The sequence below is a fragment of the Jhaorihella thermophila genome (genome assembly GCF_900108275.1).
Taxonomy (GTDB): Bacteria; Pseudomonadota; Alphaproteobacteria; order Rhodobacterales; family Rhodobacteraceae; genus Jhaorihella; species Jhaorihella thermophila.
Window position 1 is genome coordinate 56384 of sequence record NZ_FNVD01000009.1, and the last position, 110079, is coordinate 166462.

The 110079-nt window shown below is 66.7% G+C and carries 110 protein-coding genes, 1 tRNA gene, 4 pseudogenes and 1 CRISPR repeat array (1 of these 116 running past the window's edge); of the genes and pseudogenes, 40 read left to right on the forward strand and 75 right to left on the reverse strand.

Annotation, left to right across the window (positions count from 1 at the left end; translation table 11 throughout):
- The 3 genes in view from C4S70_RS11780 to C4S70_RS11790 are tightly spaced (at most 39 nt apart) and all read left to right on the forward strand, a layout consistent with a single transcriptional unit that may run on beyond the window.
- Positions 1–43 carry the end of a DUF6778 family protein gene (locus tag C4S70_RS11780; RefSeq protein ID WP_104008306.1) on the forward strand. 743 nt of this gene lie to the left of the window's left edge, so the window shows 43 of its 786 coding nt (coding positions 744–786); its start codon lies beyond the left edge, outside the window; it ends in the stop codon at positions 41–43.
- A gap of 39 nt (positions 44–82) precedes the next feature.
- On the forward strand, positions 83–1297 hold the full coding sequence (locus tag C4S70_RS11785; protein WP_104008307.1) for an RSP_2647 family RNA methyltransferase: 1215 nt from the start codon (positions 83–85) through the stop codon (positions 1295–1297).
- On the forward strand, positions 1294–1836 hold the full coding sequence (locus C4S70_RS11790) for an RSP_2648 family PIN domain-containing protein (RefSeq protein ID WP_104008308.1): 543 nt from the start codon (positions 1294–1296) through the stop codon (positions 1834–1836). Before C4S70_RS11785 ends, C4S70_RS11790 begins: the two co-directional genes overlap by 4 nt.
- A gap of 79 nt (positions 1837–1915) precedes the next feature.
- On the opposite strand, the gene C4S70_RS11795 is transcribed toward C4S70_RS11790, so the two are convergent.
- Positions 1916–2812 carry a substrate-binding periplasmic protein gene (locus tag C4S70_RS11795; RefSeq protein WP_104008309.1) on the reverse strand — a complete coding sequence of 299 codons (897 nt, stop codon included), beginning with the start codon at positions 2810–2812 and terminating at the stop codon, positions 1916–1918.
- 17 nt (positions 2813–2829) lie between these two features.
- Positions 2830–3522, reverse strand: coding sequence for a cytochrome c-550 PedF (gene pedF, locus C4S70_RS11800; RefSeq protein WP_104008310.1), 693 nt, complete (start codon positions 3520–3522; stop codon positions 2830–2832).
- Positions 3523–3707: 185 nt separating this feature from the next.
- Between pedF and C4S70_RS11805 the strand changes: the two genes are divergently transcribed.
- From C4S70_RS11805 to C4S70_RS11835, 7 genes and pseudogenes are all read left to right on the forward strand, one after another.
- A complete protein-coding gene (locus C4S70_RS11805) occupies positions 3708–4880 on the forward strand; it encodes an ABC transporter substrate-binding protein (protein ID WP_104008311.1) in 1173 nt (390 codons plus the stop codon).
- 54 nt (positions 4881–4934) lie between these two features.
- A pseudogene (locus C4S70_RS11810) lies at positions 4935–5864 on the forward strand (YVTN family beta-propeller repeat protein).
- 52 nt (positions 5865–5916) lie between these two features.
- Entirely contained in the window at positions 5917–6378 is a 462-nt protein-coding gene (locus C4S70_RS11815) for a cupredoxin domain-containing protein (protein WP_104008312.1), read from the forward strand.
- A complete protein-coding gene (locus C4S70_RS11820; RefSeq protein WP_104008313.1) occupies positions 6375–7094 on the forward strand; it encodes an ABC transporter ATP-binding protein in 720 nt (239 codons plus the stop codon). The genes C4S70_RS11815 and C4S70_RS11820 overlap by 4 nt, the downstream gene beginning before the upstream one ends.
- Before the next feature lie 85 nt (positions 7095–7179).
- Positions 7180–7961: pseudogene (locus C4S70_RS11825) on the forward strand (ABC transporter permease).
- A gap of 75 nt (positions 7962–8036) precedes the next feature.
- Positions 8037–8570 (forward strand): SEL1-like repeat protein, encoded by a 534-nt coding sequence (locus C4S70_RS11830; RefSeq protein ID WP_104008314.1) that lies wholly within the window; start codon positions 8037–8039, stop codon positions 8568–8570.
- 117 nt (positions 8571–8687) lie between these two features.
- Entirely contained in the window at positions 8688–9089 is a 402-nt protein-coding gene (locus C4S70_RS11835; RefSeq protein ID WP_104008315.1) for a c-type cytochrome, read from the forward strand.
- Between the two features lie 241 nt (positions 9090–9330).
- Here C4S70_RS11835 and C4S70_RS11840 read toward each other — a convergent pair whose 3' ends face one another.
- The 3 genes from C4S70_RS11840 to C4S70_RS11850 all read right to left on the reverse strand — a co-directional run bounded on the left by C4S70_RS11840 (position 9331) and on the right by C4S70_RS11850 (position 11486).
- Positions 9331–10311, reverse strand: a complete 981-nt coding sequence (locus C4S70_RS11840) for a DUF3179 domain-containing protein (protein ID WP_235003816.1) — start codon at positions 10309–10311, stop codon at positions 9331–9333.
- Between the two features lie 124 nt (positions 10312–10435).
- On the reverse strand, positions 10436–10987 hold the full coding sequence (locus C4S70_RS11845) for a peptidylprolyl isomerase (protein WP_104008317.1): 552 nt from the start codon (positions 10985–10987) through the stop codon (positions 10436–10438).
- The gene (locus tag C4S70_RS11850; protein WP_104008318.1) at positions 10980–11486 is read right to left on the reverse strand and encodes a peptidylprolyl isomerase; all 507 of its coding nucleotides are present in this window, start codon (positions 11484–11486) and stop codon (positions 10980–10982) included. Before C4S70_RS11850 ends, C4S70_RS11845 begins: the two co-directional genes overlap by 8 nt.
- A 346-nt stretch (positions 11487–11832) precedes the next feature.
- Between C4S70_RS11850 and C4S70_RS11855 the strand changes: the two genes are divergently transcribed.
- The 4 genes from C4S70_RS11855 to C4S70_RS18645 all read left to right on the forward strand — a co-directional run bounded on the left by C4S70_RS11855 (position 11833) and on the right by C4S70_RS18645 (position 15498).
- On the forward strand, positions 11833–12975 hold the full coding sequence (locus C4S70_RS11855; protein WP_104008319.1) for an acyl-CoA dehydrogenase family protein: 1143 nt from the start codon (positions 11833–11835) through the stop codon (positions 12973–12975).
- Positions 12976–12985: 10 nt separating this feature from the next.
- Positions 12986–14032 carry an enoyl-CoA hydratase/isomerase family protein gene (locus tag C4S70_RS11860; protein ID WP_104008410.1) on the forward strand — a complete coding sequence of 349 codons (1047 nt, stop codon included), beginning with the start codon at positions 12986–12988 and terminating at the stop codon, positions 14030–14032.
- Positions 14032–14904, forward strand: a complete 873-nt coding sequence (gene mmsB / locus C4S70_RS11865; protein ID WP_104008320.1) for a 3-hydroxyisobutyrate dehydrogenase — start codon at positions 14032–14034, stop codon at positions 14902–14904. The genes C4S70_RS11860 and mmsB overlap by 1 nt, the downstream gene beginning before the upstream one ends.
- 366 nt (positions 14905–15270) lie before the next feature.
- Positions 15271–15498: a YgaP family membrane protein gene (locus tag C4S70_RS18645; protein WP_160114872.1), complete on the forward strand. Its 228-nt coding sequence runs from the start codon at positions 15271–15273 to the stop codon at positions 15496–15498.
- 42 nt (positions 15499–15540) lie between these two features.
- On the opposite strand, the gene uvrA is transcribed toward C4S70_RS18645, so the two are convergent.
- On the reverse strand, positions 15541–18399 hold the full coding sequence (gene uvrA, locus C4S70_RS11875) for an excinuclease ABC subunit UvrA (RefSeq protein WP_104008322.1): 2859 nt from the start codon (positions 18397–18399) through the stop codon (positions 15541–15543).
- Between the two features lie 153 nt (positions 18400–18552).
- Here uvrA and C4S70_RS11880 point away from each other — a divergent pair, with 153 nt between their 5' ends.
- Positions 18553–18921 carry a rhodanese-like domain-containing protein gene (locus C4S70_RS11880; protein ID WP_235003817.1) on the forward strand — a complete coding sequence of 123 codons (369 nt, stop codon included), beginning with the start codon at positions 18553–18555 and terminating at the stop codon, positions 18919–18921.
- A gap of 152 nt (positions 18922–19073) precedes the next feature.
- On the opposite strand, the gene C4S70_RS11885 is transcribed toward C4S70_RS11880, so the two are convergent.
- The 3 genes from C4S70_RS11885 to C4S70_RS11895 form a co-directional block, all read right to left on the reverse strand.
- The gene (locus C4S70_RS11885; protein ID WP_104008324.1) at positions 19074–20201 is read right to left on the reverse strand and encodes an aminotransferase class V-fold PLP-dependent enzyme; all 1128 of its coding nucleotides are present in this window, start codon (positions 20199–20201) and stop codon (positions 19074–19076) included.
- Between the two features lie 83 nt (positions 20202–20284).
- The gene (locus tag C4S70_RS11890; protein ID WP_104008325.1) at positions 20285–20767 is read right to left on the reverse strand and encodes an Lrp/AsnC family transcriptional regulator; all 483 of its coding nucleotides are present in this window, start codon (positions 20765–20767) and stop codon (positions 20285–20287) included.
- On the reverse strand, positions 20764–21219 hold the full coding sequence (locus C4S70_RS11895) for an Lrp/AsnC family transcriptional regulator (RefSeq protein WP_104008411.1): 456 nt from the start codon (positions 21217–21219) through the stop codon (positions 20764–20766). Before C4S70_RS11895 ends, C4S70_RS11890 begins: the two co-directional genes overlap by 4 nt.
- Before the next feature lie 139 nt (positions 21220–21358).
- On the opposite strand from C4S70_RS11895, the gene ilvC reads away from it, so the two are divergent.
- A complete protein-coding gene (gene ilvC, locus C4S70_RS11900) occupies positions 21359–22381 on the forward strand; it encodes a ketol-acid reductoisomerase (protein ID WP_104008326.1) in 1023 nt (340 codons plus the stop codon).
- A 212-nt stretch (positions 22382–22593) separates the two neighbouring features.
- On the opposite strand, the gene glmM is transcribed toward ilvC, so the two are convergent.
- From glmM to C4S70_RS11930, 6 genes are all read right to left on the reverse strand, one after another.
- Complete coding sequence (glmM, locus tag C4S70_RS11905; RefSeq protein WP_104008327.1) at positions 22594–23940, reverse strand: phosphoglucosamine mutase; 1347 nt, start codon at positions 23938–23940, stop codon at positions 22594–22596.
- 9 nt (positions 23941–23949) lie between these two features.
- Complete coding sequence (gene folP, locus C4S70_RS11910; RefSeq protein ID WP_104008328.1) at positions 23950–24948, reverse strand: dihydropteroate synthase; 999 nt, start codon at positions 24946–24948, stop codon at positions 23950–23952.
- Positions 24945–25865 (reverse strand): dihydroneopterin aldolase, encoded by a 921-nt coding sequence (locus C4S70_RS11915; protein WP_104008329.1) that lies wholly within the window; start codon positions 25863–25865, stop codon positions 24945–24947. Before C4S70_RS11915 ends, folP begins: the two co-directional genes overlap by 4 nt.
- Positions 25866–25968: 103 nt before the next feature.
- Positions 25969–27354, reverse strand: a complete 1386-nt coding sequence (locus tag C4S70_RS11920) for a multicopper oxidase family protein (RefSeq protein WP_104008330.1) — start codon at positions 27352–27354, stop codon at positions 25969–25971.
- Positions 27355–27419: 65 nt separating this feature from the next.
- Entirely contained in the window at positions 27420–28067 is a 648-nt protein-coding gene (locus C4S70_RS11925; RefSeq protein WP_104008412.1) for a cell wall hydrolase, read from the reverse strand.
- Positions 28068–28240: 173 nt separating this feature from the next.
- Positions 28241–30823, reverse strand: coding sequence for a putative PEP-binding protein (locus tag C4S70_RS11930; protein WP_104008331.1), 2583 nt, complete (start codon positions 30821–30823; stop codon positions 28241–28243).
- 231 nt (positions 30824–31054) lie between these two features.
- On the opposite strand from C4S70_RS11930, the gene C4S70_RS11935 reads away from it, so the two are divergent.
- Both C4S70_RS11935 and C4S70_RS11940 read left to right on the forward strand, forming a co-directional pair.
- Positions 31055–32158 carry a tyrosine-type recombinase/integrase gene (locus tag C4S70_RS11935; protein ID WP_235003818.1) on the forward strand — a complete coding sequence of 368 codons (1104 nt, stop codon included), beginning with the start codon at positions 31055–31057 and terminating at the stop codon, positions 32156–32158.
- A gap of 397 nt (positions 32159–32555) precedes the next feature.
- Positions 32556–33637 (forward strand): annotated as a pseudogene (locus C4S70_RS11940) (IS481 family transposase).
- Between the two features lie 151 nt (positions 33638–33788).
- Here the strand turns inward: C4S70_RS11940 and C4S70_RS18650 are convergent.
- The 13 genes and pseudogenes from C4S70_RS18650 to C4S70_RS19535 form a co-directional block, all read right to left on the reverse strand.
- Entirely contained in the window at positions 33789–33938 is a 150-nt protein-coding gene (locus C4S70_RS18650) for a hypothetical protein (RefSeq protein WP_160114873.1), read from the reverse strand.
- Between the two features lie 29 nt (positions 33939–33967).
- Positions 33968–35899, reverse strand: a complete 1932-nt coding sequence (locus C4S70_RS11945) for an LPD3 domain-containing protein (protein WP_407656732.1) — start codon at positions 35897–35899, stop codon at positions 33968–33970.
- A complete protein-coding gene (locus C4S70_RS19150; RefSeq protein ID WP_104008333.1) occupies positions 35809–36462 on the reverse strand; it encodes a hypothetical protein in 654 nt (217 codons plus the stop codon). The genes C4S70_RS11945 and C4S70_RS19150 overlap by 91 nt, the downstream gene beginning before the upstream one ends.
- Positions 36463–36525: 63 nt before the next feature.
- Complete coding sequence (gene csx16, locus C4S70_RS18660) at positions 36526–38043, reverse strand: CRISPR-associated protein Csx16 (protein ID WP_160114874.1); 1518 nt, start codon at positions 38041–38043, stop codon at positions 36526–36528.
- The gene (locus C4S70_RS11960) at positions 38040–39344 is read right to left on the reverse strand and encodes a TIGR02710 family CRISPR-associated CARF protein (RefSeq protein ID WP_104008334.1); all 1305 of its coding nucleotides are present in this window, start codon (positions 39342–39344) and stop codon (positions 38040–38042) included. The genes csx16 and C4S70_RS11960 overlap by 4 nt, the downstream gene beginning before the upstream one ends.
- Before the next feature lies 1 nt (position 39345).
- Entirely contained in the window at positions 39346–40842 is a 1497-nt protein-coding gene (gene csm5, locus C4S70_RS11965; protein WP_160114875.1) for a type III-A CRISPR-associated RAMP protein Csm5, read from the reverse strand.
- Positions 40839–41771, reverse strand: a complete 933-nt coding sequence (gene csm4 / locus C4S70_RS11970; RefSeq protein WP_146064213.1) for a type III-A CRISPR-associated RAMP protein Csm4 — start codon at positions 41769–41771, stop codon at positions 40839–40841. The genes csm5 and csm4 overlap by 4 nt, the downstream gene beginning before the upstream one ends.
- Positions 41772–42003: 232 nt before the next feature.
- Positions 42004–42582, reverse strand: coding sequence for a type III-A CRISPR-associated RAMP protein Csm3 (gene csm3, locus C4S70_RS11975; RefSeq protein WP_104008337.1), 579 nt, complete (start codon positions 42580–42582; stop codon positions 42004–42006).
- Positions 42582–43040: a type III-A CRISPR-associated protein Csm2 gene (gene csm2 / locus C4S70_RS11980; protein WP_104008338.1), complete on the reverse strand. Its 459-nt coding sequence runs from the start codon at positions 43038–43040 to the stop codon at positions 42582–42584. The genes csm3 and csm2 overlap by 1 nt, the downstream gene beginning before the upstream one ends.
- A gap of 12 nt (positions 43041–43052) precedes the next feature.
- Positions 43053–45548 (reverse strand): type III-A CRISPR-associated protein Cas10/Csm1, encoded by a 2496-nt coding sequence (gene cas10 / locus C4S70_RS11985; protein WP_104008339.1) that lies wholly within the window; start codon positions 45546–45548, stop codon positions 43053–43055.
- 10 nt (positions 45549–45558) lie between these two features.
- Complete coding sequence (csm6, locus tag C4S70_RS11990) at positions 45559–46608, reverse strand: CRISPR-associated ring nuclease Csm6 (protein ID WP_160114876.1); 1050 nt, start codon at positions 46606–46608, stop codon at positions 45559–45561.
- Complete coding sequence (gene cas6 / locus C4S70_RS11995; protein WP_160114877.1) at positions 46601–47512, reverse strand: CRISPR system precrRNA processing endoribonuclease RAMP protein Cas6; 912 nt, start codon at positions 47510–47512, stop codon at positions 46601–46603. Before cas6 ends, csm6 begins: the two co-directional genes overlap by 8 nt.
- Before the next feature lie 344 nt (positions 47513–47856).
- Positions 47857–48534: a CRISPR direct-repeat array (repeat unit 37 nt; unit sequence GTCGAAAGACATGCCCCGCTTCCAAGGGGATTGAGAC).
- Positions 48535–48563: 29 nt separating this feature from the next.
- Positions 48564–48719, reverse strand: a pseudogene (locus tag C4S70_RS19535) (DUF7146 domain-containing protein); the annotation flags it as partial.
- Between the two features lie 137 nt (positions 48720–48856).
- On the opposite strand from C4S70_RS19535, the gene C4S70_RS12000 reads away from it, so the two are divergent.
- Positions 48857–49033 carry a helix-turn-helix domain-containing protein gene (locus C4S70_RS12000; RefSeq protein ID WP_104008342.1) on the forward strand — a complete coding sequence of 59 codons (177 nt, stop codon included), beginning with the start codon at positions 48857–48859 and terminating at the stop codon, positions 49031–49033.
- Between the two features lie 475 nt (positions 49034–49508).
- Here C4S70_RS12000 and C4S70_RS12005 read toward each other — a convergent pair.
- From C4S70_RS12005 to C4S70_RS12020, 4 genes are all read right to left on the reverse strand, one after another.
- Positions 49509–49593, reverse strand: a tRNA-Leu gene (locus C4S70_RS12005).
- 55 nt (positions 49594–49648) lie between these two features.
- The gene (locus C4S70_RS12010) at positions 49649–50677 is read right to left on the reverse strand and encodes a 2-dehydropantoate 2-reductase (protein WP_104008343.1); all 1029 of its coding nucleotides are present in this window, start codon (positions 50675–50677) and stop codon (positions 49649–49651) included.
- Between the two features lie 7 nt (positions 50678–50684).
- Positions 50685–51611: an ornithine carbamoyltransferase gene (gene argF, locus C4S70_RS12015; protein WP_104008344.1), complete on the reverse strand. Its 927-nt coding sequence runs from the start codon at positions 51609–51611 to the stop codon at positions 50685–50687.
- Positions 51612–51687: 76 nt separating this feature from the next.
- Entirely contained in the window at positions 51688–52863 is a 1176-nt protein-coding gene (locus C4S70_RS12020; RefSeq protein ID WP_104008345.1) for an aspartate aminotransferase family protein, read from the reverse strand.
- A 383-nt stretch (positions 52864–53246) separates the two neighbouring features.
- Here C4S70_RS12020 and C4S70_RS12025 point away from each other — a divergent pair, with 383 nt between their 5' ends.
- Complete coding sequence (locus C4S70_RS12025; protein ID WP_104008346.1) at positions 53247–53834, forward strand: GcrA family cell cycle regulator; 588 nt, start codon at positions 53247–53249, stop codon at positions 53832–53834.
- Here C4S70_RS12025 and C4S70_RS12030 read toward each other — a convergent pair.
- On the reverse strand, positions 53798–54568 hold the full coding sequence (locus C4S70_RS12030; protein WP_104008347.1) for a prephenate dehydrogenase/arogenate dehydrogenase family protein: 771 nt from the start codon (positions 54566–54568) through the stop codon (positions 53798–53800). The two genes, C4S70_RS12025 and C4S70_RS12030, sit on opposite strands and share 37 nt — an antisense overlap.
- A 303-nt stretch (positions 54569–54871) precedes the next feature.
- Between C4S70_RS12030 and yghU the strand changes: the two genes are divergently transcribed.
- Complete coding sequence (gene yghU / locus C4S70_RS12035; protein WP_104008348.1) at positions 54872–55759, forward strand: glutathione-dependent disulfide-bond oxidoreductase; 888 nt, start codon at positions 54872–54874, stop codon at positions 55757–55759.
- A gap of 178 nt (positions 55760–55937) precedes the next feature.
- On the opposite strand, the gene C4S70_RS12040 is transcribed toward yghU, so the two are convergent.
- Positions 55938–56729, reverse strand: a complete 792-nt coding sequence (locus tag C4S70_RS12040) for an SseB family protein (protein WP_104008349.1) — start codon at positions 56727–56729, stop codon at positions 55938–55940.
- Positions 56704–57333, reverse strand: coding sequence for a uracil-DNA glycosylase family protein (locus C4S70_RS12045; RefSeq protein WP_104008350.1), 630 nt, complete (start codon positions 57331–57333; stop codon positions 56704–56706). Before C4S70_RS12045 ends, C4S70_RS12040 begins: the two co-directional genes overlap by 26 nt.
- A gap of 317 nt (positions 57334–57650) precedes the next feature.
- On the opposite strand from C4S70_RS12045, the gene C4S70_RS12050 reads away from it, so the two are divergent.
- Genes C4S70_RS12050 through C4S70_RS12065 form a run of 4 tightly spaced genes read left to right on the forward strand, consistent with a single transcriptional unit; the run spans position 57651 to position 62238 of the window.
- Positions 57651–58310, forward strand: a complete 660-nt coding sequence (locus tag C4S70_RS12050; protein ID WP_104008414.1) for an ABC transporter ATP-binding protein — start codon at positions 57651–57653, stop codon at positions 58308–58310.
- Entirely contained in the window at positions 58288–59877 is a 1590-nt protein-coding gene (locus C4S70_RS12055) for a capsule biosynthesis protein (protein ID WP_104008351.1), read from the forward strand. Before C4S70_RS12050 ends, C4S70_RS12055 begins: the two co-directional genes overlap by 23 nt.
- A gap of 8 nt (positions 59878–59885) precedes the next feature.
- Entirely contained in the window at positions 59886–60719 is an 834-nt protein-coding gene (kdsA, locus tag C4S70_RS12060; RefSeq protein WP_104008352.1) for a 3-deoxy-8-phosphooctulonate synthase, read from the forward strand.
- A 22-nt stretch (positions 60720–60741) separates the two neighbouring features.
- On the forward strand, positions 60742–62238 hold the full coding sequence (locus tag C4S70_RS12065) for a phosphomannomutase/phosphoglucomutase (protein ID WP_104008415.1): 1497 nt from the start codon (positions 60742–60744) through the stop codon (positions 62236–62238).
- Between the two features lie 112 nt (positions 62239–62350).
- Here the strand turns inward: C4S70_RS12065 and C4S70_RS12070 are convergent, their stop codons facing one another.
- Positions 62351–64312 carry an AsmA family protein gene (locus tag C4S70_RS12070; protein ID WP_104008353.1) on the reverse strand — a complete coding sequence of 654 codons (1962 nt, stop codon included), beginning with the start codon at positions 64310–64312 and terminating at the stop codon, positions 62351–62353.
- Between the two features lie 117 nt (positions 64313–64429).
- Here C4S70_RS12070 and rimO point away from each other — a divergent pair, with 117 nt between their 5' ends.
- Together rimO and C4S70_RS12080 are read left to right on the forward strand one after the other, a co-directional pair.
- Positions 64430–65818, forward strand: coding sequence for a 30S ribosomal protein S12 methylthiotransferase RimO (gene rimO, locus C4S70_RS12075; RefSeq protein ID WP_104008354.1), 1389 nt, complete (start codon positions 64430–64432; stop codon positions 65816–65818).
- Positions 65819–65913: 95 nt separating this feature from the next.
- Entirely contained in the window at positions 65914–66156 is a 243-nt protein-coding gene (locus tag C4S70_RS12080; protein ID WP_104008355.1) for a CDGSH iron-sulfur domain-containing protein, read from the forward strand.
- Positions 66157–66171: 15 nt separating this feature from the next.
- Here the strand turns inward: C4S70_RS12080 and C4S70_RS12085 are convergent, their stop codons facing one another.
- On the reverse strand, positions 66172–66417 hold the full coding sequence (locus tag C4S70_RS12085; RefSeq protein ID WP_104008356.1) for a hypothetical protein: 246 nt from the start codon (positions 66415–66417) through the stop codon (positions 66172–66174).
- A gap of 116 nt (positions 66418–66533) precedes the next feature.
- Here C4S70_RS12085 and C4S70_RS12090 point away from each other — a divergent pair, with 116 nt between their 5' ends.
- From C4S70_RS12090 to C4S70_RS12105, 4 genes are all read left to right on the forward strand, one after another.
- Entirely contained in the window at positions 66534–67214 is a 681-nt protein-coding gene (locus C4S70_RS12090) for a M48 family metallopeptidase (RefSeq protein ID WP_104008357.1), read from the forward strand.
- The gene (locus C4S70_RS12095) at positions 67211–67579 is read left to right on the forward strand and encodes a YigZ family protein (protein ID WP_200822760.1); all 369 of its coding nucleotides are present in this window, start codon (positions 67211–67213) and stop codon (positions 67577–67579) included. Before C4S70_RS12090 ends, C4S70_RS12095 begins: the two co-directional genes overlap by 4 nt.
- Positions 67580–67708: 129 nt before the next feature.
- On the forward strand, positions 67709–67981 hold the full coding sequence (locus tag C4S70_RS12100) for a DUF6455 family protein (protein WP_268807787.1): 273 nt from the start codon (positions 67709–67711) through the stop codon (positions 67979–67981).
- A gap of 1 nt (position 67982) precedes the next feature.
- Positions 67983–68249, forward strand: coding sequence for a DUF6455 family protein (locus C4S70_RS12105; RefSeq protein ID WP_104008359.1), 267 nt, complete (start codon positions 67983–67985; stop codon positions 68247–68249).
- 232 nt (positions 68250–68481) lie between these two features.
- On the opposite strand, the gene ubiV is transcribed toward C4S70_RS12105, so the two are convergent.
- The 4 genes from ubiV to C4S70_RS12125 all read right to left on the reverse strand — a co-directional run bounded on the left by ubiV (position 68482) and on the right by C4S70_RS12125 (position 71603).
- A complete protein-coding gene (ubiV, locus tag C4S70_RS12110; RefSeq protein WP_104008360.1) occupies positions 68482–69393 on the reverse strand; it encodes a ubiquinone anaerobic biosynthesis protein UbiV in 912 nt (303 codons plus the stop codon).
- Between the two features lie 201 nt (positions 69394–69594).
- Positions 69595–70593 carry a ubiquinone anaerobic biosynthesis protein UbiU gene (gene ubiU / locus C4S70_RS12115; RefSeq protein ID WP_104008361.1) on the reverse strand — a complete coding sequence of 333 codons (999 nt, stop codon included), beginning with the start codon at positions 70591–70593 and terminating at the stop codon, positions 69595–69597.
- On the reverse strand, positions 70593–71114 hold the full coding sequence (gene ubiT, locus C4S70_RS12120; RefSeq protein ID WP_104008362.1) for a ubiquinone anaerobic biosynthesis accessory factor UbiT: 522 nt from the start codon (positions 71112–71114) through the stop codon (positions 70593–70595). Before ubiT ends, ubiU begins: the two co-directional genes overlap by 1 nt.
- 72 nt (positions 71115–71186) lie before the next feature.
- Positions 71187–71603, reverse strand: a complete 417-nt coding sequence (locus C4S70_RS12125; protein WP_104008363.1) for a secondary thiamine-phosphate synthase enzyme YjbQ — start codon at positions 71601–71603, stop codon at positions 71187–71189.
- An 89-nt stretch (positions 71604–71692) separates the two neighbouring features.
- Here C4S70_RS12125 and dnaG point away from each other — a divergent pair, with 89 nt between their 5' ends.
- Both dnaG and rpoD read left to right on the forward strand, forming a co-directional pair.
- Positions 71693–73648, forward strand: coding sequence for a DNA primase (dnaG, locus tag C4S70_RS12130; RefSeq protein WP_104008364.1), 1956 nt, complete (start codon positions 71693–71695; stop codon positions 73646–73648).
- Between the two features lie 112 nt (positions 73649–73760).
- Positions 73761–75749 carry an RNA polymerase sigma factor RpoD gene (gene rpoD, locus C4S70_RS12135; protein ID WP_104008417.1) on the forward strand — a complete coding sequence of 663 codons (1989 nt, stop codon included), beginning with the start codon at positions 73761–73763 and terminating at the stop codon, positions 75747–75749.
- A 253-nt stretch (positions 75750–76002) separates the two neighbouring features.
- On the opposite strand, the gene coaD is transcribed toward rpoD, so the two are convergent.
- From coaD to C4S70_RS12150, 3 genes are all read right to left on the reverse strand, one after another.
- On the reverse strand, positions 76003–76497 hold the full coding sequence (coaD, locus tag C4S70_RS12140; RefSeq protein ID WP_104008365.1) for a pantetheine-phosphate adenylyltransferase: 495 nt from the start codon (positions 76495–76497) through the stop codon (positions 76003–76005).
- A gap of 98 nt (positions 76498–76595) precedes the next feature.
- Entirely contained in the window at positions 76596–77030 is a 435-nt protein-coding gene (locus tag C4S70_RS12145; protein WP_104008366.1) for a CBS domain-containing protein, read from the reverse strand.
- Positions 77031–77092: 62 nt separating this feature from the next.
- Positions 77093–77989 carry a LysR family transcriptional regulator gene (locus C4S70_RS12150; protein ID WP_104008367.1) on the reverse strand — a complete coding sequence of 299 codons (897 nt, stop codon included), beginning with the start codon at positions 77987–77989 and terminating at the stop codon, positions 77093–77095.
- Between the two features lie 108 nt (positions 77990–78097).
- Between C4S70_RS12150 and C4S70_RS12155 the strand changes: the two genes are divergently transcribed.
- Together C4S70_RS12155 and C4S70_RS12160 are read left to right on the forward strand one after the other, a co-directional pair.
- Entirely contained in the window at positions 78098–79597 is a 1500-nt protein-coding gene (locus tag C4S70_RS12155) for a CoA-acylating methylmalonate-semialdehyde dehydrogenase (protein WP_104008368.1), read from the forward strand.
- Positions 79598–79768: 171 nt separating this feature from the next.
- Positions 79769–80239, forward strand: coding sequence for a hotdog family protein (locus tag C4S70_RS12160; protein WP_104008369.1), 471 nt, complete (start codon positions 79769–79771; stop codon positions 80237–80239).
- Positions 80240–80290: 51 nt separating this feature from the next.
- Here C4S70_RS12160 and C4S70_RS12165 read toward each other — a convergent pair whose 3' ends face one another.
- The 9 genes from C4S70_RS12165 to C4S70_RS12205 form a co-directional block, all read right to left on the reverse strand.
- The gene (locus C4S70_RS12165) at positions 80291–81553 is read right to left on the reverse strand and encodes an NAD(P)/FAD-dependent oxidoreductase (protein WP_104008370.1); all 1263 of its coding nucleotides are present in this window, start codon (positions 81551–81553) and stop codon (positions 80291–80293) included.
- 35 nt (positions 81554–81588) lie between these two features.
- Positions 81589–82308, reverse strand: coding sequence for a c-type cytochrome (locus C4S70_RS12170; RefSeq protein WP_104008371.1), 720 nt, complete (start codon positions 82306–82308; stop codon positions 81589–81591).
- An 88-nt stretch (positions 82309–82396) separates the two neighbouring features.
- The gene (soxB, locus tag C4S70_RS12175) at positions 82397–84094 is read right to left on the reverse strand and encodes a thiosulfohydrolase SoxB (protein WP_104008372.1); all 1698 of its coding nucleotides are present in this window, start codon (positions 84092–84094) and stop codon (positions 82397–82399) included.
- Between the two features lie 150 nt (positions 84095–84244).
- On the reverse strand, positions 84245–85111 hold the full coding sequence (gene soxA / locus C4S70_RS12180; RefSeq protein ID WP_104008373.1) for a sulfur oxidation c-type cytochrome SoxA: 867 nt from the start codon (positions 85109–85111) through the stop codon (positions 84245–84247).
- A gap of 29 nt (positions 85112–85140) precedes the next feature.
- On the reverse strand, positions 85141–85470 hold the full coding sequence (soxZ, locus tag C4S70_RS12185) for a thiosulfate oxidation carrier complex protein SoxZ (protein ID WP_104008374.1): 330 nt from the start codon (positions 85468–85470) through the stop codon (positions 85141–85143).
- A gap of 47 nt (positions 85471–85517) precedes the next feature.
- Positions 85518–85934 (reverse strand): thiosulfate oxidation carrier protein SoxY, encoded by a 417-nt coding sequence (gene soxY / locus C4S70_RS12190; RefSeq protein ID WP_104008375.1) that lies wholly within the window; start codon positions 85932–85934, stop codon positions 85518–85520.
- A 45-nt stretch (positions 85935–85979) separates the two neighbouring features.
- Positions 85980–86375: a sulfur oxidation c-type cytochrome SoxX gene (gene soxX, locus C4S70_RS12195; RefSeq protein WP_104008376.1), complete on the reverse strand. Its 396-nt coding sequence runs from the start codon at positions 86373–86375 to the stop codon at positions 85980–85982.
- A 179-nt stretch (positions 86376–86554) separates the two neighbouring features.
- The gene (locus tag C4S70_RS12200) at positions 86555–87148 is read right to left on the reverse strand and encodes a thioredoxin family protein (protein ID WP_104008377.1); all 594 of its coding nucleotides are present in this window, start codon (positions 87146–87148) and stop codon (positions 86555–86557) included.
- Between the two features lie 29 nt (positions 87149–87177).
- A complete protein-coding gene (locus tag C4S70_RS12205) occupies positions 87178–87939 on the reverse strand; it encodes a cytochrome c biogenesis CcdA family protein (RefSeq protein WP_104008378.1) in 762 nt (253 codons plus the stop codon).
- A gap of 164 nt (positions 87940–88103) precedes the next feature.
- On the opposite strand from C4S70_RS12205, the gene C4S70_RS12210 reads away from it, so the two are divergent.
- The 3 genes from C4S70_RS12210 to C4S70_RS12220 all read left to right on the forward strand — a co-directional run bounded on the left by C4S70_RS12210 (position 88104) and on the right by C4S70_RS12220 (position 90078).
- Positions 88104–88538 (forward strand): thioredoxin domain-containing protein, encoded by a 435-nt coding sequence (locus C4S70_RS12210; protein ID WP_104008379.1) that lies wholly within the window; start codon positions 88104–88106, stop codon positions 88536–88538.
- Positions 88539–88593: 55 nt separating this feature from the next.
- Entirely contained in the window at positions 88594–88956 is a 363-nt protein-coding gene (locus C4S70_RS12215; RefSeq protein ID WP_104008380.1) for an ArsR/SmtB family transcription factor, read from the forward strand.
- 63 nt (positions 88957–89019) lie between these two features.
- Complete coding sequence (locus C4S70_RS12220) at positions 89020–90078, forward strand: YeeE/YedE family protein (protein WP_104008381.1); 1059 nt, start codon at positions 89020–89022, stop codon at positions 90076–90078.
- Positions 90079–90198: 120 nt separating this feature from the next.
- On the opposite strand, the gene C4S70_RS12225 is transcribed toward C4S70_RS12220, so the two are convergent.
- The 3 genes from C4S70_RS12225 to C4S70_RS12235 form a co-directional block, all read right to left on the reverse strand.
- A complete protein-coding gene (locus tag C4S70_RS12225; protein ID WP_104008382.1) occupies positions 90199–90558 on the reverse strand; it encodes a RidA family protein in 360 nt (119 codons plus the stop codon).
- Positions 90559–90623: 65 nt separating this feature from the next.
- Positions 90624–91892 (reverse strand): ATP-dependent Clp protease ATP-binding subunit ClpX, encoded by a 1269-nt coding sequence (gene clpX / locus C4S70_RS12230; protein WP_104008383.1) that lies wholly within the window; start codon positions 91890–91892, stop codon positions 90624–90626.
- Positions 91893–92065: 173 nt separating this feature from the next.
- Positions 92066–92704, reverse strand: coding sequence for an ATP-dependent Clp protease proteolytic subunit (locus C4S70_RS12235; protein WP_104008384.1), 639 nt, complete (start codon positions 92702–92704; stop codon positions 92066–92068).
- 219 nt (positions 92705–92923) lie between these two features.
- Between C4S70_RS12235 and C4S70_RS12240 the strand changes: the two genes are divergently transcribed.
- Positions 92924–93934 (forward strand): GlxA family transcriptional regulator, encoded by a 1011-nt coding sequence (locus C4S70_RS12240; protein WP_104008385.1) that lies wholly within the window; start codon positions 92924–92926, stop codon positions 93932–93934.
- A gap of 7 nt (positions 93935–93941) precedes the next feature.
- Here C4S70_RS12240 and C4S70_RS12245 read toward each other — a convergent pair whose 3' ends face one another.
- The 3 genes from C4S70_RS12245 to cysE all read right to left on the reverse strand — a co-directional run bounded on the left by C4S70_RS12245 (position 93942) and on the right by cysE (position 96601).
- Complete coding sequence (locus tag C4S70_RS12245) at positions 93942–94514, reverse strand: Tll0287-like domain-containing protein (RefSeq protein WP_104008418.1); 573 nt, start codon at positions 94512–94514, stop codon at positions 93942–93944.
- Positions 94515–94644: 130 nt separating this feature from the next.
- Complete coding sequence (gene cysK, locus C4S70_RS12250; protein ID WP_104008386.1) at positions 94645–95712, reverse strand: cysteine synthase A; 1068 nt, start codon at positions 95710–95712, stop codon at positions 94645–94647.
- 79 nt (positions 95713–95791) lie between these two features.
- Positions 95792–96601 carry a serine O-acetyltransferase gene (gene cysE, locus C4S70_RS12255; RefSeq protein WP_104008387.1) on the reverse strand — a complete coding sequence of 270 codons (810 nt, stop codon included), beginning with the start codon at positions 96599–96601 and terminating at the stop codon, positions 95792–95794.
- Between the two features lie 84 nt (positions 96602–96685).
- On the opposite strand from cysE, the gene C4S70_RS12260 reads away from it, so the two are divergent.
- A complete protein-coding gene (locus tag C4S70_RS12260) occupies positions 96686–97024 on the forward strand; it encodes a TraR/DksA family transcriptional regulator (protein WP_235003819.1) in 339 nt (112 codons plus the stop codon).
- On the opposite strand, the gene C4S70_RS12265 is transcribed toward C4S70_RS12260, so the two are convergent.
- The 16 genes from C4S70_RS12265 to C4S70_RS12340 all read right to left on the reverse strand — a co-directional run bounded on the left by C4S70_RS12265 (position 97005) and on the right by C4S70_RS12340 (position 109534).
- Positions 97005–97301 (reverse strand): DUF7742 family protein, encoded by a 297-nt coding sequence (locus C4S70_RS12265; RefSeq protein WP_104008389.1) that lies wholly within the window; start codon positions 97299–97301, stop codon positions 97005–97007. The genes C4S70_RS12260 and C4S70_RS12265 overlap by 20 nt on opposite strands.
- Positions 97302–97306: 5 nt before the next feature.
- Entirely contained in the window at positions 97307–101227 is a 3921-nt protein-coding gene (locus C4S70_RS12270) for a baseplate multidomain protein megatron (RefSeq protein WP_104008390.1), read from the reverse strand.
- A complete protein-coding gene (locus tag C4S70_RS12275) occupies positions 101227–101673 on the reverse strand; it encodes an NlpC/P60 family protein (protein WP_104008419.1) in 447 nt (148 codons plus the stop codon). The genes C4S70_RS12270 and C4S70_RS12275 overlap by 1 nt, the downstream gene beginning before the upstream one ends.
- Positions 101670–102557, reverse strand: coding sequence for a DUF2163 domain-containing protein (locus tag C4S70_RS12280; protein WP_104008391.1), 888 nt, complete (start codon positions 102555–102557; stop codon positions 101670–101672). Before C4S70_RS12280 ends, C4S70_RS12275 begins: the two co-directional genes overlap by 4 nt.
- Positions 102557–103189 (reverse strand): DUF2460 domain-containing protein, encoded by a 633-nt coding sequence (locus tag C4S70_RS12285; protein WP_104008392.1) that lies wholly within the window; start codon positions 103187–103189, stop codon positions 102557–102559. Before C4S70_RS12285 ends, C4S70_RS12280 begins: the two co-directional genes overlap by 1 nt.
- 13 nt (positions 103190–103202) lie before the next feature.
- A complete protein-coding gene (locus C4S70_RS12290; protein WP_104008393.1) occupies positions 103203–103862 on the reverse strand; it encodes a phage tail tape measure protein in 660 nt (219 codons plus the stop codon).
- Complete coding sequence (locus C4S70_RS12295) at positions 103843–104073, reverse strand: rcc01693 family protein (protein ID WP_104008394.1); 231 nt, start codon at positions 104071–104073, stop codon at positions 103843–103845. Before C4S70_RS12295 ends, C4S70_RS12290 begins: the two co-directional genes overlap by 20 nt.
- Positions 104070–104390, reverse strand: a complete 321-nt coding sequence (locus tag C4S70_RS12300; RefSeq protein ID WP_104008395.1) for a gene transfer agent family protein — start codon at positions 104388–104390, stop codon at positions 104070–104072. The genes C4S70_RS12295 and C4S70_RS12300 overlap by 4 nt, the downstream gene beginning before the upstream one ends.
- A 2-nt stretch (positions 104391–104392) precedes the next feature.
- Positions 104393–104806, reverse strand: a complete 414-nt coding sequence (locus tag C4S70_RS12305; protein ID WP_104008396.1) for a phage major tail protein, TP901-1 family — start codon at positions 104804–104806, stop codon at positions 104393–104395.
- A 25-nt stretch (positions 104807–104831) separates the two neighbouring features.
- Positions 104832–105245, reverse strand: a complete 414-nt coding sequence (locus C4S70_RS12310) for a DUF3168 domain-containing protein (RefSeq protein WP_104008397.1) — start codon at positions 105243–105245, stop codon at positions 104832–104834.
- Complete coding sequence (locus C4S70_RS12315) at positions 105242–105580, reverse strand: head-tail adaptor protein (RefSeq protein WP_104008398.1); 339 nt, start codon at positions 105578–105580, stop codon at positions 105242–105244. The genes C4S70_RS12310 and C4S70_RS12315 overlap by 4 nt, the downstream gene beginning before the upstream one ends.
- Entirely contained in the window at positions 105577–106176 is a 600-nt protein-coding gene (locus C4S70_RS12320) for a head-tail connector protein (protein WP_104008399.1), read from the reverse strand. Before C4S70_RS12320 ends, C4S70_RS12315 begins: the two co-directional genes overlap by 4 nt.
- A gap of 170 nt (positions 106177–106346) precedes the next feature.
- Positions 106347–107525: a phage major capsid protein gene (locus tag C4S70_RS12325; RefSeq protein ID WP_104008400.1), complete on the reverse strand. Its 1179-nt coding sequence runs from the start codon at positions 107523–107525 to the stop codon at positions 106347–106349.
- A gap of 32 nt (positions 107526–107557) precedes the next feature.
- Positions 107558–108118, reverse strand: a complete 561-nt coding sequence (locus C4S70_RS12330) for an HK97 family phage prohead protease (protein WP_104008401.1) — start codon at positions 108116–108118, stop codon at positions 107558–107560.
- 26 nt (positions 108119–108144) lie between these two features.
- The gene (locus C4S70_RS12335; protein WP_104008402.1) at positions 108145–108369 is read right to left on the reverse strand and encodes a GTA head formation protein, RCAP_rcc01685 family; all 225 of its coding nucleotides are present in this window, start codon (positions 108367–108369) and stop codon (positions 108145–108147) included.
- Positions 108362–109534 (reverse strand): phage portal protein, encoded by a 1173-nt coding sequence (locus tag C4S70_RS12340; protein ID WP_104008403.1) that lies wholly within the window; start codon positions 109532–109534, stop codon positions 108362–108364. Before C4S70_RS12340 ends, C4S70_RS12335 begins: the two co-directional genes overlap by 8 nt.
- Between the last annotated feature and the right edge of the window lie 545 nt (positions 109535–110079).

The window sequence follows — 110079 nt, forward strand, 5'->3', positions numbered from 1 at the left end:
CAACGCCTCGCTCGGCTTTTTCCAGCTTCTCAACAATCTCTGAGCCTTTCCTTCCCTCGGGCAATGGAGATAAAAGGGCGCCATGACAACGGCGCCCTCCGACCTTTTCGACCTCCCCCCCGTCCGGCTCAAGCCCAAGGCCAATGCCCGCGCGATCCGTCACGGCTACCCTTGGGTCTATGCCGACGACCTGGTGAACGACCGCCGCACCCGCGCCCTGCCGCCGGGCGCCGTGACCGTTCTGCAGGACGGCGACCGCCGGCCGCTGGGGCTGGTGGCGGTGAACCCGCAGTCGCGGATCATCTGCAGGATGCTGGACCGCGACCCCGCCGCACGCATCGATGAAGAATGGTTCGCCGCCCGCCTGACCCGCGCGCTCGACCTGCGCGCGCATCTGTTCGACGCCCCCTTCTACCGGCTGGTCCATGCCGAGGCCGACGGCCTGCCCGGCGTCGTGATCGACCGATTCGGCGATACTTGCGTCATCCAGCCCAACGCCGCCTGGGCCGAAGCCCGGCTGGAGGCTCTCACCGCCGCGCTGATCCGGGTTACCGGCGCGCGGGTCGTGCTCAAGAACGCCTCCGGACGGGCCCGCGCGCTCGAAGGGCTCGACGACATCTCGGGCGTCCTGCACGGCACCGCGCCCGCCGCCGCGGTGCCGGTGCCGATGAACGGCGCGACCTACATGGCCGACCTGACCGGCGGGCAGAAAACCGGCCTCTTCTACGACCAGCGCCCCAACCACGCCTTTGCTGCCCGGCTGGCGGCGGGCGGGGCGCAGGTGCTGGACGTGTTCTCGCATGTGGGCGGGTTTGCGCTGGCCGCACTCGCCGGCGGCGCAGGCGCGGCGCTTTCGGTGGACGGCTCGGCCGCCGCGCTGGAACTGGCCCGCAAGGGCGCCGAGGCCGGCGGCATGGCCGACCGCTTCGCCACCCGACAGGGCGACGCCTTCGACGTCATGGCCGCGCTCGCCGTCGAAGGCGAACGGTTCGACATGGTGATCTGCGACCCGCCGGCCTTCGCGCCCTCGAAACAGGCGCTCGACGCGGGCCTGCGCGCCTATGAACGGGTCGCCCGGCTCGCCGCCCCGCTGGTGGCTCCGGGGGGCTTTCTCGGCCTCTGCTCGTGTTCGCACGCGGCCGATCTGTCCCGTTTCCGCGCCGCCTGCATCCGGGGCATCGGCCGGGCCGGACGCCAGGGTCAGATCCTGCACACAGGCTTTGCCGGCCCCGACCACCCGACCCATCCGCAACTGGCCGAATCCGGCTACCTCAAGGCGCTGTTCTTCCGGCTGTGAAACTTTTGCTCGACGCTTGCGTGCTCTACCCCACGGTGATGCGCGAAATGCTGCTGGCCGTAGCCCGGCGCGGCCATTTCACACCGTTGTGGACAAGGCGCATCCTCGACGAATGGGCCCGCGCGGCGCGCAAGCTCGGCCCCGCGGGCGAAGCCCAGGCCGCAGCCGAAATCGCCCTGCTGCGCGCGGCCTGGCCCGCCGCCGAACTTCCCCCCGCACCGGGGATCGAGGCCCGCCTGTGGCTGCCCGACCCCAACGACACCCACGTCCTCGCCGCCGCCATCGCCGGATCGGCCGAGGCGATCGTGACGCTCAACGCCGCCGATTTCCCCCGCAACATCCTTGCCGAAGAAGGGCTCGACCGCCTCGACCCGGACAGCCTTCTGCTCTCCCTCTGGCAAAGCGCCCCCGAAGACATCGCCGCCGCCGCGCGCGACGTGCTCGACCGGGCCAACCGCCTCTCCGGCGACCGGTGGCAACTGCGCCCGCTTCTCAAGAAGGCCCGCCTGCCCCGCCTGGGAAAGGCGCTTGCGGAGTGACCTCCTGCTTCTTTCTGGTCACAAATACCCACTGCGCCACCGCCCCACGGGCGCAGCGTCCGATGCCGGCGGATCCGGCTCAGCGCAGTTCTGGCGGATGAAAGCTCAGACCGTGATCGGCAAAGATCCTGGCCATCCGCCCGTCGGCAATCGCCGCCACGATGGCGTCGTCCACCGCATAGGCCAGGGGCTTGTAGCGGAAATGGACCGCGACGCCGATCGTCCATGACCCGACCGAAAACCCCGGCAGCGGCGGCGCATGAACCGCCAGCCCGTCGGCCAGCCCCGCCTCGAGCTGCGCCAGCGGCCCCATCGCCGCCATCGTCTCGCCCGTCGCCAGCGCTTTCATCGCAGCACTCATGGACGGATAGCGGCGAATGTCGCGCCCAAGCTGCCCACCGGGAAACGAGGTCAGGTAGAAATCGGCGATCGACTCGTTCTCGACCGCCACCGTGTCAAAGCGGAAACAGGCCGGAACCGGCGGATTGTCGGGATAGGCGTCCTTGCGATAGGCGATCCCGATCCGTTCCCGATGATACTGCCCGGTAAAGGTAACCTGTTCGACCCGGCAGGCATAGTCGCTGTCATAGGGCACATGCAGCATCACATTGGCCACCCGCCCGCCGACCACGGGCCCCTTCCAGATCCAGTTGCGCAGATCCGCATCCAGATTCTCGCCCGCCGCCACCAGCTGGAACCGCGCCTCCACCCCCAGCTCCCCGGCGATCAGCCGGCCGATCTCGACATCCACCCCGGCCGGTTTTCCGTCCTTTTCATAGGACCAAGGGGGAAAGTCCCCGTAGGCCGCGAAGGTAATGAAACCGCGATCCAGAATCGTGTCCAGATCCGCGCCCACGATGTCCCGAGACGCGTTCTGGGGCCTGGGCTGCGGCACGTAGTCGGCACAACGCGTCCCCGCCGCGGCCGGCGCCGCGAGGCTCAGAGAAACGACGAAACCGAAGATCCACCCCTTCATGCGCCGATCGTGGCCCCTCAATGCGCCGCCGACAAGCCGATGGTCAGCGCCTCGGCCGCCGCGTGCACCGCCGGGGGATCCTGCGCCAGCAGCCCGGCGGCGCGGAACGGCGCGCTGTCGGCCACCGGCGCGCCCGAGGCCGTTTCCACCTGCGCCGCGATCGCCGCCAGTTCCTCGCGCAGCGCGGCAACATCGCCCTCGGCCCCGCCGGCGATAGCATTCAGCCGGTCGCGAATCTCGCGCGGCCGCGGGGTCGCCTCGTCCAGCGCCCCGTCGTCGGGGCGCGTTTCGATATAGGTGAGGATCGCCCGGGCCGCCTTCTGCCCCAGCAGCTCGCCAAAGGTCGGCATCTTGGTGATCCCGTTTTGGGTATAGCCGTGGCGGAACCGCTCGATGAACCACTCGTCCCCGTATTCCTCGGCCTCCAGATAGCGCAGGTCCGGCGCGATCCCGCCCGACACCGCGCCCAGGCCGTGACAGCGCGCGCAGTTCTGGTTGTAGCCGCTGTCGCCGATCTCGACCGCCGTCTTCCAGACCTCCTCGCCCATGTTGCGATAGGGATTCTCGGTCAGCCACTCCTCGCCCACGTCCGGCAGCGCGTCGGTGTTGATCGGCTGCGGGGCGACATCCCCGTGCGCATGCACCAGCGTGGCAGCCGCGAACAGGCCCATCACGGCGCCAATCGAAGCGGGAGACAGTCTGAACAGCATCGCGTTTCCTCCAGTGTTCGGCGTCTGAATGCGTTCTACTCCAGCCGGACGGGCCACGCATACGCGACTTTGGTTCCAATTCCGGCCTGTCCGGCGCCGTAGGCTACGACATTGGTCGGATGGACCCGAACGGACGGGGCGCAACAGGCTGTTTTTCGACACGCGCGAACTTTCCGGGACTGCGAATGCGAAGGCTCAGAACCGCCCTGCTGACCGTTGCCGCCATCCTGTCGGGCGCCCTGCCCGGCCGGGCCGGGCTGGATGTCACGATCACCTGGCTGCAACAGCGCGCCGAACGCCCGCCGGTCCTGTCCAACCTCGACCCCGTGCTTGACGATCTCGGCCGCGCCGGGGCGGAACTCGCCATCCGCGACAACGCCACGACGGGCCGGTTCCTGGGGCACGGATACGCGCTGGAAGAGGTGATCGTGGAACCCGGCGGCGACCTGCTCGGGGCCGCCCGCGCGGCGCTGGACCGTTCGCCCTATCTGGTGATCGATGCGCCGGCCGAGGCGCTGCTGCAGATCGCCGATCTGCCGCAGGCCCGCGACGCCATCCTGTTCAACGCCGCCGCGCCCGACATGAAGCTGCGCGATGGAGACTGCCGCGCCAACCTGCTGCACACTCTGCCGTCGCTGGCGATGCGGGCCGATGCGCTGATGCAGTTCGCGCGGCTGAAACGCTGGGACCGGCTGGCGATGATCACCGGCACGCATCCCGGAGATCTGGCCTTTGCCGCGGCCCTGCGCCGCAGCGCGGCCAAGTTCGGAATGAAGATCGGCGCCGAAAAGAGCTGGGCCTTTGATGCCGACATGCGCCGCAACGCCGCGCAGGAGGTGCCTCTGTTCACCCAGGATCTGGGCGATTACGACCTGTTGCTGATCGCCGACGAGCTGGGCGATTTCGGCCGCTACGTCGCCTACAACACCTGGCGCCCCCGCCCCGTGGCGGGGTCCGAAGGGCTGGTCCCGGTGGCCTGGTCGCGCGTGGTCGAACAATGGGGCGCGGCGCAGCTGCAATCGCGCTTTGCCGATCTCGCCGGTCGGCCGATGCGCCCGCGCGACTATGCTGCCTGGGCCGCCATCCGCACGATCGGCGAGGCTGTGACCCGCACCAACTCGGCCGACCCGGCCAGCCTGCGCGCCTTCATCCTGTCGCCCGGCTTCGAACTTGCCGGGTTCAAGGGCCGACCGCTGACTTATCGCCACTGGAACGGCCAGCTGCGCCAGCCGATTCCGCTGGTCACCCCCCGCGCAGTCGTGGCCCAGGCGCCCCTGTCCGGCTATCTTCACCAGCGCAGCGAGATGGACACGCTGGGGCTCGACGCCCCGGAAAGCGCCTGCAACGCCTTCGACTGACCCAGGGATCCCACCCTGACTTCATCATTCCGCCTGCTGTTGCTTGCAGCCGCCATGGCCGCCGCCGCCCCCACAACCGCCGCCGAAATCTGGGTGACCAACGAAAAGGACGACACGATCAGCGTGATCGACGTTGACCGGCTCGAGGTCGTGCGCACCATAGAGGTCGGCGAACGCCCGCGCGGCATCACCTTTTCGAAGGATTTCAAACGGCTCTATGTCTGCGCCTCGGACAGCGACACGGTGCAGGTGATCGACCCCGAAACGGGGCGGGTGCTCCACAACCTGCCTTCGGGCGAGGATCCCGAACAGTTCGTCCTGCACCCCGACGACCGCCACCTCTACATCGCCAACGAGGACGACGCCATTACCACCGTGGTGGATGTGGAGACCCGCGAGGTGGTCGCCCAGGTCGATGTCGGGATAGAGCCCGAAGGCATGGCGGTTTCGCCCGACGGCAAGACGGTGATAACCACTTCCGAAACCACCAACATGGCGCACTGGATCGACACCGAAACGCATACGCTTTAGGCCAACACTCTGGTGGACGCGCGCCCCCGCCATGCCGAATTCGTCAAGGACGGCGCCGAGCTGTGGGTCAGTTCCGTGATCGGCGGCACGGTCACGGTGTTCGACACCGCCAGCCAGGCGCAGAAGGCGAAGATCGGGTTCGAGATCAAGGGCATCCACCCCGACCGGGTCCAGCCGGTGGGGTTCGAGTTCACCGCCGACGAAACCACCGCCTTCGTTGCGCTGGGCCCGGCCAACCACGTCGCCGTGGTCAATGCCGAAACCTACGAGGTCGAAGACTACATCCTGGTCGGCCGACGGGTCTGGCACATGGCCTTTTCCCCTGACAAGACGCTGCTTTTCAACACCAACGGCGTATCGGGCGACGTCACCGTGATCGACGTGGCCCGGCGCGAGCCGATCAAGACGATCAAGGTCGGCCGCTTCCCCTGGGGCGCCGCGACGCGACCCTGACACCCGGCGCGCCTCGCGCAGATCGACGCAACCCAGATCCAAGGAGACCGACATGCTCAAGACCATCCTCGCCACCGCCTGCATCGCCGCCCTTCTGCCGCTCGCCGCGCGCGCGGATGACGATGATGACGATGGCGCCGCCCCGGCCTTCGGCCCGGCCGGGCTGCTCTCGGCGGGGAACAAGCGGGATCTGCCGCCGGTGATCCTGTCGGCGGGGATGCCGCTGGCCGACGCCCCGTGGGAGCTGAAATCCGGCACCTATTACGAATTCGAGATCCAGGGCGACGGCAGCCAGGAACTGGCGCTGGTCGGACCCGGCTTCTTCCGCGCCATCTGGATCGACGAGATCGTGGTCGAAGGGCTCGAGATCCGCCCGCCGGGGCTGGACAGCATCGAGTTCGACGAAGCGGGCGAGATGGAAATCGGCTTTGTCGCGATCAAGCCGGGCCGCTATTATCTCATGGTGCCCGGATCCACCGGCGAAACCCAAAGGCTGGAGATAACCATCAAGTGACCGCGCTGCATGTCGAGCATCTCTCCTATGCCTATGGCCGCAAGGTGGCGCTCGACGATCTGAGCTTCGCGGTCGAACCCGGCACCTTCTGCGCGCTTCTGGGACCCAACGGGGCCGGCAAGTCCACGCTTTTCTCCTTGCTCACCCGCCTGTTCGCCGCGCCCTCGGGCCGGATCACAGTAGCCGGGCACGACCTGTCACGCGCCCCGCGCAAGGCGCTGGCGGCGATGGGCGTGGTGTTCCAGCAGCCGACGCTCGATCTCGACCTGACCGTGCAGCGCAACCTGACCTATTTCGCCGCCCTTCACGGGCTGTCGGGCCGCACCGCCCGCGCCCGCATCGCCGAGGCGCTCGAACGTCTCGACATGGCCGACCGCGCGCGCGAACGCGCCCGCGACCTCAAATGCGGCCACCGCCGCCGGCTCGAGATCGCCCGCTGCCTGGTCCACCGCCCCTCGGTGCTGCTGCTGGACGAACCCACCGTGGGTCTCGACGCCGCCTCCCGCCGCGCCATTACCGCCCATGTCCATGACCTGTCGCGCAGCGACGGGCTGACCGTGCTCTGGGCCACCCACCTCACCGACGAAATCGAGGATGACGACCGGCTGTTGATCCTGCACCGGGGCCGCCTGCTGGAGGACGGCACCGCCGGTGCCCTGCGCGGCACACGCCCCCTCGCCGACCATTTCCTCGCCCGCATCGCCGAGCCCGCATGACCCCGTTCTTCATCTTGCCGAAAATACTCCCGCCGGAGGCATCGGCCTTGCCACGCAAGGCCGATTTCCGCCACGCTTGCCCCCCATGCGCCCCTGTCTGACCGCCCTCATCGCCATCGTCACGCGCGAGGCGCTGCGCTTCGTCCGCCAGCGCGGCCGCTTCGTCGCCGCACTGGTGCGCCCGCTGGTTTGGCTGGTGGTCTTCGCCGCGGGTTTCCGCGCCGCCCTGGGCCTGTCGATCACCCCCCCTACCAGACCGACATCACCTACGAAATCTACATCGTCCCGGGCCTCACCGGCATGACCCTGCTGTTCAACGGCATGCAAAGCTCGCTCGGCCTCGTCTATGACCGCGAAATGGGCTCGATGCGGCTTTTGCTCACCAGCCCCCTGCCGCACTGGTGGCTGCTCACCTGCCGGCTGATTGCCTCGACCGCAATCTCGATCCTGCAGGCCTATACATTTCTCGGCATCGCCGCGCTCTACGGCGTTCGCTTTCCTCCGCTGGGCTATGCCGCCGCGCTGGCCGTCGCCGGCCTGATGCTCGGCGCGCTGGGCTTGGCGCTCAGCTCCACGATCCGGCAGCTCGAAAACTTCGCCGGGGTGATGAACTTCGTGATCTTCCCGATGTTCTTCCTCTCCTCGGCACTCTACCCGTTGTGGAAAATGGCCGAAAGCTCGGAGCTTCTGCACGACATCTGCGCGGCAAACCCGTTCACCCACGCGGTCGAGCTGATCCGCTTTGCGCTTTATGCGCAATTCAACGCCCCGGCCCTGTTCTGGACCTGCCTTGCCGGGGCGGTGCTGCTGGTGCTTGCGCTCTGGGGCTACGACCCCGCCCGCGGTCTCGCGCGCCGCCGGGGCTGAGCCTCCTACGACCACGCCGCGCGTGAATTGCCGCGCCCGTCATGCTATCCTGCCCGCACCGGCAGGAGACGCGCCATGCTCATCAGAACCGCCGCCCTGATCCTCGCCGCCGCCCCCGCGCTCGCGGACGAGGACGAATTCGGTACCCTCAACCCCGAGGAAATGACCCTCGACCGCGTGATGCGGAACATCCGCGACGGCCAGCCCGACATGATGAGTTGCGCGGCCGGCTACTACATCACCAAATCCGGCCGGCACGGCATGGCGCGCGAGGTGTTCGAGACCTGCGCCAATGCCGGCTGGACCGGGGCGATGACCTGGATGAGCCAGCTCGACAACAACGGGCTGGGCGGTGACTACGACCCCGACGCCGCCGCCCAATGGGACCGCCGCGCGGCCGAGGCCGGCGACCCGGTGGGCAAGTTCAAACACGGGCTCGACCTGATGCGCGGTCACGGCGTGGCGCGCAACGAAACGCTCGGGCGGGCCTATGTGGACGAGGCCGCCCGCGACGGACTGGAGATCGCCCGGAGGCTGCAACGGGCGGGCTATGACCTCGAAGAGGTGACGCCCGACGCGGACAACTGGAAATACGCGCCGCTCTTCTGACCCCGCGACATGCGACCAAAGGAGGGGGGCGGCACGCCCCGCTTTCGACTTTGGTATCGGAAGCAATCCGGCCGCGCGCCGCCCATACTTCGGACAGACCATGCCAGGAGAGGTCCGATGAAACGCATGACCGCAGCCCTGTGTCTTGCCCTGACGCTGCCGGCCCTGCCCGCGGCGGCCAGCGAAAAGACGTTCCAGAAGATCAAGATAGAGGCGGGCGAAAAGCTGTTCGAGGCCGAATGCCGCCGCTGCCACGCCCCCGATTCAACCCATGCCAGCTACGGCCCGCCGCTGGAAAACGTGATCGGCCGCGCCGCCGGCAGCTACCCCGGCTATGACTATTCCGCCGCGCTCGCATCATCGGGCATCGTCTGGACCCCGGCCGCGCTGCGGGCATGGATGGAGGACAATACCGGCTTCATGCCGGGCACCCGGATGCGGCATGTCGGCATCAAGGACCGCACCGTGCAGGACTTCATCCTGGCCTATCTGCAATCCATCACCACGCAGGACCGGTGACCTGACACTCCCCGCCCCGGACGTGAAGCCCCGGGGAACGGACTTGCCGGGCGCGACGTCGCCCGGCCTTTTGCTTCCCGGCCCCGAAATCGCGACGCACGCCCCTCTCTCGGCTCCAGGCAACCTCCCTTCTCTTTCTCTTGCCGAAAATATCCCGGGGAGCGCGAGGGGCAGCGCCCCTCGCCCTGGTCGGATTGGCGACGCCAATCCGACGCTTTGTCCACCCGCCCCTGGCCCGGAATCACTTGCCCAGCATCCACCGCCCGTTCGGCCAGAAGGCGTGGAAGGCAAAGGCGAACATCACGTCATGCGCCAGGTCGCGCCCCCGGGCATCGCGCACCCGGATCGTGCCCACGTCCCGCCCCTGCGCCACCCGGCCCGTGTCCAGCGCCGAGGCCTGCCCCGCCCGCCAAATGATCACCACGCCGGCCTCGCGGATCTCGCCGGCCTCGCGCAGCCGCGACAGCGGCCAGGCCCGATCGCCCACGCGCACCACCCGCGCCAGCGGAGGAATCCCGTGCGGCGGGTTCTCTCCGCTGTAAAGGAAGGGCCGCACCGCACTGTCATACCCCTGATACGGGTTCACGCCATAGCGGCGCGGATAATCCGGCTGATCCATCACCAGCCCCTCGGGGTTGCGCACGCGGAACTCGGCCCAGCTCTCCATCCAGGTCGGCAGCGCCTTCAGCCGCGTGCCGGTCAGGTCGCCGACGATCGCCTCGCCCAGCGCCTGCTGCCACCAGCTTTCGGTTTCGCGGTCATACATCACCATGTCGGAATTGCGCAGCTTGCCCGACACGCCGAAACTCAGCGTGCCCCGGTCGATCCGCCGGTCAAAGGTGACGCCCGAATTGCACAAGGGACAGAAGGTCACGGCGATCGGCACATCCCCGACCGTGTCGTTCACGATCTCATGCCACAGCAGATAGCGGATCGGATAGGCCCGCGGCGTCTGACCGGCAAGTTCCACCGTGATCACCGGCTCGCGGTCTCCCAGGCGGGTCTCCTGCCCAACGGTGATGAAGTCCGGATCCGTCAGCGCCGGGATCCCGTCCCTGGGCGGCCCGCCGTCGCGGATCTCGGTCCAGCTTTTGACCGAGGTCCTGTCGAAATTCGTGCGCGGCCATTCGTACCGCCAGAAGTCCGGATTCGCGCCGGCCAGCGACGCGCCAACGGCCATCGCCACTGACAGAACGGCCATGCAAATGCGTGGATGAAACATCGGGCGCCTCCCATCCTTTCGGACAGCTTGCGCCCGCAGGTCCGCCTTGCCCAGCCCCCACACGCAGAGTTGAGAGACCGTGCACGGGACGCGGCGCGGGATCGGCCCCACGCCGCGTCCGGGATCATTCGTCGATCACGGTGACCTTCTTCATCACGTCGGGGCGGCCGATCACCGCGCCGTTGCGGCCGCGGCCGCGCTTGATCGCGTCCACGACCTCCATGCCCTCGGTCACTTCGCCGACCACGGTGTATTGGCCGTTCAGATGCGGCGCGGAGGCGAACATGATGAAGAACTGCGAATTGGCGCTGTCGGGATCCTGCGTGCGCGCCATGCCGACCACGCCGCGTTCGAACGGAACGTCCGAAAACTCGGCCTTCAGATCGGGAAGCTCCGAGCCTCCCATGCCCGCATAGCGCAAATCCTGCCCCAGCCGGCCATATTGCACGTCGCCGGTCTGGGCCATGAAACCGTCGATCACCCGGTGGAACACCACCCCGTCATAGGCGCCCGATCGCGCCAGTTCGGCCAGCCTGGCGGCGTGGTTGGGGGCCACGTCGTCGCGCAGGTGGATGATGAAGGTGCCATTCGCCCCCTCGCCTTCGACCTCGACCTTCAGATCGGTGGCGAGCGCCGGCGTCGCCGCCAGCGCCAGAACCGCCGCGAGCCTACGCATCGGCGGCCACCTTGACGCTGATCATCCGGTCGGGATGCGCGGGCGGCTCGCCGCGGGTAATGTTGTCCACGAATTCCATGCCTTCGATCACCCGGCCATACACGGTGTACTGGCCGTTCAGAAAGTGGTTGTCCTTGAAGTTGATGAAGAACTGGGAATTTGCGCTGTCGGGATTTGCCGCGCGCGCCGCACCCAGAGTGCCGCGGTCATGCGGCAGGCTGGAGAATTCCGCCGGAAGGTCGGGCAGGTCCGAGCCGCCGGTGCCCGCCATGCGCAGGTTGAAGCCGGCCTCCATGTTGCCGTTCTTCACGTCGCCGGTCTGCGCCATGAAGCCGTCGATCACCCGGTGAAAGCACACGTTGTCATAGGCGCCGGCGCGGGCCAGCTCCTTCATCCGCGCGCAGTGCTTCGGCGCCACGTCGGGCAGAAGTTCGATGACGACCGTGCCGTCCTTGAGCTCGATGAGGATGGTGTTTTCGGGATCCTTGATCTCGGCCATGGGGGTCTCCTGTCATTGGCGTTCGGATTCTACCTAGACGCCGCGGCCGGGATTGCCAAGGCGGGCGCACGGGCGGGAGCCGTTGGCAAGGGGGGCGCTGCCCCCCGGCCTGCGGCCTCCCCCCGGAGTATTTTCCGCAAGATGAAGGCGCCATTGTGAAATGCCTTGTCGTCAGCGGCGTTTCCCGGCATGGTTTCCGACCCGGGATCCTCAAGGTAAGGGCCGGCGGGTGACCCGCGGCAATGACGCAAAACGGGTTTGCGGCTTTGCGACTTGCACATGAAAGGTTGCAAGAGGTAAAAAGAAACAGTCGTTCAATAACCGTGCATCGAAGGGGAGCGAGGCCATGGATTTCGCGCTGACCGAGGAACAGACTGCCATTTTCGACATGGCATATGCGTTCGGCCAGGAGAACATCGAACCCCACGCGCGGGAGTGGGAGGCGCAGGGCACGATCCCGAAAGAGCTGTGGAAGCAGGTGGGCGAGCTGGGCTTTGGCGGGCTCTACGTGTCCGAGGAATATGGCGGATCGGGGCTCAGCCGGCTGGACGCGACGCTGGTGTTCGAAGCGCTGGCGATGGCCTGCCCGGCGGTGGGGTCGTTCCTGTCGATCCACAACATGTGCGGCGGCATGATCGACAAGTTCGGCAGCGAAGAGACCAAGCGGAAGTGGCTGCCGGATCTGTGCAGCATGGACAAGGTGTTCTCCTACTGCCTGACCGAGCCGGGCTCGGGTTCGGACGCCGCCGCGCTCAAGACCCGCGCGGTCAGGACCAACGAGGGCTATGTGCTGAACGGCACCAAGGCCTTCATTTCGGGCGGGTCGTATTCGGATGCCTATGTGACCATGGTGCGCACCGGCGAGGACGGACCCAAGGGGATTTCCACCGTGGTGGTCGAGGCCGGCACGCCGGGGCTGAGCTTTGGCGCGCTGGAGCAGAAGATGGGCTGGAAGGCGCAGCCCACCGCGCAGGTGCAGTTCGACGACTGTCTGGTGCCGCATGACAACCTGATCGGCGAAGAGGGCCGCGGCTTCGTCTATGCCATGAACGGGCTTGACGGCGGGCGGCTGAACATTTCCGCCGGCGCGCTGGGCGGCGCGCAGGCGGCGCTGAACCAGACGCTGGCCTACATGGGCGAGCGCCGCGCCTTCGGCAAGACCATCGACCAGTTCCAGGGATTGCAGTTCCGGCTGGCCGAATACGAAACGAAGTTGCAGGCCGCGCGCACTTTCCTGCGGCAGGCGGCGTGGAAGCTGGACACCGGCGCGGCCGATGCCACCAAATTCTGCGCCATGGCCAAGCTGATGGTGACCGATGTCGCCTTTGAGGTAGCCAATGGCTGCCTGCAGCTGCATGGGGGCTATGGCTATCTGGCCGATTACGGGATCGAGAAGATCGTGCGCGACCTGCGCGTGCACCAGATCCTGGAGGGCACCAACGAGATCATGCGCGTGATCATTGCGCGCCAGCTGCTGGCCAACCGCTGAGGGGCGCGCCATGGCCGATATCGAGATCCACGTCACGGGCCGCGCCGGGCGCATCACCTTCACCCGCCCCAAGGCGCTGAACGCCATGTCCTATGACATGTGCCGGGCGATCGACGCGGCGATGCGCAACTGGCGCGACGACGATGCCGTGGATCTGGTGGTGATCGACGCCGAGGGCGACAGGGCCTTCTGCGCCGGCGGCGATATCGCGGAACTCTATGAAACGGGCCGCGCGGGGAACTATGACTATGGCCGGGGCTTCTGGCGCGACGAATACCGGCTGAACGCCTTCATCGCGGAATATCCCAAGCCCGTGGTCAGCTTCATGCAGGGCTTCACAATGGGAGGCGGCGTGGGCATCGGCTGCCATGCCTCGCACCGCGTGGTGGATGACAGTTCGCGCATCGCCATGCCGGAATGCGGCATCGGGCTGGTGCCGGACGTGGGCGGTTCCTTCCTGCTGGCGCGGGCGCCGGGCTGGATGGGGGCCTATCTGGGCCTGACCGCCACGCGGATGGGACCGGGCGACGCGATCCTGGCGGGTTTTGCCGACCATTACATCCCGCGCGAGACCTGGCGCGACCTGATCGAGATGCTGGAGGCCAGCGGCGACGTGGGCCATGTGGCCAGCCATGCCCGGACCCCGCCAGAGGCGCCGCTGGCGTCCATGCGCGGCTGGATCGACTGGCATTTCGGCGCCTCGAGCCTGGGCGCGCTGCTGGCCTCGCTGCGGGCCGAGGACAGCGACCGCGCGCGGCAGACGCTGGCCGCGCTGGAGCGCAATTCGCCCCTGTCGATGGCCTGCACGATCGAGATGATCCACCGGCTGCGCGCGCCCGAAGCCACCATGCGCGATGCGCTGAAGCTGGAATACCGCTATGTCTGGCGGGCGATGGAGCACGGCGATTTCCTGGAGGGCATCCGGGCGGCGATCATCGACAAGGACCGCAACCCGAAATGGCAGTTCGCCGACATGAACGTGCCGGCAGAGGCGGTCGAGAAGATGCTGGCGCCCCTGGGGCCGGACGGGCTGACATTTGAAGAGGAGGAAGGCTGATGAAGATCGGTTTCATCGGGCTGGGCAACATGGGCGCGCCGATGGCCGCCAATCTGGCAAAGGCGGGCCACGAGGTGGTCGGATTCGACACCGCGGAGGTGTCGGTTGAAGGGGTGAAGATGGCCCCCAGCGCCGCCGACGCCGCCCGCGGCGCCGAGGTGGTCATCACCATGCTGCCAAACGGCGAGATCCTGCGCCGCGTCGCCGAAGAAATCATCCCGGCGATGGCGAAGGGCGCGGTCTTCGTGGACTGTTCCACCGTGGACGTGGACAGCGCCCGGGCGGTGGCGGAACAGGCCGAAAGGGCCGGGATTCTGGCGATGGATGCGCCCGTGTCCGGCGGGGTCGGCGGGGCCACGGCGGGCACGCTGACCTTCATGGCCGGCGGGCCGGAGGAGGCCTTCGAAAAGGTCAAGCCGCTCTTTGACATCATGGGGCAGAAGGCGGTGCATTGCGGCGGATCGGGGGCAGGCCAGGCCGCCAAGATCTGCAACAACATGATCCTGGGCGTGACCATGATCGCCACCTGCGAGGCTTTTGCGCTGGCCGACAAGCTGGGGCTGGACCGGCAGAAGATGTTCGACGTGGTCAGCACCTCGTCGGGCTACAGCTGGTCGATGAATGCCTATTGCCCCGCCCCCGGCGTGGGTCCGCAATCGCCGGCCGACAACGGCTACAAACCCGGTTTCGCCGCCGATCTGATGCTCAAGGATCTGCGGCTGAGCCAGCAGGCTGCCGAAAGCGCCGATGCCGACACGCCGATGGGCCAGCGCGCGATGGAGCTTTACGCGCAGTTCGTCGAGCAGGAAGGCGGATCCGGCATGGATTTCAGCGCCATGCTGCCGCGGTTCGAAAAGCGCCATCGCGGCTGAAGCGCGGGCGGAGCCCGCGCTGCCTCCGGCGGGAGTATTTGGAGCAAGATGAAGGCGCCGGCGCCGGTTGCCGGGCCTTGCGATTCGGTGCGGACGAGGCACACTGCGGGCAGGCGCGAGATTGATCGAGGAAGGCGAGGTTCCCGTCGGTCAGATAGCCCTTGCCGGTGGCCATCCGGAGCAGGTCCAAGGCGCGCCCGTTTTGTTCCTCGACCACGACCGGTCCGTTTTGCCCGCCAGGGTGCGGCCGATTTCGCGCGGGAGGCGGTGCCGCGTATCTTGAAAACGCGCGCTATGGCGCCATATCGGAGTCGGGCAAATCGTCCCGATCAAGACGGCATGTGCAGAGTTACGGAGGATGTGGAAATGTTCGACGTCAACACTGGTGTGCTGGATCGCGTGATCCGCGTGATCGTGGGCCTCGTCATCGTGGCCGGGTTTTTCTACTTCACCGACTGGGCGTGGCGCTGGGTGTTCTGGCTGGGCCTGATCCCGGTCATCAGCGGCGCCGTGGGTTTCTGCCCGGTCTACAAGCTGTTCGGTTGGTCCACCAACCGCAAGCAGGGCGGACATGGCGGCACCGCCAAGGCCTGACCCGCAAGACCCGCGAAGGCCCGCCGCGATGGCGGGCCTTTCCTATTCCGCCGCCACCCGGCGCGCCGCCAGCATCTCTTTGAGGAAGCGCCCGGTGTGGCTGCGTTCGCATTCGGCCACTTCCTCGGGCGTTCCGGCAACGACGATCTCGCCCCCGCCATCGCCGCCTTCGGGGCCGATGTCGATGATCCAGTCGGCGGTCTTGATGACGTCGAGATTGTGCTCGATCACCACCACGGTATTGCCCTGATCCACCAGTTCGTGCAGCACCTCCAGCAGCTTCTTGACGTCCTCGAAATGCAGCCCCGTGGTGGGTTCGTCGAGGATGTAGAGCGTCCGGCCCGTGGCGCGTCTGCTGAGTTCCTTGCTGAGCTTCACCCGCTGCGCCTCACCGCCCGACAGCGTGGTGGCCTGCTGGCCGACCTTGATGTAGTCCAGCCCCACCCGGTGCAGCGCGTCCATCTTGTCGCGGATCGATGGCACGGCCTTGAAGAACTCGCGCGCCTCTTCAACCGTCATGTCAAGAACGTCCGCTATGCTTTTGCCCTTGAAGCGAATTTCAAGCGTCTCTCGGTTATAGCGCGCGCCCTTGCAGGTTTCGCAGGTGACATAGACATCCGGCAGAAAGTGCATCTCGATCTTGATCACGCCGTCGCCCTGGCAAGCCTCGCAGCGGCCGCCCTTGACGTTGAAGGAAAACCGCCCCGGCTTGTAGCCGCGCGCCTTGGCCTCGGGGAGCCCGGCGAACCAGTCGCGGATCGGCGTGAAGGCACCGGTATAGGTCGCCGGGTTCGATCGCGGCGTGCGGCCGATCGGGCGCTGGTCGATGTCGATCACCTTGTCGAGATGCTCCAGCCCCTTGATGGTTTCGCAGGGCGCCGGCGTCTGGCGCGCGCCGTTGAGCCGCATGGACGCGGTCTTGAACAGCGTCTCGATGGTCAGTGTGGACTTGCCTCCGCCCGAGACCCCGGTGACGCAGACGAACTTGCCCAGCGGAAACTCGGCGGTAACGTTTTTCAGGTTGTTGCCGGTGGCGCCGACTACGGTGACGGACTTGCCGTTGCCGGGCCGCCGCTCGGCCGGGATCGGGATCTCGCGCGCGCCCGACAGGTATTGCCCGGTGATCGAGGCCGGGTCGGCGGCGATCTGTTCCGGCGTGCCCTGCGCGACGACGCGACCGCCATGCACCCCCGCGCCGGGGCCGATGTCGAGCACGTAATCGGCCTCGCGGATCGCCTCCTCGTCATGTTCCACGACGATCACCGTGTTGCCCTGATCGCGCAGGTTCTTCAGCGTCTGCAACAGCCGTCCGTTGTCGCGCTGATGCAGGCCGATGGAGGGTTCGTCCAGCACATAGAGCACCCCCGTCAGCCCCGACCCGATCTGGCTGGCCAGACGGATGCGCTGGCTTTCGCCGCCGCTTAATGTTCCGCTCGAACGGGACAGCGTAAGATATTCCAATCCCACGTTGTTCAAAAAACCCAGCCGCTCGCGGATTTCCTTCAGGATGGCGCGGGCGATCTCGTTCCTCTGGGCTGACAGATGCTCCGGCACCTGTTCGATCCAGGCATAGGCTTCGCGGATCGACATCTCCGTGACCTGCCCGATATGCAGCCCGGCGATCCGGACTGCCAGCGCCTCGGGCCGCAGGCGATAGCCGCCGCAGGTGCCACAGGGGCGGTTGTTCTGATAGCGCTCGAATTCCTCGCGGATCCAGTTGCTGTCGGTTTCGCGATAGCGCCGCTCCATGTTCGGGATCACGCCCTCAAACACGCGGGTGACCTGATAGACGCGGCCGCCTTCGTCATAGCGGAACTTGATTTCGTCGTCGCCCGAGCCGTAAAGGAACATCTTCCGCACCTTTTCGGGCAGATCCTTCCAGCGGGCGTTCTTGTCGAAACCGTAGTGGCGGGCGAGCGAGTCGATGGTCTGCAGGAAATAGGGCGACTTGCCCTTTCGCCAGGGCGCGATCGCCCCGTCCGCCACCCGCAGCGTGGCGTCCGGCACGACGAGGCGTTCGTCAAAGAACAGCTCCACCCCCAGCCCGTCGCAATCCGGACAGGCGCCGAAGGGGGCGTTGAAGGAAAACAGCCGCGGCTCGATCTCGGGGATGGTGAAGCCGCTGACCGGGCAGGCGAAGTTTTCGCTGAAGGTGATGCGTTCGGGGTCGCCCTCGCGCGGGGCGGTTTCCAGCACTGCGATCCCATCGGCCAGATCCAGCGCGGTGCGCAGACTGTCGGCCAGCCGTGTCTCCATGCCGGGGCGGACCACGATCCGGTCCACCACCACGTCGATATCGTGGCGGAATTTCTTGTCCAGAACGGGCGGTTCGTCCAGCTCGTGGAATTGCCCGTCCACCTTGACCCGCTGAAAGCCCTGCTTGCGCAGCTCCAGGAACTCCTTGCGGTACTCCCCCTTGCGGTCGCGCACGATGGGGGCCAGCAGATAGGCGCGGGTGCCCTCCTCCAGCCCCATGATCCGGTCCACCATGTCCTGCACCTGCTGCGCCTCGATCGGCAGGCCGGTGGCCGGCGAATAGGGCGTGCCGGCGCGGGCGAACAGAAGCCGCAGATAGTCGTAGATCTCGGTGACGGTGCCGACGGTGGAGCGGGGGTTCTTGGAGGTGGTCTTTTGCTCGATCGAGATTGCCGGGGACAGGCCGGTGATATGGTCCACGTCCGGCTTTTCCATCATGTCAAGGAATTGCCGCGCATAGGCCGAGAGCGATTCGACATAGCGCCGCTGGCCCTCGGCATAGATCGTGTCGAAGGCGAGACTCGACTTGCCCGAGCCGCTGAGGCCGGTGATCACCACCAGCTCGTCCCGCGGGATATCGACGTCGATCCCCTTGAGATTGTGTTCGCGCGCGCCGCGCACTTCGATCTTTTTCAACTCAGCCATTCCAGCCCCCGCACAAGTGGTTAAGAAATAGTCGAGCCGCGCCGAGTCTCCAACCGCAAAATGGGAACATTGCGGGAACGCGACGAAATTCCCCCGGGCGCAATTGTATTCCGATTCACGAATGTTATATTCTGCCCGAGGTCAAACAGGAGAATGAGACACATGTTTTTCATGCGCAAGCCGCAGCCAGCCGCCGGCATGAGCCCGCAGGATGCCGTGCAGGCCGCGAAAGAGGACAAGGTCACGCTGATCGACGTGCGCGAGCACAACGAAGTGGCGATGTCGGGCAAGGCCAAGGGCGCGCTGCATATCCCGCTGATGCGGCTGCGCGACATGGCCGATCCGCGCCACCCCGACTTCCACCCCGCGCTGGAAACAGCCGGCAGCATCGCCGTCTACTGCGCCAGCGGGGCGCGGTCCCATCATGCACGGGAATTGCTGCGTCAGATGGGCTATGACGACGTGCACAATATCGGCGGGCTGGGCCACTGGGTGCAGGCCGGGGGCGAGCTGGAGCGCTGAGCGCCCTGCCGATCGGGGGCGTGGCACGAACAGCTGCGGTTCAGGCAGGGGGCGCTGCCCCCTCTGGGCCTGCGGCCCATTCACCCCCGGGGTATTTCCGACCAGAAAGAAACAGAGGCGGGGCGGGCGGTGTGTTCCGGGACCGCCACGCCTTACAGCACCTGATCGACCACCCGTTTCAGCCGCGCGATGGTGCCCTCCACGTCGTAGAGCTTGTCGAGCCCGAACAGGCCGATGCGGAAGGTGCGGAAATCTTCCGGTTCGTCGCATTGCAGCGGCACGCCGGCGGCGATCTGCATGCCCAGCGCTGCGAATTTCGATCCGTTCTGGATCTCGGGGTCGTCCGTGTAGCTCACCACCACGCCCGGCGCGCCAAAGCCTTCGGCGGCGACCGATACCACGCCCTTGTCCGCCAGCATGGCCCGCACCCCGTTGCCCAGCGCCCATTGTGCCTCGCGCAGGCGTTCGAACCCGTATTCTCGGGTCTCGGCCATGGTGTCGCGGAACTGGCGCAGCGCATCGGTGGGCATGGTGGCGTGATAGGCGTGGCCGCCCGTTTCGTAGGCGGCCATGATCTGCCGCCACTTCTTGAGGTCCAGCGCGAAGCTGTCGCTCTCGGTCTCTTCCAGATGCGCGGCACCGCGATCGGACAGCATCACGAGACCTGCGCTGGGCGAAGAGCTCCATCCCTTTTGCGGCGCGCTGATCAGCACGTCCACGCCGGTTTTCGCCATGTCCACCCAGACTGCGCCGCTGGCGATGCAGTCCAGCACCATGAGCGCGCCCACCTCATGCGCAGCCGCGGCAACGGCGGCCACATAGTCGTCGGGCAGAATCACCCCGGCGGCGGTTTCCACATGCGGAGCGAACACCACGTCGGGCCGGCGGGCGCGGATCGCTTCGACCACTTCCTCGACCGGCGCGGGCGCGAATGGACGCGGCGCGGCATTGCCCACCTGGCGGGCCTTCATCACCGTCGCGGTGGCGGCGATCCCGCCGGTCTCGACGATCTGGCTCCAGCGGTAGGAAAACCAGCCGTTGCGCACCACCAGCACGTCGCGCCCCCGCGCGAACTGCCGGGCCACGGATTCCATCGCGTAGGTGCCGCCGCCGGGCACCAGCGCCACGGCCTGCGCATTGTAGACTTCGCGCAGCATCGACGAGATGTCCCGCATCACCTGCTGGAACGCCTTTGACATGTGGTTCAGCGACCGGTCGGTGAACACGACCGAGAATTCCTCGAGCCCCTCGGGGTCCACGGTGTCGAGCAATGCGGGCATTGTTGGTCTCCTTCCGGTTTCCATCCGGTGATAGCGCGGGGATGCGGGACTGGCAAAACCTGAATCGGGGCCGATTGCCGCCCCTACCCGATCGGGCCGGGCCGGCGCTCCTCGCTCAGCAGGACGTTGGCCTCGACATCGCCGGCCCCTGGCAGAGTCATGATGCGCCGCCGCAGGACGCGCTCGAAATCCGGCAGATCGCGGGCCACCACCCGCAGGCGATAGTCGTAGATGCCCAGCACATGCTCGACCGTCTGCACCTCGGGGATCGCGGAGACCGCGCGTTCGAAATCCTCCAGGCTCACCCGCCCCTTGCGCGCGAGCTTCACCCCGAGGAACACGGTGACGCCGAACCCCAGCGCCTCGCGGTCCAGCCGCAGCCGGCGCCCGGCGATCACGCCCGCCTCCTCCAGCCGCCGGATCCGCCGCCAGGTTGCGGGTTGCGACAGGTCCAGCTTTCGCCCCAGCGCGCCGGCGCTCTGCGTTGCATCGCGGGCCAGTTCGCGCAGGATGCGGCGGTCGATGTCGTCCAGCGCGATCGTCCGGTCGTTCGGGTGGGCAGTCATACCGGCAGCACCTCGTCGCTCTTGACCCGCGACAAATGCATCAGCGGTTCGATCTCGGCGATGTGCGGCAGTGTCAGGATCCGGTCGCGGTAGAGCTGCTGGTAATGCCCCATGTCCCGCGCGATCACCGCCAGCCGCACGTCCACCCGCCCCAGGAAGGTCTGGATCTCCAGCACCTCGGGAATCTCGCGCGCCGCGGTGATGAACTCGTCAAAGGCGCGGGGCTGGGTCTTGTCCAGCGTGAACCGCAGGCTCACTTCGACCGTGTATCCCAGCGCCGCCCAGTCGATCACCGCCTCCTGCGCGCGGATGATCCCCGCCTCCTGCATCCGCTCCAGACGCCGCCAGCAGGTCGCGGGCGTCACCCCTGCCCGCTCGGCCAGCCCCGCCGTGGTCAGTCGCGGGTCCGCCTGGAACTGGCGCAGGATCCGCCGATCCGTGTCATCAAGAATGATTTTTTCGATCAACTCAAATCTCACGAATGATGCTTCTTTCTGGTCATAAATACCCAAAAAATCTGAAATCACAATCCGTGCAACGCCGATTACAACTCGGGCCAGTAGCAACAAGACCCGAAAAGGAGCGCCGGACATGCGCGTCTATTACGATCGCGACTGCGACATCAATCTCATCAAGGACAAGAAGGTGGCCATCCTGGGCTACGGCTCCCAAGGCCACGCCCATGCGCTGAACCTGCGCGACTCGGGCGCCAAGAACATCGTCGTCGCCCTGCGCGAGGGTTCGCCTTCGGCAGCCAAGGCCGAGGCCGAGGGGCTGCAGGTGATGGGCATTGCCGAGGCCGCAGCGTGGTGCGATCTCATCATGTTCACCATGCCCGACGAGCTGCAGGCCGAAACCTACCGCAAATACGTCCACGACAACCTGCGCGAAGGCGCCGCGATCGCCTTTGCCCATGGGCTGAACGTGCATTTCGGCCTGATCGAGCCGAAACCCGGCGTGGATGTCATCATGATGGCGCCCAAGGGTCCCGGGCACACCGTGCGCGGTGAATATGTCAAGGGCGGCGGCGTGCCCTGCCTCGTGGCCGTTCATCAGGACGCTAGCGGAAAGGCGCTGGAACTGGCGCTGTCCTATTGCTCGGCGATCGGCGGCGGGCGGTCGGGCATCATCGAGACCGACTTCAAGGAAGAGTGCGAAACCGACCTCTTCGGTGAGCAGGCGGTGCTGTGCGGCGGTCTGGTGGAACTCATCCGCATGGGCTTCGAGACGCTGGTCGAAGCCGGCTATGCCCCGGAAATGGCCTATTTCGAGTGCCTGCACGAGGTGAAGCTGATCGTGGACCTGATCTACGAGGGCGGCATCGCCAACATGAACTACTCGATCTCGAACACCGCCGAATATGGCGAGTATGTTTCGGGTCCGCGGATCCTGCCGCGCGAAGAGACCAAGGCGCGCATGAAGGCGGTTCTGGAAGACATCCAGTCGGGCCGTTTCGTGCGCGACTGGATGACCGAATGCGCCGTGGGGCAGCCGTCGTTCAAGGCGATCCGCCGCAACAACGACGCCCACCAGATCGAAGAGGTCGGGGCCAAGCTGCGCGCGATGATGCCCTGGATCACCGCCGGCAAGATGGTGGACAAGGAAAAGAACTGATCATTCGCGACGGATCTTGAAATGCCAGGGCCCCGGGGCGAACGCGCCGGGGTCCTTTGCATTTCCCGGACGTTGCTGCGATCGCAGTCGAGTGACGTTTCGGATCGCTTGCGCGATCCGACCGATGCGAGGGGGCGCTGCCCCCTCGCGCTCCCCCGGAGTATTTTCCGGCAAGATGAAGAACGGGGAGCGCCGCGTACCGTCGTTGCGATTCAGGCGTTCACGGCCCGCTGCACGGCCTCGACCACGCTGTCGACCGCGCGCGTCAGAAGGGCGTCGTCCTCGGCCTCCGCCATCACGCGGATCAGGGGTTCGGTCCCCGATTTGCGGATCAGAAGCCGCCCGCTCCCGTTCAGGACTGCCTCGGCCTCGGCAATGGCGGCCTGAACCGTCGAGGTCTCGAGCGGCGACTGGCCGGTTTCATAGCGGACATTCTTCAGCATCTGCGGCACCGGCTCGAACTGGCGCACCAGTTCGCTGGCGCGGCGGCCGCTGCGGGCCATCTCGGCCAGGAAATGCAGCCCTGCCATCAGCCCGTCGCCCGTCGTGGCGTGATCGGTCATCACGATATGGCCGGATTGCTCGCCGCCCAGGTTGAATCCGCCCTGACGCATCCGTTCCACCACGTAGCGGTCGCCGACGGCGGTGCGTTCCAGCCGCAGGCCGCGCGCGGACAGGAACCGTTCCAGCCCGAGATTGGACATCACCGTTGCCACCAGCGCGCCACCCGCGAGCCGCCCGTCCTCGGCCCAGCGCGCGGCAAGCAGCGCCATGAGCTGATCGCCATCCGCGACCGCGCCATGTTCGTCGATCAGGATCACGCGGTCCGCGTCGCCGTCGAGGCAGATGCCGACATCCGCGCCATGCGCGATCACCGTTTCGGCAGCCATCTGCGGCTCGGTCGAGCCGCAGCCGCGGTTGATGTTGAGACCGTCCGGCGAGGTCCCGACCGGGATCACCTCGGCCCCCAGCTCCCACAGCACCTCGGGCGCGGCGCGCCAGGCCGCCCCGTTGGCGCAGTCTACAACGACCTTGATCCCTTCGAGCCACAGCCCCCGCGGCAGAGATGCCTTGAGCCGTTCGCCGTAGCGGAACCGCGCGTCGTCGATCCGCTTGGCCCGGCCGATATTGGCCGGCTGCGCGGGCTCGACCCCGTTTTCCACCAACGCCTCGATCTCGAGCTCGGCCCGGTCGGACAGCTTGAACCCGTCGGGGCCGAAGAACTTGATCCCGTTGTCCTCGGCCGGGTTGTGGCTGGCCGAGATCATCACCCCCAGATCCGCCCGCATAGACCGGGTCATCAGCCCCACGCAGGGCGTGGGCACCGGGCCCAGCAGCAGCACGTTCATGCCCGTCGAGGTCAGCCCCGCGGTCAGCGCGCTTTCCAGCATGTAGCCCGAAAGCCGCGTGTCCTTGCCGATCACGACCCGGTGCACGCCGGTCGCGTCACGGCGGAAATAGCGCCCCACGGCAGCGCCGATCTTCAAGGCGGTTTCGGCCGTCATGGGATCGGTGTTCGCGGTGCCGCGCACCCCGTCGGTTCCAAACAGTTTCTTCATCTCAATCCCTCAGCGCACCGCCTGCCACAGCCGGATGGCCTGGGCGGTTTCTGCAACATCATGCACCCGAAGGATTTGCACGCCTTGAGCCAGCCCCGCAAGCCCCACCGCGATGGATCCCGGCGCGCGGGCATCGGCGCGCGGTTCCTTGCCGATATCGCCGATGAAGCGCTTGCGCGACACCCCCAGCAGAATCGCGCAACCGATCCCGTGAAACACCGACAGGTTGCGCAACAGTGCAAGGTTGTGGTCCTGCGTCTTGCCGAAGCCGATGCCGGGGTCGATCACGATCCGCGCGCGCGGGATGCCCGCCCGTTCCAGCGCCGTGACCCGGCCGGCGAGAAAGTCGTAGACGTCCAGCACGACGTCGTCATAGGTCGGGTTCAGCTGCATGGTTTCGGGGTCGCCCTGGCTGTGCATCACGCAGACCGGCACCGCCCGGTCCGCGCAAAGCGGGGCAAGCGCGGGGTCGAAGGTGAACCCGGCAACGTCGTTCACCAGATGCGCGCCGGCCTCCAGCGCAGCCGCGGCGACGGCGGCCTTGCGCGTGTCGATGGAAATTGGCGTGTCCGTCTGCGCCGCCAGCGCCCGGATCACCGGGGCGGTGCGGGCGATTTCTTCGTCCTCGGGCACCAGCGCCGCGCCGGGGCGGGTGGATTCGCCCCCCACGTCGATGATGGCGGCGCCGGCCTCGATCATCGCACGCGCCGCCGCCAGCGCGGCGTCAGGCGCATTGTGGCGGCCCCCGTCGGAAAAGCTGTCGGGGGTGACGTTGAGGATCCCCATGATCTGCGGACGCGTCATCTCCAGCCCCGCCACCGGCGCGCGCGGCGCGGTCAGGCGCTCAAGCTGCGCGGGCGGGATGTCTTTTGCGGGCACGATTTCTCCCCGCCGGTCGCGGCCCAGCCGCTCGGCATGGGTGAACCACAGCGGCCCTCCGGCCAGGGGCGTCGCGCCCTCGGGCCGGACCGCGCCGCCTTGAACCAACGGACGGTAACAGTCTGTCACAGGTCGGATGTCTCCACGGATATGGCGCGCAGCGGCACGCCGGGGTTTTCGGGCAGATGCGCGCCGAATACCATCATCTCCTCGGCTTCGAAATGGGCCGCGAACCAGGCCGCCAGCGCCACCGCGTCGGAAGGATGCGCCGACGGACCGTCCACCGCGTCCAGCACGATCTTGGAGGGCGCCCAGACGCTGATCTGACCGTGCTTCATCGCCCAGTCGAGCTCTGTCCTGGTCGCCACCACCACGCAGCGCGGATCGCGCGCGGCCAGAACCCAAGCGTTCTGTTCGATCGCAAGCAAATCGATGCGGCGTTGGGTCAGCGGGTGCCCCGATTGCGGCGCGGGCGTGTCCGGCGCGCCCACGCACAGGATCACCGGGCGGCCCTCGGCATGAAGCTGGTCGATCCAGCGCGACAGATACGGCGAGTCAATCGCCGCGTTCGACAGGAACACCAGCCGCGGATGCGGGCGGTCGTCGTCCTGCGGGCGGTGCCAGACCTGATCGCGCGAACGCACGATTTCCACGCCCAGCGCGCCGGGGCCGCGGTCGAGCTTTTCGATCCGCACGAAGACCCGCACCGCCTGCGGTTCGGCCAGGAGGCGTTCGGCGATGCGTTCGGCGAGCGTCTCCAGAAGGTTCAGCCGTTCCTCGGCCAGTTCATGGGCGATGGCCTCGGTCACCTTGTCGTAGGAGAGGATCCGGTCCACATCGTCGTCGATCGGCCCCTCGACCGGCTCGACCTCGACCACGACGTTGAAACAGACCCGCTGGGTGGTGCCGCGCTCGGCCTGAAAGGCGCCGATCTCGACCTCGACGATGTGGTCGCGCAGCGAGATGCGGTCCAGCGGACCCGGCCGCGCGGTGGCCGCCGCCCGTTCGGACGGGTGCGCAAAGGCAAGGCGGATGTCGGAACTCATGGGTGGCCTCCGGGCATTGCGGTCGGGCATGGCGTCGGCGCCGGTCTACGCCGTGCAGGTCTGTTTATCAGCCCCGAACGCGCCGCACCAGCGACCGAAAGCGTCAGGCGACGCGGATCCAGCTGGCCATCCCCGCCCGGGCATGACCCAGCATGTGGCAGTGCAGCAGCCAGTCGCCGGGATTGTCGGCGACCATGACGACCTGCCGCGTCCGACCCCGCTCCACCAGGATCGTGTCGCGCCACGGGCCCAGCGCGCCGCTGTCGGTGATCTCGCGGAAATGGTGGCCGTGCAGGTGCATGGCGTGCGGGAACATCGTGTCGTTGACAAAGGCGATGCGGTGCGTCTCGCCCGGATGCGCGTCGATGAAGGGCGCCGTGTCGCGGTCGGCCACGCCGTTCAGCGCCCAGAACTTGCCCCGTTGCGCCAGCGCCCGCCCGTCCAGCGTCTCGCCGTTCAGGCGCGCCTCGGACAGCCAGGCCATCGCGCCGCCGGTCATCGTCATGGCATGCAGCGGCGCGGCGGCCGGATCGGCGATCCGCGGCAGGGGGTTGGGCGGCAGCGGGTTCGGAGCCTCCCGCCGGATGCCGGCCGCCTGCCCGGCGACGGGAAACCGCGCGATGCCGTAGGCGCCGTCGCGTTCCACCGTGACCAGGCTGGCGGTGCCGCCGGCCTCGGCGGTCACGTCCACGATCAGGTCGGCCCGCTGCGCGGGGGCGAGCGTGAAGGCCCCCGTCACCGCCACGGGCTGCGCCAGCGGCATCCCGTCCAGCGCGATCAGCCAGCCCTCCATCCCGTCCAGCCCGACCGGGAAGATCCGCGCCGTGGCGGCATTGATCAGCCGCAGGCGCAGGCGGTCATGCCGGCGCACCGTCTGCGCGGGGTCGAACCGGCCGTTGACCGAGATCAGGTTGCCCAGCCGCCCGGCATGGCTGAGATCGTGCATTTTGTCGAAACCGGCGATCAACTGCGCCGTCTCCGGATCCAGCCGCCAGTCGTCGATCACCAGCGGCAGGTCGTGATCCAGTTCGGGCGGCTCGGGCTCTTCGACCACCAGAACCCCGTGCAGGCCGCGTTCGACCTGCTCCATCGACCGCTGATGGGAATGATACCAGAAGGTGCCGGCGTCGCGCACCGCGAAGTCATAGTCGAAGCTTCCGCCCGGCGGCACCGGCGCCTGGGTGAGCCCCGGCACACCGTCCATCGCGTTGTCGATCCGCACCCCGTGCCAGTGGACCGCGGTTTCGACCGGCAGGGCGTTCAGCAGCCGCCGCCGCACCCGCCCGCCCTGAGGCACGCGCAGCACCGGACCCGGCACGGTCCCGTCATAGGCCCAGACGGCGGTGCGGGCATAGCCCTCGGGCGCGACCTGCTGGTCGGCGGGGGCGGCGGTCAGAAGGTCAGGCGCCTGACCGGCCCGCAGCGGAGCGGCGGCAACCGCTGCGGTTGCGGCGGAACCTGCCAGGAATCGGCGGCGGGACATGGGCATGGGCGGGCCTCCTTTGACGCCAAGGGTAGACCCGCGCCGATCCGCGCGAAACCCCTGCCGGCCGATCAGCCGTTTGACGCGGTCCGCAGCTTGGGCCGATAGAAGATGTGCACCCCGATCCGGGCGGTTTCGGCAAAGCGCCGCGACCAGCTGGGACGGACGGCGGTGGTGTGATAATAGAGCGCCCCGCCGGTCAGGTTGACGGGCGCGCCATCCAGCACCAGACGGGCGATTTTCGCCACCCGGTCATAGGCGTCCCTTTCCACGATCACCTCTCTCACCCCGTCGCAGGTATAGGTGAACTGGCATTGATAGCGTTTGCCCGTGCCCTGATGGATCACGCCGCAATAGGTGTTCGGAAACTGGCTGCTGGCGACCCGGTTGCGGATCACCTCGGCCACCGCGAACTGGCCCTTCACCGTTTCGCCGCGCGCCTCGAAGTAAAGCGCCTCGGCCAGGCAGGCCCATTCCGCATCGCCCTTGGCGGCGGGACGCGAGTCGATCCATTCCCGGGTGAAGGACACTTTCTGTTCCTTCTTCCGCGGAGCCATCTTCTCGGCGATCGAGGCGAAGAATGCCTTGAGCCCGGTCTCGGCCCGGTTCGGCGCCACCGCGACGTCGGAGGTCGCGGCGCGGCTGACTTCGGCCTCGGCATGAACCGCACCGGCGAGCGAAAACGCCGCCAGAACCGCGGCAATCAGTGTTCGAGTCATCATGACGCCCCCACAGACATCGTTACTCGCACCGAGTCCCCCGTTCGGCACGCGGCGGCATTTAGCCCAGAATCGCCGCAACGTCCAGTTTCGCGAAAAATGCAAGCGGCTTCCGCGCCGTCACGAACCCGGCTCTGCCGGATATGGCGTCGGCGGACCCACCACATCTGGGGTCAGCCGGCTCCCTCCTCCCCAAGCTTGTGGGCGATGGCCAGCTGAGCGGCCGCCAGCCGCGCCACCGGCACGCGGAAGGGCGAACAGGACACGTAATCGAACCCGACGCTGCGGCAGAAGGAAATCGATTCGGGGTTGCCGCCATGTTCGCCGCAAATCGACAGGATCACGTCGGGGTTCGCCGACCGGCCCCGCTCGACCCCCAGCCGCAGCAATTCGCCCACACCTTCGGTATCGAGCACATGGAACGGATCCTCCGCGAACACGCCCTGCTGGACATAGGTGGACATGAACCGCCCCGCATCGTCGCGCGACAGGCCATAGGTCATCTGGGTCAGGTCGTTGGTGCCGAAGCTCAGGAACGCGGTATGCGGGGCAATCTCACCGGCCCGCAGCGCCGCGCGCGGGGTTTCCACCATCACCCCCAGCCGGTATTCGAAATTCTTCCCCGTCTCGGCCCTGACCGCCGCCGCCACCGCGTCGATGCGGGCCTGAACCAGTTCGACCTCGCGCTTGGCGCTGACCAGCGGGATCATGATCTCGGGCACCACCGGCGCGCTGTCGCGCCCCGCCTCGAGCGCCGCCTCGAAGATGGCACGGGCCTGCATGTCGTAGATTTCCGGCACCGTTACCCCCAGCCGCACCCCGCGCAGGCCCAGCATGGGGTTGTATTCCTGCATCGCCTCGACCCGGCGCACCACGTCCGACACCGGCAGGTCCAGCGCCTCGGCCATCTCGCGCTGGCCGGTGCGGGTGGTGGGCAGGAATTCGTGCAGCGGGGGGTCGAACAGGCGGATGCAGACCGGAAGCCCCTCCATGATGCAGAACAGTTCGACGAAATCCGCCCGCTGCATCGGCAGCAGCCGCGCCAGCACCGCCTCGCGGCCCCGGCTGGTTTCGGCAAAAATCATCTCGCGCATCACGGTCAGGCGGCCGGGCTCGAAGAACATGTGCTCGGTCCGGCACAGCCCGATCCCCTGCGCGTCGAACCGGCGCGCGGTGCGGGCATCCTCGGGCGTGTCGGCATTGGCGCGGATACCGATGTCTCGTTCTGCATCGGCCCAGCCCATGAAGGTCTGGAAGGCATCGTCCAGCGCCGCCTCGAGCATCGGCGGCTCGCCGGCCAGAACCTCCCCCGCGCTGCCGTCGATGGTGATGACGTCGCCGGCGGCGAACACGCGCCCGTCCGCCGCGATCAGCTTGCGCCCGCGCATGTCGAAGGTCATCGACGAGGCACCCACGATGCAGGGCAGACCCAGCCCGCGCCCGATCACGGCGGCGTGGCTGGTCATGCCGCCGCGTTCGGTCAGCACGCCGACGGCGGCGTGCATGCCGCGCACGTCTTCGGGCGAGGTTTCGCGGCGCACCAGGATGCAGGGCTCGCCCCGCGCCGCGCTGGCCTGTGCATCCGAGGCGGTGAACACGATCCGCCCGGTCGCCGCGCCGGGGCTGGCGGCAATGCCGGAGCCGATCACGTCGCGCGCGGCCTCGGGGTCCACTTGACGGTGCAGAAGCTCGCTCAGCGAATGCGGGTCGATCCGCATCAGGGCCTCTTGCGGCGGGATGATCCCGTCCTCGACCAGCCGCACCACGATCCGAAGCGCCGCCCGCGGGCTGCGCGCAACGCGCACGCCGTCAAGGATGAACACCTCGCCGTTCTGGATCACGAATTCGACCTGCATCTCTTCGCGCAGGCGGCGGCGCATGAGGCGGGCATGGTCCTTGAGCATCTCGAACGCTTCTGGCGCCAGTTCCTCCAGCGACGGCCCGCGCGGATCCTTTTCCAGATACAGCGCCCCGGCCCCCGCCCCCAGCGCGTCGCGGCCCTGGCTCTGGCTGAGATAGCGGCCGGTGATCTGCGGCAGCCCGGTGGTGGAATTCACCAGTTGCAACACGCCCGAGCCGCATTCGCCCGGGCCGTAGCCCGGCACCATCTGCTGCACCACAAGGCCCAGACCGGCATCGGCCGGCGCGCCCTTGGCCTGCCGCAACAGCCGCGCCGTGGTGCCCTGCCAGGCCCGCGCCATCGACCGCAGCACGCCCGAAAGCTGCACCGCCGGATCCTGCGGGAAGGGCTCGCCGGCCTCTTCCTCGTAGGCGAACAGGGTTTCCGACAGGCCCAGCTGGCCATCGCCGTGGACGTGGTCGAACATGTCCGGGTCGAGCCGCGCCACATGCACCGCATAGGATTGGACGAACCGCATGTACATGGTCGCCGCGGCTTCAGCCCCGATCGTGTCGCTGAGCTCCACATAGGCCGCGTCGTTCATGCCGATGTTCAGCACCGCCTTCGGCCCGCCCCAGTCCGGGTCTTCGGACGACGGCCGCACGCAGAGCAGCGCGCCGGGTTCGAACTGGGCCATGATCGCGTCGATATCCGGCATCTCGTCTTCGCCGATCCGCCGCACCGCGTCGAAGGACAGAGCGACGGTGCGCGGCACGGGCAGGTCGAGCCGCACCAGCCGCTGCAGGCATTTCGCCCGCCACCCGTGGGTCGCGGTGGCGATCGGCGCCGTTGGCGTGATAAGCGTCGTATCCGGGTTGTTCTGCACTGCGGCATCCTCTTTCTGCCCCAGCAGCATAATCCCCGCCCCGAAAGGCGCAAGAAAAACAATGCCGTCGCGGCGAATGTGCGTATCCCGGTCGGAAATTGCTGGTGCGGGCGGCGGGCACATGTCGCGTTGTGCAAACTGTTGCAAACGGTTCGCTGCGCCTTTTTCATTTGCGCGCCGCAACTCTCCCGGTGCACCAGGCTGTCGCAAGTTGTTGCATTGTAGCGAGGCCCGGATGGGGGCCAGAATGGGGGCCGGGGGATGGCGGGGCTGAACAAGCTGACCGCAAGACAGATCAAGGCGGCGGTGTCGGGGGACAAGCTGCATGATGGCGGCGGGCTTCTGTTCGTGGCCGGAGAAAACGGCGGGCGATGGAAATTCCGCCACCAGATCGGCGGGCGGCGCCGGGAAATGGGACTCGGTTCGTTTCCGGCAATGTCGCTGGCAGAGGCGCGCAGGGAGCGAGACAAGTGGGCCGCCGTCAAGGAATCCGGGCAAGACCCAATCCGCGAGCGCGACCGACAACGCGCCGAGGACATGAAGCCAGACCGTGGTGATCCCACGTTCGAGGAAATGGCCCATATCGCGTTCGAGGCCAGGAAGGAAATGCTGCGCGGCGATGGGGAGCGCGGACGGTGGTTCGCGCCGCTGCGCTTGCATGTGATCCCGAAGATCGGGGCAATACCAGTGTCGTCGCTCACGCAGAGGGACATTCGGGATGCCTTGCAACCGATCTGGCGCACAAAAAACGCGACCGCCGTGAAGGCGGTCAACAGGACGCGCATCGTCCTGCGCCATGCGCGCCTGTCGGGCTATGACGTAGATCCATTCATCGCGGACGCGGCTCAACACATGCTCGGATACGTCGCCCACAAGCCGACGCCGATCCCAGCGACGCCCTGGCAGGACGTGCCGGATCTCTATGCCAGGCTGTGCGACATGGCTGGCGTGTCGCCGCTGGCGCTTCGGTTTGCGATCCTGACCGCCGTGCGCAGTGATGGCGTGCGCAATGCCCGCTTCGACGAAATCGACGGCGACGTATGGATCGTCCCGGCTGACCGCGTGAAGGGGCGCCGCGGCAAGGTTGGAGATTTTCGCGCCCCCCTCTCGGACGAGGCGATGCGCATTGTCGAGGCGTGCCGGGAACGCAGGATCGGCGCTCACCTGTTCCCGTCGCCCCGTCTACGCAAGGGCATCTCGGACGTTGCCCTCTCCAAGACACTCGATCGGCTCGGAGAGGCGGGCCGCATACACGGCTTTCGCACGTCGTTCAGGACATGGGTGCAGGACACCGGCGCGGCGGGATACGATATTGCGGAAACCGCCCTTGGGCATGTGGTCGGCGGCAAGGTGGAGCGCGCCTAAGCCAGACCCGATCTTCTGGATCAGCGCCGTTTCCTGATGCAGAAATGGGCGGATTTCGTCAATCAGGCTGACGCGTAGGTGGTGCGCCTGCCCGGTCGGTGAAGGCGCGCACGGCTTTCGAATGGTGCCAGCCACCGCGCCAGTTGGCCCAAGGACCGGGGTATCAATCACCATCCACAATCCCCGGCGGGTGCGGATTCGCCGTTTCCGGCTCCCCAGCGCGAAACGCCTGCTGCCCGGCAAGGAATGGAGGAAGCGGTCTGCTCATAGACGATGGCGCGTCACGGCCTGTTGTTCAACCAGAACGCTTGGTGGCGCGCCGCGTCCTCCTCTGTAAAGCACGCGACTTGATCTGACATTTCTGCTCTTATGGAGCGCAAGCAAGGAGTGTCGATCAATGACAAGCATTCAGGAAAAGATCATCAAACCGAAGCTGGGGCTGCTGGAACTGGCCAAACAGCTCGGCAGCGTTTCGCAGGCCTGCAAGGTAATGGGCTATTCGCGTGACAGCTTTTACCGGTTCAAGGAACTCTATGAACAGGGCGGGGAGCAGGCGTTGATGGATCTCAGCCGCCGCAAGCCGATCCTGAAGAACCGGGTGCCGGAGCATGTGGAGCGGTCGGTGGTCGAGCTGGCCATCGAAAACCCGGTCTGGGCCAGAAGCGGGCGTCATGGGAGCTGCAGCAGAAGGGCATCATGGTGTCCTCGTCGGGCGTGCGCTCGATCTGGCTGCGCCATGATCTGGAGACCATGAAGAAGCGGCTGAAGGCGCTGGAGGCCCGCGCCGCCCAGGAGGGCATCCTGCTGACCGAGGAACAGATGGCGGCGCTGGAGAAGGCGAAGAGCCAGAAGGAGGCCCATGGCGAGATCGAGAGCCACCATCCGGGCTATCTCGGCAGCCAGGACACCTATTACATGGGCACGATGAAGGGCGTGGGCCGCATCTATCAGCAGACCTTCGTGGATACGTATTCGCGGGTGGCGATCGCCAAGCTCTACACCGAGAAGACCGCGATCACGGCGGCCGATCTGCTGAACGACCGGGTCATCCCGTTCTTCGCCGAGCACGGGATCAGCCTGCTGCGCATCCTCACCGACCGGGGCACCGAATATTGCGCCAAGGTCGAAAACCACGCCTATCAGCTCTATCTCGCGGTCGAGGACATCGACCACACCAGGACCAAGGCACGTTCGCCTCAGACCAACGGCATCTGCGAGAGCTTCCACAGGACCGTCAAGGACGAGTTCTACGACATCGCCTTCCGCAAGAAGCTCTACCGGTCGGTTGAGGAGCTGCAGACCGATCTCGATGCCTGGCTGGCCGGATACAACGAACAACGACCGCACTCGGGAAGATACTGCTACGGCAAGACACCTATGCAGACCTTCCGGGAAACGTTACACATCGCCGCGGAAAAGACGATCAGCGCTCCCGACCCATCGGACAGCCAACAACCCATTCTCAGCGCCGAAAGCTGAGTTGTCCGTCAGATCAAGTCGGAAGTTTCACACCTCAAGGCAGTCATGCGCCGGCCCCCATGTCGTAAGGCGTCTTGCCCAAAGAATCAGAATGAAGGCAAGGTTACCCGTATCACTTCCGCCGACAAAACGCCGCGATGATCTGCTCGGGTCAGCCCAGAGGGCTGTCCATCAGAAGCGCGACGGCGAAAGCGATGATGAGCCAGATCGGCGTTTCGTTCACGACGACGCGCTCGACGCGCTCGGCATTCACGCGGTTATCGTCCGCCGAATGGTGGATGTTGCGCGCCTGCGGCCGCACGATACGCTGCTCCCTGAACTCGGCGGAGCCTACGGTTTGCGCAGGGCAACGAACGGCTTGGACGGATCTTGCCCGATGATCGTGCTGTCGTGCATCAGGCGCATCATCCGGTCGTTGGCGTCGCGGTCGCCAATCGCCAGCTTGCGCCGGTCCTGGGCGATGCGGTCCATCTGCTCGTGCTTCTCGTTGCGCCGCTCGTCCATGCGCTCCTTGAGCCGCAGATAGGTCTTGATGGACGGGATCTTGGCCCCGAGTTCTTCCATCAGCGCCCGGCCCGGCACCAGGGCCAGCACGTTCCAGCCGTTCTTGCCCGCCATTGCCTGCGTGAGAAGGTCGGACAGAAGTTTCTTCTCGCCTTCGCGGATGGACTTGGCCATGACATGCGGCGCGCTCTCGAACCCGGCATCGCGGTTCCGGCGCATGTGTTTGGCGCCGGCGGGAGGCTCACCGCTCTTGAAAACGGTCCTCGGAGTGCGTATCTTCCGGTCGTAGCGAAGGCGTCGAAGGGTGTCGCTCAGCGAGGCGTTAAGGGGAGAGTTCCCGGTATGTCTATATCCCGAGCCTTCGCGTTCCCCGCGAACGTATAGAATCCGGTTGCGGCCCCGGCTGCTGTCATTGGCGAGCGCCACCATTTCCCTGAGTCTGTCCCGCCCGTGGAGAGTCACAACAACCGATGCCTTGCGGCCCTTGTCGTCGGTGCCGGAGCGTTTGATCGCCACCACGACAACATCTCCGTCTCGCGTCGTGTGATCCGTGACCACGAGAATGTCGGCAGTTCGGTCGTCGGTGCGGTCCCCGATAATCATGAACGGATCTGCGATCAGGTCGGGCAGGTTGGCGATGGTTTCGGGTTTCAGCCCCTTGTGCTTGTCCAGCACCTTGCGCAGCTTGCTCGCGGCCATCACCAGATCGCGCCCACGCCCGCCGAACGTCTTGACGATTTCGGGGACAGGACCAAGCGACATGGTTTCATGCGGCTGGATCTTGCCGTCGGGGAATGCGCGCAGGTTCTCCCGCCAGGTCTGGCGGGCTTCGCGGCTCGCTTTGAACCCGCCGCCCGGCCCGGTCGGGGTCGGCTCGCCGCGCCCGCCAAAATCGCCGCGCTCGATCCGCTCGAACACGCGCGCCGCCGTGGTGAAGCCCTGCCCCTTGAGCGCGCTGGCAATGGCCTTGAAGAACGTGGAAAGGCGCTGCATGAGCCTGCCCACAGGCGATTTCGCATCCCGCGCCGCGGCCCATTCCCGATACATCTCCGCAACCGCTTCCTCGACCTGCGCCGCCGCGCCAAGGTCGGGGTAGTCCCGCCTGATCCGCGCCATCAGATCCTTGTCGGCCCGCGCCGCGCGCACCAGCGCCCGCCATTCCTCGCGGGTGAACAGGCCGTAGGGCCGCCCCCACAGGGCCTTGTCACGCAGCGCGTGGATGATCTCGTGCCGCGCCGCGCCCAGCGGATCGGAGGCGGCATCGTCCACGGCGATCTCGCCGTTCCGGTAGCGCCCGGCCAGCGCGAACGCGCCGTCCTTGAGGTTGCGCACCGCGCGCCCCGTCACCTTGCGCTTGAGGCCAACCTTGCGCAGAACATCGGTCAGGACCGCCGCCACCTTGCCGGGGTTCGGGCGAGGCGTCTTGATTTCAGGGGCGGCGAAGTCCAATTTGAGTTCGACGGTGCCGCCTTCCAATGCCGGACTGCGCACTTGGGCATCGCCCACTCGCACCGCGTTTCCGCCTTTGCGCTTGAAACGGGCACCGTCGCTCATATCCCGAGACAGGTCATAATGGTATTTCCCGCGCTGATCTTCGCGCACCGTCACGACAAGATCACGCGGCCTTCCATCGAGAAGGATGGTGGCGGAAAACTTGTGCACAGCCTTTATGTCTGGGCGGCCGCGATTGTCCGTTTCCGTCGAAAGGTGATGCCCACGCTCAAGGATCGCTCGAAGCGCCGGGACTGAGCGATACAAAACGTCCCCTTTGCGCCCGCCGATCTTTTTCCCGCCATCCCTTCGGAAATCAATCTACCAGCCGGTTTCCCTGTTCGTGACGGTGGTGCCGAACAGGTTGTCCCGATACCACGCTTCCGCCTTCCGCCCGAGTTGGCGAAGTCCTTCCTCTCCCCGAGTTCCTTGCCGGAGAGCGTTGCTACAGGCTGACGTGCCCGCATGTGCCTGGCGCCGTTCTCCCCGAAGTCTGGCAACGTCTCGCCGGTGATCGCCCGCGCCTCGTCCTTGTGCGCATCCGCGATGAAGGTGGTCCCAAGCGTATCCCGATAGACATCCAGAAGCGGGCGCAGCTGGTCCTTGTCGATCGTCTTGCGATGGGTCCGTCCGCCGCGGGTCGAGAAGTCGCCAACGATCTTCCGCGCCGCCGGGCTGAGAATATACGCCTTGCCGCCCTTCTTCCTCACGTCGATCTGGTAGCCGCCATAAACCCGCTGCACCGAAAGAACGTCGTCATCGGATTTCAGAAGCGCGGGCGAAGGGCCTCGAACAAAACGGACGAGGCGCTTGCCTGGGCCGAAAGACATACTCCGCTTGCCAGGGCAACCGGGACCGGCCGATCTGTTCCCGGGGCGCCCGGCTCAGACCGGTCAGTCGGCAAAGCTGGCCCTCACGCGGTCAAGCCGAGCCCCCGCAGCCTCAAGATCCTCGGCGGTCAGATCGCGGCCGCGGTCGGACTGTTCCATGTCCAGCGACAGAATCTCGCAGGTCACGCCCTGACCGCACAAGCGCGCGACAAGGGTCACCGGCAGCGTGCCCACGATCCGGTCGCCGGCTCGCAAACGCGCGATGTCCTCTTCAGCGACATGCTCCAGAACCTCATCCCCCACAATCCCCTGCCTCTTGATCCATTCGATGGCACCGGGGTGGCGCGAGACGATGATTGTCTTGGCAGGGCGCGCGATTTCATCGACGAGCGCCCGCACGTTTTTGGCCAGCCTGTCGCCCGGAAGGGGATCGAGGCGCATGCCGGCATGCAGCAGGTCGTTGCGCCAGTCCCAGAGGCTGCGAATGTCGCGTGCCGCGCTGGCCGTCCGTTCGACCGCCGCGCGGGCCTCGGGGTCGAAGTCGCGCCGGCCGGCACGGATCGCTTCCGGTCGCGTGGCGATCCGGCTGACGATTTCCTCGCGCGCGATGGCGGCGGCTTCCATGAGACGTCCGAAGCCCAGGTAGAGTTCCGCCAGTTCCGCCGTCGCCCGTCGCGCCTCGGCCGCGGCCAGCCCCTGTTCGACGGCGGCGTCTTCCGGCACCAGCAGGCCCGACGTCATCTCGATCAGGTCGCCGATCAGCGGCACCAGTGCTGGGTGATCGCGGTCGCATTGCGCCGCCCATTTTTCCAGAGCCTCGTGCAGCGCGCGGGCCGAGGATTTTTCGAACTTGCCGTTGCGTTCGACGCCCACGAGAAGGGCGACCAGCCGCGTGGCGGCCAGGTCGGCGGCAAAGCGGCGCAGGGGCGCGACCAGTTGGGCCTTGGCGAAGCCGCGTTCGCCCTGTTGCGCACGGGCGGCGATCCGGCGGCGTTCCGCCTCCAGGGCATCCGCCAAGGGTCGGGCATCTCCGGTCTGGCGGAATGCCGACGCCGCCTGGGCATAGCCCATCATGTCGAGCAGCGGCGACAGCTCCCAGATCGGCGTGGAGTTTCCGTCCTTCGCCTCGAAGGCGCCATAGAGGATCCGGGTCTGCTCGGGCAGTCGGCCAGATGCCGAAAGCACCGCAAGGCCTGCGGCCGCAAAAAAGGGCTGGGCGCGAAAGCCGTGGGTGATGTCGATCGTCAGCGGTGTTTCGGTGTCTTCGATTAGCGTGTCGCGCAGGATCCGGAACTGATCGCGCAGCTCCGCTTCGGAACGCCCGGACGGGATGCGGCGCAGCTCGACCTGCCGGCCGTCGTCTTCCAGGGCGGCTCTCAATGCCTCTCCGTGCCGGTCCTCGGCCTCATGCGTGGCCAAAATCGTGGTTCGTCCGCAGTCCAGAAACTCCGCGAGCGCCTGCGCGACGAAGCGCGTTTCAACCTGCCGCCCCTGAAACGCATATGTCGTGGGTCGATAGTCGCCGACACCAAGAAAGGAGACGAGGCGCGAATTGGTGCGGTCGGAATCGTTTTCGGTCATGTTTCCTGCCATTGGTTCGGCAACTGATCCAGAGTGGGGCGCCCCAGGAGATCCTCCCACAGGACGCCGCGTCTTTGCATGAACCAGTTGCGCGCCTCTTGCCAGTCTTCGCGGGTCATCGCGGAAAATCCGTGCGCCAGTATCGACCTGTTTCGGCGCGATTGCCACTTGGGGGTCATGCCGATGGGCCAGGATGGGGCAAAGGGATCGCGGCGCTCCAGCTCCGCCAGCAGTCTTCGGGCATCGGTCAGGGAAAGGCGATGGTATTCCCGACCGGTCCGGCGGTCACGCCAGGATGGCGCATTTGCGGCGATCGGCGCAGAAAGAACGTGCGCGTCGACCTGGCCAGTATCGATTCCGTGGTGCAACCACAGGCGAGACTGAACAGCGGCTTCCGCAAGGCGGTAGAGACGGGCAACGGCATCGTCGTAAAGGCCGTTTTCCGCCCTGCGGTGAGCGTTGAGCCAAAGATCTTCGGTCAGTTCGGGATTGGGCTTGCCGGCACATTCCGCCAGCCGTTCGAGTCGGCTTGCAAGCCCCGATGCCTCGAAAGCCATGGCCCATGAGGCGCCTTCCTCCAGACCGCTGTCCAGAAGCGTGAAGGCCCCCGCGTGATCGAAACGGTCCCAGGCGTCAAGAACGGACAGAACCCGGACCCAGCCGTTGACCCTGCGCGCCCAGCTGCCGGGAACCCGGCGCGACAGACGGGCCACGTCGCGGTGCATATGCTGGGCCACGGCAAGCGCCGCGCCATACTGGCGCCGGCCAAGCAGCTCCCAGATCATCGTGAAGGCCCGCCCCATGCCCACCAGATCGCCCGGCATCTCGACTGCGGCTTCCGTTCCGGCCGCGACCTTGGACAGGTCCGACCGCTTGCCGGCCATGAATTGCAGGCGAACCCCGGGATAGGCCGTCGCGGCCAGCACCATGGCCGCGGTCATCGTCTTGGTGCCGCCGGTGTAATCGACGGTGACCGGTCGGAAGCGAACTTCGCGGGCAATCCGGTCGTCGATCCGGGCCAGAGCGCGGTCCAGATCGTCGGGAGGCACGTCCACAATCACCCGGTCGGCCGGGCAGGCCGGATGATGCGCCAGCCCCGGGCCGATCTGTCCGGTTCGATGGTCGTAGGTGATTTCCGCCTGCTCCACCATCGCGCGCGAACTCGGGCTGCCGTCGCTGCCGTCGGAGACGACGAAAACGATGCGTTTGGGGCGCAGCTGTTCGATCGCCGTCGCAAGCGGCTGCGGACTGCCGCCCACCGACAGGATCAGGGTGAGGTCGGAGGGGGAAGGGCTCGACACGTTATTCCGCCGGCCCTTCGATCTCGTCTACTCGAACCGGCTCCGGGCCGTCCCCGAAATCCGCCATGATCTCCTCGGAGGGCTTGTGTGCACGCGTGACATCTTCGTGCAAAACCGCTTCCTCTCCACCGACGAGAACCTTCGTCCCCTTCGCATAAAGGACCTGCCTTCCGAGGACAGTCTCGCCGCGTCCTGCTGCAGGGCGACCCGCGCCGGTGTGCGTCGCGGCGACAGGCGCGTTGCGCGAGGCCGGCAATGCTAGGAACGCGTCAGGGGCCTTCCTTTCCCATGCATCCTTGCGGATCAGCAGCGCCCATCCGAACGGCATGGGGTGCCCGTTCAGGTCGATGACATGTCGCGACGAGCCTTCGGACGCAAAACGGGCATCCCCCTTTGCCTGCGGCCGCTCCACGCGCCGCACCGCTGCCAGCGACTTGGCCTCGGCATGAGACGCCCAGCCAAGCCGGACGAGCGCGGCCTCCGGGTCTTTGCCGCCGCGGGAGAACTGTTTGAACACGTCCAACGCCTGGCGAAGCCTGTCCCCGTTCCCGCCTTCGAAGAACTTTTCGAGTTCCCGCTGCCAAAGCTCGGCGTGTTGCAGCTCCAACGCCGCAAGAAGACGGCCGGCCGTTTCGACGGACCGCCTGGGAACAGCCTTGCGAGATGCGGCAAGGCGCGCGCGCCACTCTCTGACGTCTTCTGCACGCAGGCCGATCGTGATCTCGATCAGCGGAGGCTCCCCGCCGTCCAGAACCGCGCGCAGCCGTTCCCGGTGCATCTGCATCTTCCCGGCGTCAAAGCCGTAGCCGTCTCTACCCTTTTTCCAGGAGACAACCTTGTCGATCCGCGTGGCGCCGGCGGGAAGCGGCGCATCTGCCACAGTCAGGTCGCGCAGCGGATCGGTGTCGGTGGCCTGTTCGTCGGAGGCAACGTCAAGCAGCATCTGCTCCAGCTCGCGCGCCTTGGCGGCCCGGCTGTCCCTGCCCTTTGGCGGCATGCGTTTCCATTCCGCAAGAGCCGGCATCTTCACCGGCGGGCGCCCGTCCGCTTGGCGAACCTTCAGCTCCCACAGGTCGCGCAGCCATGCGGTTCGAAGCGCGCCCTTGAGCGACGAGCCCGGCAGAGTCGGACGGCCGCCGGACCGGTAGAAGCCGTCAATCTCGTTCTGCCTGCCGCGCCCGCCGCCGTCGAGGTCGATGTCCTCTGCGCTTTGGGGACTGATCGAAATTCGCTCGACGATCTCCTCTCCGTCGGCGCGTTTCTGCAACTCCCGGATGAAACCTTGGGGATCCTTGTCGAACTTTCTGATCACGTCCTCACGCAGTTTGGGGTCGAGGCGGGACAGCACAGCGCGAACGGACACGCGTTCGATGAACCGGCGATCCCCGGACAACCGATAATCCTCGGGCAGCCATTTCGCCTCTTCACCGCCACCAACATGGATAGGTGAAAGCGGGACGAGGACAAATTCATGCGACTCGAACTGGGCTGAAGTCACGCCGCGTCCTCCGATGTCTCCGAAAAGGGAATTGCAATGTGTTGCGCGTTCAAGCGGATCTCGGGGTGATCCTGGTGCAGCCCCCCAAGCATCCGGCCATACGGTCCGGCAGCCTTAGGGGAAAACGTCATGCCCGGACGCGTCAGCAGGACCGGCCGCTTGAACGGGCTGCCCCCGGCCAGCGACAGTTGCGGACCGGTTCGCCCGTAATGCGCCTCAAGACGCCACAACGGCGCGCCCATCTTGTCTGGATCGATGACCCCCCGTGAAAGGCTCACCATCCGGGAGCCGTCGCAATCCGCCAGTTCCCTGTCTTCCTCGACGGAAAGGACATCCCACCGGCCGCGCCCCGTCGAGGCATCCCGCCCATAGCCCTGCTGCCCGATGGCCGACAGGGTCCGCTTGACGCGATCCCGGTCGTCCGCGGTGGAAACGTAGACGTCGATCAGGCCCGGGTCGATGCCAGCATCGCCGCCGGATGCAGAAAACCGCCAGTCCTCCTCAAGAAAGAACAGACCACCCTCTTCGAGCGTTCCGCGCCCAGATCGATGAACATGGTTATGCGCCATCCGGCGCGGCAGGCTCGGCTCGGCAATCAGGGCATCGATGGGCAGCCTCGCCTCGTCCCAGTTCCCGCGATGTTCCAGCCACGCCGCGCGTGAAACATAGATACGTTTCTTTCTCTGCTTGATGGTTTCAAGATCGTCGGGTGACAAAACCCGCGGCGTCACCAAGGGCCGCGGCAGGTATCCGGCCGGGAAGCCGTCCGAGACGGTCCATGCCCTGTCCGGATCGTCAAGCCAGTCGGACAGCGCGCTTTCTCCGTCGCTGTCGAGGATCGCCCAACAAACCTGGCCGAACAGCGTAGGTCCGACCAAGGGCGTTCCCAATGGTGCTGTCAGCCTGAGTGTGACGCGAAAGAGGGTCATCTGGCCGCATCGTCCTTTCCAAAGCTGCGACGAACGGCAGCGAGGATTTCGGCAGCCGGTTTTTCCCTGTCGAAGGCGTGACCTTTCCTGACATTGTCCAAAAGCTCGGTGCCCGCAGGGCCTTTCAAGGCAAGACCGGCAAACCGGATGCGCCCGTAGCCGCGCGATCCGGATCCCCCCAGCGCGTCCTGTTCAAGAAGATCAAACCCCTGAATCGTCCAGGCGAGACACTTCAGGTCATCCTCGCCCTCGTCTCCGCCAACCGAGAAGACCCGGAATGCCGCCTCGAAGGCGAACCGCGCACCGGGGGAACACGCTCGGTCTGGCGGGCGCCGACCCCGTCCAGAGCCTTTCCGGCGATCCTGTCGATCGTCACCTCGGTCTTGATCTCTGTCAGCTCTCGCCCCGCGGACAGGGCCTGTTCCCGCCACGCGGTGTCGAGCATCGCATCACGAACCAGAAGCCGCGTCGGGCCTTCCAGCCAGGCGTCCTTTTTCGCGGCCGTGCCGAAAATGCGCAGGATGGGATCGCCGGGCGCGACATCCTCGTCGCTCCACCCCCAGACCTTGCCGTCGCCATTGGCGCGCACCTTGCCAAACGCCCATTCCATCAGGAACCGCATCTTGCCCTTGATCGAGGAACCGGGAACGTAAGGGTCGCCTTGCGGCGTCTTGACCACCGGATTGTCGATGCCGCCGATTTCGATCTCGTCCTTGCCGGCGCCGATATGCAGTCCGGTATCGACAACAAGTGTGCCGGTGACAAGCGCCTGTCCGATATAGGCGTCAACGGTCTTTTCCGCGGCTTCCATCAGTATCTCCTCCGGTTATCACTTGTCCGGGCCGGTCCGGATCTGGCGTTCCCGTCTTTTTTGCGTTGCTCTTCGAATACCCTGTGCCACGCGACGACAGCCTCGAAATGGCGGGCGAACACCTTGAAATCGCCAATGGTGTTCACGATACGCGCATGATGCGCGGCGAACTCGGCAAGCGGTTTGCGCGCATCCTCGCGCGCGGCCGCATAGGCCGACGTCGCCTTCAGAAAGGCCATCGCGACACGGGCCTGTTCATCGTTGGCGGCCTCGCCGTCGAGTTCGATCTTGCGAAGGTCGGCGCGGACCTGACCGAAGAACCGGCGGACCTGAGAGCTCTTGATCTTCTCCCATCGCCGCGCCTCGGCCTGAGCCTCGCTGTCGAACAGCTCGTGTCGCGGGGTGCCGTCACGCGTAACATAAGCCTTGGGACGGCCGGTCGACGTCTGCGTTGTCATGACATCGCTTCCTCACCTGTTTCTGTAAATTGCATGGCTGATGGCAAGCCGGGCGCCGACCTGGTCCAGTGCTTCTCCTTGCCATCGCTCGTCGAGCCCGAAAAGTTCCAGAATGCCTGTCCGGATCGGGGCGTCGTCCCGCTTCTTGAGGTTGCGGGCGATCTGGTAGCCGAGCCTGGCCATCCACGCATAGTCCGATGGCCGCGCATGACCGGCGGCCACCCTTCGCCGCGCATCGTCGATTGCCAGCACGCGATAGAGGAACGCGGTGGAAAGTCGCCCCTCGCGCAGCCATCGGTTCAAGGTCTCCGCGCGGTCGAGCGCCTCGGAAAATGCCTCCCAGGTAAGAGGAGTGTCTTCCAGTGCGCTGACGCGGTTTCGGCCTGCGGATTTTGCTGCCTCAAGCCGGTTTTCCGCTTCCCGCGCGGGGATCGAAATCGGGGTTCTGGGATCGAAAAGCGCAATGCCCAGAGAAAAGGTCAGATCGGGATTGCCGCCCGCGAACCGCTCGAAATCGCGCCGCAGCGTTCGTGCCAGTTCGAACCCCTGCCGCCAGGGGAGAACCAGCATGAAGTCGTCGCCGCCGGCATAGACGGTGTAGCTGTCCGGGAAATCGGTTCGCAGAAGATGTGGAAGTCGCAGCGTGAAATAGGCGTCCATCATCCGCGACAGGGCGGCGCTGCGCGCCACCGACCACCGGTCGCTCAGACCGCCGGCGAAGATGCGCCCCAACCGGTCCACATCGCCCTTCAGGAGCGCCAGCATTTCCCGCCCGATGGGTTTGCCATTGACGATTTCGCGGGAATCCCGGGCCAGCGCTTGAAATGTCTTGATATGGCCTGCTTCGACGTCCTCGAGATCGGCGTAAGGGCCGATGTCGTCACCGAAACGCGCCACCCATGCCGGCCCAGGCCTCAGCGGGGCAGGCCTGTGTGGCGCGGGGTCGAGCATCCACCGCCAGCCGGTCCCGCGGTCATGCCGTGTTTCGCCTTCTCCAGAAGGCAGGAGATAGTCATGAGACAAAAGCTTCGCGGACATCTCGCCAAGACCGCCCCGGTCGGAAATGACCACGGCACGCGATCTCGGCAGCCTGTCCCCCAGCGCCGCTTCGCCCGCGCACGCCGCGCACAGACCTTCTTTGCCGGCAGGGCGAACGCCGCAGGTTCCGCAAGCGCCTTCGGCAGAGAAGGTTGCGTCCACCACTCCGTGCGCGGCCTGTCCCGCCAAGAGTTGCAGCTTGGCAATCTCGGCGGCCACGCCGATGCCGCCACGCACCTTGCCGATACGCTCGGCTCCAGTGGAGTCGTCGGACGGACCGGATACGAGGTCGTCGCAGACAAACGGATCGGAGAGCGCCAGGCCAAGGGCGAGATCGCCGCTGTACTGGTCCACGAACCAGCTGTCGAACCGGGCGCGCATACCCTTCAGGATTTTGTCTGCCTCGTCCAGATTGGGAACCAGAACCAGGAACCGCCCGCCAGCCGTCTGAAGCGCCGCGCTCATCGGCATGTCAAACGCCCGAAGGGTTTCGCGCACGCACGCATCGGCGATCAGCTGAAACCGCAGCGACCGGCCGCGAAGCGTCTTGTTCAGCCCCTTCACGCCTTCGCTCTGAAGACGGAACAAGGTCGATTGCAGCCCCGACAGATCGCCCACGACAAAGCGGAAGGCCGGAACCTCCCGGTCGGCCAGGGCGGACGGGTCCGACAGTTTTCTCCGAGACTGGTGGAAACGGAAAAGCGCCGAGGCAAAAGCCGCCACCGCATGCGAATGGTCGTGCAGCGACACGTCCGGTTGATCGACCGTCGAGGACGGCACCGACCACAGGAAACGCTCGGACAGCGACAACACCGCCTCTTCGAACGCCACCGGGTCGGCGGCACACCGACGCGCGGCCTCGTTCCATGCCGTCTTGAAGCCGTCCCACAGGGCGGAATAGCCTTTCTCGACATCTTCGCCCCTCACTTCTGCGGCAGGCAGGATCGCGTCGGGCGTCAGCTCCTGCGGCAGGTGGTGGCCACGCCTGGCGCCCCGCTCGCCAAGCCGGATATTCGTTGTCATGGCCTCGATCGGCGTGCGACGGAAACGTTCACGCGCGGGACCGCTGTCCCGCCAGGCCGCTTCCTGCTCGCTGTCCCGGGCCTTTCTTTCGAACCCGGCCGCCATCCTGTCAGCGAGCGCCACCAGAATCGACAGGGCCAGCTGCGGCTGAACCCTGTAGTCCTGAAGCGGACGGTGATGAAAAACGGCAAGGTTGCGGACCCGGCTTCTGTCGATGCCTTCGGGCCAGATCAGATCTCCGGTTTCGCACTGATCGAAAAACCAGTCGCTCCACAAGGCATGCCAATGGCTGGCCCGGCCATCCCGGGTCGGCAGGACATCGGACTGCCGGTCGAGCAGATCTTGCGGCAATCCGCCTCTGACCGCTCTCTGGATCAGTTTTCCAATGTCATGCAGAAGGCCGGCCAAGGCGACTTCGTGAACCGTGGGCAGGCTGCGATTGGTCAAGAATGCCTCCTCAGTGAATCCTGATCTCTCCTGGCGCCAGCGCGATGCGATAGACGGCATGCGACCGGGGGCCGAAGCGGTCCACCAGCTTGCCGCCGCCCGGTCGAATGGCGCAATCCCGGGCCAGGGCGTTCACCCGCGAGACCTTCTCCTCAACCCATTCGCCCTCCAGCGGATCGGTCAGGGCGAGGTCTCTCGCGCGCGGCATTTCGCGGTAATGACGCAGAAAGGCCTCCCGCGGTGTTTCCGTCCGCGATATGCCCCCCTGTCCGGCAATCCGCGCCTCGGCGACCATCGACAGGAACGCCAGCGGCATCGGGGGCCAGACATGGCCTTCGCCATCCCAGGTCAGACTCGACGACGAGCGGTCGATGACAAGCCTCGGCGCGCTGTCGGCGCCACGGATCGCCTCTTCGAATGCGGTCGGCGCGTCGAAACCGTCGCGAAGATTCGGGCCCAGTCTCGGAAACGGCAGTTCCAGCAGGCGGATGCGCACCGCCGAGGCATCTATCGCCCGCCCGTCGCGGCCGAACAGCTTTCTCGGCTGCGGGGAAGGAAAGAAGAAATCTGACCCGACGACGCCTTCGGGCTCGACAAGGACATGCGACAGACGATCCTGCGCGCGGCCGTGCAACGCCATGAGGATGCCCAGTATCGCGGCGGCCGGCTTGCGCCCTCCGGCAATCGAAACATGCAGGGCGACATCGGGCTGCGAGGTGAGATCCCGCACCAGCCGCGCCGCGCCCGCGGCGAACAGCGCCAGGGACCGCGCCGCGTCCATGTCGCCGCTGTCGCTGTCGATCTCCACGATTTCCGCCCGACCGGCCAGCGCGTCGGCGCCGGCCACGTCCCAGGCGCGCCCCCAGGCTGCGATCTGGCCGGAGACCGGATCCGTCAGATGGTCGCGCACCGCCTCGGCTCCGCGCCGCGTCGTCAGCAGGATCAGCCGCGAAGGCAGCGCCTTGCCCGCTTCGCGCAGCGCGTGCAGGGTTTCGGTCACCACCTGCGGCGACAGACCGACCGAGACCAGAAGGACAGTATCGGGGACCGGCTCAGGCATCGGGCACGATCTCCACCTGCCCAAGACCCATGCTCGTTCCCTTGCCCAGATGCATTGCAGGAAGCCAGCGCGCCAACTCACCGATGCCCGGCGCATCCGCGAAATCCACCGAGACCTCGCCCACTATGCCGCCGATCGCCTGTCGGGCCTTCTGGCGTGCCGAACGGCGCACCAGCTTGCGCCAGCGCAGGTTGCGGTCCACGATGCGCACGGCGTCCGCCTCGGCCGACAGTGCCGCGAAATCCAGCGCATCGGCGCCTTGGCCGTGGAACGTCGCCATCAGCCCGACCCGCCGCAGGATCGCGCGGCCCAGCGTCGGCCCGTCCAGCGTTCCGGCATCCACCGGCCGCCCCTGCCGGGTCAGACGAACCGGTGTCACGAAAACCATGCGCACCCGCTCGGGCAGCGGCGGGGGATCCTCGGCGGGCGCGGGAAGCGGATAGCCCTGCTCCGGCGTCCGGGCCGCCTGACCGGCAACCGCGATCTCGCGCAGGGCGAACCGCGTGCGGTCGGGGCCGAAACCGCGCGCCGCGGCCTCTTCGACCGCGCGCGCGACAAAGGGCGCATCGGCCAGCGCCGCCCCGAACAGAGTCATCCGGAAATCGATCCGCTCGACGGGCTCTCCGCGCCGGTCGCGCAGATTTCCCCGCAGGACGAACGGGTGCGGCGCGCGCCGATAGCGGCCCTCGGCCGCCCAGTCCGACCGGGTCTCGAACAGACGCACATACATGCAGCCCGATTCCAGCGGGCACCCGGCGCAATCCCGCTGCCGCATCACGCAGACAAGCCGCCGCAGCGCATGTCCGAACCCGCCCCGCAACATCGATCCGTCGAAGGCCGGGGCCCGGAACGGCGCCTGCGGTTCAAGCGAGAATCTGATCCATCCGGTCTGCACGTCAAGCATGTGCCACACCATACGAAAACACGATATGGGCGCAAGAGCGTATCGTGTCGAGACAAGCTTGTCGTCGCCGGCCCGATGAGTATGGGGGTGAGGATGGGCTTGTCAGACCGGTCCTGGCGGACTAGCCTCTGGGCAGCCCGGGCGGCCGGGCGATCGCGTCCGGGCGGAAGGCTCCGGAACAAGGGCGGAAAATCTTTCGCAGTTCGGCGTGATCGGCTCTTTGAAAACAAAGGATTTTTTCCGGCGATGGAGGTGCTTTTCCGTCACAAGTCCGGCGAGTCGCGGACGTTTTCGCAATTCGTCCGAAAACCTCTTTGGCAACAGTCACTTGCCAGGGGGGGTCAGTCGAAAGACATGCCCCGCTTCCAAGGGGATTGAGACGCCCTAAGCAACTGAATGATTCTGCGCGTGGTCGGTCGAAAGACATGCCCCGCTTCCAAGGGGATTGAGACGTGCCGAGGTGCGTGACGTCGAAGTCGGCCTCGGTCGAAAGACATGCCCCGCTTCCAAGGGGATTGAGACAGCTTGTGGAGTTTGTGCGGCCGGTGCAGTCGTGGTCGAAAGACATGCCCCGCTTCCAAGGGGATTGAGACCGCTCCATGGCCTCTATGGCCATTTCGTATCCGTCGAAAGACATGCCCCGCTTCCAAGGGGATTGAGACTGATTTGAATTTTTTGAGCGCGCAATCTCAATGCGGTCGAAAGACATGCCCCGCTTCCAAGGGGATTGAGACGGCTGCGTCAAGAGCCTGCGAAGCGGGAATTTCCGTCGAAAGACATGCCCCGCTTCCAAGGGGATTGAGACCGGTAGTCCTCGTGGATCAACGTCTCACCGTATTTCGTCGAAAGACATGCCCCGCTTCCAAGGGGATTGAGACGCCGCGAACGCGGCAGCTGCACTTTCCAAGGCCCGTCGAAAGACATGCCCCGCTTCCAAGGGGATTGAGACTCCACGTCGGCCTGCGAAAACTCGTCTAGGAAGAACGTCGAAAGACATGCCCCGCTTCCAAGGGGATTGAGAGGCGCTGATGTTCCGCACGCCAAGGTAGGTGCAATGCACCGCGAAGCCCTCGCCGCCGTCAATCCGCGCTACCATCGCGGGCAGGCGCGTGCCGGTGGGGTGCGGTGCCGCTTCGTAAAAGCGGATCGTCGCGCCATCGGGCAGATCAAGGTAGCGGTTGCGCAGGTAGGTTTGCACCAGCGTGCCGCGCGCGGGCTTGCGCTCGGGCCGGTCATGAGCATAGCTTCAGGCCTGTGTCCTGGCCCTCCTTGCTTGGACTTGGGTGTCCGGTCAAAATAAGGGCCGGTTCACGGGCCTTGGAAATTGGCGATACGGGGAACGGGATGAAGATCAAGACAAAGGAAGTTCGCATCGCCAAAGGCGTATCGCAAACTGAACTGGCAAAACGGACCGGCCTATCCCGGCCATATCTCTCACAACTTGAAAGCGGTGTACGCAACCTTTCCGCGCGACACCAGGCCAAGATCGCGGAGCCCTCGGCGTCGATGCTCGGGAATTGATCGACTTCCGCGCGCCCGACCCGTCTGACGAGGATCTTATCCTGGCGGCGTTTCGGACACTGAAGCCAGAGCAGCGTCGAGCATGGCTCGACATGGCGCGGGTAGCGATCGGCCAAATCGACCGCGACGCATGAACGGGCGATTCTGCTGGGCGCTCATTACGCTGCAGCAGCATGCGAAATCACCCCGCCGCAACCCGATTCTCGCGCTATCCGGCGGCCGATAGCCCATCATGTTTGACGTAAGCGCCTCTACTCGATCAGCCGATACAAGGCATATCGGCTGAATCGGATGGGCCTGCTCAATTTCTACAAGATTGGATGGCTCGTCTCTGGTGGGGGAGACCGAGGTCGAGGCGTCGATCGAGTCCGACGCGATGCAGGCGTAGCGCGCACCACATGGGGGCCAGAATGGGGGCCGGATCGCCTCGGCCCTTTTTGTTCCCGAGAATTTTCATGTAGTTACCAGAGAATAATGGTGCGGGCGGTGGGACTCGAACCCACACGGGCCAGGCCCTTCGGATTTTAAGTCCGATATGTCTACCATTCCATCACGCCCGCACGCGCCCCGGGTCGGTGCCGGGTGCGGCATCTCTAACCGCTGCAACGGGCAAGCTCAATCGGCTTTGCCGCCCTCGTCTCCGCTGATCGCGGCGCGGATCTCTCCGACACCCAGGCACGCCGGCCCGCCCGACTCGGCGCGGCGCACCAGTCCCGCGACCGCCCGGCAGATCGGCGTCGGCACGCCGTGACGCGCGCCCAGCGCGATGATCCGGCCTTGAAGGCTGTCGATCTCGGTCGGCCGGCGCTGCATCAGATCGTGGGCCATCGAACTGCGCGCCTCGGCGTCGATGGTCAGCGCACGGGCGGCGATGCGCGCAAACAGGAAGGTGGGCAGGCACAGCAGGCGCGGCGTGAGCCACAGCGGAATCGGCGTGGCGGGCTTCGCGGGGATGCCTGCGGCAGCCAGCACCGCCAGCGCCTCGGCCATCTGGTCGGCCATCAGCCGCCGCCAGTCGCGGTCCATCAGCTGGGCGCGCAACGGCAGGCCCGACAGCGCGTTGAGCGCGTTGTTGAGGTTCATCAGCAGCTTGCCCCACTGGATCGCGGCGATCTCGGGGCTTTCGGAGACGGGCAGCCCGTTGACGGAGAGAAGCCCGGCCAGCCCCCCCTGCCCCGCGCCGATCACGATGTCGCCCGAGCTTGCCCGGTGCCAGCGGCCCGGACCCGCCGGCACCACGTTGAAGGGCACCATGCCCGCGCGCACGTCGCGCCCGGGAAGCGCCGCGCGCAGGAGGTCGGCATTTTCCACCCCGTTCTGGAGGCTCACCACCACCGCGACCGGCGGCGCGTGATCGGCGATCAGCCGGGCCATGTCGGGGGTGGCGGGGGTCTTGACCGTGACCAGCACCACGTCGGCCCCGGTCAGGCCGGCGGGATCCTCGGTCAGGGCCAGCCGGTCGGCGGGCAGGCGGACATCGAGCCCCGCGAAATCCGTCAGATGCAGACCCTGCGCCCGAATGTCGTCGAGGATCCGCGCCCGCCCAAGAAGCGTGACGCGATGCCCGCCCGCCGCCATCAGGCCGCCGACGAAACAGCCGATGCTGCCCGCGCCGGCGACCACGATATGGGACGAGCCGGGCATGGCGCCGTCAGACCCCGAGGCACCAGCGCATGATCGCCTTTTGCGCGTGCAGGCGGTTCTCGGCCTCGTCGAAGATCACCGAATGCGGCCCGTCCATCACCGCGCTGGTGGCCTCTTCCTCGCGATGGGCGGGCAGGCAGTGCATGAACAGCGCGTCGGGCTTGGCGTGGGACATCAGTTCCTCGTTCACCTGGTAGGGCCGCAGCAGGTTGTGGCGGCGTTCCCGCGTGGACTGGGCGTCGTGCATGCTGACCCAGGTGTCGGTGACCACGAGATCGGCGCCCTCGACCGCCTTTGCCGGGTCGCGTTCGACCACCACCTTGCTGCCCTTCTGCCGGGCGAAGCCGATGAATTCGTCCTCGGGGTCGAACTGGGCCGGGCCGGTGAAGGTGAGGTCGAAGCCGAACTGCCCCGCCGCGTGCAGGAAGGAGGCGCAGACATTGTTGCCGTCGCCGCACCAGACCACCTTTTTCCCGGCAATCGGGCCGCGGTGTTCCTCGTAGGTCATCACGTCGGCCATGATCTGACAGGGATGGGTGCGGTCGGTGAGCCCGTTGATCACCGGCACGTCGGCATATTCCGCCATCTCCAGCAGCACGCTTTCGTCGAAGGTGCGGATCATGATGAGGTCCACATAGCGGCTGAGCACGCGGGCGGTGTCGGCGATGGTTTCGCCGTGGCCGAGTTGCATGTCACTGCCCGAAAGCACCATGGTCTGACCGCCCATCTGGCGCACGCCCACGTCGAAGGAGACGCGGGTCCGCGTGGAGGGCTTTTCGAAGATAAGCGCGACCATGTGGCCGGCCAGAGGCTGTTCGTCGTCGGGGGCGCCCCGCTTGCGGCCCTTGCGCGCCTGTTTCATCGTTTCGGCCTTGTCGAGGATGACCCGCAGGTCGGCCGGTTCGGTCTTGTGGATGTCGAGAAAGTGGTTCATGTCGTATCGCTTTTCCTTGGGCGAAGGCCGGGGGCGCTGCCCCCGGACCCCCGGGATATTTTCAGCAAGAGGAAGATCAGGAGGGTTCGAGCCGCGAAGCGGCGCGGTCGAGGCGGGCGACGGCCTCGGAGATTTCCTCGTCCGAAATGGTCAGGGGCGGCAGCAGGCGCACCACGTTGTCGGCCGCCGGCACGGTGAGGATCTGCTCGTCGTAGCCCGCGGCGACGAGGTCGGTATTGGCGGCCTTGCATTTCAGCCCCAGCATGAGGCCCGCGCCGCGCACCTCATCAAGGATGTCCGGGTGCGCGGCCACCAGGGCTTCGAGCTTCTGGCGCAGAAGGCCCCCCTTGCGGCCCACTTCGGCGAGGAAGGCCGGATCCGCGACCCGGTCGAACACCGCACAGCCCACCGCGCAGCCCAGCGGGTTGCCGCCATAGGTGGAGCCGTGGGTGCCCGCGGTCATGCCGCGCGCGGCCTCTTCGGTGGCCAGCACCGCGCCCAGCGGGAAGCCGCCGCCGATGCCCTTGGCCACCATCATGATGTCGGGCGCGATCCCCGCCCATTCATGGGCAAAGAGCCGCCCCGTGCGGCCCATGCCGCATTGCACCTCGTCGAGGATCAGCAGAAGGCCGTGCTCGTCGCAGATCGCGCGGATCTCGCGCAAGGCCGCATCGGGCAGCGGGCGGATGCCGCCTTCGCCCTGGACGGGCTCAACGATCACCGCGCCGGTGGTTTCGGTGATCGCCGCCCGCAGCGCCTCCGTGTCGCCCCAGGGCAGGTGGACGAATCCCGGCAGCAGCGGGGCGAAGCCGCGGGTGAGCTTCTCGCCCCCCGCCGCCGCGATCCCGGCCGAGGAGCGGCCGTGAAACGCGCCTTCGAAGGCGATGATGTCGGTGCGCTCGGGCCGGCCGTGATCGTGCCAGTACTTGCGCGCCATCTTGACCGCCAGTTCGCAGGCCTCGGTGCCGGAATTGGTGAAGAACACCGTGTCGGCGAAGGTATGTTCCACGAGCCGGTCGGCCAACGCCTGCTGTTGCGGGATCCGGTAGAGGTTCGAGACATGCCAGAGCTTTTGCGCCTGTTCGGTCAGCGCGGCCACCAGGTCGGGATGCGCATGGCCCAGCGCGTTCACCGCGATCCCCGCGCCGAGGTCGAGGAAACGTCGGCCGTCCGCCTCCACCAGCCAGGAGCCTTCGCCCGAAACGAAGGAGAGCGGCGCGCGGTTGTAGGTCGGCATGACGGACGGGATCATTCTGTGCATCCTCTTTGCAGCATGGACCCAGTGAGTGCATCACCAGGGCCGGTTTCGTCAATGAAAAGGGTGGATTGGGCGCCGGAATTCAGGCGCGGGTGATCGATGCGCGCTCAGGCGGCGCGGCGTCGGCGTCGGTTCGCGATGATGTGGTGCCGTTCGATCATGGCGGACGTCATAGCGCGGCTTGCCCGTCAGGAAAAGGGAAAAGTTCGCCGCCCCCGCCGCGACAACGGCGCGCGCCCCGGCCCGGCATTCCCGAAGGCCGGGAGACCCGCGGTCCCTTGTAACTCGGCGCGGCGTGACTAGAATAAGAGGTGATCGCGAAATTGACGGAGCGGCCTGCCGTGGCGGAGCCGCTCTTGAGCTTTGAAAGGGTGCCCATGTCCTGGACTGACGAGCGTGTCGAACTGCTCAAGAAAATGTGGAGCGAAGGCCAGTCGGCCAGCCAGATTGCCAAGGAGCTTGGCGGTGTCACCCGCAATGCGGTGATCGGCAAGGTGCACCGGCTGGGCCTGTCGAACCGATCGGGCGGGACGTCACAGGCGGCGGCCAAGCCCGAGGCCAAGGCCAAGCCCGAACCCAAGGCCAAGGCAGCCCCCGCCGAGACCAAGCCCGCGCCCAAGCCCGAGCCGCGCACCGAACCGGCCCGCCCCGCGGCGGCCGAATCGAGGCCCGCGACGCCCGCGCGCAAGCCGATCGTGCCCGCCGGCCAGCCGCTGCCGCCGCAGCCCTCGGCCAACGAGATCAGCCCCGAGGCGCTGGCCAAGGTGCATGAGGTCGAGAAGAAGGCGCGCAAGCTGACGCTGATGGAACTGACCGAGCGCACCTGCAAATGGCCCGTGGGCGACCCCGCGACCGAGGATTTCTGGTTCTGCGGCCTGCCCGCGCAGCCGGGCAAGCCCTATTGCGAGGCGCATGTGGGCGTGGCCTTTCAGCCGATGAGCGCGCGCCGCGACCGGCGGCGCTGATCCTCGCCCCCGGCGTCGCCGGATTCGAAACGTCGCGCCACCGCCGCCGCGGTGGCGAAGAAACGGTCGCGCACGGGCCGCGCATGCGGGTTGGCGGTTTCGATCGCCGCCAGCACGCCGGGCGGGTCGCCGCGCACCATGTCGATGGCCTCCATGAGCCGGGCGTAGCTCGCCGTGGTCATGCGGCCGGGCAAGGGTTCCATTTCGACCAGCACCCGCGCGATCAGATGGGTGAGCCCCTGCACCACGGCGGCCTCGCGGTCATGGGCGTCGGGCGTGGTCAGGATCACCCGCAGCCCCAGCACGCGGCGCAGGAAGGCGGCGATGCGCAGATGCGCGCGCCCCCGCACCGGGCAGACCGCGATATTGCGCCCCGTGATCCCGTCGCGCGCGCTTTGCGGGCCGAACAGGGGATGGGTGCCGACGATCTGCACATGGGCCGGCAGGGTCTGCTGCATCACCCGGGCCGGCTCGATCTTGACCGAACCCACGTCCACCACCAACGTGCCGGGACGCAGATGCGGGGCGATGGCGGCGCAGGTTTCGGCCATCGCGGCCACCGGCACGGCGAGGATCACGATGTCGCAGGCCGCCGCCCGTTCCGGCGGGGCGCTGTCGTGGTGGACCGGGTCGTGGACGGTCAGCGGAAAATGCGGGCCGAGATGGCGCAGAATCAGCCGGCCGAAGGCGCCGAGGCCGAACAGGCCGATGGTGGGTGTGCGTGGTGTGCTCATCGAGGCTTTCCCTTGATCGGGCGGCGCCTCGGGGTTCGCTGGTCCTGCTCGTTGCAACCTCTCCGACGCCGCGGCGGTTGAACGAAACAGTCCCTCCCGCCCTATCGGGGCAGGGGATAATAGACGGCGAAGATGGTCGTCTTGCGAAACATGGGGCCACTCGTTTCATGTCTGCCGGCCCCTGTCAAGCCGATGACCCTGCGTCAGCGGCGGCCGGCGGGGTTGGATCTGCCAAAATGCCGCGTTAGCTGAAATCGACCGGCCGCGGCGATGGCCGCCGCGCCTTAGCCAAGGGGGACACACATGACCGACGCGACCGATATCGACGAATACACCCCGCCCGAGGTCTGGACCTGGGACGCCGAGAGCGGCGGGCGCTTTGCCAAGATCAACCGCCCCATCGCCGGCCCCACCCATGACAAGGAATTGCCGGTGGGCAGGCATCCGTTCCAGCTCTATTCGCTGGGCACGCCCAACGGGGTCAAGGTCACGGTGATGTTCGAGGAGCTGCTGGCCGCGGGCCACGAGGGCGCCGAATATGACGCCTGGCTCATCAATATCGGCGAGGGCGACCAGTTTTCCAGCGGCTTCGTGGCGATCAACCCCAATTCCAAGATCCCCGCGCTGCTGGACCGCAGCGGCGAGAAACCGGTGCGCGTGTTCGAATCCGGCGCCATCCTGCTGCACCTGGCGGAGAAATTCGACGCCTTCCTGCCCACGGACCCCGAAAAGCGGCCCGAGATGCTGTCCTGGCTGTTCTGGCAGATGGGCAGCGCGCCCTTCCTGGGCGGCGGTTTCGGGCATTTCTACGCCTATGCGCCGAAGAAGTGGAAATATCCGATCGACCGCTACGCGATGGAGGTAAAGCGCCAGCTCGACGTGCTCGACCGGCACCTGGCCGAAAACCGCTACATGGTCGGCGACGAATACACCATCGCCGACATCGCGATCTGGCCGTGGTATGGGCAGCTGGTGCTGGGCCGGCTCTATGACGCGGCCCGGTTCCTGGACGTGGAGTCCTACGAAAACGTGGTGCGCTGGGCCAAGGAGTTGGACGCGCGGCCGGCGGTGCTGCGCGGGCGGATGGTGAACCGCACCTTCGGCAAGCCCGAGCTGCAATTGCACGAACGCCACGACGCCAGCGATTTCGACACGAAAACGCAGGACAAGCTCGCCCCGTCACAGGAGTGACGGCGGCGAAAGCCGCCCCCTGTCAGGGCCGAAAAATCCGGCCGCGAAGGCGTCGCGTGCAGTCGGCGCCGCACGGCCCGGGCACGCGCCCACCCGGGCGACCGGCTGCCCTGCGTTGCCGGCGCGGCGCACGCGGCCCCGGCAACCGTTTCGTGACGAAACCCCGGGGAACCCGGCCTCAACGCAGGATCGGCGGCTTGTCGGGATCGCTGCCGGGGGCCGCGATCACGCGTGCCTCGGGCACCTTGGGCCGGGGAATGTCGAACCGCAGCCCGACCCGGGCCAGACGCTCGGCCACCGGGTCGGACGCGGCGACAAAGGTCACGTCCAGAGCCCCTGCATCGACCCCGGAAAAGGTCAGCGCCTCGCTCACCGCCTTGGCCAGCGGCGCCTGCGCCCCGTCGATCGCGTCGAGAATCGCCAGCATGTGCCCCCTCCCCCCGTCGCGATAGGTCACGCCGACCAGCCACGCCGCGCGTGCCAGCCCCCCCGCCTGGGCCAGCCGCGCCCGCAGCGCGGACACCAGTGCCTCGGGCAGGCCCTCTGGCGCCGTCAGCTCGGCAATCCCGGCTTCGACCTCGTCCGGGGCGCGGCCCAGCGTGTCGGTCAGCCAGGCCAGCGCCTCGGCCGGGATCAGGATCGACGAGGGTGCCACATCGGGGTTCAGCGCCAGCCCAACCCCCTGCCCGCCCAGCATCCCCGCCAGCACCCGGCCCGAGATCGCCGCATAGGGCGCGACCCGGCCGGCGAAGGTTGCCAGACGCTCTTCGCGGTCGAAGGCCACAACGAACCGGCCCTCCTCGAGCGTGAACAGCTCGGGGCTGATGGTTTCGCCCTGCGCCTCTTCGGTCAGCAACAGGAACAGCTCGGCATCGGCGAGGCGTTCAAAGAACCGCAGCCGCGCGGCGGTGTCCTCGGGGGCGGCCGCCATCGCGGCGTGGGCCTCATCCAGGGGCGTCGTTTCGGTCATTGCGTGCCTCGCCTTGCAGAACCTCGCGGACCCGCTGGCGCAGGACCGGCAGCAGCTCCGCCTCGAACCAGGGGTTGCGTTTCAGCCATGCCGTATTGCGCCAGGACGGATGAGGCAAGGGAAAGACGCGCGGCGCATGGTCCCGCCAGCCGCGCACGGTTTCGGTGACCGACGCCCGCGTGCCCAGATGCCAGCGATGCGAATGCCCGCCCACAAGGATCGTCAGCCGCAGCTCCGGCAGCGCCCGCATCACCTGCGCGTGCCAGGTGCGCGCGCAGACCGGCGGTGGCGGCAGGTCCGACCCGCGCGCGTCATAGCCCGGAAAGCAGAAGGCCATCGGCACGATGGCAACCCGGTCGCGGTCGTAGAAGGTGTCCGGATCCAGCCCCAGCCAGCCGCGCAGCCGGTCGCCCGACGGGTCGGTAAAGGGGCGGCCGGATTCGTGCACCCGCGCCCCCGGCGCCTGCCCCGCGATCAGAACGCGCGCCCGTGGCGAAAACCACACCACCGGGCGCGGCGCATGGGCCGTGGCCGTCGCGGCAAAGCGGTCCGCGCACAGCCGGCAGCCGCGAATGCGCGCGATCAGATCCGTTGCATCGCTCATGCGCCCTCCGGTGCCGCCGCCGCAGGCGGCCGGGCAGATCCGCGTCCGATCGCCGGTGTTCGAAACGCACGGGGTTTCACTTCGACACCCGAACCGTCATTTCTGCGGCAAGACCGTTGAAACACATTGCATTGACGTTGGTATTTTGTTTCGAATTCCGACATAATGTAGCCCAAATCAACGTGTAACTGGATACCATCCCCGAAAAGAGCAAGGCCACAATGGCCAGGCGCGCCGGGGCAAGGAAAACGACGGGCGACAATCGCCGAGGCACCATTTTCCGCCGCAATGGCGGGCAGGCGGAACCGAAACGAACGATGCTGGAATTTGTGAATGTAAGCAAATCCTTCTGGACGGGCACCCAGCGCAAGGTGATCCTGGACCGCGTATCGTTCCGGGTCGAGCTGGGCAATTCGCTGGGCATCCTCGCGCCCAACGGCACCGGCAAGACCACGCTCATCAACATGATGGCGGGGCTGGAGAAACCGGACGAGGGCGAAATCCGCCGCATGTGCAACGTGTCGTTTCCGCTGGGCTTCATGGGGGGCGTGATCACGCGCCTGTCGGCCCGCGAAAACGCCCGATACATCGCGCGCCTCTATGGTCTCGACCCCGACTATGTGGAGGCCTATTGCCGCTGGCTGTGCAACCTGGGCGAATATTTCGACCAGCCACTGGGCACCTATTCATCGGGCATGAAGTCCAGGTTCAGCTTTGCGCTGATGCTGGCGCTGGACTTCGACATCTATCTGATCGACGAAGGCATGCCCTCCACCACGGATGTGGAGTTCAACCGCAAGGCCGGAGCGATATTGAAGGAACGCCTGCGCACCACGACCATCGTGATCGTGTCGCACGACCCCAAGACGCTCGAGAAATACGCCAGATCCGCGGCCGTTCTGAAGCACGGCCAGTTGTTCATGTTCGACACCTTGGAAGAAGCGAAGCAGCTCTATGACTACGAAGCCCAAGGCTAGGAAATTCCGCATCCGCCGCACCACAGGCACGACCGGCGCCGCGCAGCGCGTCGGGGCGGAGGAAACGCAACAGCAGGCCGTCGCAGGCGGCATGGCCGGCGATGTGGCCTCGGCCCGGGAGGGCGCCGTGGATGCCGAGATCAACGCGATCCGCCGCGAGGGTCTGACCGGCCGGCAGCTGCGCATGGCACGGCGGCTGGCGCAGAAGCACAACCTGCCCGCGACCTCGGATTTCGACGCTGTGCGGCTGCTGCGCAAGGCCGGGATCGACCCGTTCCAGCGGACGAACATGCTGGAACTGGTGGTTCCCGGCAAGGACCGGGACAAGGACGAGGCGCCGTCCGACAAGGTTCAGCTGCCGCAGACCGTGCCGGCGGAGGGGGTCAACCTGCCTTCGACCGAGATGAACCCGCTGCAGGCGCGGATGCGCGAGATCGGCGAGATCCAGAAGGACATCGCCCGCCGCCGCCGCCGCAAGATGGCGCTGCTGTTCACGCGGCTGGCCTTTTTCGTGCTGCTGCCGACCCTGATCGTGGGCTGGTATTTCGCCAATGTCGCGACGCCCATGTATTCCAGCAAATCGGAATTCCTGATCCTGAAGGCCGACAATGCCGGCGGCGGCGGGCTGGGCAGCCTGCTGAGCGGCACCCAGTTCGCCACCAACCAGGATTCGATCGCCGTGCAGTCTTATCTGCAATCCAAGGATGCGATGCTGCGGCTTGATCGCGATGTCGGGTTCATGGCGCATTTCCAGCAGCCTTGGATCGACCCGATTCAGCGTCTGGCGCCGGACGCCACCATCGAGGACGCTTACAAGATCTACAAGAAGAACGTGAAGATCGGCTATGACCCGACCGAAGGCGTGATCCGCATGGAAGTCACCGCCGCCGACCCCGAGGTCGCTGCCGAGTTCTCGCGCAAGCTGATCTCCTATGCCGAGGAGCGGGTCAACGTCCTGTCCGAGAAGAAGCGCGACGACCAGATGAAGGACGCGCTGGAAGCCTTCGAGAAGGCCGAGGCCGAGCGGCGCAAGGCGCAGCAGGCGCTGGTCGAGCTGCAGCAGAAAGGCGCGATTCTGGACCCCGAGGGCGTGATCGCCTCGTTGCGCAGCCAGATCAACAATATCGAGGTGCAGTTGCAGGACAAGCAGTTGCAGCTGGCCGCGTTGCAGGACAACGCGCGCCCCAACAAGGCCAAGGTCGAGGGCGTCAAGGGCGACATCCGGCGGCTGGAAGCGTTGCTGCGACAGCTCAACGCCAAGATGATCAACGCCTCCAAGGGCGAAAACTCGTTGGCCGAACTCAGCGTGCGCATCCAGATGGCCCAGGCGGATCTGGCCACGCGCGACATGATGCTGCAATCCGCCCTGCAACAGCTGGAACAGACCCGGGCCGAGGCCAACCGCCAGGTGCGCTATCTGACCACCTCGGTCAACCCGGTGGCCAGTCAGTCGCCCAGCTATCCGCGGGTGTTCGAAGATACCCTTTTGGCATTCCTGATCTTTTCCGGTATCTACCTGATGGTGTCGCTGACCGCCTCGATCCTGAGGGAACAGATCTCGTCTTGAGGACCGCCATGAAGACTGTCTCTGTCGCCGGCCTGAGCATCGGCAACGGTCGCCCGTTGACCGTGATCGCGGGGCCCTGCCAGCTGGAAAGCGCCGATCACGCGCAGATGATCGCCGGCCGCATGAAGGAGATCTGCGACGCGGCCGGCGCGCAATACGTGTTCAAGGCCAGCTATGACAAGGCCAACCGCACCAGCCTGTCGGGCAGGCGCGGGCTGGGGATGGAGGCGGGGCTGAAGATCCTGTCCGACATCCGGTCCGGGCTCGGCGTGCCGGTTCTGACCGACGTGCACACCGCCGAACAATGCGCCCCGGCGGCGCAGGCGGTGGACATCCTTCAGATCCCGGCCTTTCTGTGCCGGCAGACCGACCTGCTGCTGGCCGCCGGGGAAACCGGCGCGGCGATCAACGTGAAAAAGGGCCAGTTCCTCGCCCCCTGGGACATGGTGAACGTGGTCGCCAAGATCGAGAGCACCGGCAACGACCGCATCCTGCTGACCGAACGCGGCGTGTCCTTTGGCTACAACACGCTGGTGGCGGACATGCGGTCGCTGCCGATCATGGCGCGCACCGGCTATCCGGTGGTGATGGACGCCACCCATTCGGTGCAGCAGCCGGGGGGACAGGGCGGATCGTCGGGCGGGCAGCGCGAGTTCGCCCCCGTCATGGCCCGCGCCGCGGTGGCAGTGGGCGTGGCGGCGGTGTTCATTGAAACCCACGAAGCCCCCGACACCGCGCCCTCGGACGGGCCGAACATGATCCCCCTGGACAGGATGGATCGACTGGTTGAGACGCTGATGGATTTCGATCGGCTGGCCAAGGCCGATCCGATTGATCTTTGACCTGCAACACACGGATTTTGAAATGAAGAAACCTGCCGCCGAGGTGACCCCGAACACCTGGGAATTTCTGCGCGACCCGATGATCGCTCCGACCGGATTTCGCGAATACGACGCGCGCTGGCGCTATCCGGAGGAGATCAACCTGCCCGGCATGACCGCGTTGGGGCTGGGGCTGGGCACGCAGATGCGGCGGCGCGGGATCGAGCCGGTGATCGCCGTGGGCAACGACTATCGCGACTATTCGCTGGCGATCAAGAACGCGCTGATCCTCGGCCTCATGCAGGCGGGCATCCGGGTCATGGACATCGGCCCCGCGCTGAGCCCGATGGCCTATTTCGCCCAGTTCCACCTTGACGTGCCGGCGGTGGCGATGGTGACGGCCAGCCACAACCCCAATGGCTGGACCGGGGTCAAGATGGGGTTCGAACGCCCGCTGACCCACGGCCCCGACGAGATGGCCGAGCTGCGCGACATCGTGCTGACCGGCGATTTCGAGCCGCGCCCGGGCGGGGCCTATGAATTCGTGGAGGGCGTGCGGGAGGCCTATCTGGACGATCTGGCGGGCGATTTCCGCATGACCCGGCCGCTGAAGGTGGTCTGCGCCACCGGCAACGGCACCGCAGGCGCCTTTGCGCCCGATCTGTTCCGCCGGATCGGGGTCGAGGTGGTGCCCGGCCACAACGAGCTCGACTATACCTTCCCCCACTACAACCCAAACCCCGAGGCCATGGAAATGCTGCATGACATGGCCGCTGCGGTAAAGGCCAGCGGCGCGGATCTGGCGCTGGGCTTCGACGGAGACGGCGACCGCTGCGGCGTGGTGGACGACGAGGGCGAGGAGATCTTTGCCGACAAGGTGGGCGTCATCATGGCGCGCGACCTGGCGAAGATTTATCCGGGCGCGACCTTCGTGGCGGATGTGAAATCGACGGGTCTGTTCGCCAGCGACCCGGAATTGCAGCGCCACGGGATCAGGGCGGATTACTGGAAGACCGGCCACAGCCACATGAAGCGGCGGGTGAAGGAGCTCGGCGCGCTGGCGGGGTTCGAAAAGTCGGGCCACTATTTCCTGTCGGGCGAGATCGGGCGTGGCTATGACGACGGGATGCGGGTCGCGGTCGAGATCTGCAAGATGCTGGACCGCAACCCCGACAAGTCGATGTCGGATCTGCGCCGCGCGCTGCCGCGGACCTGGTCCACGCCCACCATGTCGCCCTGGTGCGCCGATACCGAGAAATACCAGGTGCTGGAGCGGATCGTGGCCCGGCTGGTGAAGATGGCCGAGGACGGCGGCACCATCGCCGGGCGGCAGATCGCCGAGGTGGTCACGGTGAACGGCGCCCGGGTGATCCTGGACAATGGCGGCTGGGGGCTGGTGCGGGCATCCAGCAACACGCCGAACCTGGTGGTGGTGTGCGAAAGCCCCGAAAGCGAAGCCGAAATGCGTGCGATATTCGCCGATATCGACGCGGTGATCCGCACCGAGCCGGCGGTGGGGGACTACGACCAGACGATCTGAGGCGGGTCGCGCCGAGGGGCGCGCGCCCCGAAACGCGCGCGATGCGCGCGTTGCCTCCGGCGGGGATATTTGGAGCAAGAGGAAGGAACGGGGGCCTGCCGGCCGGCGCGGTTCAATCCTGGCCGAGCAGTTTGAGCAGGCCCTTCTTTGCCTCCTTTTCGAGCTTGTCCTTGAGCGCCTTTTCTGCGTCCTGCGGTGTCTGGACAGGGGTGTCGAGTTCCCGGCCGAGCTTTTCCAGCGCCTTTTCCCTGGCCTTGCGTTCCAGTTCGTCCTGTTTCGCCTTGATTTCGGCATCGAGCGCGGCGCTGAGGTCGGGCTTGATCGCCGGGTCGTCCCACGGACCCTTGATGCGCACCGAGATCGCCAGTTGCCTGTCGCCGCCCTGTTTCACCGCGACGGGCGTGAACAGGTAGTCGATGTCGCGGCGGCCCAGGCCGATCCGGCCGGCGCCCTGGGCGGTGATGCGGGACAGCTTGAGTTTCAGGTCGTCGTTGAAGAGATCCCCGTCGCGGATCGTGAAGGTGGCGGTGAGGCTGTCGAAGACGGTGGTGCCCCCGGTTCCGGTGCCGCTGCGCAGAAGCCGGTCGAGGTCGATGCCAGAGATCACGCCGCGCCCGGTGCCGATCTGCCCCTGCCCCTTCAGCGAGCGCATGATCGCATCGACCGAATTGCCGACCCCCAGCACGTCGATCTGTCCCGAGGCCTTGCCCGAGAGCCGCTTGACTCCGGCGAGCCGGGCCAGGGCGTCCTGCAGCTCGATCCCGTCCATCCGGGCGCGCGCCGCCACCGACAGGCCGCTGCGGCCGTTGGCGACGAATTCGCCCTGCACCGTGCCGGCGAAGACCGACAGCGGCTGCACCGTCACCACGGCGCGCGCGCGGTCGATGCGGATCGTGGCGTCGAGGCCGGAGAGCGGCGCGACCGGTGTCAAAACGCGGTTCGCGGTCAGCCGGATCGTGCCGTTGACGAGGCGCAGGGCGCTTGCGTCGATCGGATCCTTCGGCCAGCCGTTTGTCCCGGCGCCGGCACCCGACGCGCCGCCGGCACCCGCATCGGCGCCGGCGCCGATCGGAGTCAGGTCGAGCGTGTCGGCGGCCAGGTGGGCAACCACATTGGCAGGCTGGCCCAGAACGACATCCGCCTCGCCCGTCAGTCGGTTGTCGTCAAGGTCCAGGCCCAGGTTGCGCAGGGAAAGCCGTCCGTCCGCCGTCCATGTGATGTCGGCGGAGATCCGCGCCTTGCGGCCCATGCCCTGCGGCGGGGCGGCGTCGGGCTGGCCCAGCGCCGCCAGCAGGCGCGCGGTGTCCTCGGCCATCACCTCGGCATGACCCGCGGCGGCGCCGGCGGTGCTTGCCTGGCCGTCAAAAGTGGCCGAGCCGCCGGGCGCCACGAGGCGGGCCTGCACCGACGCCACCTCACCCGCCAGCAGGGCGTCGGGGCGCGCGATGGTCGCGGTGACGTCCAGCGGGTCGCCGAAGGGGCGGATCCGGGCGGCCAGACGCATCGGCCCGGCCGCGTCCGGCCAGTCAAGGGACAATTCATCGGCCAGAAGCTCGACGGGAGCGGCGCCCGGCGATTCGTAGCTGAGCCGCGCGCCGGTCAGCCGCAGCCGGTTCAGGGTCAGCGGCGTTTCGCCCGCCCCCGCCGTCTGACCGCCCCCCTGCCCCGTGGCGACCGTGTCGGACGCGGAACCGCCCGAAAGTTCCCAGTTGCCGCGCCCGTCCGCGCCCAGCTTGAGCCGCAGGTCGGGGTTGCGCAGGGTCACTTCGCGCACATGGATTTCGCCGCGCAAGAGATCCGGCGCGGACACCGCCACCGTCAGGGCATCGGCGGTCAGCATCGGCTCGGGGCCCGCCCAATCGGGATTGCCCAGCCGCACCGGCCCGGTCCGCACCCCCAGCACCGGCCAGAGCGTGATCTTGACCCCCTCGGAAAATTCCAGCTTGCGGCCGGTGCGCGCCTCGACCTGGTCGGCGACAAGAGCGGCCACACGGTCGCCCGGCAGCAACAGCAGCCCGACCACGACCAGCGCAATCACGACAAGCACGGCCCCGATCAATCGGATCAACCACATGGCACAAGCCCCATTCCGGTTTCGGTAGGAAAATGGCACCGGGCGGGCGGCTTCGCAATCGGATAACGCGCCGCGGCGGGGGCTTGCACCGCGCGATCAGCCCGCTATATGCGGCCCATGAGCACGAACCCGCCCGACCTGCGCCCCGACATCGCTCCCGCTGCCCGCCTGTCCGATGCCCCCCGCCCGGGCCAGCCCACCATTGGCATGGTGTCGCTGGGCTGCCCCAAGGCGCTGGTGGACAGCGAGCGCATCCTGACCCGGCTGCGGGCCGAGGGCTATGGCATCTCGCCCGACTATGCCGGCGCGGACGCGGTGATCGTGAACACCTGCGGGTTTCTGGACAGCGCCAAGGCCGAAAGCCTTGAGGCGATCGGCGAAGCGTTGACCGAGAACGGCCGCGTGATCGTCACCGGCTGTCTGGGCGCCGAGCCGGACTATATCCGCGAGCATCACCCGCGCATCCTGGCGGTGACCGGCCCGCACCAGTACGAACAGGTGCTGGACGCGGTGCATCAGGCCGTGCCACCCGACCCGCACCCGTTCATCGACCTGATGCCGGCGGCGGGAGTGAAGCTGACGCCCAGGCACTACAGCTATCTCAAGATTTCAGAGGGTTGCAACCACAAGTGCAAGTTCTGCATCATCCCCGACATGCGCGGGCGGCTGGTGTCGCGACCCGCGCATGCGGTGCTGCGCGAGGCCGAGAAGCTGGTGGATGGCGGCGTCCGCGAATTGCTGGTGATCAGCCAGGACACCAGCGCCTATGGGCTGGATCGCAGGCATGACACCGTGCCCTGGAAGGGGCGCGAGCTGCGCAACCACATCACCGATCTGGCACGCGAGCTGGGGCAGTTGGGCGCCTGGGTGCGGCTGCATTACGTCTATCCCTATCCGCATGTGCGCGAGCTGATCCCGCTGATGGCGGATGCGGGCAGCGGCGTGCTGCCGTATCTGGACATCCCCTTTCAGCACGCCCACCCCGACACGCTGAAGCGCATGGCCCGCCCCGCGGCGGCGGCCAGGACGCTGGACGAGATCGCCGCCTGGCGCGCCGCCTGTCCCGACCTGACGCTGCGCTCCACCTTCATCGTCGGCTATCCGGGCGAGACCGAGGCCGAGTTCCAGACCCTGCTGGACTGGCTGGACGAGGCGCAGCTGGATCGGGTCGGCTGCTTCAAATACGAAAACGTCGAAGGCGCGCGGTCGAACGCCCTGCCCGATCACGTGCCCGAAGAGGTCAAGCAGGAACGCTGGGAGCGCTTCATGGAAAAGGCGCAGGCGATTTCCGAGGCGAAGCTGGCGGCCAAGGTGGGACGGCGGATGCAGGTGATCGTGGACGAGGTGGACGACGAGGCCGCCACCTGCCGCACCACGGCCGATGCGCCCGAAATCGACGGAAACCTCTTTCTCGACGAGGGGTTCGAGGACCTGAAACCGGGCGACATCGTCACCGTCGAGGTGGACGAAGCCGGGGAATACGATCTTTGGGGGCGGCGTGTTTGAGGCGGCACAAGGGTTGTGTGGATCGTCCCATTGACGCGCGACAGGCTCCGTCACAGCATGGCCGGCGGTGATTCACGCAAGGGAGGACAACGCGCATGACCGACACCCCCATCATCGCGCAAAAGGGGCCGTTTCCGGTCGAGGTCGAGGAAGGCAAGACCTATTTCTGGTGCGCCTGCGGGCGGTCGCAGAAACAGCCCTTTTGCGACGGGTCGCACAAGGATACCGGCTTCAGCCCGGTGAAATACACCGCCGAGGCCAGCAAGAAGGTGTTCTTCTGCGGCTGCAAGCAGTCGGCCAAGAAGCCGCTCTGCGACGGCAGCCACAACAAACTGTAAGGCGCGCCCTGCCCGCTATTTGCCGGGCGGGGTTTCGCGCAGCTGGTAGATGCCTTCGGGCAGGTCCAGCGCGGCGGCGAGATCGCGCAGCTGGTTCGCCGACAGGGTGATCTTCTGCACGGTGTCGGTGCGCGGATCGTATTGTTCGATCGTCACGCACTCCGCGAAACTGTTGATGATCACGTCTTCCTGAAGCGGCGGTTCGCCCTCGTCCATCAAGACGATCACGGTGGCGTCGAATTCGTGCTCGATGCTGAACATGGGCTCAGACTGCCCCGCGCCTCGGCGGTTTGCAAGGGCTGGCCATGGGGGCTGGCGGCGGACGGGGGCTGTGATAGGGTGCGCCGACCAAGACCGCTGAACCGGACCGAACCAGAATGCTCCGCCTTTTCCTGCTGTTGCTGGCCCTGGGCCTTGCCGCCTGCACGGCGCCGGTCGCCCCGGTGGACCCCGAGATCCAGCGCGCCGCGCGCAGCTTTGTCGAGGTGGTCGGCCGGGTCGAACCCGTCGCCGAAAGCGAGTGCCGCCGCCTGACCGTCGGGTTGAACTGCAACTTCGTCATCGAGGTCGATACCGATCCGCGCGAGCCGCCCAATGCCTTTCAGACGGTCAACGAGTTCGGGCAGCCGGTGATCATCTTTACCGTGGCGATGATCCTGGATGCGCGGTCGCCGGACGAAATGGCCTTTGTGCTGGGGCACGAGATGGCCCACCACATCCTAGGCCACCTTGCCCGGCAGGAGCGCAACGCCGTGGCCGGGGCGGAGATCCTTGCCGACATGGCGGTGCGCGCGGGCGCCGGTCCGGCCGAGGTGGCCAATGCCCGGCAGATCGGGGCCGAGATCGGAGCGCGGGTCTATTCCAAGGATTACGAGCTGGAGGCCGACCGGCTGGGCACGGTGATCGCGCTGCGCGCGGGCTATGACCCTCTGAGGGGCGCGGCCTATTTCAGCCGCCTGCCCGATCCCGGCGACCGGTTCCTGGGCACGCATCCGCCCAATGCCGCGCGCATCCACGCGGTGCGGGACACGCTGCGGCGGCTGGGGGCCGGGGCATGAGCCTGACCCGGCTGGGCGTGATCCTGACCGATCGCGGTTCGCGCTATGCGGTGAGCGGCGCGCCGGTCACGTCGCGGGCCGAAGTCGACGCGGTGCTGGCCGAACTCAAGGCCGATCGCGCCTATGCCCGGGCGACTCACAATACTTGGGCGGCGGTGCTGCCGACCGGCGCGCTCAAGGCCGATGACGGAGAAAGCGGCGCGGGGATGGTGATCCTGCGGATGCTGGAACGCGCCGGTGTCACGGATCACGTTGTCATCGTAACCCGCTGGTACGGCGGCAAGAAACTTGGCGGCGACCGGTTCCGGCGGGTGCAGGACTGCGTGCGGGCCTATCTGGAGGCCACCGGGTCTGTCGGGTCTTGACCTGCATCAAGGCCGGACATTCCCGGTCGGCTATGCTGTTTTCACGGCCATCCACGGGATTTCGGGGCCGCCGTGGCAAAGATGGCCGGGCCTGCGGGTTGCCCGCGGCCCCGGTTGCGGAGGAGACTTATGAAACCTTTGGGACACCTCATGACTCATTTTCGGCTGGTGTCCTGCATGGCGCGCGCGGTGGGTGTGGATCCCGAGACCGCGCGGGCGGCGGGCGCGCTGAGCCAGCGGGCGTGGGCCGACATGGTTCAGACCTGTCGCCGCTGCGGCTGGGAGGGGTGCGAGGACTGGCTGAACAAGCACGAGACCGCGGAACATCCGCCCGAGGCCTGTCCGAACGCTGCCCGGATCCTGAGCATGCGCGGCCGGGTCGCGCGGTTGCAGGAGGCATGAGTTGGACGGATCGCCCGATCGGCTTGGGGATCTTTCGCGGCATTTCTGGCTCGCGCGGTCGGTGGCGCGTGTGATGGGGTTGAACCTGTCCGAGTGCATCGCGCGAGGAAAATTGACCGAAGATCAATATGCAAGGATGATAACCCGCTGCCGCGCGGGGGGGTGCGCGGTCATGTGCGAGGCGTGGCTGGCCACCCAGACCAGCCGCTGCGACAAGGCACCGTCGCATTGCGCCATCGCCGAGGATTTGAACCGACTGGCGAAATAGGCGGACCCTGGGGCGCCGACATGCAGATCGCAGGGCGGCCCGCGCTACGTCGGGCGGGTGCGGGGAGGTCTGCGCGACGGGGACGGGTCGAGGGGCGCCGCCCGTCGGGCAAAGGAAATGCGAGGGGCTCTGCCCCTCGCGCTCCCCGGAGTATTTTTCGCAAGATGAAGGAGCGGAAAGCGCACTGCCCTGCCGGAGGGTCTTCCGGCGGACGGCTGCTCTGGCGGCCGGGTCAGGCGGCGCGGGGGCCGAAATGGCGGTGGCCTTCGGCGCCGTGCCAGAAGCCGTTGGAGAGCGGTGCGGGCAGGTTCAGTTCCTCGAGCCGGGCAAGCGTTTCCGCGCCATCCGCGCGGCCCGCGATCCGGTCGGCGAAGATCCGCGTCACGGCCACCATGTCCGCCCGCTGCGGCAGCACGCGGAAATGGGAAACGCCCATGTCGCGCATCTCGTCGATCTCCGCGGCGAGGCAGAGATAGGAATGCGACAGGGTCTGGATACCGTTGACGACGAGAAAGCTCTGGTCTGTGACCGTCGTCAGGGGCATGCCGTCGGGGTCTTCCTCGCAGACGAACTGGCAGTTGTCCTTGGTCCGGCAATGGGCGCGGGCGTGGTAGCAGCGCGCCGAGACGGCGAGTGAGGCGCGGCCGAAGACCTGCACTTCGACCCCGACCCCGCGTTCGCGGGCCGCGGCGGCCATGGCCCCGACCACGCGCCGGGGCAGTTCGACCGGCAGGGTCGCATGCGTCGCCCCCCTGGCCGCGAGCCCACCCAGGGTTCGTTCGTTGTAGACGTTCATCAGCGGCCCCAGCCGGTGCGGGCGGCCGTCGATGTGGTAGAGGCCGGAGGTGTTGTTCAGTTCGATCTCCTGGCTGTCGATTGCGCAGAAGTCGCGCATCATGTTGCGTTCGCGGGGGATCACGACTTCGGAGAGGGACGAGAGCACCACCCGCTTGCCGCCGCGTTCGAGGCGGTCGATCACCCGGGCCAAGTGCCGTTCGCAGAAGGGGGTGCGCTTGGAGCAGATCACCTCGCCCAGGTAGACGGTGTCCACCGGGGATTCGTCGGCGATGCGGGCATAGAAGTCGCATTTGGTGTCGGCATCCCAGTGGTAGAGGATCGGGCCGAGGGTGAGCGTGCCTGTCATGTCTGGGGCTCCGGTGAGGTTGTGGTGGCGGGGATCACGGCATGAGGAGGGGTCGCGGGCGGGCGCCGCGCCCGTATGGTGTCTGCGGCGGGTGCCGGGGGCTCTGCCCCCGGACCCCCGGGATATTTGCGGCAAGAGGAAGGAACGGGCGGGCCGGTTGCCGCCCGGCGGCGGAATCGGCAGCGAGGATCAGTTGCAGCGTCATCGCCATTTCTTGGATCCGAACGCGCCCACGGTCTGTTTCTGGCCTTCGGTCAGCGCCACGAGGTCGTCCAGGTGCGGCTCTTGCCCGGCCAGCACCTGGTCGATGGCGGCGCGGAAGTTCGACACCACCTGCCGGACATAGGCGCGCGAGCGCTGCCGGCCTTCGATCTTGAAAGCTTCGACGCCGGCCTCGATCAACTGCGGCAGCAGTTCGGCGAGGTTCAGGCTGACCGGTTCCTCGAAGGCATAATAGGATTCGTCGCGGGCGGGCGTTGTATAGCGGCCCTTGCAGATCGTGGGATAGCCGGCCTGTTCGTCCGGGCCGAAGCAGTCGAAGGTGAAGTCGCCCAGCCGGGTGGTCACCGATCCGTCGGGGCCCTTGTCGTAATGCACCTGGGCTGCGGGCGAACAGACGCCGTCCATGTTGGTGGACAGCCCCGTCACATAGTTGGTCAGGCAGCAGCGACCCTCGACCATAAGCCCGTGATTGCCGAAGACGAAGGTTTCGATCTCGCAGGGGATTTCGCTCTTGATCTGGCGGATCTCGGCCACGGTCAGGATGCGCGGCGGCACCACCCGTTTCACGCCGAATTCGCGGACGTAGTAGCGGATCGCCTCGGGGCTGGAGGCGGCGGCCTGGACCGACAGGTGCAGGCGCAGGTCGGGGTGACGTTCCGCCACATATTCCGCCACGCCGATATCTGCCACGATCACCGCGTCCACGCCGAGGCGAGCCCCGGCATCCACGGCATCGCGCCACAGATCGAACCGACCCGCGGTCGGGAAGCTGTTGACCGCGAGCAGCACCTTGGCACCGCGGTCGTGGGCATAGGCGACGCCTTGCGCCATCTCGTCCGGGGTGAAGTTCAGCCCCGGAAAATTGCGCGCATTGGTGGCGTTCTGGAACCCGCAATAGACCGCGTCCGCGCCGGCATCGACGGCGGTGCGCAGCGCGGCGGGGGTTCCGGCGGGGCAGACAAGCTCGGGACGCGACATCAGCTTCCTCCCCGCCGGTCCCCTGCCCGGCGCAGGGCGGCCAGGATGGCCCGCCCCGGTGCCCCGAACAGCCCGGCCGCGTCTTCGGCAATGGAGCCTTCGACATCGTCCAGCGCGTTGCGCAGGCAGACGACGGCCTCGGTATTGCCGGTGATGTCGAGATCGCGGGAGAAGAACAGCGCATCCCCGTCGCTGTTGCCGTCCACCAGCGCCAGAAGATCGAAGAAATTCCCCGCGATGCGGGCATCCGACTGCGGCTCGCGCCGGCGCGGTTCGGCCCGGAACACCAGATTCTCGGGGTCCGGCACCAGCAGCAGCACGAAGGGCAGCCCGCGCGGGTCAATCACGAAGCACGCGGTCCGGTGCGGGCCGAGGCGGTCGAAGAGACTGGGATGCAGCCCGGCCACGCGACGAGCCACGCGGGCGAGGATCGGCTGCAGCAGGAACAGCGGGGGCGGCGGCAGGAACCGGAGCGGCCCGGCCCCCGTCGCGTCAGGCTTGCCATGTGCGATCTCGGTCATGGGGCCTGCGATAGCACGGCGCGCGTGCCCCTGAATTGACGATAGTCAAGACCGGCGCCGGGGGCGGCGGTTTCAGGCCAGATGCGCGGCCACCCGCCGGCGATGGGGGGCGTCGCGGTGCTCGAACAGGTAGATCCCCTGCCAGGTGCCCAGCACCGGCGCGCCTGACGCGACCGGAATCGACAGGCTCACCGGCAGAAGCGCGGCCTTGATATGGGCGGGCATGTCGTCGGGGCCCTCATAGGTGTGCCGCAGATATGACATGGAGGGATCGGTGCTGGGCGGCACGAGGCGGCGGAAAAAGGCGTGCAGGTCGGTCTGCACCTCGGGGTCGGCGTTTTCCTGCACGACCAGCGAACAGGAGGTATGCCGGACGAACAGCGTCAAGAGCCCCTCGCGCAGGCCGCTGCCCCGCACCCAGCCGCGCAGGTCGGATGTGAATTCGTAGAGCCCCGCGCCGCGCGTGGCGATGGTGAATTCCGTCTGCATGGGCCGCAGCCTGCCGCAGGCCGGGGGCACTGTCCAGCCTGCTCTCCAGCCCGCTGGACAAGCCCCGCCGATCGGCGGATAGTGTGGCCATGTCCCTCCCGCATGGATTCCTTGACGAGCTGCGCAGCCGCACGAGCCTGGCCCAGGTGGTCGGGCGCAAGGTGATGTGGGATGCGCGCAAGTCCAACCAGGCCAAGGGCGACATGTGGGCCCCCTGCCCTTTCCACCAGGAAAAGACCGCCAGCTTTCACGTCGATGACCGCAAGGGCTTCTATTACTGCTTCGGCTGCCACGCCAAGGGCGACGCGATCAGCTTTGTCCAGGAAACCGAGAACGTGAGCTTCATGGAAGCGGTCGAGATCCTGGCCCGCGAAGCCGGGATGCCCATCCCCGCCCGCGACCCGCAGGCACGGCAGAAATCCGACCGCCGGGCGCAGCTGGTCGAAGTGATGGAACAGGCGGTGCAGTTCTACCGCCTTCAGCTGCGCACCGGCGCGGGGGCTGCGGCGCGGGACTATCTGGCCGGGCGGGGCCTGGGCGAGGATGCGCTGGAGCGGTGGGAGATCGGCCTGGCCCCGCCGGGATGGGAGAACCTGCGCGAACACCTGCGCCGCAAGGGCGTGCCGGACGATCTGATGCTGGCAGCGGGGCTGGTGCGGCCGTCATCCCAGGGTCGCGAGCCCTACGACACATTCCGCAACCGGATCATGTTCCCGATCCGGGATCCGCGCGGGCGGGCGATCGCCTTTGGCGGGCGGGCGCTGGACCCGGGCGACAACGCGAAATATCTCAACTCGCCCGATACCGAGCTTTTCGACAAGAGCCGCGTGTTGTTCAACCACGGCCCCGCCCGGGTGGCCGCGGGCAAGGGGCACAGTCTGATCGTGGCCGAAGGCTACATGGACGTGATCGCGCTGTCGCAGGCCGGGTTCGAGGCCGCGGTGGCGCCGCTGGGCACGGCAGTGACCGAGACCCAGCTGCAGATGCTGTGGCGGATCGCGCCCGAGCCGATCATCGCGTTGGACGGGGACAAGGCGGGGATCGCCGCGGCGATGCGGGTGATGGATCTGGCCCTGCCGCTGCTGGAGGCGCCGAACGCGCTGCGCTTTGCCCTGATGCCCGAAGGGATGGACCCCGACGATCTGATCCGCGCGCGCGGGGCCAAGGCGGTGCAGGAGGTGCTGGACCGCTCGATCCCGATGGTGCAGCTGTTGTGGCGGCGCGAAACCGAAGGCCGCGTCTTCGACAGCCCCGAGCGCAAGGCCGCTCTGGACAAGGCGCTGCGCGAGAAGATCAAGCAGATCAGGGATCCGTCTATCCGCGCCCATTACGGACAGGAAATCAAGGATCTGCGCTGGCAGCTGTTCCGGTCGTCGCGGGCCGGTCCCGCCGGATCCGCCCCCGCGCGCAAGGGCCACGGCCGCACACCGCCCGCCGCGCCGACCCCCGGCGCGCGCTCCTCGATCCTGGTGGCGCAGGGGGAGACAGCAGAAACCCATCTGCGCGAAGCGGTGATCCTGGCCACCGCGCTGGCCACGCCGGAGGTGATCCCCGAATTCGAGGCGGGGCTGGAGGCGATGACCTGCGCCGATCCGGTCCACGCCCGGCTGCGCGACCTGATCCTGCGCCACGCGGCCGAGGATCCTGCGACACTGGTCGAAAAAATCCGCGCCGAAGCGGGGCCCGAGACCCTTGAAAACCTGCATGCGCTTCGCCATGTCGCAATCAGCCCGTGCGTCCGCAAACCCGGCGACGTGGACCTGGCCCGGATGACGATGGCCGAGGAACTCGCAAAACTCGAAGCGCGGCGGGGGCTGGAGGCGGAAATCGCCGAAGCGGCCGAGGATCTGGCCAGCGCGGCCGACGAGGCGCTGACATGGCGGCTGAGCCAGGCCGCCGAGGCGCGCAACCGGGCGCTGCGCAGCCAGTCCGAGGACAAGGTGGAATACGAGACGGGTGACAATGGAGCGCGAATCAACCGGCACGAACGCGAGGCCTTCGACGCGTTGTTGCGCCGCATCACCTATGCCAAACCCCGCCGCTGAGGCGTTTTCGTAAGGAACAGACTGACATTTCCGGGTAAACGGGTGGCCGAATCACCAGATCGCGCTAATGATTCGCCCGACCCTGAATCACCCGACCCTGCAGGAGCACCGAATGGCCGCGAAGGACACCGACAACGCCAAGACCGAAGACCAGGAGCCGGAGATCTCTCTGGACATGAGCCAGGCGGCGGTCAAGAAGATGATCGCCGAGGCCCGCGAAAAGGGCTTTATCACCTATGACAAGCTGAACCAGGTGCTGCCGCCCGATCAGGTGAGCTCGGAGCAGATCGAGGACGTGATGTCGATGCTGTCGGAGATGGGCATCAACGTCATCGAGGACGAGGAAGAGGCCGAGGAGGAAGAGCAGAAGGGTTCGACCGACATCGTCGCCACCAAGGACGCGCGCGAGGTCGCGCTCGCCGGCCAGCAGACCGAAAAGCTCGACCGCACCGACGATCCGGTGCGCATGTATCTGCGCGAGATGGGCAGCGTCGAGCTTCTCAGCCGCGAGGGCGAGATCGCCATCGCCAAGCGGATCGAGGCGGGACGCAACACGATGATCGCGGGGCTGTGCGAAAGCCCCCTGACCTTTCAGGCGATCTCGATCTGGCATGACGAACTGCTCAGCGAAGAGATCCTGCTGCGCGACGTGATCGATCTGGAGGCCACCTTCGGCAGCCAGATGAACGAGGACGGCGAGGTCGAGGAACCGGTTGTGGATCCCGGCGCGGTCGCCGCCAGCTCCAAGCCCAAGGAAAAGGGCCCCGAACTGGACGCCGATGGCAACCCGATCGTCAGCGACGACGACGATGACGACGAGGATCAGGCCAACATGTCGCTCGCGGCGATGGAAGCGGCGCTCAAGGACAAGGCGCTGGCCACGCTCGAGCGGATCTCGTCCGACTATGCGATGCTGTCGGAGATGCAGGACAAGCGCATCTCGGCCACGCTGAACGAGGACGGTTCCTTCACCCAAGAGGACGAGGCCACCTATCAGGCGCTGCGGGCCGAGATCGTGCAGCTGGTAAACGAACTACACCTGCACAACAACCGGATCGAGGCGCTGATCGACCAGCTTTACGGCATCAACAAGAGGGTGATGTCGATCGACAGCCGGATGGTCAAGCTGGCCGACCAGGCCCGCATCAACCGTCGCGAGTTCATCGAGGCCTATCGCGGGCGCGAGCTGGATCCGAACTGGCTCGAGGACATGGCGAAAAAGCCGGGCCGCGGCTGGCAGATGTTCATCGAACGCTTCTCGGACAAGGCCGAGGAGCTGCGCGCCGAGATGGCGCAGGTGGGCCAGTATGTCGGCCTCGACATCAGCGAATTCCGCCGCATCGTCGCCCAGGTCCAGAAGGGCGAGAAGGAGGCGCGCCAGGCCAAGAAGGAGATGGTGGAATCCAACCTTCGGCTGGTGATCTCGATCGCCAAGAAATACACCAACCGCGGCCTGCAGTTCCTGGACCTCATCCAGGAAGGCAATATCGGCCTGATGAAGGCGGTGGACAAGTTCGAATACCGCCGCGGCTACAAGTTCTCCACCTATGCGACGTGGTGGATCCGCCAGGCGATCACCCGCTCGATCGCCGACCAGGCACGCACCATCCGCATCCCCGTGCACATGATCGAGACGATCAACAAGCTGGTGCGCACCAGCCGACAGATGCTGCACGAGATCGGCCGCGAGCCCACGCCCGAGGAGCTGGCCGAAAAGCTGCAGATGCCGCTGGAAAAGGTCCGCAAGGTGATGAAGATCGCCAAGGAGCCGATCAGCCTGGAAACCCCGATCGGCGACGAGGAAGACAGCCAGCTGGGCGATTTCATCGAGGACAAGAACGCGATCCTGCCGCTGGATTCGGCGATCCAGGAGAACCTCAAGGAAACCACCACGCGGGTTCTGGCCTCGCTCACCCCGCGCGAGGAGCGGGTGCTGCGGATGCGGTTCGGCATCGGCATGAACACCGATCACACGCTGGAAGAGGTCGGCCAGCAGTTCAACGTGACCCGCGAACGGATCCGCCAGATCGAGGCCAAGGCCCTGCGCAAACTCAAGCACCCCAGCCGGAGCCGCAAGCTGCGCAGTTTCCTGGACCAATAAGCCAGGTCCGGCAGGGCTACCCCAAACCGCATGCGGCCCTGCCGGCCGAACTCTTTGGCCGGCAGGGCGGGCACGGGAACGCCGCTGTCTTATGCCCCGTCACCGGTCGGGGCCGCGCGCGCCCTGCCCCTTCATCTTGCGTCAAATACTCCGGGGGGTCCGGGGGGCTGGCCCCCCGGCGGATCGGATTGGCGCAGCCAATTCGATACCGGCCAACGGGTTGCGCCCGTCACACCGGCCAGCAGCACCGCCTTCACCGCCCGAACTTGTCCTTCAGCGCGTCATTCACCAGCGGCGTCACAAAGGGCGACACGTCTCCGCCCAGCCGGGCGATTTCCTTGACCAGCTTGGACGCGATCGCCTGCCGGCGGGCGTCGGCCATCAGAAACACGGTCTCGACGGACGCGTCCAACGCACGGTTCATGCCCACCATCTGGAATTCATACTCGAAATCCGCCACCGCCCGCAGCCCGCGCACGATGATCTGCGCGCCCACCTCATGGGCGCAGTCGATCAGCAGGTTCTCGAATGGATGCGCGACGATCTCGGTGCCCGTCTCCTCGCTCAGCTTGGCGCATTCGGCCTCGATCATCGCCACGCGCTCCTCCAGCGGGAACAGCGGCCCCTTGTCCCGGTTGATCGCCACCCCGATCACCAGTTTGTCCACCAGCGCCGCCGCCCGGCGGATGATGTCGATATGACCCAGCGTAATCGGGTCGAACGTGCCCGGATAAAGGCCAACGCGCATGCTCTCATTCTCCCTGCGGTCCGCGCCACGCGCGCACGCAAGCAGAACTGCCCCGCCATTTCAAGGCCGTAGAAATACGCCCCTGCGTCACCAAGGACTCAGAAGCCCTTGATCATGTCCTCCAGCGCGCCCTTTTCCATCTCGAGCTGCGTCAGCTGCGCCTTGACCACGTCGCCGATCGAGATCACGCCGATCATCTTGCCGTCCTCGACCACCGGCAGATGGCGGAACCGGCCTTCGGTCATCCGCGTCAGCAATTCGTCGGCCGAGGCCCCCTTGGCGCAGGTCACGACCTCCCTGGTCATGTAATCGCGCACCTTGCCCGACAGGCAGCTGTCGCCCGACCGGGCCAGTTCGCGCACGATGTCGCGTTCGGACAGGACGCCCTCGACCGTCTCGCCGTCGCTCGACACGACCACGGCGCCGATGCGATGCCGGGACATGAGCTGCGCGGCCTCGCTGATCGTGTCATCGGGCGCAATCGTCACCGCTTTCTGCTCGGGTTTCGAATTGAGAATCTGTTGAACCAGCATTGGGCGGCACCTCCTGAAATTTTCTTTCGTTTTTCAAAGCGTCGCCGCAATATGACTGCCTGTCAAGTCAACCCTTCCAATCGGGCCACTTCCGCGCGCATTCCCTCGCACAGCATCTCGGCGAACCGGTTCAGCCGTTCGCTGCGCTGATCCCCCTGATGACGGACAAGATAGAAGCTGCGGGTCAGGCTGATCCGGTCGGCCAGCACCTTGCGCAGCGGCCGGTGCGAGGGCAAAGAGAAATCATGCGCCACGCACAGGCCCGCCCCCTGAACCGCGAACCGCAGCTGGACGGTCACCGAGTTGGACGCCAGCGGCACCCGCTCGATGCCCAGATCGGACAGATAGTCGAGTTCGGCATCGAAGATCATGTCGGGAATGTAGCCGATCATGCGCCGCCCCCTGAGATCCTCGATCGTCTCGAGCGGCGGATTGGTCCGCAGATACAGGCGCGAAGCGACCAGATGCAGGTGATAGTCGGTGATCTTCTGCACCAGCAGCTTGCCGGCGGTGGGCGGGCTGACGGCGATGGCCATGTCGGCCTCGCGCCGGCTGAGATTGACCACCCGCGTCAGCGCCACGATCTGGATGTCGAGATCGGGATGCGCCTCTCCGATCCGGGCGCAGACCTGCGGCAGCAGGTAATTGGCGCAGCCGTCCGGCGCGGCGATGCGGATCTGGCCCGACAACGTCTCGCTGGTGCCGCTCAGCGCCTCCGCGGCCGCGCGCATGGCCTGTTCCGCGGCCTCGGCATGGGCCATGAGCCGCTCTCCGGCGGCGCTCAGCGCGTAGCCCTGCGGCGACTTGGCGAACAAGGGAACGCCCATGTCCGATTCCAGCCGCGCGATACGGCGGCCCACCGTGGCCGGATCCAGCTTCAGCTGCCGCCCCGCGCCGGACAGGCTTTCCTCGCGCGCGACCGCCAGAAAGACGCGCATGTCGTCCCAATGTGGATCCATTTCCGCTTGCCCCCGTGCGAAATTGCAAAACCTTTTTGAATTCTTGCCCCTGTTCTTGGGGATTTTGCAAGTCTATCTTTCGCCCGAACCAGAAGGAGGAGTCGTCCCATGCAGGAACTGACGCATTACATCAACGGCGCCCATGTCAAGGGACAGTCGGGCCGCTTTGCCGATGTCTACAACCCCGCCACGGGCGAGGTGCAGGCCCGCGTGCCGCTGGCCAATGCCGAGGAACTGGCCTTTGCCGTGGACGTGGCCAAGGACGCCCAGCCGGGCTGGGCCGCGGTCAACCCGCAGCGCCGCGCCCGCGTTCTGATGAAGTTCGTGGACCTGTTGAACCGCGACATGGACAAGCTGGCCGAGGCGCTCTCTCGCGAGCACGGCAAGACCCTGCCGGATGCCAAGGGCGACGTGCAGCGCGGGCTGGAAGTGGTGGAATACTGCATAGGCGCCCCGCAGATGCTGAAGGGTGAATTCACCGACGGCGCCGGCCCCGGCATCGACATCTACTCGATGCGCCAGCCGCTGGGCGTGACCGCGGGCATCACCCCGTTCAACTTTCCCGCCATGATTCCGATGTGGATGTTCGCCCCCGCCATCGCCTGCGGCAACGCGTTCATCCTGAAACCCAGTGAGCGCGACCCCTCGGTGCCGCTGATGCTGGCCGAACTGATGGAAGAGGCCGGCCTGCCCAAGGGCATCCTGCAGGTGGTCAATGGCGACAAGGAGGCGGTGGATGCGATCATCGCCCATCCCGACATCCAGTCGATCGGCTTCGTCGGCTCCACCCCGATCGCCGAATACATCTATGGCAACGGCTGCGCCGCAGGCAAGCGGGTGCAGTGTTTCGGCGGCGCCAAGAACCACATGATCATCATGCCCGACGCCGACATGGACCAGGCGGCGGATGCGCTGGTGGGCGCGGGCTATGGCGCGGCGGGCGAACGCTGCATGGCGATCTCGGTCGCGGTTCCGGTGGGCGACGAGACCGCCGACCGCCTGATCGAGAAACTCGTGCCGCGGATCGAGAAACTCAAGATCGGCCCCTACACCGCCGGAGACGACGTGGATTACGGCCCGCTGGTCACCCGCGAGGCCAAGGAACGCGTGCTGGGTCTGGTCAATTCAGGCATCGAACAGGGCGCCAAGCTGGTGGTCGATGGTCGCGACTTCACCCTTCAGGGCTATGAGAACGGGTTCTTCGTCGGCCCGCACCTCTTTGACCATGTCACCCCCGACATGGACATCTACAAGACCGAGATCTTCGGACCGGTTCTCAGCACGGTTCGCGCGGGCAGCTATGAAGAAGCGCTGAAGCTGGCAATGGATCACGAATACGGCAACGGCACCGCGATCTTCACCCGCGACGGCGACACCGCCCGCGACTTTGCCCACCGGATCAATATCGGCATGGTCGGCATCAACGTGCCGATCCCGGTGCCGCTGGCGTATCACACCTTCGGCGGCTGGAAGAAATCCGCCTTTGGCGACCTGAACCAGCACGGGCCGGATGCGTTCCGGTTCTACACGCGGACCAAGACGGTCACCGCACGCTGGCCCAGCGGCATCAAGGAAGGCGGCGAGTTCCACTTCAAGGCGATGGACTGATCCACTCCGCCATTCGGAAACTCAGGGCCCCGGCAATCGCGCCGGGGCCCTTTTTCATGCCCCCCGCCGCCGGTCGGCTGTTGCCTTGACAAACGCCCCCCTTTCCGGGGAATTTCGCATTTACAGAACAATGTTCCGCAGTGCGGAACTTAAACAGACAGGGGGGAGCGCATGATCGGCTTCATGCAGGATATCAGGGACAGCGTCGGCTATGAGATCGGGCTGTCCTCGTGGATCACTATCACCCGCGAGATGATCGAGGGTTTCGCGCGCCTCACCGGCAACGCCCCGCTGGGCGAACCACCCGCGCAACGCAACGGGCCGCAGGTGGCGCAGGGACAGCTGATCCTGTCGCTGCTGCCGCGCATGCTGCTGGGAGAACTGACGCGGCCGGGAGAGGACGAAACTCCGATCAGCTATGGCTTTGACCGGGTGCGGTTCGTGACGCCCGTGACCGAAGGCGCTCAGGTGCGCGGCCGCTTCGCCCTCATGCGCTGCGAGGAAACCGCCCCCGGCACCACCCGGCTGCACTGGCAGGTGACCGTCGAAATCCGCGGCTCCAGAACGCCGGCGCTGGTGGCCGACTGGATCACCATGCGCCTGCCCCGGTCGGAATTGCCGCGCCTGCTGTCGGCGGCATGAAACCGGCCCGCCCCGGCGTGGGACGAGCCGAAACGCGGCTGTGCGACGGGCTCAACCGAACATGTCCGAGGTGATCCCCGCATACCAGCCGAGGCTCTCCTCGTAGGTCGCCTTGCGCAGATCGGCGGACTCTCCGGTCTGCGAGATGAAGCCGTCCACCTTGGCGATCTTTTCGTCGGTGGCCTCGTAGGTGGCGCCGACCTTGACGCCATCGTCGGTGCCCAGAAGCGACCAGCAGGTGTTCGAGAACTTGGCCGGGAACTGCTTGGTGCCGGTCAGCGCCGCGCGTATCGCCATTGCCGCCACCTTGGCCTGGCTGTTGGCGGAAAAGCCCGATTTCGGCATGTCGCCCTGCGCGCAGGCATCGCCCAGCACGTGAATGTTCTCGTCGATCCGGCTTTGCATCGTGTGGCCCGTCACCGGCGCCCAGTTGCCGTCATTGATGCCAGCCAGCTCGCAGATGCGGCCCGCCTTCATCGCCGGGATCACGTTGCAGACATCGACCTTGTTGACCTCGCCGTCGATGGTCACGGTCATCTCGTCGGCGTTCACCTCGACCTTGTCGCCGCCGAAATCGGGGCCAAGCCATTCGATCATGCCGCCATAGTGGTTCTGCCAGCCTTCCTGGAACAGCGCCATCTTCGAGAACTTCGGCTTGGGATCCGCGATCAGGATCTTGGCGGTCGGGTTCCTCTGCTTCAGCACATGCGCCACCATCGACACCCGCTCATACGGCCCCGGCGGACAGCGATAGGGGTTCGGCGGCGCGATCATGCAATAGACCCCACCTTCGGGCATCGCCTCGATCTGCGCCTTCAGCAGTTCCGTCTGCGACCCGGCCTTGTAGGCATGGGGCATCCTGTTCTGCTTGGTCACGTCCCAGCCTGGCACGGCGCCATCGACGAAATCTATGCCGGGACTCAGGATCAGCCGGTCATAGGGGAGCTTGGCGCCGCCGGCCAGGCTGACCGTCTTGGCATCGCGGTCAATGCCGACCGCCCAGTCATGCACCACGTTGATGCCATAGTCCGAGGCCAGCTTGCCATAGGTGTGAGCGATGCTCTCCAGGGTGCGGAACCCGCCCAGGTAGAGGTTCGAGAAGAAGCAGGTGTAATAGGTCCGCGTCGGCTCGACCAGCGTCACGTCGATCGCGCCCTTGGAGCCCTTGGCGATGTGGCGCGCCGCCGTCGCACCGCCCGCTCCGCCGCCGACCACCACCACGCGCGGCTTGCCCTGCCCCAGAACCATCGGCGCGCTCAAACTGGCCGCAAGACCGACCGTCGTTCCCAGAAAAGCCCTTCTGTTCAGTGCCATCTTGAGTTCTCCTCCCTAAGAAAATCCGCGCCGACCTAGTTCAGCGCGGAAAAATACGCCGCCAGGGCGGCTATCTCTTCGTTGCCCAGCCGCCCGGCCATCATCTGCATCACCGGGTGCGGGCGCACCTTCTGCTTGTAGGCGTGCATGGCGATCACGAAATCCTCGGTCGGCCAGCCGACGATCGAGGGAATCCCTTCGTCGTCGCCGTCGGTCTGGTGGCAGGTCATGCACTCGCTTGACAGGTATTCGCCGTAGTCCGGGTCGCCCTCGATATTCAGGATGTCGTCGGACAGGCGCACCTCTTCGGTGATCGCGGTCGGTTCGGCCTCGGGGATGTCGCGCGGCCGGTCCGAGAACTGCCGCAGATAGGCCATCACGTCCAGCCGGTCCTGCTTGTCCTTGAGGCCGCGGAACCGCATGTTGGTGCCGGTCACCAGCACCTTGGGGTTCTCCAGATAGGCCTCGAGCTTCTCGATGGTCCAGACCAGCCCATCGGCGCCGGCGCGGCGCATCGCCCTGGAATAGTCGAAATCCCCAAGCCCCGCCGCCTTGCGCCCGAACACACCGTTCAGATGCGGGCCGACCTTGTGGCGCGCATCCGGCCCGACCGCATGGCAGCTCTTGCACTTCTCGAAGACCTTGGCGCCGCGCTCCGCGTCACCGATCAACTCGTCCGCGGCGGCCCCGGTGGCCGCCGACCCGGAAAACGCCACGAACGCGGCCAGGATCCCCCGAAGAAAAATAGCGTGCATGGCAAATCCTCCCCCTTGCCACATTGAAAACCAATGACTCAAACCGCCCATTCCCTGCTTTGTTCCATCACCAAGGGTTCAACATTCCTCACGCGCCGACCACCTTGACCGAGCGGTTCGGCGGCACCTCCACAACGCCCTTGCGGCGCACATGTCGTTCCACCACGTCCCAGATCATCGGGCCCTCGGTGCCTTTGTTGACGCTGGCCCAGCCGGCCACGACATAGGATTTCGCCGGATCGATCGGTTCGCCGGTCTTCAGCAGCGTCATCTCCGAAATCCGCTGCCCCTGCGGTTTCGAGATGTCGATTCGGAAACCCATGCCGCCCACGCGCACCATGTCGCCGCCCTGCTGGTAATAGGGATCGGGGTTGAACAGGTTGTCGCCCACGTCCTCGAGCACGATCTTCAGGAATTCGCCGGTCATCTCGGTACGATAGGCCTGCCCGTAGGTCATCGCGGTCACGTTGAAGATCGCCTCGCGGGTGATGTCCTCGCCCGGCATCAGCGACGGTCCCCAGCGCACCCCGGGCGACAGCGCGATGTCGGCCTCGCGCTCCTCGAGCAGCGCCTGACAGATCAGGTCGTCCCAGGTGCCATTGAAATTGCCGCGGCGATACAGCAGGCTCTCGGTCCGCCCGATCACCTCTTCCAGCTGCGCCCTGAACGGCGCGCGCTGCTCGTCGATCAGCGCCGACATGGCCGGATCCGGCGCAATCACGTCGGCGAAGACCGGGATCAGCTTGTGTTTCAGCCCCATCATCCGGCCATCGCGCACGTCCACGTCGACACGGCTGACGAACTTTCCGTTCGAGCCGCTGGCGATGATGTAGGTCTGGCCCACCTGCACCGGCTCGGGCAGCGCGTCATGGGTGTGACCCGAAAGGATCACGTCGATGCCCTGCACGCGCCCGGCCATCTTCCTGTCGACGTCAAAGCCGTTGTGGCTCAGCACCACCACCAGTTCGGCGCCCTGCGCCCGCGCTTCGTCCACCATCGCCTGCATGTTCGACTCGCGGATGCCGAACGAATATTCGGGGAACATCCAGCGGGGATTGGCGATCGGCATGTAGGGAAAGGCCTGGCCGATCACCGCGACCTTCGCTCCGCCGCGCTCGAAGAACGCATAGGGCTTGAAATCCTCCGACGGCTCGTCCCATTCGGCGTCAAAGATGTTCTGCCCCAGGGCCGCATAGGGCAGCTCGCCCGCCAGTGCGCGCACCCGCTCGCTGCCCAGCGTGAACTCCCAGTGAAAGGTCATCGCGTCGGGCTTCAGCGCGTTCATCACGTTGACCATGTCCTGACCGGCGGTGTGATGGCAGGTATAGGATCCATGCCAGGTGTCGCCGCCATCCAGCAGCAGTGCATCCGGCCGCTCGGCCCGGATCGCGTTCACCACGGTCGCCACCCGGTCGAGCCCGCCGACCCGGCCATAGGCCCGGCCCAGCGCCACGAAATCATCATGGGTCAGCGCATAGGCCAGCGGGCTGCCATCCTCTATCCCGTAGAGCCGCCGGAACGCCGCGCCGGTGATATGCGGCACCTGCCCGCGGTTCTCGCCCACGCCCAGGTTCACCTCCGGCTCGCGAAACCAGATCGGCTTCAGCTGCGCGTGGATGTCGGTAACATGGATCAGGCTGACATTGCCGAAGGTTTCGAACGCCAGCAACTGGTCCTGGGTCAGCGCCTGCCGCGCGGCCAGCCGCGCCCAGTTGCCGAACCCCGAAGACCCCAGCAGCGCCGCCGCCGCCATTGATACCTGCAGAAAATCGCGCCGCGAGATCATGTTCCCCCCAGACGGTTTGAAGAGCCCTGGCCCGATACGCCCGGCCCCGCCGGGCGCCCCCCCTTCATCTTGCGGAAAATACTCCGGGGGGTGCGGGGGGCAGCGCCCCCCGCCTCGGTCGGGCCGCCATCGGCGGCCCGAAAACCATCCTCAGTTGCGCACCGACGGCGTCTCGACCGAAAGGCCGTTGCCGCGGCTGGCCACATAAAGCTCGAGCGTCACGAATTCGGGGCTGCCCGGCTTGTAGGTCTCGGCACGGGTGTCGCGCACGCAGCCCTTGAACCGCGCATGAGCCGTGTTCAGCTTGGCATTCTTCAGGCGATAGACCGGGAAGCCGTTGATCTGACCCTGGCTCAGATGGTCGGCCCGGATCATTCTGTCATAGTTCTGCTCGTGCCAGGAGGCGCAACTCAGTTCGAGCTGGCCGGTCCGGGTGTAGTAGAGTTCCCGGCCCTTCTCCCAGGTCGCGCGCGCCGGCCCGTCGATCGCCACATTGACCGGCATGCCGCGCGACTGCAGGCCGATCAGCGCCTTTATCGCCGCCATCTGGCCGCCGGCGTACTTCCAAGCGTCCGCGCCCATCCGCTCGGTCCGGCACTCATTCACCATCTGCGCAAGAGTGCGCACCTCGCCGGCGGTTTCGTTCCACTTCGGATAGACCGCGCGCACGCCCTTCATGCTTTCCTCGACGGCGCCGTGGCAATCCGCGCAGGACTTGCCCTCGGACCCGTCGGGCGTATTCCAGACCTCCCAGGCCTTGTCGACGAACACCATCGCCGGATTGTCAAAGTCGTCCATCTCCAGCGCCTGGGTCTCCTTCGACCGGAACACCCAGCCGGAATAGATCGTGTCCAACCGGTCCTTGAGATGGTCCGGAGCCGGTGCCTCGACGGTGATCCGGGTCTCGCCGTTGATCACCAGCTCGGGATGGTCGACTTCGCCGGCCTGGGCGGCCGCGCCCAGCACGCAAGCCGCCGCCAACGCGGCAAGGGTTTGGGTCCCTCTTGTTCTGGTCATGCGTTTTCTTCTCCTCCCCGTCCGGCCGTTCAGGCGACCGCGATCGTTTTTCTTTCTTCGTAGACCGAACCGTCGTCGTCGAACCACTTGAACACGAACTCGCCCGCCTCGGGCACCTTGGCCGAGAACTGGATGTAGGGGTTCGTGGAAATCGCCGGTTCAAGCGTGATGTCGATCACGTTCTGACCGTTGAAGTCGCAGGTAAAGCGGTTGATGATCTGACGGGGGATCGGATTGCCCTGCTTGTCCTTGCGCAGACCGCTTTCCATCTTGTGGCTGATGAGCGTCTTGATGGTGATGACGTCGCCGGCAGCGGCCGACTTCGGAACCTTGACGCGGGGTTTGACAGCAGATGCCATGTTTCAATTCTCCTGTATCTCGGGGATCGGTCGATGCCGACGGGCAATCAGCCGCCGCAGCCCCCGATCGTCACCTTCACGGCCACCTTGGCGCTCTTGAAGCTGCCATCGGCCATCTTGGCGATGGCCAGAACGTCCTGGGTCCTGGCCAGGCGGATGCGCAGCGCGCAGGACTGGTTGCCCGCCAGCGGACCGAAGTTCACGGTCGCCACCTTGGGGCTGGGGTTGCCGGTGGCGATGATCCGAACCGCGACCGCGCCCGGCGCGTCAAAGCTGATCGGCACCGTGTTGCCGTTCTCGGCGATCTCGGGGGCGGTCAGCGTGACGCCGCCCTCGACGACCTCCGCACCGCCGGTGAAGTCGGCGATTTCCTCGTCGACCGATGCCATCCCCCGGATCGGCAGCACCGCCAGGGCCGCAGCGCCTGCGCCGATGGCGAGGGTTTCGCGACGTGTGAATTCCATTCCATTCCTCCTCCTAGAGCCAGGTGAAACGCGCGCCGGCACGGCTCACTCCTTCAGCGTAGCCAGAAACGCGATCACGTCCTCGATCTGCTGGGCGCCGAGCAGCGGTTTCAGTTCGCCTTCCTTCGCGGCCTTGCCGGTGAATCCGTTGCCGGGCCTGATGAACCCCCCGATCTTGTGAAAAGACGGCATCACAGTATCCGGAAAGGTCTTCTTCGCATCCACCAGGATCCCACGCAGCTGCGCCGCATCCCAGCGGTTGCCGACCCCGTCCAGCGACGGGCCGACATCGCCCTGGAACGGCACGTCCGGCAGGGCCGAGACCTGATGACAGGCCACGCAGTTGCCCTTTTTCTTGGAACCCGCGATCGAAGCGCCCTCGACCGGGTCGCCGGGCGTATCCGTCAGCGACACGGCCAGTGTCAGTGTCGTCGGCTTCATGTCTCCTCCCTGGTTGCCGTTACGGTCACGGCTTTTTATCTGTCCCCGGACCTAGCGTAAGCGACAGGCCCGGATTTTCGCAACAACAAATTCGCGATCATGAATTTTTAGGAAAGTTGCTGGCCGCCCAGGGTAAATAAAATAAAATTATCATGCACTTATTGCCCCTGCGGCAGGTGTCATTCCGTCCTGCCGTCGTTGCGTTCGCGAATCATCCGGGCGTGATAGCGCTGGAAATCCTCCTCGTCCTCGTTCAGGTAGCGCTCTTCCAGAACCCAGTTCAGCATGTCGAAGGTGGTCCCGCGCCCGAACGCGCCCGGCATCACCGCGACCGCCTGTTCGATTGCCGACCGGGATGCGTCCAGCTCGCGCGGCAGAAAAATCAGCGTGGGTGTGAACAGTATGTTCCACTTGCGCATCGCCTTCTTTTCGGTCAGCGCCTCGCCGTCGGTGTCAACGATCTCGATGTCGCCATGCAGGTTGATCTGAATCGGATAGAACCGCGTGCGCAGCAGCGCGTCGATCCGCGGATCGGGAAAGGTTTCTTCGTGCATCTTTCTGCAGTAGATGCAGCCGCGCTGCTCGACCAGAAGCACCACCCGGCGCCCCTCGGCGGTGGCTTCGGCGAAATCCTCCGGCAGATCCTTGAAGGTGTCGCGCAGCCAGTCGGGCTTGTGCAGACCGTCGTCGCCGATCTCGATTGCCGCCGCCGGCAGGGCCAGCCAGGCCCCCGCCAGAAGAATCATAACAAACTTGGAAACTATCGCTTTCATCTCTCCTCCCGAAAAATCCGGAACTCGGGTCAACCGATCCGCGCGAAGCCGGGGAATATCTCGATCATCCACTGGCCGATGAGGTTCACCCCGCCGGTCGCGATCAGAACAGCGAACAGGATCAGCATTGCCCCCATTCCCTTTTCCACCCAGGCAAAGGCGGCGCGGCGCCGCCGGACGAAGGCCAGGAACGGTTTGGCGAAAAGCGCGGCGATGATGAACGGGCCGGTCATTCCCGCCCCGTAGACGAACAGCAGAAACGCACCGCGCCAGATCTCGCCAATGCCCGAGGCGATGAACAGGATCGAGGCCAGCGCCGGCCCGACGCAAGGCGTCCAGCCAAAGCCGAAGGCCAGCCCCATCAGGTAGGCGCCAAGGATCGTGCTGGGCGCGGCCGCGCTTTCCATCCGCGCCTCGCGGTAGAGAAGAGGAACCCGGATCACACCCAGAAAATGCAGGCCGAACACCACAAGGATCGCCGCGGCGACGTAGGACAGCGGCTGCAGATACTGGCTGAAGAGCTGGCCCAGAGCGGTTGCGCCCATGCCCAGCATCATGAAGATCGTGGTCACGCCCAGCGCGAAGAACAGCGCCGACACGAAAAGCCGCTTTTGCGCGCCCGGGGCGATCTCGTCGTCGCCGCGAAGCTCGGCGATGCTGAGCCCGCCCATGTAGGACAGGTAGAACGGCACCATCGGCAGCACGCAGGGCGTGAAGAAGCTCAACAACCCCCCGCAAGCGCGCCGAAATAGGAAATCTAGAGCATGCTCCACTCTCCCCCGGACGACCATCCACCGGAGCCCGCACGGCGCGCGAGGGCCGTATCCCGGCGCCGCCGATGCCGCAACGCCACGGTCCGCGTTGTCCTGTCGCACCTATCTTGACCTATTCACACATTCATATTATGTTATAAAATAGCGTTGCGTCAACGATTGACGGACAGGGAGCGTGGCAGATGGCCCTCGGGCGACTGATTGGCGGCGGATTCGTCGCTCTGTTCTTGGCTGCCCAGGCGATGGCGGTCGAACTGGTGATGGTCCAGCAGCCGGGCTGCGAATGGTGCGAGCGCTGGCATACCGAGATTGGGCCGTCCTATTCCAACACCAGCGAGGGGCGCTTTGCCCCGCTGCGGCAGGTCGATCTGCGGGCACTGCGCGAGGACCTGGCGGTGGCGCGTCGGGTCGCCTATACGCCGACCTTTCTGATCGTCGAGAACAACCGGGAACTGGCCCGGCTCGAAGGTTATCCGGGCGCGGACTTCTTCTGGCCGCTGCTGACGGCGCTGGTGGCAGAACATGCGGGCTTTGATCCCGCCGCGCCTGCCGATGCGGATGGGACACAGCCCATCCGCGCCGAAATCATCGAGGCTGGCGCGACCGGGAAAACGTGATAACAGCATGCGGGATTCGACCGCCCGCAGCGCAAGGTGAACGAGGACCGACCGGATGACGCTTCCGAAACTGTCGCCCGACATGAACGAGGCCGACCTCGACAAGCTGTTGGACAGCGCGACCACCGCCTCGAACTTTCTCAAGGCGCTAAGTCATGAAGGCCGGCTGATGATCCTGTGCCACCTGGTCACCGGCGAGAAATCGGTGACCGAACTTGAAGAGCTTCTGTCGGCGCGCCAGGCCGCGGTTTCGCAACAGCTGTCGCGCCTGCGGCTCGAAGGGCTGGTGGTTCCGCGCCGCGAGGGCAAGGCGATCTATTACCGGCTGGCCGACGACCGGCCCAAGAAAGTGCTCGAGGTCATCTACGATCTCTTCTGCAGCGACGACTGCCAGGACGTCGGTACGGCGCGGGGTTGATCGGCGCCGCGAATTCCGCAAGACTTTCCGGAACAGGGTCATCGTCGGAGGAGGAGACGACCGATGCCCGACTGGGTGGCCGAAAGCCACATGGTGGCCTTGGTGGGCCTGTTCGGCGGCGTGCTTCTCGGGCTGGCCGCGCGGTTGGGGCGTTTCTGCACGCTGGGTGCGATCGAGGATCTGCTGTATGGCGGCAGCGGGGTGCGGATGCGGATGTGGATCCTGGCGATCGGCACCGCGGTGGTCGGCACCTTTGGCCTGATCTCGGCGGGGCTTCTGGAGCCGACGCAGACCTATTACCTTTCGATCCGCTGGGCGCCCGCGGCGTCGGTGGTGGGCGGGCTGATGTTCGGCTATGGCATGGCGCTGTCCGGCAATTGCGGCTATGGCGCGATCGCGCGGCTGGGTGGCGGCGACCTGCGATCCTTCGTGATCGTGCTGGTGCTGGGGGTGTCCGCCTATGTGGTGCTGATGGGGCCGCTGGCTCCGCTACGGGATTTCCTGTTCCACCAGGAGCCGGTCACGACCGACATGCCGCCGGGACTGGCGCAGGGGCTGGCTGCCGTCACCGGGCTGCCGGTCACGGCGATCGGGCTGGCGATCGGGCTGGCGATCTGCGCCGGCGCGCTGGCCTCGCCTGCGTTCCTGTCCGAACCGAAGGCGATCCTTTGGTCGGTGGTGGTGGGGCTGGCGATCGTATCGGGCTGGGCCGGAACGGCATGGGTGAACGCGCATGGCTTCGAGGATCTGCCGGTGGTGTCGCATTCCTTTTCCGCGCCGGTGGGCGAGACGGTGCTGTTCTTCATGACCGGCAGCGTGCGGCCGGTCTCCTTTGCCGTGGGGTCGGTTGCCGGGGTCTGGACCGGGGCCTTCATCGGTTCGCTCTTGCGCGGCCATTTCCGGTGGGAGGCCTGCGAGGACCCGCGCGAGTTGCGCCGCCAGATCATCGGTGCGGCGATCATGGGCGCCGGGGCGGTGATCGCGCTGGGCTGCACCGTCGGCCAGGGGATGAGCGCCTTCAGCGTACTGGCCTACAGCGCGCCGGTGACCTTCGCCGCGATCCTGGCGGGCGCGGCGATCGGGCTGCGGCAGCTGATCGAGGGTTTCCGGCCGGCGGAGTGACGGTTCGGCTCGGGCGAACCCGAAGGTGCGCCTGCGGCGCGCGGCTTCTGGCACTGCGTGCGGATTGGGGCGCTGCCCCAAACCCCGGGGTATTTGCCACCAGAAAGAAGCGGGTTCGGCTCAGGGGGCGAGCGCGGTGACTTCGATTTCGATACGGTATTTCGGATCGATCAGGCCGCATTCGATCATGGTCGCGGCAGGCGGGTTGGGGCCGAACGTGTCGCGCAGGATCGGCCAGCAGGGTTCGAATTCGGTGCGGTCGGGCAGCATGTAGGTGACGCGCACCACGCGGTCGAAGCCGGAGCCGGCCCGTTCCAGCGCCCGCCCGATCGTCGCCAGAGCCGAGCGGCATTGTTCGGTCACGGTATCGCCCTGCCCCACCGTGCCCGCGACATGGACGAAGCCGCCCGCCACCACGGCGCGGCAATAGCCGACACGGGGTTCGAATTCGCCGCCCGAGGAGATACGGGTGATGGTCATGGGGTGTCCTCCGAATGAAAACGGCCCGGAAGACCGGGCCGTGATGGATGCCGTCGCCGCGCGGATCAGCCTGCCGTGGCCGGTTCCTTTTCGGCATCGGCGTGGATCATCAGGGGTGCTGCCTCGCCGCGGGCGGCCTCTTCGTTGACCACGACCTTGGTCACGCTGTCGAGGCTGGGCAGGTCGAACATCGTATCAAGCAGAATGTCCTCGAGAATCGAGCGCAGGCCGCGCGCGCCGGTCTTGCGTTCGATGGCGCGCTGGGCGATCGCCTTGAGCGCATCGTCGGTGAAGACCAGTTCGACGTCTTCCAGCTCGAACAGGCGCTGGTATTGCTTGACCAGAGCGTTCTTGGGCTTGGTCAGGATCTGCACCAGCGCATCCTCGTCGAGATCCTCAAGCGTGGCGATCACCGGCAGACGGCCGACGAATTCCGGGATCAGACCGAATTTCAACAGATCCTCGGGTTCGAGATCCTTGAAGATCTCGCCCACGTTGCGTTCGTCATTGTCGCGCACATCCGCGCCGAAACCCATCGCCGAGCCCTTGCCGCGCTGGGCGATGATCTTGTCGAGCCCGGCGAAGGCGCCGCCGCAGATGAACAGGATGTTGGTGGTGTCCACCTGCAGGAATTCCTGCTGCGGATGCTTGCGCCCGCCCTGCGGCGGGACGGAGGCCACGGTGCCTTCCATCAGCTTCAGCAGCGCCTGCTGCACGCCCTCGCCCGACACGTCGCGAGTGATCGAGGGGTTTTCCGACTTGCGGGTGATCTTGTCCACCTCGTCGATATAGACGATGCCGCGCTGGGCGCGTTCCACGTTGTATTCGCTGGCCTGCAGCAGTTTCAGGATGATGTTTTCCACGTCCTCGCCGACATAACCGGCCTCGGTCAGAGTGGTGGCATCCGCCATGGTGAAGGGCACGTCGAGGATGCGCGCCAGCGTCTGCGCCAGCAGCGTCTTGCCGCAGCCGGTGGGGCCGATCAGCAGGATGTTGGATTTCGCCAGTTCGATGTCGCTGGTGGCCTTCTGCGCGTGGTTGAGCCGCTTGTAGTGGTTGTGCACCGCCACCGACAGCACCCGCTTGGCCCGGGCCTGGCCGATCACGTAATCGTCCAGCACCGCGCAGATGTCCTTGGGCGACGGCACGCCATCCGTGGCCTTCCGCCCCGAGGCCTTGGTTTCCTCGCGGATGATGTCCATGCACAGTTCGACGCATTCATCGCAGATGAACACGGTCGGGCCCGCGATCAGCTTGCGCACCTCGTGCTGGCTCTTGCCGCAGAAGCTGCAGTAGAGCGTGTTCTTGCTGTCGCCGCCGTTCTTGGTTGCCATCGTCAGTCTACCTTTCCGGGCTCCGATTTCCGCCTGTGGCCCCGCGGTCGCGGGAAAGAGTCACCCACCTGTCTGGTCAGCTTAGGCCAGCGGGCCGGGTGCCACAATCTCAAATTGCCGCTGAACCCTCACGGAACGGCAAGATGACGTGACTGCGACACGCCATGCGGAAATCAGCCCTTGTTCTCTTCTTCCTCGGGGCGGGCGCGGCTTTCGACGATTTCGTCGATATGGCCCCATTCCTTGGCCTCTTCAGGGCTCATGAAATTGTCGCGCTCCAGCGCCCGTTCGATTTCCTTCTTCGGCTGGCCGGTATGCTTGACATAGATGTCATAGAGCCGGTCCTTGAGCTTTTGCGTCTCGGCCGCGTGGATCATGATGTCGGTGGCCTGCCCCTGATAGCCGCCCGAGGGCTGGTGCACCATGATCCGGCTGTTGGGAAGGGCAAAGCGCATCCCCTTTTCGCCGCCCACCAGCAGCAGCGAGCCCATCGACGCCGCCTGGCCGATCACCAGCGTCGAGCAGGCCGGCTTGATGTATTGCATCGTGTCGTAGATCGCCAGACCCGAGGTCACCACGCCGCCGGGGCTGTTGATGTAGATCGAGATTTCCTTTTTCGGGTTCTCGGCCTCCAGATGCAGGAGCTGCGCCACGACCAGGTGGCACATCCCGTCATGGATCGGGCCGTTGACGAACACGATCCGTTCCTTCAGCAGGCGCGAGAAGATGTCATACGCGCGCTCGCCCCGGCTGGTCTGTTCCACCACCATGGGGACCAGAGTGTTGTTGTAGGTGTCGATGGGATCAAACATGTCGGCTGCCTGCTCTTCTGGTCGGTCGGGACGATACCCGGTTTTCGGTTACCCGAGTCTTAGTGTCGCCCCTTGGGCGCTGCAAGGGGCCGCGGGAGAAATTGCGCGTGCCCCGCAATCGCCCCCCTTGCGGACGGTCACGTGCGGGACTATGCGCAACCGGTCGCGCGATCGGCGTATTCGGGGTATGGTGAGGGCCTCGCAAGGGATGGAGACAGGATGACGGACCGGGACCGTTTCGTTCAGAAAGGCGCGGCGGCGAGCCTGCCGGTCGCCTATGACGGACCGCCGCGCGATTTCTATTTCCTGCTCTTGCCCAAGGCGACCATGCTGCCGGTGGCCGGCGCGATAGAGCCGTTGCGGATCGCCAATCAGGTCACGGGGCGCGAGCTCTACCGCTGGTTCATCATGACCGAGGACGGCCGGCCCGTGACCTGCTCCAACGGCATGACGGTCACGCCGGACATGGCGTTGCAGCCCCTGCCGTCCGAGGCGACCGGCTTCGTCTGTTCGGGGGTCGAGCCGCAGCACGCCGCCGGCGAGGCCACGCTCAACTGGCTGCGGCACGAGGACCGGTTCGGCCGGCGGCTGGGCGGGATCTGCACCGGCGCCTTCGCGCTGGCACAGGCGGGGCTGCTGCGCGGGCAAAGTTTCACCCTGCACTGGGAGAACCAGCCGGGATTCGTGGAGGCCTTTCCCGACCTTGCGCCGTCGCCCGGCATCTACGAGATTTCGGGCCGCTACATGACCTGCGGCGGCGGCAACGCGGCCACCGACCTGATGCTGACGCTGATCGAGGAACAGCACGGCAAGAATCTGGCGATCATCGTCGCAGACATGTGCCTGCACATGCGCGCCGGCCGCAACAGCGCGCCGCAGAAGTCGAATTATGCGGTGGCGATCGGGTCGCGCAACCCGCGCCTGCTGACCGCGCTGCAACTGATGCAGGAGGCGATCGAGGATCCGCTGTCGATCGCCGAATTGTGCGCAAGACTCGGCATTTCGCGCCGCCAGCTGGAACGGCTGTTCCAGCGATACCTGGGCCAGTCGCCCAAGCAGGTCTATTACGAGATGCGGCTCAATCACGCCTATGCGCTGATGAGCGAAACCTCGATGAGGGTGACCGAGATCGCGCTGGCCAGCGGATTTTCCAGCGCCACGCATTTCTCGCGCCAGTTCAAGGCCCGCTTTGGCGCGAGCCCGCATTTCTTCCGCAAGAGCTGGTCCTGAGGCCGGGTCAGTCGAGCCGTCTGGAGAGCGTGAACACGCCGCGCATCTCGCCGCTGCGGAAGCCGCGCGCCCGATCCTGAGGATAGAGCCGAGCCAGCGCGGCCTCGACCTCGGGCTTGACCTGATCGCCGCCGTGACAGTTCAGACAGACGCCGCCGGTCGGGATCGCCTTGACCATGCGGAACACCTTGTGCCCGTCCTCTTCGACGATTTCGGCCTTGACCAGAGTGTCGGGCTTTTCGCCCGCGTCCTGGCGTTTCAGGAACTCTTCGATGGCCGCGGCGGTATAGGCATCCGGCGCATTCGCGGGATTGCGCAGGCGGTGGCTGGACCGGCCGACCGACCAGCCGCTGTCGGCCGAAATCCGCGCCGCGATCTCGGGCGCGCGGGTGTTGCAGACTTCGATCGCGTGAACCGGCCCCTTCTCCTTCATCGCGGCCTGCAGTTCGGCCTTCAGTGTCCCGCCGAATTGCTGGATCAGGGTCTTTGCTTCCTCGACAAGCCCGGCCTTGTCCTGAGCCGATGCGGCACCGGCGCACAGCATTGCGGCCAGAAGGGCAATCGAAAAGTCCCGTTTCATCGTCATTCCTTTCCTCGGCAATCTTCGGCCTGTTCATCAGGGCAAGATATATAAGATTTTCGGAATACGATTGCCGGGCCGCGACGTGAACCCGCAACCCGGCACAAGCGACCAAAGGCCGCGCCCGGAATCAGCCCATCTGATAACCGGGTGTCGAGCGCATCAGGGCGATCTCTTCGGCATCCATGTCCGCCTCGATCCCGTCAAAGAGCGGGGTCGAAAGATAGCGTTCGCCCGTATCCGGCAGCATGGCCAGGATCACCGATCCTTCGGGGGCGGTCTCGGCCACCTTCATCGCCACGGCAAAGGTGGAGCCCGCCGAGATGCCGCAGAAAATCCCCTCTTCCGCCGCCAGCCGTTTCGCCCAGGCGATGCCCTCGGCGCCGGCCACGGGGATCAGTTCGTCATAGCGGCGCTCGTCCAGCGTCTCCTGCAGCACCAGCGGGATGAAATCCGGCGTCCAGCCCTGGATCGGGTGGGGCTCGAAGGCCGGGTGGCTGGCGGCGGGTTCACCGTCCTGGTTGCGGTCCTGCCCGGTGCCCGAGGCCACCAGCGCGGCGTTGGCGGGTTCGGTCAGGACGATCTTCGTCTCGGGCCGTTCACGCCGCAGCACCCGGCTGACGCCCGAGACGGTCCCGCCAGTGCCATAACCGGAAACGAAGTAATCCAGCCGCTTGCCCGCGAAATCCGCCATGATCTCGCGCGCGGTGGTGTGTTCGTGAATGTCGGCATTGGCCTCTGTCTCGAACTGGCGGGCCAGGAACCAGCCGTTCGCCTCGGCCAGTTCCTTGGCCTTCTGATACATGCCGAAGCCCTTGAGTTCCTTGGGCGTCAGCACCACCTTGGCGCCGAGGAACCGCATCAGCTTGCGGCGTTCGACCGAGAAGCTTTCGGCCATGGTCACCACCAGCGGATAGCCCTTGGCCGCGCAGGCCATGGCCAGCCCGATCCCGGTGTTGCCCGAGGTCGCCTCGACCACGGTCTGGCCGGGTTTCAGCGCGCCGCTTTTCTCGGCCGCCTCGATGATGTTCAGCGCCAGCCGATCCTTGACCGAGCCTGCGGGATTGAACGCCTCGAACTTGACATAGACGGTGACGTGTTCCGGCGCGATGCGGTTGATGCGGATGCAGGGCGTGTTGCCCACGGTATCCAGAATGTCGTCGTAAAGACGCCCGCGTCCCTCGGTCTGGCGTGTCATGGGTGCCTCCTGTCCAAAAGAAAGACCCGCCGCGACCGGCGGGCCCCTGTCGTCATCTTTCCGGCCGCGCCAGAGCGGGTCAAGTCTGATCGCGGAACAGCTGGTCCATCTCGACCGACGGGTGTTCGCACCCCGCCTCGCCGACGATGCGCGCCGGAACCCCGGCGACCGTGGTGCAGGGCGGCACCTCCTTCAGCACCACCGACCCCGCCGCGATGCGCGAACAATGCCCGACCTTGATGTTGCCCAGGATCTTGGCACCTGCGCCAATCAACACGCCGTCGCCGATCTTGGGGTGACGGTCCTGATCCTCCTTGCCGGTCCCGCCCAGCGTCACCGAATGCAGCATGGACACGTTGTCGCCCACCATCGCCGTTTCGCCGATCACGATGGAATGGGCGTGGTCGATCATGATTCCCTTGCCGATCCGCGCGGCGGGGTGGATGTCGATGCCGAAGATCTCGCTGGTGCGCATCTGAAAGAAATAGGCCAGATCCTTCTGGCCCCGGGTCCACAACCAATGCGCCACGCGATAGGCCTGCATGGCGATGTAGCCCTTGAAATAGAGCACCGGCTGCAACAGCCGATGGCAGGCCGGGTCGCGTTCATACACTGCCATCAGATCGGCGCGCGCGGCCTCGACCAGTTCGGGGTCGTCCTCGTAGGCCTGATCCACGATCTCGCGCAGCACCATCATCGACATTTCGTTGGAGGTGAGCTTGGCGGAAATCCGGTAGGACAGCGCCTTGTCCAGCGACTTGTGATGCAGAATGCAGGCGTGGATCAGCGCCCCCATCAGCGGCTCCTTGCGGACCGCTTCTTCAGCTTCCTTGGTGATCCGGTCCCAGACGGGATCCACCGGGGCAATCTTTGCGCGCGTTTCGGCCATGGCATACCTTCCTGTCGTCGGCTTAGAATAGCCATGTAGTCCCGAAACGCCAAACGCAAAGCCGTGATGGGGGAAATTCCGATCGTGAATGAAGCGGAACAGGCCAAGTTCGCCGCGCTGATACGGGCCCGGCTGATGGAAATCGAACGGGAAAACGCCCTGGGCCAGGACGGCCGGTCCGTGGTGCAGCTGGACCAGCAGTCGGTCGGCCGCCTCAGCCGCATGGACGCGCTGCAGAACCAGGCGATGGCCAAGGCCCAACAGGCCCGGCGCGATCTGGAATCACGGCGCCTGCGGGCGGCGCTGGCCCGAATCGACGAGGGCGAATTCGGCTGGTGCGAGGATTGCGGCGAAGAAATCCCGATCCGGCGCCTCGAACTGGACCCCGCCGCAACCCGATGCGTCAGCTGCGCCGCCGGCTGATCTTGTGCTCGATCAGAGCGCGCAGCACCATCTCGAAACACTCGCAGTAATCGGGGTCGTCGAATCCCGGCTCGTCGGCCAGCCGGCGGCTTCGTGCGGCCGCCATCAGCGACCCGTTCCCCCAGAAAGGATGCAGCCGCCCGGTGCGGCGGACATGGACATCCGCCGCCTCGGCCTCGTCGATCATGCGCCGGCAGAGCGCGCTGCGCTGCCGGCGTGGAGCGGCCAGGAGCGCCCGCGCCGCGTTGCTGACGTCGCCATGCAACAGGGGCCGCATGAGGATTATTCCTCCACCACCAGTTCGGCGAACGGCCCCGGCCCGAACCGCGCCGAAACCTGCGCCACCCGTAGCGTGACGGGCCCGCCGGCCAGATCCGCCGCCCGATCGGCGGCCGCCCAGGTCCAACCGGGCGCGGAAACCTCCGCCTCGCGCAGAACCGTGCCGCCCCGCATGACCCGCACCAGATAGCGTTCGCTTTCCTCGCCCAGGGGCACCTCGGGCACGTCCCAGCTGTCGCCGTCGATCCGGGTGCGCCGGATCCAACGGAGCCGCGTGTCGCCGCCGACCGTCTCGACCTGCAAATGGCAGGGCGCATAGGGGCGCAAGCCGATCCCGTCGAACGCCTCCACCAGATGGGTGTAGGCGGGGTCGTCATAGCCCCGCGCCGCCGGCCCAATCCGGTAATGCCGCGCCACGCGCCGCTGCGCGCTGGTCAGCGGAATCTGCGCCGGCGTGCCGTCCAGCAGCACGAACATGGACCCTTCGGGCCAGACCTGCGGCATGATCCCGTCCGTCCCCAGCTGTCCCCTGAGCCGCCCGCTGATCCACCATGTGGACGGCCCGATCAGTTGCGCGTCGCGGAACTGGAACAGCTCCCAGTTTCCGCTGGAGCCATCCCCGATCGCCGCGAGATTCGCCCCGTTCAGCACTGCCTCGGCCGTCTTCGACTCCAACGCCCCGGAAATCAGCCTCACCTGCAAGGCCGCGCCTTCGTCCCACAACCCCGCCGGCGCGGCGGCCAGAGGCGTTTCCGTGATCCCGATCACCGAGCGTTCGGCGTGGGTGGACAGCAGCGAATAGCCGTCATCCGAATCCGAGGCATAGACCGCGACCTCTCCCGGCCAGGGCCGGGCCGTGAGCGCCAGATGCGGGGCATGCGGCACCTCGTCCCCGGTCATCATCGGCAGATCGAGGAACACCGGCAGCACCGGCACCGGCGCGGCAAAGGGTCTCTGGTCCGGCAGCCCGCCGGGCGGTTCCGACGGCTCCCAGGTGGAGGGTTCTATCCGCACCGCCTCGATCAGTTGCATCCCCGCCTGTTCAACCCGGTCGATCCGATAGAGCGCCTCGCCCGCCTCTTCCGGCAGGCGCACCACGTCGCCCGCGCCCAGCGCCATTCGTGACGGCGGCAGCGCAAGGCGAACGGTATCCCGCGACAATCGCGCCTCGGCCAGCCAGCGCTCGGCCACCGCGCGGCCCTCGGCCCGTGTCATCGAAAGCGCCAGATCGCGTGTCGCCACCGCGTGGGTTTCGTCGCTGGGCAGAACCGCCTCTTCCGACACGATGTCGTGGTCGGCCCCCCATTCGACGAACCGCACCCGCACGCGTCCCGAAAGTTCGGCTTCGGCCTCGCGCATGCGCTCCACCGTTCCGTCCAGCTCGTCGCTGAGCGCGAACCTTTCGGGATCCAGCGTGACCGCACCCGTTCCCCGCCGTCTTCGGAACACCAGCTTGCCGTCGCGCTCGATCGCGTCGAACCCGTAACGCAGCATCAACGGCTGCAACGCCGCGCGGGCATCGGCCACCTCCTCGACCGCATAGCCGCGCACGATCTCCTGCAGGTCCGAGACGTCGATCTCCTCCAGGCCCGACCGGGCGCAGATCTCGGCCACCACCGCGTCCAGCGTGCGCGCTCCGATCCGCCCGTTCAGCCAATGGCCCCGCAGGTAGTTCTCGCCATCGCCCCACAGATCGGCCCGGTTCGGAAACGCCGGGAACGGCCGCGCGTCCCAGGCCCAGACATAGGCGTTGGCCAGATCCACCATGCGCCCGCCATAGCGCTCGGACACCGGGTTGTGCTCTGCCCGGCTCCAATGCCCCAGCACCGCCTGAAGATAGCGCAACTGGATCAGGTCGTCACGCCGGCCCGAGGAATACCACGGCAGCCCCGATTCGGACGACTTCGGGTCCAGGAACCGGTTGGGCTGGTTGGTGCCTTTGTCCACCGCCGCACAGCCCAGTTCGGTAAACCAGATCGGCTTGGATTTCGGCTCCCATGCGGTCGGCGTTGCCTGCCGGACGCCACCGATGCGCTCGTGATGAGGGTTCTCCCACCAGCCACGCAAGTCCTTCACCCGCCAGATCCAGGGCTCGCCATGGGCCTCATCGGTGATCGGCGTGCGGATCTGGGCCGCGCGGGCTTCGTCGGAGTGATAATACCAGTCGAACCCTTCGCCGCCCTCGACATTGGCCTCCAGATAGGCCGTGTCGTGGATGTCGCGCCATCCCGCGCGGGCATCCAGGTGATCCTCGCCATCGCGCCAGTCGCTCACCGGCATGTAGTTGTCGATGCCGATGAAATCGATGTTATCATCGGCCCAAAGCGGGTCGAGGTGGAAATACCGGTCCCCGCTGCCATCGGTCGGCTGGTAGCCGGAATATTCGGTCCAGTCGGCGGCATAGCCGAGCTTCACCTCCGCCCCCAGCAGCGCGCGCACCTCGGCCGCCAGTTCCCGCAGCGCCTGAACCGCCGGGAAACCGGAGGCACCGCGGATCCGCGTCAGCGCGCGCATCTCAGACCCGATGCAAAAGGCCGACACGCCCCCCGCCGCCGCGCACAGCGCCGCATAGTGCAGGATGAACCGCCGCAGGCCCCATTCCTCGGGACCGGTATAGCTGACAGTGCCGTCCCCCACGACGAAATCAGACGCCCGCGCGGACCCAAAGAACGCCGCAACTTCCGCCTCGGCCGTCGCCGTCCCGTCCGGGCTGCCGGCCCGGCCCGGCGCCACCGACAGCGTGATGCGGCCCCGCCAGGGAAGCTGCGGCTGATCCTCGCCCCCCGTCCAGGGATCGGTCAGGCCATTGCCGGCCATCTGGTCCATCAGGATGAAGGGATAGAACATCACCCGCTTGCTGGCCGCGTTCATGTGCCGGATCGCCTCGACCACCGAGGCGTCCGCCGGCGTGCCGCCATAGACCGGCCGGCCGGCCGCCTGCGGCACCGCCTGCGCCGCGCCCCGGTCCAGCCCCGCCACCGCCCAGGGCATGTCGCGCCCGTCGGCCTGGTGCTTTTCCACCTTGGGCCGGATCGCGCACTGCCCGCAGCGCAGATCGTTGCCGAACCAGGACACCACCAGCGAAACCGCCTCGCAGCCCGGCACCTCCTGCGTCAACTGTTCGAAGGACGTGACGAAATCGGTCTGCCCCGACGGCGTGCTCAGATTGGCCGGGACGTTTCGCCCCGGCCCCCAGTCGTAATAGACGGGCGTGGTGGCCAGCGAATATTCCCCCGTTCCGGGGATCAACGCCACGCCCCGCACCATCCGCGCCGGGTCGCTGGCGAACCGCTCCGTGCCCGGCTGTTCGGCCCTGACCACCTCGAAGGAAAACTGCGGCACGCGGTTGCCGAATTGCGCAAGCGGCAAATCCTCCATCACCACATAGGCCGTGCCGCGATAGGCGGGCACCTGCCCAGCGCCCTCGATCGCCTCCATCACCGGATCGGGCATCTGGTCCGCGCTGCCCGGGTAGACGGTCATATTCAGATCGGTCGGCGACACTTCCTGCCCGTCCGCCCAGACGCGCGGAACGCTCAGGATCTCGCCCTCGCACAGCGCGATGGCCAGTGACACCGTGTAGCTGTAGCTCCGGGTTCTGGGGCGCCGCGACGTGCCCTTGCCGCCGCCGCTGACCGAAACGCTCTCCTTGAAATCCGAGGCCCAGATCACCTGCCCGCCAACACGCATCCGCCCATGCACCTGTGCGATGGCCGCGCCCTCGCCCGCCTGCGTCAGACGGAAACGATCCACCTTGCCGGTTTCCACCGGCTCGGACCCCGCGCCCAGGATGCGCTGGTCGATCATCTGCCCCAGCGTCGCCCCGACCGCGCGGCCGATCACGACCGAGCCCAGCCCGGCGAGCGACCCGCCCACGGCCCCGCCAACCGCCGCCCCCGCGGCGGCAAGAACGATCGTCGCCATCAGCCGTCCTCCTTCGGAAATGCAAACCGCGCCACCACGCGCCGCGCCCAAGGCCCGCTCAGCGGACTTTCGACAACCCCATGCCCGCTATAGGCATGCACGAAACGCGGGGCCTCGCCCGTCTCGGTCACGATCCCCAGATGCTTGGCAACCGATCCCGCCCGCATCCGAAACAGCAGAACGTCCCCTGGCGCCGCTTCGCCATTCGGCAACTCCCGCAAATGCCGCCGCGCGGCCGCCCACAACCGTTCTTCGCCCTGCGGCTCGGACCAGTCCATCGAATAGGCCGGCGGCCGTTCGGGCTCGGCCCCGCACACCGCCCGCCACACCCCGCGCACGAGCCCCAAGCAATCCGCCCCCGCCCCCCGGCACGAGGCCTGATGGCGATAAGGCGTGCCGATCCAGGCCCGCGCCTCTGTCACGATCCTGTGCTGAAACTCCGTCACCGCCGGCTGCCCCCCGTGTTCGCATCGCCCGATTTCGGCACCGCCATCATCCAATCCTCGCCCGGAATGTCGGGAAATCCCTGAAAGTTCAGCACGTTGTCGAACTTCAGCCGGCAGGTCTCAAACCGCTTGTCGCAGCCTGCTTCCAGCCGCACGCGATCGCCCGGCGCGATGGGCGCCGGTATCGGCTGCCACAGCTCGACCTCGCGCCTGCCCTCCACCCGGCGGTCGCGCTTGATCGTCCCCCACAACCCCTCGGCCGCGCCGGACAGAACCGACAGGCGACCCCGCGCGAACCAGCCCTCGTCGAAACCCGGAAAGGCGTCCCAGCGGAAAATGCGGGCCGCCTCGGCCTCCACCACGACTTCTTCGCAGGAATAGCCCGGCGCGGACAAATCGACCCGGCAGGCGCCATCCCCCAGAACCGCGGTGCAGGGTTTCTGATAGACCCGCCCCAAGGGCCGGTTCAGCGCCTCGGTCAGCCCGCGCAGCTCGGCATGAAACGCCCCGCCAGCGCGGCGGATCTCGCCCAGCGTGCCGCGAAACTGCAGCCAGCGCACCGACACGTCCGCCCAGTTCACCAGCCAGGCCCGCACTTCGGCCCCGTCGAACCGCCCCGCCTCTATGTCGGCCTCGGAAATCGCCGCGCTGCTCAGGATCCCCACCGCCTCGGTATTGTCCACCGACAGACCCGTGGTCTGCTGCAGGGCCTGCGCCGTCAGCCCGCTGTCGGCGCGGAATGTGATCCCGTCAAAGGACAGATCCCTGTCGTGATCGGTGAACCCGTATTCCACCCCGTCCGCGCGCCGGATCGTCCAGCAGCGGGCCAGCGTGGTCACCCCGCTTTCCAGATGCGCCCGGAATGCCTGATCCATGCCGCCCATCAGACCCGCACCTCCACCACCGGAACGCTCGGCACTTCGCCGGCCTGGAAACTCGCCACGCTGGTCTGGATCCGGTCGGTGTCGAAGCGCACCGGCACGTCGAACTCGAACCCGGCGACGACCTGCTGGCCCTCGACCGGCGCCACCGCCAGCGTGACCAGCCCGGTGGTCACGTCCACCTCGTAGTCCACCCCCTCGCGCAGTTCGTCCTGCTCGACGCCCACGCGCACCGTGCCCGCCACCGGTTTCCTGATCGGCCGCACATAGTCGTGCCCCCCCGATCGATAGACCTTCGCCAGCTGGAACACCTTCGTCGCGCCATCGCCGACCCCGATCACTTGGTCGTCAAAGGCCGGTTCGGCACTGGCGCGGCAGGACTTGTAGTCCGACCAGTCCTTCCAGCGGAATCCGAACATCTGCCCGCGCCGCGCCTCGAAGAACGCAATCAGCGTCTCGATATCGTCCAGCGATCGCATCGCCGCGCCCGCGTCGTAACGCCGGCGCGAGTCAGCCCAGGGGCTGTTGCGCTCCTCGAACCCGTTGGCCAGGGTGACCACCTCGGTCCGCCGCTCCGGCCCGCCGGCCGAGCCAAAGCTCAGCGACGCCGGAAACCTCACCTCGTGGAAATTCATCGCTCCCTCCGATTCAGCGATTGCGCGCGCCGCGGCTCAGCGCCCGGCCCATCTGCGCGGCGATCTGGCCCCGGCTGCGCCGGAAGCCCTCGACATCCGGCGTCGTGATGTTCATCACTACCGTCACCGGCCGCCCGCCGCCCTCGGCGCGAACGCCCAGCTTGCCGTCGGCCCCGCGCGCCAGCGGCATGATCGCCTCGGGGCCCGCCTCGCCCATCAGCCCCAGCCCGCCGCGCATCGGAAAGGCGACCGGACCGGACACCACGCCGCCATTGGCAAAGGGCATCACGCGGCCCTGGGCAAAGCTGCCGCCATCGGCAAAGGGCAGAAGCCCGCTCACCAGCTTGCTCACGCCACCCGCGAGCCAGCCGCCCACATGGTCCATCACCGGCTGCACCGCCGCGGAATAAACGGTTTGCGACATCGACCGCGCCACGCTTTCCAGCGCGTCCGACAGCTTCGCCCCGTCCAGCACCACGCCGTCAAAGGCCCGGCGCAGCCCGCGCGAAAACCCCCGCTCCAGCCGCGCCACATCCGCCCCGGTCTGGGCCAATGACGCCCGCATCCGCCGCAATTCGGCATCGAACCCCGCGGTGACGTCCGCCGCCGCGCCCAGGGAGTCCTCCAGCGCCTGCGCGCGCACCTCCAATTCGTCAAAGCCGTCCTGTTCCACCGTCTCCCGCTCCTTTTCCTTCGCCCAAGGGCGCGTCGGGCCAGGCCGCCATCAGCGCCTCCAGCCCCGCCCGCTCCATCGGCGCCGCGCTCCCCGCCTGCCCCAGCATCAGCCGCAACTCGGCCGGGGTCAGCGCCCAGAACTGGCCGGGCGTCAGGCGCAGGCCCACCAGCCCCGCCCGCATCAGCGCGGGCCAGTCGAACCCGGTCACCGCTCGTCCGGCAGCATGAAGGCCCGCGCCAGCAACTGCGCCGCCGCCCGCGCCGCCGCCATCGGCCCGCCCGCGATCTCGGCCCGCCGCAGCGCCTCGGCGTCCAGATCCGACCCGCCCCCGCGCAGCCCCGCCGCCAACACCGCGATCACGTCGCGGCTGGAGAACCCGCCACCCTCGAACCGCTGCACCAGATCCACCAGCGAACCCGCCTCCAGCGCCGCTTCCAGCTCGGCCAGCGCGCCCAGCGTCAGCTTCATCACATGACGCCGGCCGTCGATCTCCAGCGCCACCTCGCCCGCCCACGGATTCGCCATGTTCAGATCGCCGTGAAGGTCAACGCGCCGGCACTGGCAAGCGACAGCTCATAGGTCGCCTCGCCGTTATGGCTGCCCGCATAGTCGATCGCAGTCACCTGGAACGGCCCCTGCACGATGCCGAAATCGGGGATGATCACCTGGAAATCCGGCGTCAGCCCGTCAAAGAACAGCTGCCGCGTGCGCTCGTCGGTGCCCGCGTCCTTGAATACGCCCGACCCCGAAATCGAGGCCGACCGCACCCCGGCCCCGGCCAGCAGTTCGCGCCAGCCGCCTTGGCTTTCCAGGCTCGTGACATCCACACTCTCCGCGTTGAAACTGATCCGCGTGGCCCGCAGCCCCGCGATGGTTTCGAACTGACCGCCGCCGGTCATGTCCACCTTTATCAACAGATCCTTGCCGTTCTGGGCTCCCATCAGCCTTGCTCCATCTTGCCGTTCGTCAGTTGTCTTCCACGCGGGCGCGGAACCGCAGGTCGATCCTGCGCACCTGCCCCGCACTGCCGCTACGCCGGGCGCTGGCGCGCTCGAACCACAGCCCCACCAGCCGCCCCCGGCTCAGCGACAAGGGCGCGTTCAGCAGCGCATCCCCCACCGCGCCGGCCACCGCCTTGGCCGGGGCGAAACCGGGCGCCTCGCTGATGACCGAAACCGTGAACCGATGTTCGGCCCCCGCCCCGTCCGCATCCGACCGGTCGCGCACCTCCTCGGGGCCGAGGCTCACATAGGTCTCCGGCATCGCGCCCGAGGGCAGCGCATCATAGACCCCGCCCCCCACCAACGCGGTCACGCCCGGATCGGCCAGCAGATGCTGATAGACCGCCTCTTGCAGGGCTCCCGCCACGCCGTAACTCATGCCGCCACCTCCTCGTCGCAGAAACAGATCAGGAACCGGCCGTCGGGGTCGCGTTCGGCCACGGCGCGGATCGCAAAGATACGCGCCCCGTCACGGAACCTCTGCCCGGCCTCGGGCCGCATCGACGCCCCCACGGGCGCGGCGCGCAGGACGATCCGATAGACCACGGTGGACACCGGCATCCCCGCCTCGCCCCGTTCCCGGCCCGTGCGCGCCGTGACCTCGGCCCAGACCGTGCCCAGCGCCTCCCATGCTTCGGAAAAGCCCCCCGCGCCATCGGGCGCTCGCACGGGCCGCTCCAGCACCAAGGCCCGGTTCAGCCGAGGCGCCCTCATTGCACCGCCCCCAGTCCCAGCCGCACCGGACGATAGCGCTCGATCAGACTGGTCACGCCAAACGGCATGCAGCCCCGGCCCAGCGCGGTCTCGTCGCGGTATTCGTAGTAATGCGCCGCCAGCAGCATGACCGCCTGCCCCAGATCGGCTGGCAGCCCGCCCCAGTCCGCCGCCATCCCGGCGGTAAAGCCGACGCGTGCGCTTCCGCCCGTCGGCACCGCCGGCAGCACCAGCCCCGCCGGCCGCAGCACCGGGCGCTGGTCATCCTCTTCCAGCCGCCAGGCCTCGGCTGCCAGCACGGTTTCCAGCCCCTGCGCATCCACCAGTGCCACGCGCGTGACCGCAGTCACCGGCGCCACTGGCAGGACCTGACCCGCCTCGTCGCTCCAGCGGGTCACGACCAGCGTGAAATCCCGCGAAATCAGCACCTTGCCCGTGCGCGCTTCGATCGCCGCGATGGCCGCGCGCAGGAACCCGTTCAGAATCCCGTCCTGCAACGCGGCTTCGGAAAACCCGGTACCCAGCCGCAGATGCGCCTTGAACTGCTCCACCGGCAGCGCCGGGTCGGGCACGGTGGTCTCTTCGATCAACCTCATCGATTCACTCCGCAAATCCGGCCCCTCCGGGCCCTTCCTCCGCCAGTTGCGGGCGCACGCCGCGCCCCGCGCCGCTCGGACGGAGGGAACAGCTGGACGACACGGGGTGTCTCCGGCGACGCACGCCCGCGACGGGACCGGCCCCACCCGGGCCCGCCGCCCGGCCCGCCTCAGGCGATGCCGAGTTTCAGCAGCTTGATCGCGGCAAAGTCGCTTACGTCGCCGCCCACGCGCTTGGTGGCGTAGAACAACACATGCGGCTTGGCGCTGAACGGATCGCGCAGCACGCGCAGATCGGGCCGCTCGGCAATGGTGTAGCCGGCCGCGAAGTCGCCAAAGGCGATGGCAAAGGCATCCGTGGCCGGGTCCGGCATGTCCTCGGCGATCAGCACCGGATAGCCCATCAGCCGCGCCGGTTCCCCGGCGGCCAGCCCGTCCGACCACAGGAAGCGCCCGTCGGCATCCTTCAGCTTGCGCACCTGCCCGGCCATCTTGGAGTTCATCACGAAGCTGGCATTGGCGCGATATTCCGCCCCCAGCGCATAGACGAGATCCACGATCGCATCGCCGTCCACGGCGCCGGCCGTGCCCGAGGGCACATAGCCGATATTGCCCCAGGCCCAAACGTCATTGTCCACCGTCGGATGGCTGAGGAACCCCTTGGGCTTGTCTATCCCGTCGCCATTGACGAAGGCGGCCGCCTCGGCGCGCGCGAACTTGTCGGCGATCCGCGCCGCCAGCCAGCCCTCGATGTCGAAGGCGCTGTCATCCAGCAGCCGCTGGCTGACCTTGGGCAGGGCGCTCAGCTCGTGCAGCGGGATGGTGATGCGGTCGATCTGCGGCGTGCCGGTCTCGGCCGTGGCGCCGGTCTCGCTCGCCCAGCCCGCCCCCACGTCCGAGTGGTCGATCAGCACGTCATAGCTGGTGGCCTCCACATTCACCACCGACGCGATGGACCGGATCGAAGCCGTGGCCTGCAGCACCGACCGGATGCTCTCGGCGGTTTGCGGGTCCACCAGATAGCCGCCGTCGCTGTTGACGGCCGAGGACATCGCCTTGCCCTCCAGCTCGAGCCCGCGCAGGCCGTCATCGTCGCCGGTGCGCAGATAGGCGTTGAACGCCTTGCGGTGCGGCGCGCCCTCGTCGGTCGTGGCGGCCAGGTGCGGCCGCGCCGCAATGTGAGATTTACGATCCAGCATGGTCACTCGCTCTTCCGTTGCCTTCAGTCTTTGTTCAACTTTCCCCTGAAACCCCTTGAGTTCTTTGGCAAAGTCGGCCATCGCCCTGCCGACCTCCCGAACTCCGGGCACAATCTCCCCGGCCAAGGCCGGCTCTCCGGTCTTGCTCATCGCTCCGTTCCCCTTTGGTGAATGTCCGGCGCTCAGCCCCGCGCCAGCGCCTGCGCCGCGTCCCGCAGGACCGCCGCCAAATCGCGGAAGGCATCCCCGGCGCCGGGCCCATCGCCCTTTGCCGCCACCCGCGCACTGGGCAGCATCGGAAAGGTCACCAGCGACACTTCCCAAAGCTCCAGTTCCTTCAGGACCCGCCGGCCCTTTTCATCCTTCGCCGCGCGGCGCGTGCGGTATCCGATCGACAACCCGTCGATCGCCCCCGCCGCGATCAGCGCCGCCGCCTCGCGCCCCTTCTGGGTGCTTTCCAGAATGCGCCCCTTGACCCACAGGCCGCGGGCATCCTCGCGCACCTCGTCCCAGACCCCGATCGGCAAGGCCGGGTCGTGCTGCCACAACATCTTGACTCGACGCCCTTCGGCGGCCAGCGCCTTCAGCGATGCCGCATAGGCGCCTGCCGCCACCACGTCGCCGCCCTGGTCCACCTCGCCGAACAGGCTTGCGTAACCGGCGATCACCGCACCGTCCTGCTCGATGCGCACACCCTCGCCAAACCGCGCGAACTTGTGCTCGAGCCCCGCTTCCACTTGCATGAAATTCTCCTCACAACCCTTTGATCTTATTGAGCAGACATGAAGGATTGAAACGCCTGCGCCAGGATCACGCCGGCGACCCCGTAAACCGCCAGCCACAACCGCCGCTCCAGCCGTTCCATCATCTCCTCCAGCCGGTCCAGCCGCGCATTCAGATGCTCCTGATGGATCGCGCTCACCCGCTCATGCGCGGCCAGTCTCAGGCCCGGCGCGCATTCGAACGCCTCGAACCGCCGACCGTCCTCAGCCATCCCGACCGCCTTCCTCGACCGGCAGTCCCAGCATCCGCCGCTTCTCGGTCGCGCTCAGGAACTCCGCGCCCGCCACCCGCGCCCATAGCGCATCGCGCTCCGGCGCCAGCGCCGGCACCTGATCGGGATCGGGCTTCAGTTCGACCGGCGCGCCGTCAAATCGCGACAACCAGTCCGCCAAGGCCGCCAGCACCCGCCCGGCCAGCGGCAGCACGGTCAGCCGGTAAAAGGCTCGATGCGCCTCCTGGTAATTGGCATAGGTCGCGTCCCCCGGGATCCCCAGCAGCATCGGCGGCACTCCGAAGGCCAGGGCAATCTCGCGCGCCGCGGCCTCCTTGGTCTTCTGGAACTCCATGTCGCTGGGCGAGAACCCCATCGGCTTCCAGTCCAGCCCGCCTTCCAGAACCATCGGCCGCCCGGCATTGCGTGCACCCTGGAAATTCGCCTCGATCTCGTCGCTCAGCCGCCGAAACTGCTCCTCGGTCATCACGCCCTGCCCGTCGGCGCTGTTCCAGACCAGCGCCCCGCTCGGTCGCGCCGCGTTGTCCAAGAGTGCCTTGGACCACCGCGACGCCGCGTTGTGCACGTCCACCGCCATCGCCGCGGCCTGCATCGGCGAGAACCCGTAATGGTCGTCCTGCGGGTGGAAATTCCGGATGTGACAGATCACCGAGGCATCGAACCGCAGCTTCTTCGCACCCACCGTATAGGTGTAACCCACCGGCCAGCCATCGTCCCCGGGCACCACACGCATGCGGTCCGAGCGCAGCACATGCAGCTCGACCGGCCAGCCGTCTCCGCCGCCCACGGCTTCGACATAGCCATCCCCCGACAGCAGCAACTGGCCGTAAAGGGACTCGAGGAAAGCGGCCCGCCCCTGCGCGGCATTGGGCCGGGCGATCAGATCCAGAACGGGATGCGTCTCATAGCGCTGCGTCCGGTCCTGCGCCATCACCGGCAGCGCCGCCGCGGCCTCGGCCACCAGCTTCACGCAGCGGAACCCCACCGGATTGCCGGCATACCCACTGCGCGTCAAAGAGGCCACGTCACGCGGGCTCCAGGATACCCTGCCGGTGCTTGCCCAGGCCACCAAGGGCCCAGTCGCGCTGGCCTTGGCCTCGGGCGCTTTCTGCGCACCGCCACGCCTCAGGAAATCAAAAACCATGCCCAAGCTCCCCTCTGCTGCTCGCGGCCGACCCGCCCGACCGGCTGTGGCAGCACTTATGCAGCGAGAGTCCCAACAGCCGACAAAGCGACCGCACGCCCAAGCTGCAACACCGCCGCGTGATGCACAGAGGCTGCGGCCTGCGGAGGAATTTCCTTTTGGCTTCCGACTGGTCGCGAACAGTTGTCGCGTTGGGGAGGCGGCGAATTCGGATAGGGTTGGAGTATCGACAAAGCGACCGCGCTCGGCAGGCCGATCCCGGCAAAACGCCGTCTCGGTCAGCGGAACCGCATTTCCGGGCGGCCGCACACAAACCACGAAAGGTGGACACAGCCCCGCCGACGGCGGCGACAATTCGCGCAAATTCTTCGAGAAACCGTTGAGAGAGATGGTAGCGGAGTGAGCTACTCCCCAATGTCTGGACAGTTTCCGGCTTGATTTAGGCTACTCTTTGCTCCTGCTGACCGGGTTGGGTTTCGTCTTTTCTCAGCCAGTAGACCACGGCTGGGGGTTTGCCGCCAAGGGCGGAATGGGGGCGCTTGCGG

Coding starts and splice junctions, on each gene's coding strand:
- kdsA (WP_104008352.1), top strand. CDS start 59,886: ATGAAGACTGTCTCTGTCGCCGGCCTGAGCATCGGCAACGGTCGCCCG.
- C4S70_RS12240 (WP_104008385.1), top strand. CDS start 92,924: ATGACGGACCGGGACCGTTTCGTTCAGAAAGGCGCGGCGGCGAGCCTG.
- ilvC (WP_104008326.1), top strand. CDS start 21,359: ATGCGCGTCTATTACGATCGCGACTGCGACATCAATCTCATCAAGGAC.
- C4S70_RS11930 (WP_104008331.1), bottom strand. CDS start 30,823: ATGCTGCTGGGGCAGAAAGAGGATGCCGCAGTGCAGAACAACCCGGAT.
- C4S70_RS12000 (WP_104008342.1), top strand. CDS start 48,857: ATGAAGATCAAGACAAAGGAAGTTCGCATCGCCAAAGGCGTATCGCAA.
- csm3 (WP_104008337.1), bottom strand. CDS start 42,582: ATGGAAGCCGCGGAAAAGACCGTTGACGCCTATATCGGACAGGCGCTT.
- cysK (WP_104008386.1), bottom strand. CDS start 95,712: ATGACACGCCAGACCGAGGGACGCGGGCGTCTTTACGACGACATTCTG.
- C4S70_RS18645 (WP_160114872.1), top strand. CDS start 15,271: ATGTTCGACGTCAACACTGGTGTGCTGGATCGCGTGATCCGCGTGATC.
- C4S70_RS11935 (WP_235003818.1), top strand. CDS start 31,055: ATGGCGGGGCTGAACAAGCTGACCGCAAGACAGATCAAGGCGGCGGTG.
- C4S70_RS12095 (WP_200822760.1), top strand. CDS start 67,211: ATGAGCCTGACCCGGCTGGGCGTGATCCTGACCGATCGCGGTTCGCGC.
- C4S70_RS12085 (WP_104008356.1), bottom strand. CDS start 66,417: ATGTTCAGCATCGAGCACGAATTCGACGCCACCGTGATCGTCTTGATG.
- C4S70_RS11815 (WP_104008312.1), top strand. CDS start 5,917: ATGCTCAAGACCATCCTCGCCACCGCCTGCATCGCCGCCCTTCTGCCG.
- C4S70_RS12265 (WP_104008389.1), bottom strand. CDS start 97,301: ATGCGGCCCCTGTTGCATGGCGACGTCAGCAACGCGGCGCGGGCGCTC.
- C4S70_RS12150 (WP_104008367.1), bottom strand. CDS start 77,989: ATGGATCCACATTGGGACGACATGCGCGTCTTTCTGGCGGTCGCGCGC.
- C4S70_RS12320 (WP_104008399.1), bottom strand. CDS start 106,176: ATGAGGTTGATCGAAGAGACCACCGTGCCCGACCCGGCGCTGCCGGTG.
- coaD (WP_104008365.1), bottom strand. CDS start 76,497: ATGCGCGTTGGCCTTTATCCGGGCACGTTCGACCCGATTACGCTGGGT.
- soxB (WP_104008372.1), bottom strand. CDS start 84,094: ATGATCTCGCGGCGCGATTTTCTGCAGGTATCAATGGCGGCGGCGGCG.
- csm6 (WP_160114876.1), bottom strand. CDS start 46,608: ATGCCTGAGCCGGTCCCCGATACTGTCCTTCTGGTCTCGGTCGGTCTG.
- C4S70_RS12280 (WP_104008391.1), bottom strand. CDS start 102,557: ATGGGCGGCATGGATCAGGCATTCCGGGCGCATCTGGAAAGCGGGGTG.
- C4S70_RS12100 (WP_268807787.1), top strand. CDS start 67,709: ATGAAACCTTTGGGACACCTCATGACTCATTTTCGGCTGGTGTCCTGC.
- C4S70_RS12205 (WP_104008378.1), bottom strand. CDS start 87,939: ATGGTCGTCCGGGGGAGAGTGGAGCATGCTCTAGATTTCCTATTTCGG.
- dnaG (WP_104008364.1), top strand. CDS start 71,693: ATGTCCCTCCCGCATGGATTCCTTGACGAGCTGCGCAGCCGCACGAGC.
- C4S70_RS12170 (WP_104008371.1), bottom strand. CDS start 82,308: ATGCACGCTATTTTTCTTCGGGGGATCCTGGCCGCGTTCGTGGCGTTT.
- C4S70_RS12305 (WP_104008396.1), bottom strand. CDS start 104,806: ATGGGAGCCCAGAACGGCAAGGATCTGTTGATAAAGGTGGACATGACC.
- rpoD (WP_104008417.1), top strand. CDS start 73,761: ATGGCCGCGAAGGACACCGACAACGCCAAGACCGAAGACCAGGAGCCG.
- C4S70_RS12155 (WP_104008368.1), top strand. CDS start 78,098: ATGCAGGAACTGACGCATTACATCAACGGCGCCCATGTCAAGGGACAG.
- C4S70_RS12335 (WP_104008402.1), bottom strand. CDS start 108,369: ATGGCTGAGGACGGTCGGCGGTTCGAGGCGTTCGAATGCGCGCCGGGC.
- C4S70_RS12080 (WP_104008355.1), top strand. CDS start 65,914: ATGACCGACACCCCCATCATCGCGCAAAAGGGGCCGTTTCCGGTCGAG.
- argF (WP_104008344.1), bottom strand. CDS start 51,611: ATGAACCACTTTCTCGACATCCACAAGACCGAACCGGCCGACCTGCGG.
- yghU (WP_104008348.1), top strand. CDS start 54,872: ATGACCGACGCGACCGATATCGACGAATACACCCCGCCCGAGGTCTGG.
- C4S70_RS11845 (WP_104008317.1), bottom strand. CDS start 10,987: ATGCGTAGGCTCGCGGCGGTTCTGGCGCTGGCGGCGACGCCGGCGCTC.
- soxY (WP_104008375.1), bottom strand. CDS start 85,934: ATGGAATTCACACGTCGCGAAACCCTCGCCATCGGCGCAGGCGCTGCG.
- C4S70_RS12285 (WP_104008392.1), bottom strand. CDS start 103,189: ATGAATTTCCACGAGGTGAGGTTTCCGGCGTCGCTGAGCTTTGGCTCG.
- C4S70_RS12325 (WP_104008400.1), bottom strand. CDS start 107,525: ATGAGCAAGACCGGAGAGCCGGCCTTGGCCGGGGAGATTGTGCCCGGA.
- C4S70_RS11840 (WP_235003816.1), bottom strand. CDS start 10,311: ATGTTTCATCCACGCATTTGCATGGCCGTTCTGTCAGTGGCGATGGCC.
- C4S70_RS11805 (WP_104008311.1), top strand. CDS start 3,708: ATGCGAAGGCTCAGAACCGCCCTGCTGACCGTTGCCGCCATCCTGTCG.
- C4S70_RS11830 (WP_104008314.1), top strand. CDS start 8,037: ATGCTCATCAGAACCGCCGCCCTGATCCTCGCCGCCGCCCCCGCGCTC.
- C4S70_RS12160 (WP_104008369.1), top strand. CDS start 79,769: ATGATCGGCTTCATGCAGGATATCAGGGACAGCGTCGGCTATGAGATC.
- csx16 (WP_160114874.1), bottom strand. CDS start 38,043: ATGACCGAAAACGATTCCGACCGCACCAATTCGCGCCTCGTCTCCTTT.
- C4S70_RS12050 (WP_104008414.1), top strand. CDS start 57,651: ATGCTGGAATTTGTGAATGTAAGCAAATCCTTCTGGACGGGCACCCAG.
- ubiU (WP_104008361.1), bottom strand. CDS start 70,593: ATGTCGCGTCCCGAGCTTGTCTGCCCCGCCGGAACCCCCGCCGCGCTG.
- C4S70_RS12300 (WP_104008395.1), bottom strand. CDS start 104,390: ATGGCGAATCCGTGGGCGGGCGAGGTGGCGCTGGAGATCGACGGCCGG.
- C4S70_RS19150 (WP_104008333.1), bottom strand. CDS start 36,462: ATGTCTTTCGGCCCAGGCAAGCGCCTCGTCCGTTTTGTTCGAGGCCCT.
- C4S70_RS11880 (WP_235003817.1), top strand. CDS start 18,553: ATGAGACACATGTTTTTCATGCGCAAGCCGCAGCCAGCCGCCGGCATG.
- C4S70_RS12200 (WP_104008377.1), bottom strand. CDS start 87,148: ATGAAAGCGATAGTTTCCAAGTTTGTTATGATTCTTCTGGCGGGGGCC.
- C4S70_RS12310 (WP_104008397.1), bottom strand. CDS start 105,245: ATGAGTTACGGCGTGGCGGGAGCCCTGCAAGAGGCGGTCTATCAGCAT.
- C4S70_RS12010 (WP_104008343.1), bottom strand. CDS start 50,677: ATGCCCGGCTCGTCCCATATCGTGGTCGCCGGCGCGGGCAGCATCGGC.
- C4S70_RS11835 (WP_104008315.1), top strand. CDS start 8,688: ATGAAACGCATGACCGCAGCCCTGTGTCTTGCCCTGACGCTGCCGGCC.
- soxA (WP_104008373.1), bottom strand. CDS start 85,111: ATGACCAGAACAAGAGGGACCCAAACCCTTGCCGCGTTGGCGGCGGCT.
- C4S70_RS11920 (WP_104008330.1), bottom strand. CDS start 27,354: ATGCCCATGTCCCGCCGCCGATTCCTGGCAGGTTCCGCCGCAACCGCA.
- rimO (WP_104008354.1), top strand. CDS start 64,430: ATGAGCACGAACCCGCCCGACCTGCGCCCCGACATCGCTCCCGCTGCC.
- C4S70_RS12125 (WP_104008363.1), bottom strand. CDS start 71,603: ATGCAGACGGAATTCACCATCGCCACGCGCGGCGCGGGGCTCTACGAA.
- C4S70_RS11885 (WP_104008324.1), bottom strand. CDS start 20,201: ATGCCCGCATTGCTCGACACCGTGGACCCCGAGGGGCTCGAGGAATTC.
- C4S70_RS12220 (WP_104008381.1), top strand. CDS start 89,020: ATGCCCGACTGGGTGGCCGAAAGCCACATGGTGGCCTTGGTGGGCCTG.
- cysE (WP_104008387.1), bottom strand. CDS start 96,601: ATGGCCGAAACGCGCGCAAAGATTGCCCCGGTGGATCCCGTCTGGGAC.
- C4S70_RS12040 (WP_104008349.1), bottom strand. CDS start 56,729: ATGACCGAAACGACGCCCCTGGATGAGGCCCACGCCGCGATGGCGGCC.
- C4S70_RS11860 (WP_104008410.1), top strand. CDS start 12,986: ATGGCCGATATCGAGATCCACGTCACGGGCCGCGCCGGGCGCATCACC.
- C4S70_RS11890 (WP_104008325.1), bottom strand. CDS start 20,767: ATGACTGCCCACCCGAACGACCGGACGATCGCGCTGGACGACATCGAC.
- C4S70_RS12025 (WP_104008346.1), top strand. CDS start 53,247: ATGTCCTGGACTGACGAGCGTGTCGAACTGCTCAAGAAAATGTGGAGC.
- C4S70_RS12210 (WP_104008379.1), top strand. CDS start 88,104: ATGGCCCTCGGGCGACTGATTGGCGGCGGATTCGTCGCTCTGTTCTTG.
- csm2 (WP_104008338.1), bottom strand. CDS start 43,040: ATGACAACGCAGACGTCGACCGGCCGTCCCAAGGCTTATGTTACGCGT.
- C4S70_RS12245 (WP_104008418.1), bottom strand. CDS start 94,514: ATGAAACGGGACTTTTCGATTGCCCTTCTGGCCGCAATGCTGTGCGCC.
- soxZ (WP_104008374.1), bottom strand. CDS start 85,470: ATGGCATCTGCTGTCAAACCCCGCGTCAAGGTTCCGAAGTCGGCCGCT.
- glmM (WP_104008327.1), bottom strand. CDS start 23,940: ATGAAGAAACTGTTTGGAACCGACGGGGTGCGCGGCACCGCGAACACC.
- C4S70_RS12055 (WP_104008351.1), top strand. CDS start 58,288: ATGACTACGAAGCCCAAGGCTAGGAAATTCCGCATCCGCCGCACCACA.
- C4S70_RS12145 (WP_104008366.1), bottom strand. CDS start 77,030: ATGCTGGTTCAACAGATTCTCAATTCGAAACCCGAGCAGAAAGCGGTG.
- C4S70_RS12215 (WP_104008380.1), top strand. CDS start 88,594: ATGACGCTTCCGAAACTGTCGCCCGACATGAACGAGGCCGACCTCGAC.
- C4S70_RS12225 (WP_104008382.1), bottom strand. CDS start 90,558: ATGACCATCACCCGTATCTCCTCGGGCGGCGAATTCGAACCCCGTGTC.
- C4S70_RS12330 (WP_104008401.1), bottom strand. CDS start 108,118: ATGCAAGTGGAAGCGGGGCTCGAGCACAAGTTCGCGCGGTTTGGCGAG.
- pedF (WP_104008310.1), bottom strand. CDS start 3,522: ATGCTGTTCAGACTGTCTCCCGCTTCGATTGGCGCCGTGATGGGCCTG.
- C4S70_RS12090 (WP_104008357.1), top strand. CDS start 66,534: ATGCTCCGCCTTTTCCTGCTGTTGCTGGCCCTGGGCCTTGCCGCCTGC.
- mmsB (WP_104008320.1), top strand. CDS start 14,032: ATGAAGATCGGTTTCATCGGGCTGGGCAACATGGGCGCGCCGATGGCC.
- uvrA (WP_104008322.1), bottom strand. CDS start 18,399: ATGGCTGAGTTGAAAAAGATCGAAGTGCGCGGCGCGCGCGAACACAAT.
- soxX (WP_104008376.1), bottom strand. CDS start 86,375: ATGAAGCCGACGACACTGACACTGGCCGTGTCGCTGACGGATACGCCC.
- ubiT (WP_104008362.1), bottom strand. CDS start 71,114: ATGACCGAGATCGCACATGGCAAGCCTGACGCGACGGGGGCCGGGCCG.
- C4S70_RS11795 (WP_104008309.1), bottom strand. CDS start 2,812: ATGAAGGGGTGGATCTTCGGTTTCGTCGTTTCTCTGAGCCTCGCGGCG.
- C4S70_RS12065 (WP_104008415.1), top strand. CDS start 60,742: ATGAAGAAACCTGCCGCCGAGGTGACCCCGAACACCTGGGAATTTCTG.
- C4S70_RS12165 (WP_104008370.1), bottom strand. CDS start 81,553: ATGGCACTGAACAGAAGGGCTTTTCTGGGAACGACGGTCGGTCTTGCG.
- C4S70_RS12340 (WP_104008403.1), bottom strand. CDS start 109,534: ATGGTTTTTGATTTCCTGAGGCGTGGCGGTGCGCAGAAAGCGCCCGAG.
- C4S70_RS12045 (WP_104008350.1), bottom strand. CDS start 57,333: ATGAGCGATGCAACGGATCTGATCGCGCGCATTCGCGGCTGCCGGCTG.
- csm4 (WP_146064213.1), bottom strand. CDS start 41,771: ATGACCCTCTTTCGCGTCACACTCAGGCTGACAGCACCATTGGGAACG.
- C4S70_RS11785 (WP_104008307.1), top strand. CDS start 83: ATGACAACGGCGCCCTCCGACCTTTTCGACCTCCCCCCCGTCCGGCTC.
- C4S70_RS11925 (WP_104008412.1), bottom strand. CDS start 28,067: ATGACTCGAACACTGATTGCCGCGGTTCTGGCGGCGTTTTCGCTCGCC.
- C4S70_RS12070 (WP_104008353.1), bottom strand. CDS start 64,312: ATGTGGTTGATCCGATTGATCGGGGCCGTGCTTGTCGTGATTGCGCTG.
- C4S70_RS12315 (WP_104008398.1), bottom strand. CDS start 105,580: ATGAGGGCGCCTCGGCTGAACCGGGCCTTGGTGCTGGAGCGGCCCGTG.
- cas6 (WP_160114877.1), bottom strand. CDS start 47,512: ATGCTTGACGTGCAGACCGGATGGATCAGATTCTCGCTTGAACCGCAG.
- C4S70_RS12030 (WP_104008347.1), bottom strand. CDS start 54,568: ATGAGCACACCACGCACACCCACCATCGGCCTGTTCGGCCTCGGCGCC.
- C4S70_RS11850 (WP_104008318.1), bottom strand. CDS start 11,486: ATGGCCGAGATCAAGGATCCCGAAAACACCATCCTCATCGAGCTCAAG.
- C4S70_RS12235 (WP_104008384.1), bottom strand. CDS start 92,704: ATGTTTGATCCCATCGACACCTACAACAACACTCTGGTCCCCATGGTG.
- C4S70_RS11915 (WP_104008329.1), bottom strand. CDS start 25,865: ATGAGTTCCGACATCCGCCTTGCCTTTGCGCACCCGTCCGAACGGGCG.
- C4S70_RS11855 (WP_104008319.1), top strand. CDS start 11,833: ATGGATTTCGCGCTGACCGAGGAACAGACTGCCATTTTCGACATGGCA.
- clpX (WP_104008383.1), bottom strand. CDS start 91,892: ATGGCAACCAAGAACGGCGGCGACAGCAAGAACACGCTCTACTGCAGC.
- C4S70_RS12270 (WP_104008390.1), bottom strand. CDS start 101,227: ATGGCGACGATCGTTCTTGCCGCCGCGGGGGCGGCGGTTGGCGGGGCC.
- C4S70_RS12020 (WP_104008345.1), bottom strand. CDS start 52,863: ATGATCCCGTCCGTCATGCCGACCTACAACCGCGCGCCGCTCTCCTTC.
- ubiV (WP_104008360.1), bottom strand. CDS start 69,393: ATGACAGGCACGCTCACCCTCGGCCCGATCCTCTACCACTGGGATGCC.